Raw genomic sequence first — 115343 nt, 5'->3', positions numbered from 1 at the left:
CGCCGGCCAGGGCCTGCAACCGCTCTGCGCGCTGGCTGAGCGGCTGGCGGCGCCAGGTGCGGAAAGCGGCGGTCGCACGGTTGAGGGTGGCGTCCAGCTTGCTCTCGTTTTCATACGGGTAACTGCCGACCGTTTCGCCGGTGGCGGGGTTGATCGAGAGGGCGTGGGTCTGGTGAGCGATAGCGTTCATGGCACCGTCCTGCTGAAGGTTTGGATTGGAATCAGCGTAAGGGGCTATATCTTTTCTGGAAAGTGAATAATATTAAGCGATACGTTCACGATTGGAGAATGATTTGGACCTGGTGCAGCTGGAAATCTTCAAGGCCGTTGCCGAGCAAGGCAGCATCAGCGCCGCCGCGCAGTTGATTCATCGGGTGCCGTCCAACCTGACCACGCGCATCAAGCAACTGGAGCAGGATCTTGGCGTGGCGCTGTTTATCCGCGAGAAGAGCCGCCTGCGTCTGTCCCCGGCCGGGTGGAATTTCCTCGGCTATGCGCGGCGTATTCTCGACCTGGTACAGGAAGCCCGTGCGACGGTGGCGGGCGAGGAGCCCCAGGGCGCGTTTGCCCTCGGTTCGCTGGAAAGCACCGCAGCGGTGCGTATTCCCGCACTGCTGGCGGCATATAACCAGAAGCACGCCAAGGTCGAGCTGGACCTGAGTACCGGGCCCTCGGGCACGATGATCGAAGGCGTGTTGTCGGGGCGTCTGGCGGCGGCATTCGTCGATGGGCCGGTGTTGCATGCCACCCTGGAGGGCCTGGCGGTGTTCGAGGAGGAGATGGTGGTGATTGCACCGCTGCATCACGCGCCGATCACCCGCGGGCAGGATGTGAACGGGGAAAGCATCTATACCTTTCGCTCCAACTGTTCGTACCGCCACCACTTCGAGCGCTGGTTCGCACAGGACGGCGCGGTGCCGGGGCGGATTTTCGAGATGGAGTCCTACCACGGCATGCTTGCCTGCGTCAGCGCCGGGGCCGGCCTAGCGCTGATGCCGCGCAGCATGTTGGAAAGCATGCCGGGGTTTACCACGGTGAGTGTGTGGCCGCTGACGGACAGTTTCCGCGTCTTGCACACTTGGTTGATCTGGCGCCGAGGCACGGTGTCGCAGAGCCTGAACAGCTTCGTAAGGTTACTGGAGGAACGCGTCCTGGCAACCCCATAAACCAATGTAGGAGGGGGCTTGCCCGCGAAAGCGCTGGGTCAGCCAATACACCCATCACTGATACCCCGCGATCGGGAGCAAGGCCCCTCCCACCTTTCAATCATCATCAGCCGCCGAATTGCAGGGTACCCATCGCCAATTTGGCCATTATCGCTGTCGCACCCAATTGCACGAGCCACAGGGCCAACCCGCCGAGGAATACGCCGAGGGCCACTTGCAAGACCAGGCTTTTCTGGCGCTTGGCTTGCGGCGCGCGCGGGGTGAAGTGGTCCAGTTCGTCGCGGTCGGCACGCAGGTCCAGGTCGTCGTTTCTCATAGGGCTCTCACAGCAAAGGGGCAGTCGGGGTTCAGTCTAGGGGAGCAGGGCGTTTTCTGACAGGCATTAAAAAGGGAAGCCGTAGCTTCCCTTCGTTCAGCGCCGCCAGGTTTATAGAACCTGAACAATCGCCTTCGTTACCGCACCAATGTTCGACTGGTTCAACGCGGCCACACAGATACGCCCGGTGTCCAGCGCGTAGATGCCAAACTCGGTGCGCAGACGGGTGACTTGCTCAACGGTGAGGCCGGAGTAGGAGAACATCCCACGCTGGCGACCGACGAAGCTGAAGTCGTGGCCCGGCGCAGCCTTGGCCAGTTCGGCGACCATCTGCTCGCGCATGCCACGGATGCGCAGGCGCATCTCCGCCAGCTCGGCTTCCCACTGGGCGCGCAGCTCAGGGTTGTTCAGCACTGCGGCCACGACCGCCGCGCCGTGGGTCGGCGGGTTGGAGTAGTTGGTGCGGATCACACGCTTGACCTGGGACAGGATGCGCGCGCTTTCTTCCTTGGATTCGCTGACGATCGACAGCGCGCCCACGCGTTCGCCGTACAGGGAGAACGACTTGGAGAACGAGCTCGATACAAAGAACGTCAGGCCCGATTCCGCGAACAGGCGCACCGCGGCGGCGTCTTCGTAAATGCCATCACCAAAACCCTGGTAGGCCATGTCGAGGAACGGCACCAGGTTTTTCGCCTTGACCACGTCCAGAACTTGTTGCCAGTCGGCCGGGCTCAGGTCGACGCCGGTCGGGTTATGGCAGCAGGCGTGCAGCACCACGATCGATTGCGGCGGCAGGGCGTTGAGGTCGGCGAGCAGGCCGGCACGGTTCACGTCGTGGGTGGCGGCGTCGTAGTAGCGGTAGGTCTGCACCGGGAAGCCGGCTTTTTCGAACAGCGCCTGGTGGTTTTCCCAGCTTGGGTCGCTGATGGCAACCACGGCATTGGGCAGCAGTTGCTTGAGGAAGTCTGCACCGATCTTCAGCGCGCCGGTGCCGCCGACCGCTTGTGCGGTAATCACACGGCCAGCGCTCAGCAGCGGCGAGTCAGCGCCAAACAGCAGCTTTTGCACAGCCTGGTCGTAGGCCACGATCCCGTCGATCGGCAGGTAGCCACGGGCGGCGTGTTGCGCCACGCGAATGGCTTCCGCTTCGGCAACGGCACGCAAGAGTGGAATCTTCCCCTCCTCGTTGCAGTAAACGCCCACGCCAAGGTTGACCTTGGTGGTTCGTGTATCGGCGTTGAATGCTTCGTTGAGGCCCAGGATTGGATCGCGTGGTGCCATTTCGACAGCGGAGAACAGGCTCATTTTTGCGGCAGCTCTTTGGGGGAAAGGAGGGACGTGTCGCGCTCCAGCCGAATGCACTAGAGCGGTGCACAAACGGGGAGCTAGTATAGAGGCCATCACGGTCAAGGGCGACAACCGAAACGGCTTTTCGGCCAAGTTTTTCGGTTTATTTACCGACCGTCAGTCTTAATCCAACCTTGAGCGTAGACGGCAGGTCGGACGATTGCCTTGAAACCCGGCACATTCGTCACCACTTCTACAGCTATCATGGTTTTTTCCTGCAACCTGCGATGAAAATTCGCGGGTCGCTGAGCTTTTTTCGTCCTTGGTGGAGTGCAGCCGGGGGTGACTTGAAAGAGGTACGTTATGTCGGATTTCCAGCTCGTCACCCGCTTTGAACCCGCCGGCGATCAACCCGAAGCGATTCGCCAGATGGTCGAAGGCATCGAAGCGGGCCTGTCGCACCAGACGCTGCTCGGGGTGACCGGTTCGGGCAAGACGTTCAGCATCGCCAACGTGATCGCGCAGATCAACCGCCCGACCCTGGTACTGGCACCGAACAAAACCCTGGCCGCGCAGTTGTATGGCGAGTTCAAGGCGTTCTTCCCGAACAACGCGGTGGAGTACTTCGTTTCCTACTACGACTACTACCAGCCCGAAGCCTATGTGCCGTCCTCCGATACCTTTATCGAGAAGGACGCATCGATCAACGACCACATCGAGCAGATGCGTCTGTCAGCGACCAAGGCGCTGCTGGAGCGCAAGGACGCGATCATCGTCACCACGGTGTCGTGCATCTACGGTCTCGGCAGCCCGGAAACCTATCTGAAGATGGTGCTGCACGTCGACCGTGGCGACAAACTCGACCAGCGCGAACTGCTGCGTCGGCTGACGAGCTTGCAATACACGCGCAACGACATGGACTTCGCCCGCGCCACCTTCCGCGTGCGCGGCGATGTGATCGACATCTACCCGGCGGAGTCCGACCTGGAAGCGATCCGCATCGAGTTGTTCGACGATGAAGTCGAGAGCCTGTCGGCGTTCGACCCGTTGACCGGCGAAGTGATCCGCAAACTGCCGCGTTTCACCTTCTACCCCAAAAGCCACTACGTCACGCCGCGCGAAACCCTGATGGGCGCCGTCGAGGGCATCAAGGTCGAGCTGGCCGAGCGCCTGGAATACCTGCGCGCCAACAACAAGCTGGTGGAAGCCCAGCGCCTGGAACAACGCACCCGTTTCGACCTGGAGATGATCCTGGAACTGGGTTACTGCAACGGCATCGAAAACTACTCGCGCTACCTCTCGGGCCGTGAATCTGGAGCGCCGCCGCCGACGCTCTACGACTACCTGCCGGACGACGCGCTGCTGGTGATCGACGAATCCCACGTCAGCGTGCCGCAAGTCGGCGCGATGTATAAGGGCGACCGTTCGCGCAAGGAAACCCTGGTGGAATACGGCTTCCGCCTGCCGTCGGCGCTGGACAACCGGCCGATGCGCTTCGACGAATGGGAACGCATCAGCCCGCAGACCATCTTCGTCTCGGCGACGCCCGGCAATTATGAGGCTGAGCATGCGGGGCGCGTGATCGAGCAACTGGTGCGCCCGACCGGCCTGGTCGACCCGCAGATCGAAATCCGCCCGGCGTTGACCCAGGTCGACGACCTGCTCTCGGAAATCAGCAAGCGCGTGGCCCTGGAAGAGCGGGTGCTGGTCACCACGCTGACCAAGCGCATGTCCGAAGACTTGACCGACTACCTGGCCGACCACGGCGTGCGCGTGCGCTACCTGCACTCGGACATCGACACCGTGGAGCGCGTGGAGATCATCCGCGACCTGCGCCTGGGCACCTTCGATGTGCTGGTGGGGATCAACCTGCTGCGCGAAGGCCTGGACATGCCGGAAGTGTCGCTGGTGGCGATTCTGGACGCGGACAAGGAGGGCTTCCTGCGCTCCGAGCGTTCGCTGATCCAGACCATCGGCCGTGCGGCGCGTAACCTCAATGGCCGGGCGATTCTCTACGCCGACCGCATCACCGGCTCCATGGAGCGGGCGATTGGCGAGACCGAGCGCCGTCGCGACAAGCAGATCGCCTTCAACCTGGCGAACGGCATCACGCCCAAAGGCGTGTTCAAGGACGTCGCCGATATCATGGAAGGCGCCACCGTGCCCGGCTCGCGCAGCAAGAAGCGCAAAGGCATGGCCAAGGCCGCCGAGGAAAGCGCCAAGTACGAAAACGAACTGCGCTCGCCGAGCGAGATCGCCAAGCGTATCCGCCAGTTGGAAGAGAAAATGTACCAACTGGCGCGGGATCTGGAGTTCGAAGCGGCGGCGCAAACCCGCGATGAAATCGGCAAGTTGCGTGAGCGCCTGTTGGCGGTTTGATCGGTGGTGGCGGTACTGGCCTCATCGGGGGCAAGCCCCCTCCCACATTTGACCGCATTTCAACGTTGGAACCCGATCAAGTGTGGGAGGGAGCTTGCTCCCGATAGGCGCGACACAGTCTCAATGACTCCCCCAGCCTCAAGCCCCGCCGGCAACGCCGTGCTCAACAAAATCACCAGCATGCCCAAGCTTGAAATGCCGTCAAATGTGGGAGGGAGCTTGCTCCCGATAGGCGCGAAAATGTACCAGCTGGCGCGGGATCTGGAGTTCGAAGCGGCGGCGCAAACCCGCGATGAAATCGGCAAGTTGCGTGAGCGCCTGTTGGCGGTTTGATTGGTAGTGGCGGTACTGGCCTCATCGGGGGCAAGCCCCCTCCCACATTTGACCGGGTTCCAACTTTGAAATGCCGTCAAATGTGGGAGGGAGCTTGCTCCCGATAGACGCGAAAATGTACCAACTGGCGCGGGATCTGGAGTTCGAAGCGGCGGCGCAAACCCGCGATGAAATCGGCAAGTTACGTGAGCGCCTGTTGGCGGTTTGATCGGTAGTGGCGGTACTGGCCTCATCGGGGGCAAGCCCCCTCCCACATTTGACCGGGTTCCAACTTTGAAATGCCGTCAAATGTGGGAGGGAGCTTGCTCCCGATAGGCGAGAAAATGTACCAGCTGGCGCGGGATCTGGAGTTCGAAGCGGCGGCGCAAACCCGCGATGAGATCGGCAAGTTGCGTGAGCGTCTGTTGGCGGTTTGATCGGTGGTGGCGGTACTGGCCTCATCGGGGGCAAGCCCCCTCCCACATTTGACCGCATTTCAACGTTGGAACCCGATCAAGTGTGGGAGGGAGCTTGCTCCCGATAGGCGCGACACGGTCTCAATGACTCCCCCCAGCCTTAAGCCCCGCCGGCAACGTCTTGGTCAACAAGATCGCGAGCATGCTTACGCCCAACGCGAACCCCACGCAGTGAAACGCATCGTTGTAGGCCATGATCTGCGCCTGCTGGTGCGTAATCTCACTGAGTTTGCCCAGCGCCGCCGTCGGGTTGCCGAACTGTTCCGTCAGCGTCGCCAGCCGCTCCGCCACCTGCGGGTTGGTCGGCACGATCGCTTCGCGTAAATAATCGAAATAGGTCTTGGTGCGCGCATCCAGCAAGGTCGCCAGCAGCGCGATACCGATGGCGCCGCCGAGGTTGCGCAGGATGTTGAACAGGCTGGAAGCCGACCCGGCGTCCTGCGGCAGGATGTAGGCCGTGGCGATCAGCGAGATGGTCACCATGATCAACGGCTGCCCGAGGGCGCGGATGATCTGGATCTGGTTGAATTGGCTGCCGGCAAAGTCTGGGTTGAGCACCCCCGAGGAAAAACTCGCCAGGCCGAACAGCCCGAAGCCTACGGCGCACAGCCATTTGGGCGACACGTATTTCATCAGCTTGGGCACCAGCGGGATCAGGAACAGCTGCGGAATGCCCATCCACATGATCACTTCGCCGATCTGCAGCGCGTTGTAGTTCTGGATCTGCGCCAGGTACAACGGCAACAGATAGATCGAGCCATACAAGCCGACGCCCATCCCCAGGCTGGAAATACTCGACAGGCCGAAGTTGCGATTGGCCAGGATGCCAAGGTTGATCAGCGGGTTGGGTTTGGACAGCTGCACGATCACGAAGGTGATCAGGCTCAGCAGGGCGATGCTGCCCAGGCTGACGATCAGGTTCGACTCGAGCCAGTCCTTGCGGTGGCCTTCTTCCAGAAACACCTGCAAACAGCCCAAGCCGATGGCGAGGCTGACGATGCCGGCGTAGTCGGTGCTTTTGAGCAACTCCCAGTGGGGCGCCTTTTTTTCCAGGCCGTAGAGCAGCCCGGCGATCATCAGCAGCCCGGGCGGCACGTTGATGTAGAAGATGTATTCCCAGCCCCAGTTTTCCGTGAGCCAGCCGCCGATGGTCGGGCCGATGGACGGCGCGAAGGTGGCGGTCATGGCAAACATCGCCATGCCTTTGGCGCGGTGGTGCTCGGGCAGCTTGATCAGGGTCAGGGTGAACGCCAGCGGGATCAGCGCGCCGCCGGTAAACCCCTGCAGGGCGCGGAACACGATCATGCTTTCCAGGCTCCAGGCCATGGAGCACATCAGCGAGGCGATCAGGAACCCCACCGACACCCACACCGCCAGGCGCCGTGCCGAGAGCAACTGCACCAGCCAGGCGGTAAGGGGGATCATGATGATTTCGGCCACAAGGTAGGAGGTGGAAATCCACGAGCCTTCTTCCAGGGTGGCCGACAGCGCGCCCTGGATGTCCTTGAGGGACGAGTTGGTGATCTGGATGTCGAGCACCGCCATGAAGGCGCCGAGCATCACGCTCATCACCGCGATCCAGTCGCGCCGGGTCGGTTCGCCGACCGGGCGCAGCAGTTGATCACCGGCCATCAGGCTGATCTTTGATGTTCACTTTGACCGTGACGGACATGCCGGGGCGGATCTTGCCCTTCAGCGGGTTATCCGCAGCAAACGTAAGTTTCACCGGAATCCGTTGTACGACTTTGGTGAAGTTGCCGGTGGCATTGTCCGGCGGCAACAGGCTGAACTGCGCCCCGGAGGCCGCGAACAGGCTGTCGACCCGCGCCTCGATCGGCGTATCGCCGTAAGCATCGAACGTCAGCTCGGCCTTTTGCCCAGGCTGCATGTGGCCGATCTGGGTTTCCTTGAAGTTGGCCTGAATCCAGATGTCCTGGTCGGGGACGATCGACAGCAGGTAGGCACCGGCCTGTACGTATTGGCCGTTGCGCGCGGCGCGTTGGCCGACCAGGCCGCTGATGGGCGCGTGGATTTCGCTGCGGGTCAGGTTCAGCTCGGCCTGGGCCAGGTCGGTTCTGGCGTTGGCGATCAGCGCGTCGAGGCGCTTGATCTCGGCATTCAGCGCGTTGACCTGCTGGCGCTGCCCCTGCAGGTCGGCCTGGGCCATGGCCACTTGGGAGCGGGCGATATGGTTGTCGGCGGAGAGGGTGGTCACCCGTTCTTCCGAGACGTAGCCGGGTTTGCGCAGGGTTTGGGCGCGGGACAGGTCGATCTGCGAGCGGCCCAGGCTGGCCTGGCTGGACGCGACTTTGGCTTCGCCGGCGGCGATCAGGCTGGCTTGCTGGGTCAACTTGCTCTGCGCCTGGGTGCGCTCGGCTTCGCGCATGGCGAGGGCGGCGTTGGCGCGGTCCACGGCGAGGTGGAAGTCGTCGTCTTCAAGCCTCACCAGCAACTGGCCTTGTTGCACGTGTTCGTTGTCGCCCACCAGCACCTCGACAATCCGCGCGCCGAGCTGGCTGGAGACACGGGTAATCTCACCCTGCACGTAGGCGTTGTCGGTGCTTTCGTAGAAGCGGCCCCTGAAGAACCAATGGGCGAAGAAACCCAGGGCGATCAGGCTCACGATCAATACGAAGATAAGCAGGCGGCGTTTCAGTGGGGCAGGCATGGGCGCGGAGTCTGTAACAAGAGGTAATGGAATATAACCAGCCAGCCAGCTGGCAAATAGCTACGGCGAGTCTCCAGGCTCAAACTTGGCCTATATGCCATGCTCGGTACGGAGGACGCTGGAGCCTAAGTGCCCATGGCTGTTACCATTCGCCCCTTGTTTCAATTTCAGTTATATCGCCCATTCGAGACCAGCCATGACCACCGTCCGCACGCGCATCGCGCCATCGCCTACCGGGGACCCCCACGTCGGCACTGCCTACATCGCCTTGTTCAACTACTGCTTTGCCAAGCAGCACGGCGGTGAATTCATCCTGCGGATCGAAGACACCGATCAACTGCGTTCGACCCGCGAGTCCGAACAGCAGATTTTCGATGCCCTGCGCTGGTTGGGCATCACCTGGTCGGAAGGCCCGGACGTCGGCGGCCCGCACGGCCCGTATCGCCAGAGCGAGCGCAGCGACATCTACAAGCAGTACACCCAGCAGTTGGTCGACATGGGCCATGCGTTCCCCTGCTTCTGCACCGCCGAAGAACTGGACCAGATGCGCGCCGAACAACAGGCCCGTGGCGAAACCCCGCGCTACGACGGCCGTGCGCTGCTGCTGTCGAAAGAAGAAGTGGCCGCGCGCCTGGCGGCCGGCGAGCCCCATGTGATCCGCATGAAGGTGCCGAGCGAAGGCGTGTGCGTGGTGCCGGACATGTTGCGCGGCGACGTCGAGATCCCGTGGGACCGCATGGACATGCAAGTGCTGATGAAGACCGACGGCCTGCCGACGTACTTCCTGGCCAACGTGGTCGATGACCACCTGATGGGCATCACCCATGTGCTGCGCGGGGAAGAATGGCTGCCCTCGGCGCCGAAGCTGATCCTGCTCTACGAGTACTTCGGCTGGGAACAACCGCAGCTGTGCTACATGCCGCTGCTGCGCAACCCGGACAAGAGCAAGCTGTCCAAGCGCAAGAACCCGACCTCGGTGACCTTCTACGAGCGCATGGGCTTCATGCCCGAAGCGATGCTCAACTACCTGGGCCGCATGGGTTGGTCGATGCCGGACGAGCGCGAGAAGTTCTCGCTGCAGGAAATGGTCGATAACTTCGACCTGTCCCGCGTGTCGCTGGGCGGACCGATCTTCGATATCGAGAAGCTGTCGTGGCTCAATGGCCAGTGGCTGCGTGACCTGCCGGTGGAAGAGTTCGCCAGCCGCGTGCAGCAGTGGGCGTTGAACCCCGAGTACATGATGAAGATCGCGCCGCTGGTGCAGGGCAGGGTGGAGACGTTCAGCCAGGTCGCACCGTTGGCCAGTTTCTTCTTCGCCGGTGGCGTGAACCCGGACGTCAAACTGTTTGAGTCGAAGAAACTCTCCGCCGATCAGGTGCGCCAGTTGATGCAACTGATCCTGTGGAAGCTCGAAAGCCTGCGCCAGTGGGAGAAGGACGCCATCACCGCGACGATCCAGGCCGTGGTCGAATCCCTCGAGCTGAAATTGCGCGATGCCATGCCGTTGATGTTTGCCGCGATCACCGGGCAGGCCAGTTCGGTGTCGGTACTCGACGCGATGGAAATTCTCGGCCCGGACCTTACGCGTTTCCGTCTGCGCCAAGCCCTTGATTTGCTTGGTGGTGTGTCGAAGAAAGAAAACAAAGAGTGGGAGAAGCTGCTGGGCGCGATCGCCTGAGTCAGCGCTTGTGGCGGCCAAACCCCGGTTTTTCGGGGTTTGGTTGGTAAGTGATTGTTATCCCGGCAAAAAATTTTGGAAATTGTTGAAAATAAATTTGACACGTTCCCAAAGCGCCATTAAGATTCGCCCCGTCCTCACCGATGAGGGGCTATAGCTCAGCTGGGAGAGCGCTTGCATGGCATGCAAGAGGTCAACGGTTCGATCCCGTTTAGCTCCACCAATTTACAGGTTCAAGGTCTGGCCACACCGTCCTTGAATCGATCAGGCCTAGCTTGATCAGGTTGTACAGAAGGTTTTGTCCCCTTCGTCTAGTGGCCTAGGACACCGCCCTTTCACGGCGGTAACAGGGGTTCGAGTCCCCTAGGGGACGCCAGTTTCAACAAGCAGTTCGCAAGGTCTGCTGCGCCGCGAGGCGAAAAATCCGGGGCTATAGCTCAGCTGGGAGAGCGCTTGCATGGCATGCAAGAGGTCAACGGTTCGATCCCGTTTAGCTCCACCAATTTACAGGTTCAAGGTTTTGGCCACGCCGCCCTTGGATCGATCAGTCTCAGCCTGATCAGTTGTATAGAAGGTTTGTGTCCCCTTCGTCTAGTGGCCTAGGACACCGCCCTTTCACGGCGGTAACAGGGGTTCGAGTCCCCTAGGGGACGCCACGATTACCCGCTCTGCGGGATTTTTAAGGGTCATTCAATTATTGAATGGCCCTTTTGTTTGTCTGGCGTTTGGCCAATTCTCCCTTCCCTTGCCCCTCCGGGCTTCTGACCAATGGGCGTGCCGCTCGCTTGCGAAATATTATTATGGTTATAATATTTAACCCATGAGAGTCGGAGGCACACGATGAGCGATAAAAAAGCGCAAACCCGCGAACGTATCCTGCAAGCCGCCAGTGCCGCGTTGGTCCAGCGTGGCCCGGCCGAGCCGAGCGTTGGCGAGGTCATGGGGGCGGCGGGGCTGACTGTCGGCGGCTTCTACGCGCACTTTGAAAGCAAGGATGCGCTGATGCTGGAAGCCTTCAGCCAATTGCTGGCCCAGCGCCGTGCATCGATCGACGACATGGATGCCCAACTCACCGGCGAAGAGCGTCGTGCCCTGGTTGCGGCGTTCTACCTGTCGCGCAAGCACCGCGACTCCACGGCCAAGGCTTGCCCGATTCCGGCAACCGTGGGTGAGATGGGCCGCCTGCCGGACGCCTTTCGCGATGTCCTCAACGAACATGTGGAACTGATGGCCGCACAACTGGCCGCCAGCCCGGAAGACACTGACAAGGCCCTGGCGGACATGGCCTTGATGGTCGGTGGGCTGGCATTGGCGCGTGCCCTGGGGCCGGGTGAATTGTCCGATCGTGTGTTGCGTGCCGCCAAGTCGGCCATACGTTAAGAGGGGTTATAAAAATGGGCGCATTGACCTGGATTCGTGGCGTCAACGGCACCTTGGGGCGCCTGGCGCCGCACACGGTGGCCAACAGCATGCGGCGGGTCTTCATGACCCCGCGGGATCTGCCGCCGCGGGATTGGGAGTTGCCGCTGCTGGCGCACGCAGAGCGCGTCACCTTGCGTTTCGGCCTGTCGGCGTTGCGCTGGGGCCAGGGCCCGGCGGTGCTGCTGATGCACGGTTGGGAAGGCCGGCCCACCCAGTTCGCCAGCCTGATCACTGCGCTGGTGCAGAACGGCTATTCGGTATTCGCCCTCGATGGCCCGGCCCATGGCCGTTCGCCGGGGCGTGAAGCCCACGTACTGCTGTTTGCCCGCGCGATGCTTGAAGCGGCGGCCGAGCTGCCGCCGTTGCATGCGGTGGTCGGCCACTCCATGGGCGGCGCCAGTGCGATGCTGGCGGTGCAATTGGGGCTGCGTACCGAAGCGCTGGTGAGCATTGCCGCGCCGTCGCGCTTCCTTGATGTGCTCGGCGGGTTTGCCGGGATGGTCGGTTTGCCGTCGCGGGCGCGCTCAGCGTTTATCCAGGAAGTCGAGCTGACCCTGGGCATGCCGCTCAAGCACTTGGACGTGGCCCATTACCAGATGGACCTCCCCGGCCTGATCGTGCATGCCGAAGACGATACCTTCGTGCCGGTCAGCGCTTCCCAGGTTATCCACGACGCCTGGTTCGACAGTCGCCTGTTGCGCCTGGAGCAGGGCGGGCACCAGCGCGTGCTGGCCGATCCGCGGGTGGTCGAGGCGGTGCTGGCGCTGCTGGCGGGCAGCTGTTTACAGGCGCGCCAAACTGCCTGATACACTGCCCTGCCGACATCAATCGACAGGAGCAAGGCATGGGCTGGGATTTGGCAACGCCGTTTATCATCGATCTGCAGGTCGTCGCTGAGGACATCGACGGCCTGGGGCACGCCAATAACGCGGTGTACGTGTCCTGGCTGGAGCGTTGCGCCTGGCGCCATTCCCAGCGCCTGGGGCTGGACCTCACCGAGTACCGGCGACTGGACCGAGCCATGGCCGTGGTGCGCCATGAGATCGACTACCTGGCGGCCGCCTATGAAGGCGACGAGCTGCAACTGGCGACCTGGATCGTCGACTGGGACCAGCGCCTGAAAATGACCCGGCGTTTCCAGCTGGTACGCCCTCGCGACGGCGCGACCCTGCTGCGCGCACAAACCACCTTTGTCTGCATCGAACTGTCCAGCGGCAAGCCCAAGCGCATGCCGGCGGAGTTTCTCGACGGCTACGGCGCCGCCCTGACAGGGGGTTAACGGTCGCGGCGGGAAACCCAGTAAACTGCGCCACGATTTTTGTTGAGTGTTTTCCATGCAAATTGCTTTGGCGCCCATGGAGGGGTTGGTCGACAACATCCTGCGGGACGTGTTGACCCGCGTGGGCGGTATTGACTGGTGCGTGACCGAGTTCATCCGTGTCAACGACCGCCTGCTTACCCCGGCCTATTTCCACAAGCTCGCCCCCGAACTGCTGCACGGTGCCCACACCGCCGCTGGCGTGCCGCTGCGTGTGCAGTTGCTCGGTTCCGACCCGGTGTGCCTGGCAGAGAACGCGGCCCTGGCCTGCGAGTTGGGCTCCGAGGTGATCGACCTGAATTTCGGCTGCCCGGCCAAGACCGTCAACAAGTCCCGTGGCGGCGCGGTGCTGCTCAAGGAGCCGGAGCTGCTCAACCGCATCGTCGAGCATGTGCGTCGCGCAGTGCCGGCGCATATCCCGGTGACCGCCAAGATGCGCCTGGGCTTCGACAGCCCGGATGGCGCGCTGGTATGCGCGACGGCGCTGGCCGAGGGCGGCGCGGCGCATATCGTCGTGCATGCGCGGACCAAGACCGATGGCTACAAACCGCCGGCTCACTGGGAGTGGATTCCACGCGTGCAGGATGTGGTCAAGGTGCCAGTGTTCGCCAATGGCGATATCTGGAGCGTCGAAGACTGGAAGCGTTGCCGCGAAGTCAGCGGCGCCGAAGACATCATGCTGGGTCGCGGGCTGGTTGCGCGTCCGGATCTTGCGCGGCAGATCGCGGCGGCACGCGCCGGCGAAGACGTCGTGGCAATGACCTGGGCGCAGATGCAGCCGATGCTCCAGGATTTCTGGACCCAGTCGGTGGCCCAACTGACCGAACGCCAGGCGCCCGGCCGGCTGAAGCAGTGGTTGGCGATGCTGACGCGCAATTACCCGGAGGCCGTCGAGCTGTTCACCGCCATGCGTCGGGAGACGGATTTGGAGCAGGTGAGCCGGTTGTTGGGGATGGCCCATCCTGCCGCGTCTGAGGGGTGACCCGTCGCGCTTGAATGCGCCGCTCGTTTGTTTGAAGAAAATGCCCCGTATCGAAAGATGCGGGGCATTTTGCGTTTTTGCGCGAGGAAGTCGGGGCGAAATAACACAGCCGGATGCCGTGCAGGTTTTGGGGTTGTGTCGGTAAGTTGCCCCGAGGGTGGTTTATTAGCGTGTGTGTCCAGTCGGATCTGGCTAAGGCTACTTGGTTTGCGGTCTTTTAAAAATTAACAGGGGGAAAAGTCCGAAAGTTTGATTTGGTTTCCTTATATGAGTCGCGATTTCTGGAACTCGATAGCCTCGTATTCCACGAAAGTATCGACTGTGAAGCAGCAAGGGTTGTTTCCAGTCGATAAAAAAACCTCGCCTGCCCCGCTGATTAACCGAGCCGGGCCGTGCCAATAAGGAACTTACTGATGTCGCTATCGATTAATCATTCACCTTTGTTCAACGGCGATACAACATCCATGGAGCGGTTGTCGCCATCCGTGTCGAAAACCTTCACGCAAACCGGCACATTGGGGGCCAATACGACTGTGGCTCACCCTGGCGTGCCTCGTGACCCTTTCAAGGTTTCGAACAGCAACATGACAATCGAGACAGGCGGGCTTGCACGCTTGCTTGACATGCTGGAGCAGGTTGTCAAAACCGTGCGTGAGATGTTTTCGGGGCGGAACATGGTGTCCGGCATGTTGCCTGGGGCGGATAAAACGCCTGCCATTCCAGTGGATGCGAGCAAGCTGCCGGAGAAGCCTGGACACCTCGCATTGACGGCTGATCGGCGAGGCCAGCCGGCTCTTCCGGTGTCACCCCACATGCATCAATCCGCTGCCTCCGTGATCAAGGATGCCGACAATCAGGTGCAAGTGAACGTTAACGTCGGTCATTGTCATTGCCCCGATACGAAGGCGCTGAGCGGCGAAACGAAACCGAATGCGGCAGCGGTTTTACCTCGCGTCATGCCGATGCCGGAAGCCGCTCGCAAGGTTGAAGTGGTGCCTGTGCACACGCCTACGCACACGCACACGCCTGCGCCTACGCCCATGCCCATGCCTACGCACACGCACACGCCTGCGCCTACGCCTACGCCTACGCACAAGCACACACCTACGCCGGAGGTCATGCCGGCACCCAAGCCGGGTGTGCATGCGCTTGAGGTCAAGCCGCGACCGGCCACCCCGGAAGTACCGGCGATCACGCCACAACCACAACCACAACCACAGCCACAGCCACAGCCACAGCCACAGCCACAACCACAACCACAACCAGATACGCCTACCCCGGATATAACCAGTCCCGGCCCGGCTGAACCTCAATCTGATATGCGCGACTGGCGGACCAGCCGCCGGCCTGCATTCAGAGCCTGACGTCAGCAACTTCCTTTATACGTATTGAACTGGATGTGCACTTCTTTGGGGCTGATGTTCCGGGAAGTGCCTGCAAGTGGAGGCCCGTATGTCATGTTGTTCAATTAATAATATTGCGCGTGTTGTGGATGTTCGTCAGGTACTTCCTGTCGATTCCATGAAAGCAAAAAATGAACAGTTTGCGCAATTAAGCGGTTTCTTGAGTGTGCCGTCTCCGGCGAGCCAGGGGGTACTGGAGCACGTGCGGGAAAACACTCATGGCGTGGCGAATAATTCAGAGCCGCTCGATAAGTTAATGACGCTGTTTACTTCGTTTTTAACTCAGCTGATTAACTTGGTCTCTGATAACAAAGAGAAGCTGGTGCCGGGAATATCCCCATCGCGGCCGGAGGTCACTACGCCTGTGGTGCCTGCGCCTGCGCCGCCAAAACCCGAGCCTGCGGCGATGATCGCGGGCCTTTCGAAGAAGCGCAACGGCGCGAAGCCCGACAATATCTGGAGCGGCTTTCGCCAAGGGCCGGATGGCAACTGCGTGACGGTATCGGCCATCAAGGCGGCGATGTACCAGTTTGGCCAAAGCCCTACGGATATTTTCAAGGAGGTGAAAAAAACCGAGCGTGGTTATCACGTGGTCATGCGCGATGACGTAACTGTCAACCTGACGGACCGGGAGCTCGCCGAAGGTGCGCGTGGGGCAAAATTTGTCGGGGCTGACAAAGAGATGCTCAAAGACGCGCAATTTCTTTTCGCGATCAGCGCCAAGCGTGCCCAGGACGAAAACAACGATGGCAGGGCGGCACGCAGTTTCGGTGCGGCGATCCGCAGCCTAAATGATGGCGAGGATGAGCGAGGGCCGGGGGAGGGGTTGAAGCGGCTGGGGCTGAGCAAGCACATGAAGAGGGTCCCCGTGCGTGAGCTCGCCAAGGGGCAGTTGGGCATGTGCAATCGGGCCCGGCATTCGGTGGCGGTCATCAACGGTCGCGAAGAGCTATGGGGGCGACAGGGAAAAGCGCCCACGCACGGCGATGCCATAGCTCTGGTGCCATAGCCCTATTGGTGAATCCGTTGAATTGAAGGGCTGCGAACGGGGCAGTCAGCCCAAACCTGGCTGCCCGTTCGGCTGCTTATTTTTTACAAGCGTCAGGAACCCAGTGCATGTATATCTCCACAGCTAGCCGTTCGATGATCGAAACGGCCCAGCAGCGCGGGGCTTCTCCCGTATTTCCGGTGAAACCCGCAGGTGAAAGGCCGGCTGATATCGCTTCGGCATTCCACACGAGCGAGCGGCGCTTCGGCGAGAGTTTTGATTGCAGCAGCCACGCGGCGGTGATCAAGTTGATGATGATGACGTTCGGTCAGCGTCCAGCCGCGATGTTTAACGAGTTGCTACCCTCGGGCGATGGGTACGACGTCACGATGAAGGATGAGTTCAAGCTGCACCTGTCACGCCAGGAGTTGCAGCAGGCGTCGCAGGCTTCCCGCTTCACGGGGGCGGACAGCGGCGTGGTAAAGAATGCCAATTTCATGTTTGCCGCCTTTGTCAAACGCAAGCAACTGACCGGGGGCTATGCCACGTTCGAAGCCGCCTTGGCAAAGACGCTCGAGGGCGAGACCACCCAGCGTTGTCTGCAAGGCATGGGGGTGTTCGGCCTGTCGCAGTTCGTCCCGGTGAGCGATATGGCGGGCAAGGGCGCGGTAGGGGTGCTGGAGACCCATAACCGCGGGTCGGCGCTGGTGCGCGAGGGGGTCAGGCATGATGGCGGGACACCACGAACGGCTGATCGGGGCTATGGGTATGTCTTGTTCGATGATCAACTGCCGCCGCCGAGCAATCGCGGCGCCGCCCCTGTGGTCGCGAGCGTCCGGCCCGCGGACATCTGGAGCGGGTTTTACCAGGGGGTTGAAGGCAATTGCGTCACGGTCTCGGCGATCAAGGCGGCGATGATCCGGTTCGGGCAAGACCCGAGGGCGATCTATAAGCAGGTTCAAATCACGCCGACGGGGTTTGACGTGGTCATGCGAGATGCCTTCCGGTTGCAACTGACCCACGAGGAAGTGCGCCAGGCTGCCGCCGAGTCGAACTTTCATGGCAATAATCGACAGTTGCTGAATGCCGCGCACTTTTTGTACGCAGTCAGTGCCAAGCGCGCGCAGATCGAGAACAACGATTTTCGTGCCCGCCAGAGTTACACGACGGCTCTGCAAACCCTCAACGATGGCGAGTACCCTGGCGAAGCGCTGCGCCGCCTGGGGTTGTTTGGCTACGTGCGTGAAAGCACGGTCGCAGAGTTGGCCAACGGGGCGATCGGCACCCTGGCAGACAACTGGCATTCGGTGGCGGTGATCGATGGGGCGCTGGATTTCTATGGAAAAAAGCACGACCTGGCCTCATCGCGCTGGATGAGTTCGGGGTTCCGGGCCCTGAAGCTGGTCTGAGCCTCAATCCAGCAAGAGCCTGAACCCTTCTATCGGTAAGGGCCGGCTGTGCAAATAGCCCTGGAACAAGTGGCAGCCCAGCTTTTGCAGGAACGCCAGTTGCTCCGGGGTTTCGACGCCTTCGGCGATCACTTCCAGGTTCAAGCTGCGCGCCATGGCCACAATGGCGCGGATGATTTCGGCGTCGTTGGGGTCGTGGGTGGCATCGCGCACGAATGACTGGTCGATCTTCAGCGCATCCACCGGCAAGCGCTTGAGGTAGGTGAGCGATGAGTAACCGGTGCCGAAGTCGTCCATCGCAAAACTCACACCGAGCTTTTTCAGGCGACGCATTTTGCTGATGGTGTCATCCAGGTTCTGGATCACGATGCCTTCAGTGATTTCCAGTTTCAGCAGGCAGTAAGGCAGTGAATGCCGCTTGAGGCTGTGCTCGACCCGTTCGACAAAGTCGTTCTGGCGGAACTGCCGGGGGCTGATGTTCACGCACAGGCTGAAATTCAGCGGGTCCACCTTGCCTTCTTTGATCAATTGCTCGAAGGCGGCGCACGCTTCATCGAGTATCCAGGTGCCGACTTCGAGGATCAGGCCGCTGTCTTCCAGCACCTTGATGAATTCGGACGGCGCTTGCGCGCCCAGTTGCGGATGCTGCCAACGCACCAGCGCCTCGGCGCCGACGATCTTATTGCCGCGCGCGTCCACCTGGGGTTGGTAATGCACGCTGAATTCGCCGCGTGACAGGGCCAGGCGCAGGTCGGTTTCCATGCGCAGGCGTTCGCTGGCGGTTTTCTGCATGCTGTTGTGGAACATCTGCGTGGCGTTGCGCCCCGAATCCTTGGCGCGGTACAGCGCGATGTCGGCACGTTTGAGCAGGTCGGCCGGGGTCGAGCCATGATCGGGGATCAGCGCCACACCGATGCTCGGCGTGACTTGCAGGCGTTGGCCGTCGAGGAACATCGGTTCGGAGAGCAATTCACGCAGGGTGTCGGCCAGTTCCTGAACCTGGGCGCTGACTTCGGTGCGCGTGCCATCCAGGCCGCTGAGCAGCACCACGAACTCATCGCCGCCCAGGCGCGCCACGGTATCTTCCATACGCACGCTGGCTTCGAGGCGCGCGGTGACGATTTTCAGCACGGTGTCGCCCACCGGGTGGCCGAGGGAATCATTGATGTGCTTGAAGTGGTCGAGGTCGAGAAACAGCAATGCACCGCGCAGGTTATGGCGCTTGAGCAGGGCGATCTGCTGGCTCAGGCGGTCCATCAGCAGTGCGCGGTTGGGCAGGTTGGTCAGCGGGTCGTGGTAGGCCAGGTGGCGGATCTGCGCCTGGGCGTTTTTCAACAGGCTCACATCCCGTGCGGTCAGCAACAGGCAAGGGGTTTCGTTGAGGGTGATCGGCTCGACAGAAACCTCCACCGCCAGCACATCGCCGCGCTTGTTGTGCCAGAGCATTTCCAAATGGCGGATACGGCCTTTGAGTTGCAGTTCGGCCAGCAGCACCGCGCGCTGGTTTTCATCGGCCCAGATGCCGACCTGGTACAGCGTCAGGCCGATGACATCTTCGGCACGAAAACCGGTCAAGCGGCAGAACCCGTCGTTCACCTCCACATAGCGGCCGGTGTCGTGTTCGGTAATGGAAATCGCGTCGGGGCTGGAATGGAAGGCTTTGGCGAATTTTTCTTCGCTGGCCTTCAGCGCGGCCTCGGAGCGTTGCTGCTGGGTAATGTCGCGCAGGGTGGTGACGATGCACGGCTGGTCGCCGACCTTGATCATCCGGCTGGAAATCACGCAGGTCAGGGCCTGGCCGCTTTTGTGGTGCGCGATGATGGCCACGTTGTTCAGCGCCTGGTCGCGAATCACCTGTTCGATGCGTTGCAGGCGCTGGCTCGACTCGTCCCACAAGCCGATCTGTTCGGCGCTCATGTTGATCACTTCGGCGGCCGTCCAGCCAAAGGTCTGGGTGAACGCGGGGTTGATCTCGATGAACTCGCCGTTGTCCAGGCGGGTGACGCAGATCGGGTCGGGGCTGGCCTGGAACAGGCTGGCGAATTTTTCTTCGGAGGCGCTCAGGCGTTGTTCGCGCTCGACCTGGTCGGTGATGTCCAGCAGGGTGCCGGCCATGCGCAGTGGCGCGCCTTTTTCGTCGCGGTACAGGCGTGCGCGGCTTTCCAGGTAGCGCGGGCTGCCGTCTTCCAGTTGTACACGGTAAGTCAGCTGATAGTTGCCGGCCGGGCCTTCGCGCAGGGTGCGATAGGCGTTGCGCATATTCTCGCGCTCTTCCTTGGGCATGCCCTCGAAAAACGCCTCGAACGATTCATGGAACGCTTCCGCCGGCAGGCCGTGCAGTTGGGCGGCGCGGGCCGAGCCGTAGAGCATGCCGGTGGGAATGTGCCAGTCCCAGGTGCCCAATTGCGCGGAGTCCAGGGCCAGGTCCAGGCGCTCCTGGCTGTCTTTCAAGGCTTGCTCGGCGTTTTTGCGCTCGGTGGTGTCGAGAAAGGTGCTGATCAGGTAGGCCTCGCCGTCCAGCTCGACCTTCTGCGCGCAGAGCGTGCCATCGTGGATCTGCCCGTTGCTGGCACAGAATTGCACTTCCATGGTGATGGGTTCGCCCTTGCGCTGGGTGGCCCTGACCAACTGCGCACGCTGTTCAGGGTGGAGCCACAGGCCGAGGTCCAGGGTGGTGCGACCGATGGCGTCGGCGACCGGCCAGCCGAAGAGGATCTGGAAATACTGGTTGGCTTCGCTGATCAAGCCGTCGGACTGGCGGGTGAGCAGGACCATGTTCGGGCACAAGTGAAACAGCGTGGCGAAGCGCTTTTCGGAGTGGCTGAGGGCGTGTTCCCGTTCGCGCTGGCGGGTGGTCTCGCGGATCACGCCGATCATGCGGCGCCGGCCGGTTTTGTCCGGCGCCAGGCTGCCGTTGATTTCCAGCCAGTGCTGGCTGCCATCCGGCCACTGGATGTGGTGGTGCATGGCCTGCTCGAACGGCTCGCCGGCCAGCACCGCGTGAAACGCGCGTATCACCCGGGCGCGGTCTTGCGGCGCGAGCAGGTCCAGGTACTCCAGATCCTTGGGCAACGGTTGGCGCGGGTCGAAGCCGAACAGCGCCTGGGTGCCCCGCGACCAACTGATACGCCCGGTATCGATTTCCCAGCACCATGCACCCAGCCGTGCAGCGTTAAGCGCTGCCAGCAGTTGCGGGGCGCTGTCCCAGCTTTGTTCCGCCTCTTCAGGGTCCAGGGCGTAAATGCGGGGCAGGGGTGGCATAGGGTCGACGGGATTGCGCATTATCAAAAAGCCTTGGCTCGATGGGCGTTCGGCGCGGTTTTATTCAGGCCTTGAGGCCGCACAGCTTCATGCCGGTGTCCCTGGCAGCTCGACCTGTGCATCCAAGAGGCTCATAAAAGCCCGCGCAGCGTTCGACAGTGTCCTTTCGGTATGCACGATATAGCCTAGCTGGCGACTGAGTTGTATGCCCGGCAAAGCGATACTTGTCACCTGATCGTCGAGCATGGTGCGCGGTAATACGCTCCACGCCAAGCCGATGGACACCATCATTTTGATGGTTTCCAGATAGTTCGTGCTCATCGCGATGTTCGGCGTGAGGCCCTGGGCCTCGAACAGGCGGCTGACAATGTGATGGGTAAAGGTGTTGCCGCCGGGGAAAACCGCCGGGTGCCCGGCGATGTCCGCCAGGGTGACCGAGCCGTTGCGGGTCAGGCTGTGCTCCGGCGCCACCACGAAATCCAGCGGGTCGTCCCACACCGGGGTGGCGCGCACCAGGTTGTGCGGCTCGGGCGCCAGAGTGATCACCGCCACTTCGGCGCGGCCATGCAGGATCTCTTCGTAGGCCACTTCCGAGTCGAGAAACTGAATATCCAGCGCCACGTTGGGGTATTGCCGGGTAAAGGTGCGCAGGATCGGCGGCAGGCGATGCAGGCCGATGTGGTGGCTGGTGGCCAATGTGAGGCGCCCGCTAACTTCACCGGTGAGGTTGGTGAGGGCGCGCCGGGTGTCGTCCAGGACGTTGAGAATCTGATAGGCGCGCGGCAGCAGGGCGCGCCCGGCTTCGGTCAAGCCGACTTCACGGCCCAGGCGATCGAACAGGCGCACCTTCAGTTGCTGCTCGAGGCCGGCGATGCGTTTGCTGATGGCCGGTTGGGTCAGGTGCAGGCGCTCACCGGCGCCGGAGAAGCTGCCGGTCTCAGCGATGGCAATAAAAGCATTGAGGTTGGCCAGGTCCATTGTGGTATTCCAGTTGGTAATCCAAAGCATAAAAAATATGAATTTGAGTTATTTAATGTAGCGCCATACCATCAGCCTCACAAGCCAAAGGGTTATTGAATGTCTCAAGACCCGGGGCATAGAAAGACCGCTGATGAGGACCGACTGATGGCCGGCAAAACGCTTTACGACAAGCTTTGGGATTCCCATGAAGTGAAACGGCGCGACGATGGCTCGTCGCTGATCTATATCGACCGTCACATCATCCATGAAGTGACCTCGCCCCAAGCGTTCGAAGGCCTGCGGCTGGCCGGGCGCAAGCCTTGGCGCGTCGACTCGATCATCGCCACCCCGGATCACAACGTGCCGACCACCCCGGAGCGCAAGGGCGGGATCGACGCCATTGTCGACACCGTGTCGCGTTTGCAGGTGCAGACCCTCGACGACTACTGCGACGAATACGGCATCACCGAATTCAAGATGAATGACGTGCGCCAAGGCATCGTCCACGTGATCGGCCCGGAGCAGGGCGCGACCTTGCCCGGCATGACCGTGGTCTGCGGCGACTCCCACACCTCCACCCACGGCGCGTTCGGCGCCCTGGCCCATGGCATCGGCACCTCGGAGGTGGAACATGTGTTCGCCACCCAGTGCCTGGTCGCCAAGAAAATGAAGAACATGCTGGTGCGCGTCGAAGGCCAATTGCCTTTCGGTGTGACCGCCAAGGACATCGTGCTCGCCGTGATCGGCAAGATCGGCACCGCCGGCGGTAACGGCCATGCCATCGAATTCGCCGGCAGCGCCATTCGCGACCTGTCCATCGAAGGCCGCATGACCATCTGCAACATGTCCATCGAAGCCGGTGCCCGCGTGGGCATGGTGGCGGCGGACGAAAAAACCGTCGAGTACGTCAAAGGCCGTCCGTTCGCCCCCAAAGGCGCCGACTGGGATGCCGCCGTTGAGGCCTGGAAAGACCTGGTCTCCGACGCCGATGCCGTGTTCGACACCGTGGTGGAACTGGACGCCAGCCAGATCAAGCCGCAAGTCAGCTGGGGCACCTCGCCGGAAATGGTCTTGGCCGTCGACCAGAACGTGCCGGACCCGGCCAAGGAAGCCGACCTGGTCAAGCGCGGTTCCATCGAGCGCGCCTTGAAGTACATGGGCTTGAAAGCCAACCAGGCGATCACCGACATTCAGTTGGATCGCGTGTTCATCGGTTCCTGCACCAACTCGCGGATCGAAGACCTGCGCGCCGCGGCAGTGATCGCCAAGGGCCGCAAAGTCGCCTCGACCATCAAGCAGGCCATCGTGGTGCCGGGTTCGGGCCTGGTGAAGGCCCAGGCCGAAGCGGAAGGCCTGGACAAGATCTTCCTCGAAGCCGGTTTTGAATGGCGTGAACCGGGCTGCTCCATGTGCCTGGCGATGAACCCGGACCGCTTGGAGTCCGGCGAGCATTGCGCGTCGACCTCCAACCGTAACTTCGAAGGGCGTCAGGGCGCCGGTGGGCGTACTCACCTGGTGAGCCCGGCCATGGCCGCCGCCGCTGCCGTCAACGGTCGTTTCATCGACGTTCGCGAATTGATCTGAGGAATACCCGATGAGAGCTTTTACCCAACACACTGGTCTTGTCGCGCCGTTGGACCGTGCCAACGTGGACACTGACCAGATCATCCCCAAGCAGTTCTTGAAGTCGATCAAGCGCACCGGTTTCGGCCCCAACCTGTTCGACGAGTGGCGCTACCTGGACGTGGGCTACGCCTACCAGGACAACTCCAAGCGCCCGCTGAACAAGGACTTCGTGCTCAACGCCGAACGTTACCAGGGCGCCAGCGTGCTGCTGGCGCGGGAAAACTTCGGCTGCGGCTCCAGCCGCGAACACGCGCCGTGGGCCCTGGAAGAATATGGCTTTCGCAGCATCATCGCGCCGAGCTACGCCGACATCTTCTTCAACAACAGCTTCAAGAACGGCTTGCTGCCGATCATCTTGAGCGATGCCGAAGTGGATGAACTGTTCAAGCAAGTGGAAGCCAACCCCGGCTACGAACTGACCGTCGACCTCGCCGCGCAGACCGTGACCCGTCCGGACGGCAAGGTGTACCACTTTGAAGTGGATGCCTTCCGCAAGCACTGCCTGCTCAACGGCCTGGACGACATCGGCCTGACCTTGCAGGACGGCGATGCGATTGCCGCGTTTGAAACCAAGCACCGGGCCAGCCAGCCTTGGTTGTTTCGCGACGCTTGATGTGATGTAGGCAGGACCGCCGCCATCGGGAGCAAGCTCCCTCCCACATTTGAACGTGTTCACACATCAACATGTGGGAGGGGGCTTGCCCCCGATGGGGTCAGTGTTAACCACACAAAACCCAGGAAACTCACCATGACCAAAGCCGCCCACACCCAAGTCGTGCAAAAACAATTCGGTGAACAGGCCTCGGCCTACCTGAGCAGTGCCGTACACGCCCAAGGTACTGAATTTGCGCTGCTCCAGGCCGAACTGGCCGGGCACGGCGCTGCGCGACTGCTGGATCTGGGCTGCGGCGCCGGTCATGTCAGTTTCCATGTGGCGCCGCTGGTAAAAGAAGTGGTGGCCTACGACCTGTCCCAGCAGATGCTCGACGTGGTCGCCGCCGCTGCCGCAGACCGTGGCCTGGGCAATATCCGCACGGTCCGCGGCGCTGCTGAGCGCTTGCCGTTCGCCGATGGCGAATTCGACTTCGTGTTCAGCCGCTATTCGGCGCACCATTGGAGCGACCTCGGCCTGGCCCTGCGCGAAGTGCGCCGGGTGCTCAAGCCGGGTGGCGTGGCGGCGTTTGTCGATGTCTTGTCACCGGGCAGCCCGCTGTTGGACACTTACCTGCAAACCGTCGAAGTGCTGCGCGACACCAGCCACGTGCGCGATTACTCCGCCGCCGAATGGATGCGCCAGCTCAGCGAAGCCGGTCTGCATGTGCGCAACAGCAGCCGCCAGCGCCTGCGCCTGGAATACACCTCGTGGGTCGAGCGCATGCGTACACCAGCGCCTTTGCGTGCGGCGATTCTTGAGCTGCAACAGGCAATGGGCCAGGAAGTCCGCGATTATTACGAAATTCAAGCCGACGGCACCTTCAGCACCGACGTGCTGGTGGTTTGGGCCGAACGCTGAGTATTTTTCCCGACCTGCCCCAGGGCGGGTCGCATGATGAAATGAGGAACGCATGAGCAAGCAGATTCTGATTCTCCCAGGCGACGGTATTGGTCCGGAAATCATGGCCGAAGCGGTCAAAGTCCTGGAACTGGCCAACACCAAGTACAACCTGGGCTTCGAATTGAGCCACGACGTGATCGGCGGCGCGGCCATCGACAAGCACGGCGTGCCCCTGGCCGACGAGACCCTGGACCGCGCCCGTGCGGCCGACGCCGTGTTGCTCGGCGCCGTGGGTGGCCCGAAATGGGACAAGATCGAGCGTGACATCCGCCCTGAGCGCGGCCTGCTGAAGATCCGCGCGCAACTGGGCCTGTTCGGCAACCTGCGCCCGGCAATCCTCTACCCGCAACTGGCCGACGCGTCGAGCCTCAAGCCGGAAGTGGTGGCGGGCCTGGATATCCTGATCGTGCGCGAGCTGACCGGCGGTATCTACTTCGGCTCGCCGCGCGGTGTGCGCGAACTGCCGAATGGCGAGCGCCAGGCCTACGACACCCTGCCGTACAGCGAGAGCGAAATCCGCCGTATCGCCCGGGTCGGTTTCGACATGGCCCGCGTGCGTAGCAAGAAGATCTGCTCGGTCGATAAGGCCAACGTCCTGGCCTCCAGCCAGCTGTGGCGCGAAATCGTCGAAGAAGTCGCCAAGGACTACCCGGACGTCGAACTCAGCCACATGTACGTCGACAACGCCGCCATGCAACTGGTGCGCGCGCCGAAGCAGTTCGACGTGATCGTCACCGACAACCTGTTCGGCGACATCCTGTCCGACCAGGCGTCGATGCTCACCGGTTCCATCGGCATGCTGCCGTCGGCGTCCCTGGACACTAACAACAAGGGCATGTACGAGCCGTGCCACGGTTCGGCGCCAGACATCGCAGGCCTTGGCATCGCCAACCCGCTGGCGACCATTTTGTCGGTGTCGATGATGCTGCGTTACAGCTTCAACCTGGGCGACGCGGCGGATGCCATCGAGAAGGCCGTGAGCCTGGTGTTGGACCAGGGCTTGCGCACCGGAGACATCTGGTCGCAGGGTTGCACCAAAGTCGGTACGCAAGAAATGGGCGACGCAGTAGTCGCCGCGTTGCGGAATCTGTAATCTCTCGGGCCCGCTTGCAGTTGTTGCTGCAAGTCGGCCCACTTTTTAACAAGGTGTAGTTGCGATGAAACGTGTAGGTCTGATCGGTTGGCGCGGTATGGTCGGTTCCGTGCTCATGCAGCGGATGCTGGAAGAGCAGGATTTCGATCTTATTGAGCCGGTGTTTTTCACCACTTCGAACGTGGGTGGCCAAGGGCCGTCCGTGGGCAAGGATATTGCGCCGCTCAAGGACGCCTACAGCATTGAAGAGCTGAAAACCCTCGATGTGATTCTGACCTGCCAGGGCGGCGACTACACCAGCGAAGTGTTCCCCAAGCTGCGCGAAGCCGGCTGGCAGGGTTACTGGATCGATGCTGCGTCCAGCCTGCGCATGCAGGACGATGCGGTGATCGTGCTCGACCCGGTCAACCGCAAGGTCATCGACCAGCAACTCGACGCTGGCACCAAGAACTATATCGGCGGCAACTGCACCGTCAGCCTGATGCTGATGGGCCTGGGCGGCTTGTTCGAAGCCGGCCTGGTCGAGTGGATGAGCGCCATGACTTATCAGGCGGCGTCCGGCGCCGGCGCGCAGAACATGCGCGAACTGATCAAGCAGATGGGCGCGACCCACGCGGCGGTCGCCGATCAACTGGCCGACCCGGCCAGCGCGATCCTCGACATCGACCGCCGTGTGGCCGAAGCCATGCGCAGCGACGCTTACCCGACCGAGAACTTCGGCGTGCCGTTGGCCGGTAGCCTGATCCCGTGGATCGACAAGGAGCTGCCGAACGGGCAGAGCCGTGAAGAGTGGAAGGCCCAGGCCGAGACCAACAAGATCCTCGGTCGCTTCAAGAGCCCGATCCCGGTGGACGGCATCTGCGTGCGTATCGGCGCCATGCGCTGCCACAGCCAGGCGCTGACCATCAAGCTGAACAAAGACGTGCCGATCGCCGATATCGAAGGGCTGATCAGCCAGCACAACCCTTGGGTCAAGCTGGTGCCGAACAGCCGCGAAATCAGCATGCAGGAGCTGAGCCCGACCAAGGTTACCGGCACCCTGAATGTTCCGGTGGGGCGTCTGCGCAAGCTGAACATGGGCACCCAGTACCTGGGCGCGTTCACCGTCGGCGACCAGTTGCTGTGGGGCGCGGCCGAACCGCTGCGGCGCATGCTGCGGATTCTGCTGGAGCGTTGATCGCCTGAGGCACTAAGAAAAACCCGCGACTGGTGACAGGCGCGGGTTTTTTGTTGGCTTTCAGGAAGGCATCGGGAGCAAGTCGAATCGTCGCACCGCAAGGCCCAGCCCAATTGCCTCACCCCCCACCACCCGGTAAAGTGCCGCTCCCCCCCGCAATGCCCGAGGCAGCTCCCATGACCCAGACCTTTGATATCGCCGTGATCGGCGCCACCGGCACCGTCGGTGAAACCCTGGTGCAGATCCTCGAAGAGCTGGCTTTCCCGGTAGGTACCCTGTATCTGCTGGCGGGCAGCAACTCCGCGGGCGCGTCGGTGCCGTTCCGTGGCAAGAACGTGCGCGTGCGGGAAGTCGATGAGTTTGACTTCAGCAAGGCGCAGCTGGCGTTTTTCGCCGCCGGCCCGGCGGTGACCCTGAGCTTCGCCCCGCGCGCCACGGCGGCCGGCTGTTCGGTGATCGATTTGTCGGGCGCATTGCCGGCCGCGCAAGCGCCTCAGGTGGTGCCGGAAGCCAATGCCCATGTGCTGGAGGGCTTGAAAAAGCCGTTCCAGCTCGGCAGCCCGAGCCCGTCCGCGACCAACCTGGCGGTGGTGCTGGCGCCGCTGCGTGGGATTCTGGATATCCAGCGTGTCAGCGTTACCGCCAATCTGGCGGTGTCTGCCCAGGGCCGTGAAGCGGTCAGCGAGCTGGCGCGCCAAACCGCCGAGTTGTTGAATGTGCGCCCGCTGGAGCCCAAGTTCTTTGATCGGCAGATGGCATTCAACCTGTTGGCACAAGTCGGCACGCCGGACGCCCAAGGTCATACAGCGCTGGAGAAACGTCTCGTACACGAACTGCGCGCTGTGCTGGAAACTCCTTTACTAAAGATTTCTGCGACTTGCGTTCAAGCCCCGGTGTTTTTTGGCGATAGCTTGACTGTGTCATTGCAATTGGGTTCGCCGGTCGACCTTGCCGCCGTCAACCGTGCGCTCGACGCCGCAGCGGGTATCGAGCGGGTGGAGGAGGGGGATTACCCGACAGCCGTGGGTGATGCCGTCGGCCAGGATGTAGTCTACGTCGGACGAGTGCGTGCGGGGGTGGACGATCCGGCGGAACTAAATCTGTGGTTGACGTCAGATAACGTGCGTAAAGGCGCCGCGCTGAATGCGGTGCAGCTGGCGCAGTTGTTGATAAAAGGCCTTGTGTAAAAGATACTTGGCGGCAATTTGTAGATTGATTCTAACCAGGCGCTATGCTTGGCCCCAAGCAGGAACAGTTGCGTGTCGGTGACCTATCGGCTCGCCGTGCCTTATGGCAACGGTTACCAACCTTCTCGCAGGCCGGGGAGTGTTCAAACAAAGGATGAGGCTATGGTTCAAGTTCGCAAACTGGTGTTAGCAATAGCGGCCGCCTCGGCGCTGTCCTCCGGTATGGCGCAGGCGCTGCAGCTGGGGGAGATGACCCTCAAGTCGAAGTTGAACCAGCCGTTGTCGGTGGAAATCGAATTGCTCGACGTCGGCGGCCTCACGGCCTCCGAGATCACCCCGAGCCTGGCGTCGTCCCAGGCGTTTGTCGATGCCGGCGTCGATCGCCAGGCGTTCCTCAATGACCTGACGTTCACCCCGGTGATCAACCCGGCCGGGCGCAGTGTGGTGCGTGTCACGTCCAGCAAGCCGTTGCCTGATGCCTACGTGCGGTTCCTGCTGCAAGTGCAATGGCCCAATGGCCGCTTGATGCGTGACTACAGCGTGCTGCTCGACCCGGCCAAGTTCGACCAGTCGACGCCGACCAACAGCGCAGCCACGCCGCGTTTGAGCGCGCCCGCGTTGAGCGTGCCGGCCCAGCACACCACCACGGCCCGTGACACGCTGTGGGAAATCGCCGAGAAGCACCGTAATGGCGCTTCTGTGCAGCAGACCATGCTGGCGATCCAGGCACTCAACCCTGACGCTTTTATCGGCGGCAACATCAACCGTCTGAAAACCGGCCATGTGCTGCGCCTGCCGGATACCGTACAAAGCACGGCGTTACCGCAGCCCAAGGCCATTGCCGAAGTGACCGCGCAGAACGTCGCCTGGCGCCAGGGCCGCCGTGCCGCGCCCCATCAGACGGCCGGTAAGCAACAACTGGACGCCACCAAGCGCACCCAGGCTGGTAATGCGCCGGCGAGCACCAACGCCAAGGACAACTTGAGTCTGGTTTCGGCCGACTCCGCCAAGAAGGGCGCGAAGGGCAAGGCGGGTGATGGCCAGGCCCTGAGCGACAAGCTGGCGATGGCCCGGGAACAGCTCGACACCACCCGCCGTGACAACGAAGAACTGAAAAGTCGCGCCGCAGACCTGCAGAGCCAATTGGACAAGCTGCAAAAGCTGATCCAACTGAAAAACGATCAACTGGCCAGGTTGCAGGCTGAAAAAGGCGCCCCGGCAACCCCGGCGACTGCGGTCATGCCCGCGCAGTTGGCAGGTGAGCCGCCGGCTGCTGCAGTCGCGCCCGCTGAGCCGGCCGCCACCGCGACCCCGGTGGCCGAGCCGATCAAGCCCGACGCCGTGCCTGCGACCAGCGAAGACAAATTCAACGAACTGCTGACGAACCCGATTGTGCTTGGCGTCATCGGCGGCGCGGCCGGCCTGGTAGCGTTGTTGCTCCTGTTGCTGTGGGCGCGTCATCGCAATGCCCGTCGCGCAGAAGAAAAGCACTTGCGCATGGCGCGGGCCCTGTCCGAAGAGCCGGAATTCGCTTCGAACATCGACCTTGATCTGCCACCGGACAGCTTCGCTGGCCTGGAAGTACCGGCACCGAACGTGACGTTGACCGCCGCGCCTGCGCCTGCGCCGGCACCTGTGGTCGCGCCGGCAGCGGCACCAAGCGCGGCCTCGGTGCTTGCGCCACTGGCTGGCGCCGTAGCGCCGGAAAACACCAATGATGCGCTGGTCCAGGCCCAATCCCATATCGACCGCGGTCACTTGAACCAGGCGGCCGATGTGCTGGAACAAGCCATCAAGTACGAACCCAAGCGCAGCGACCTGCGCTTGAAGCTGATGGAAGTCTACGGCCTGCAGAACGACAAGGACGGTTTTGTCGTCCAGGAGCGTCAGTTGGTGGCCAATGGTGAAAACCATGCCCAGGTCGAGCAGCTCAAGTCGCGCTTCCCGGCCATGGCCGTGTTGGCGGCGGGAGTGAGTGCCGCCGTGGCCGCCGCCGCGATGGACGCTCAATACGTCAAGGATCTGCTGGAAGACAAGCCGGCCGCCGCGCCGCAAGCGACGGCAGAAGCGGAGCCGTTCGATACTGATTTCGATCTGAGTCTGGACGAGCTGGAGGCGGCTTCGCCAGCGGCGTTGGACAAGACCGATCAGCAGACCTTCGAAGCGCTGCTGCAGCAACAGACCGATGCCAAGCCAAGCCCGGAAGATCTGTCGGACTTTGACCTCGACCTGCAACTGGACCCGCCGGCGTCCCAGTCCGATGACGACTTCCTCTCGGGGCTTGAAGATCAGATGAAGGACGTGTCGCCGGTCGAGCCGCCGACCCTGACCCCGGCCGCCCTGGACGACCTCGACCTGCCGGAAGACTTCGACCTGTCCCTGGCTGACGAGCCGGACGCCCCGGCGGCCAAACCCGATGCGTTCGCCTCGGAACTGGATGATGTCAACGCCGAGCTCGATCGTCTGTCCCAGAGCCTGGAAAACCCGCCGATCGAGCCGTCCTTCACCGCCGAAGACGCGGCGCTGGGCGATGACGAACCGGAGGTCGACTTCCTCTCCGGCACCGATGAGGTCGCAACCAAGCTGGATTTGGCCCAGGCCTATATCGACATGGGCGATACGGACGGCGCGCGGGATATCCTTTCCGAAGTGCTGACCGAGGGCGATGAAACCCAGCGCGGCGAAGCCAAGGAAATGCTTGGCCGACTGGTGTAATCGCCACGGGATGACCCAGACGGCGGCCTTCGGGCCGCCGTTTTGCATTGCCGGTACCAAACACATGGCGTCTGGGGCGCAGCGCCTTATAATGCCCGCCTTTGCGCAACTCATCAGGCTCTCAGTTCTTGGCAAATATAGATAACCCGGCTGCCGAAATGGCGGCTGCAGGCTTTTACCGCATCGCCCTGGGCGTGGAATACAAAGGTTCGCGCTATTGCGGCTGGCAGCGCCAGGCGTCCGGCGTGCTGACGGTGCAGGAAACCCTGGAAAAGGCCCTGTCCAGAGTCGCCGACTCGCCGGTATCGCTGATGTGCGCCGGGCGTACCGACGCGGGCGTCCACGCCTGCGGCCAGGTGGTTCACTTCGACACCCAGGCCGAGCGCTCGATGAAAGCGTGGGTGATGGGCGCTAATATCAATTTGCCCCATGACGTCAGTGTCAGTTGGGCCAAGGTCATGCCGGCGCACTTTCATGCGCGCTTCAAGGCGATCGCCCGGCGTTACCGCTATGTGATCTACAACGATCAGATCCGCCCGGCGCACCTCAACGAAGAAATCACCTGGAACCACCGCCCGCTGGATGCCGAGCGCATGGCCGAAGCCGCGCAGCATCTGGTTGGCGTCCACGATTTCAGCGCGTTCCGTGCCGGCCAGTGCCAGGCCAAGTCACCGATCAAGGAAGTCCATCACTTGCGGGTGACGCGTCACGGCAAGATGATCGTGCTGGATATCCGCGCCGGAGCGTTCCTGCACCATATGGTGCGCAACATTGCCGGTGTGTTGATGACCATCGGCACCGGCGAGCGCCCGGTGGAGTGGGCCAGGGAAGTACTGGAAAGCCGTATTCGGCGGACCGGCGGCGTCACGGCGCATCCGTTTGGCCTGTATCTGGTGGAAGTGGAGTACCGCGACGAGTTCGAGCTGCCGCAGCGCTTCATCGGGCCACACTTCCTCACAGGTTTCAGCGAACTTGGCGGCTGACGCCCGGAAAAGCTTTTGTTACCATCCGGGACTTTCTCGGTTCAACCCCTGAGGTTTCCACGACATGTCAGCCGTTCGCAGCAAGATTTGTGGGATTACCCGCATAGAAGACGCGCTGGCGGCAGTCGAAGCGGGGGCGGATGCCATCGGTTTCGTGTTTTATGCCAAGAGCCCGCGGGCGGTGAATGTGCTGCAGGCGCGGGCGATCATCGCCGCACTGCCGCCGTTCGTGACCACCGTGGGCTTGTTCGTCAATGCCAGCCGCTGCGAACTCAACGAAACCCTGGATGCCGTGCAACTGGACATGTTGCAGTTTCACGGCGATGAAAGCCCTGACGAATGCGGAAGCTACCAGCGTCCGTATATCAAGGCGTTGAGAGTCAAGGCTGGGGATGACATCGCCAGCGCTTGCGCCGCCTACACCGGCGCGCGCGGGATACTGCTGGACACCTACGTCGAAGGCGTACCCGGCGGCACCGGCGAAGCCTTCGATTGGTCGCTGATCCCCGAGGGGTTGAGCAAACCGATCATCCTGGCCGGCGGGCTTACCCCCGCCAATGTCGCGGCGGCGATCGAGCAGGTCCGGCCGTATGCCGTGGATGTCAGCGGTGGGGTAGAGCAGGGCAAGGGCATCAAGGACCACGGCAAGATTCGCGCATTCATGCAGGCTGTGCGCAACAGCGATGGCGTGATGTGACGGCTGGCAGTCTGCCGCCGTCCATAACTACCACTGTGTAAAACAGCCCGGTGCCACCTGCGGGAGGCCCGGAAATGAAGTGGCAACCCTGCACGGGCAGGTTGTCTGGAAGGCTGAGGAAACATGCGGGAAATGGCTGGTCGAACGTCTGACCCCGTCCTGCATGTGTCATCGCCACATATGAATTTAGCTCAAGGGCATACGCGGGGCTGTGTTCAAGCCACCGGTACTGGAGAAAGAAAGCATGAGCAACTGGTTAGTAGACAAACTGATCCCTTCGATCATGCGTTCCGAGGTGAAAAAAAGCTCGGTTCCTGAAGGTCTGTGGCACAAATGCCCATCCTGCGACGCGGTGTTGTACCGCCCGGAGCTGGAAAAGACCCTGGACGTTTGCCCTAAGTGCAACCACCACATGCGTATCGGCGCTCGCGCGCGCATCGACATTTTCCTCGACGCCGACGGCCGTAACGAGCTGGGCGCGGACCTGGAGCCGGTTGACCGCCTCAAGTTCCGCGACGGCAAGAAGTACAAGGACCGCCTGACCGCTGCACAGAAGCAGACCGGTGAGAAAGACGCGCTGATTTCGGTCAGCGGCAAGCTGCTGGGCATGCCGGTCGTGGTGTCGGCGTTTGAGTTCTCCTTCATGGGCGGTTCCATGGGTGCCATCGTCGGCGAGCGTTTCGTGCGCGCCGCCAACTATGCCCTGGAAAACCGCTGCCCGATGATCTGCTTCGCAGCCTCCGGTGGTGCGCGCATGCAGGAAGCCCTGATCTCCCTGATGCAAATGGCCAAGACCTCCGCGGTGCTGGCGCGTCTGCGGGAAGAGGGCATTCCGTTCATCTCCGTGCTGACCGATCCGGTGTACGGCGGTGTTTCCGCCAGCCTGGCGATGCTGGGCGACGTGATCGTCGGCGAGCCCAAGGCCCTGATCGGCTTTGCCGGCCCGCGTGTGATCGAGCAGACCGTTCGCGAAAAACTGCCGGAAGGCTTCCAACGCAGCGAATTCCTGCTGGAGCACGGTGCGATCGACATGATCATCGCCCGTGGCGAGTTGCGTCCACGCCTGGGTAGCCTGCTCGCGCAAATGATGGGCCTGCCGACGCCGGTCTACATCGCGCCGAAGGTTGAGCCGATCGTCGTGCCGCCGGTGCCTGCAAACCTATGACCCAACGTACCCTGGGCGAATGGCTCGCCTACCTTGAGCAGTTGCATCCGTCCGCCATCGACATGGGCCTGGAGCGCTCGCAACAGGTAGCGGCCCGCCTCGGGTTGGGCCGCCCGGCGCCGCGAGTGATCACGGTGACGGGGACCAACGGCAAGGGCTCGACCTGTGCCTTTGTCGCAGCGCTGCTGCAGGCCCAAGGCCTGAAGGTCGGCGTGTACAGCTCGCCGCACCTGCTGCGCTACAACGAGCGGGTGCAACTCAATGGTGTGGAAGCCACTGACGAGCAGCTCTGCGAAGCCTTCGCCGCGCTCGATGCCGGGCGCGGTGAGATTTCCCTGACGTACTTCGAGATGGGTACTCTGGCGGCGCTCTGGCTGTTCGAACGGGCGCGCCTGGACGTGGTCGTGCTTGAAGTGGGCCTGGGCGGGCGCCTGGATACGGTCAACGTGGTGGATGCCGACCTGGCGCTGGTCACCAGCATCGGTGTCGACCATGTCGACTACCTGGGCGATACCCGTGAATCCGTGGCCTATGAAAAGGCCGGCATCTTCCGCCAGGGCAAGCCTGCGCTGTGCGGTGATCTGGACCCGCCGCAGACGTTGCTCGACCGGGTGCGGGAGCTGGATTGCCCATTCTTCCTGCGCGGGCGTGAGTTCAATCTTGAGGTCGGTGCTGAGCATTGGCAGTGGCGCGGGCGTGATGCGCGCGGCCAGCTCGTGGCGTTGCATGACCTGCCGCTGCTGAACCTGCCGATGGAAAACGCCGCGCTCGCCCTGCAAGCCTATCTGCTATTGGATCTGCCGTGGAATCCTGCGCAGATTGCTCGTACATTGCTGGCGACGCGGATTGTCGGGCGTCTCGATCGCCGAGCCTTCGATTGGCAGGGCAAGCGCCTGAACCTGCTGCTGGATGTGGGGCACAACCCTCACGCCGCCGAATACCTCGCGCAACGCCTGTCGCGTATAGCGCCGGTCGGTCGCCGCCTGGCGGTGTTCGGCTTGCTGGCCGACAAGGATCTGGAGGGCGTAGTGACGCCGTTGCTGGGGAATGTCCAGGCCTGGGCCGTGGCGCCCCTGGACACGCCGCGCAGCCGTCCGGCCGCGGAGCTTGAGGCGGCCCTGCAGAACCTTGGTGCGCGCGTGGCGTCGTATGCAAGTGTCACTGCGGCCCTTGAAGCGCAGTGTGCGGTTGCCACGCCCGAGGATGAGATTCTGTTGTTCGGGTCATTTTATTGTGTTGCCGAGGCGCTCGAATGGTTGGCCCGGCGCTCCACGGAGGAAGCTGCACATGGCATTACTGGATAGCGCATACAAGCAGCGGATGGTCGGTGCCCTGGTGCTGGTGGCCTTGGCGGTGATTTTCCTGCCGATGCTGTTTTCCCGTCAGGACGAACAGCGCCAGGTGGTCGTTGAGGCCCCGGCAGCGCCCCAGGCGCCGGTCGTGCCTCAGGTGCAGGTTGAGCCGGTGGTGGTGCCTGAGCCGCAGGCATTGCCTGAAGAAGAGCCGGTGCCGGCCGATGAGGAATTGGCCGCGCAGCCGGCCCCTTCGATGCCGGTGCAGCCGAGTGTGCCTGTGGTCAAGCCGGCGCCTGCCGTCGCTGCCAAGCCCGCCGCGCCAGCGCCTGCCCCCAAGCCGGTCGTGCCGCAGCCTGCCGCGCCGGGCAAACCGGACGTGGGTCAGAGCCGTATCGACCCGAATGGCCTGCCGATCAGTTGGTCGATCCAGTTGGCCAGCCTGGCCAATCGCGAAAGCGCCGAGGCCTTGCAGAAAAAACTGCGCAGTCAGGGCTACAACGCTTACATCCGCAGCGCCGATGGCAAGAACCGCGTGTTTATCGGGCCGTTGATCGAGCGTGCCGAGGCGGACCGCCTGCGCGATTTGTTGGGGCGTCAGCAGAATCTCAACGGTTTTGTGGTGCGTTTCCAGCCTGAACGCGGCTGAGTTCACGCCGCTTTCAGCTTGGAATGCAGTCAAATGTGGGAGGGGGCTTGCCCCCGATGGCGGTCGATCAGTATCGGTTCTGCTGACTGACCCACCGCCATCGGGAGCCAGCCCCCTTCCACTTTGGTTTCGAGTGGGCCTTGAAATGCGCTTAACTCGTCACAAACTATTGTTTTGCAAAGCACCCGCAATCACAGCTTACCGATAGCCCGACGCTCTGCTAAAATGCGCCGCCTTATCCGTCTGTAGGCTGCACCGTGCCATTTACCTGGGTTGATTGGGCGATCGTCGCAATCGTCGCCATCTCCGCTTTGATCAGTCTAAGCCGCGGCTTCGTAAAAGAAGCACTGTCGTTGCTGACCTGGATCATTGCAGGAGTCGTCGCCTGGATGTTCGGCGGTTCGCTGTCGGTCTACTTGAGCGGGTACATCGAGACACCTTCGGCTCGCGTCATCGCGGGCTGCGCCATCATGTTCATCGCCACGCTGCTGGTGGGAGCAATGGTCAATTATCTTATTGGCGAGTTGATACGTGTCACCGGCCTCTCCGGGACCGATCGATTTCTCGGCATGGCCTTCGGCGCTGCGCGTGGCGCGTTGCTGGTGGTCGTGGCGGTCGGGCTGTTGAGCCTGGGGCCAGTACAGCAGGATTCGTGGTGGCAGGAGTCGGTACTCGTGCCAAAATTTCTATTGGTTGCAGATTGGTCCAAGAACCTCATTTTGGGGTGGAGCAGTCAGTGGCTGGCCAGCGGGATCAGCATACCCGCTGATCTTCCGTTCAAGGAGCACCTCTTACCGGCCAAAACGCCTCAGTAAGCAGTGTTCAGTCAAGATTCATTAAGTAGGGGTTGCGTCGCATGTGTGGCATCGTCGGTATCGTCGGTAAGTCGAACGTCAATCAGGCGCTGTATGACGCGCTAACCGTCCTCCAGCACCGCGGCCAGGACGCTGCCGGTATTGTGACCAGCCACGACGGCCGGTTATTCCTGCGCAAGGACAATGGTCTGGTACGTGACGTGTTCCATCAGCGTCACATGCAGCGCCTCGTCGGGCACATGGGCATTGGCCATGTGCGTTACCCGACTGCCGGTAGCTCGACCTCGGCCGAAGCTCAACCGTTTTACGTCAACTCGCCTTACGGCATCACCCTGGCGCATAACGGTAACCTGACCAACGTTGAACAGCTGGCCAAGGAGATTTACGAATCTGACCTGCGCCACGTCAACACCAACTCTGACTCGGAAGTGCTGCTCAACGTGTTCGCGCACGAGCTGGCCCAGCGCGGCAAGCTGCAGCCGACCGAAGAAGATGTGTTCGCCGCCGTCACCGACGTGCATAACCGTTGCGTCGGTGGTTACGCGGTAGTGGCGATGGTCACCGGTTATGGCATCGTCGGTTTCCGTGACCCGCACGGCATCCGTCCGATCGTGTTCGGCCAGCGTCACACCGATGAAGGCGTCGAGTACATGATCGCCTCCGAAAGCGTGTCCCTGGACGTGCTGGGCTTCACCCTGATCCGCGACCTGGCGCCGGGCGAAGCGGTGTACATCACCGAAGATGGCAAGTTGCACACCCGCCAGTGCGCTGTTGCGCCGAAACTCACCCCGTGCATCTTCGAACACGTCTACCTGGCGCGTCCGGATTCGATCATCGACGGCGTTTCGGTGTACAAGGCGCGCCTGCGCATGGGCGAGAAGCTGGCCGACAAGATCCTGCGCGAGCGCCCTCAGCACGATATCGACGTGGTGATCCCGATCCCGGACACCAGCCGTACCGCTGCGCTGGAGCTGGCCAACCACTTGGGCGTCAAGTTCCGTGAAGGCTTCGTCAAGAACCGCTACATCGGCCGCACGTTCATCATGCCTGGCCAGGCGGCGCGCAAGAAGTCGGTACGCCAGAAGCTCAATGCCATCGAACTGGAATTCCGCGGCAAGAATGTGATGCTGGTGGATGACTCCATCGTGCGTGGCACCACCTGCAAGCAGATCATCCAGATGGCCCGCGAAGCTGGCGCGAAGAACGTGTACTTCTGCTCCGCCGCGCCTGCCGTGCGTTACCCGAACGTGTACGGCATCGACATGCCGAGCGCCCACGAGCTGATCGCCCACAACCGCACGACCCAGGACGTAGCCGATCTGATCGGCGCCGATTGGCTGATCTATCAGGACCTTTCCGACCTGATCGAAGCGGTCGGCGGTGGCAAGATCAAGATCGAGCAGTTCGACTGCGCGGTGTTCGACGGCAAATACGTGACCGGTGATGTCGATGAGGCTTACCTGAACAAGATCGAGCAGGCGCGTAACGACTCGTCGAAGATCAAGACCCAGGCGGTCAGTGCGATCATCGATCTGTACAACAATTGAGTAAACACCGGCCCTGAGGGGCCGGTTTTGTATCTTAAACAAAGCATTGAGTAAGGAGTCGCAGCATGAGTCAGGAATGGGATGCCGGTCGGTTGGACAGCGACCTCGATGGCGTAGCTTTCGATACCCTGGCTGTGCGCGCCGGTCAGCACCGCACGCCGGAAGGCGAGCACGGTGATCCGATGTTCTTCACCTCCAGCTATGTGTTCCGCACCGCTGCCGACGCCGCTGCGCGTTTTGCCGGTGAAGTGCCGGGCAACGTCTATTCCCGTTACACCAACCCGACCGTGCGCGCGTTCGAAGAGCGTATCGCCGCACTGGAAGGCGCTGAGCAGGCGGTCGCCACGGCGACCGGCATGGCGGCGATCCTGGCGGTGGTCATGAGCTTGTGCAGCGCCGGCGACCATGTGCTGGTGTCACGCAGCGTGTTCGGTTCGACCATCAGCCTGTTTGAGAAGTATTTCAAGCGCTTCGGTATCGAAGTGGACTACGTGCCTTTGGCGGATCTTTCCGGCTGGGATGCGGCAATCAAAGCCAATACCAAGCTGCTGTTCGTCGAGTCGCCGTCCAACCCGCTGGCCGAGTTGGTAGACATCGCCGCGCTGTCGCAAGTCGCGCATGCCAAAGGCGCCATGCTGGTGGTCGACAACTGCTTCTGCACGCCGGCGTTGCAACAGCCGTTGAAGCTGGGTGCGGATGTTGTCGTGCATTCGGCGACCAAGTTCATCGACGGCCAAGGCCGTTGCATGGGTGGTGTGGTGGCGGGGCGTAGCGAGCAGATGAAAGAAGTGGTGGGTTTCCTGCGCACGGCCGGCCCGACCCTGAGCCCGTTCAATGCATGGATCTTCCTCAAGGGCCTGGAGACTCTCAGCCTGCGGATGAAAGCCCATTGTGCCAATGCCCAGGCCCTGGCCGAGTGGCTGGAGCAGCAGGACGGTATCGAGAAGGTTCACTACGCCGGCCTCAAGAGCCATCCGCAGCACGCATTGGCCCAGCGCCAGCAGCGCGGCTTCGGTGCGGTGGTGAGTTTTGAAGTGAAAGGCGGCAAAGAGGGCGCCTGGCGCTTTATCGACGCGACACGCCTGATCTCGATCACCGCCAACCTGGGTGACAGCAAGACCACCATTACCCATCCGAGCACAACGTCCCACGGCCGCCTGGCGCCGCAGGAGCGGGAAGCGGCGGGTATTCGCGACAGCCTGATCCGTGTTGCGGTGGGGCTTGAAGACGTCGCTGACTTGCAGGCTGACCTGGCCCGTGGGCTGGCGGCCTTGTGATCGAGTGGTCCATGGAAGCGGCTGCGGGCGGTAACGGCCGCGTCGCGCTGGTGACGGGCGCTGCCCGGGGCATTGGCCTGGGGATCGCGGCGTGGCTGATTAGCGAAGGCTGGCAGGTGGTGTTGGCCGACCTGGACCGCGAGCGCGGCTCCAAGGTCTCCAAGGTGCTCGGCGAGAACGCCTGGTTTATCACCATGGACGTGGCCGACGAGAAGCAAGTCGCCCAGGGCGTCGCTGAAGTGCTTGGGCAGTTCGGGCGCCTGGATGCGTTGGTGTGCAATGCGGCGGTGGCCGACCCGCGCAATATCACCCTTGAAAGCCTTGACCTGGCCTCCTGGAATCGCGTGCTGGCGGTGAACCTCAGCGGCCCGATGCTGTTGGCCAAGCACTGTGCGCCGTACCTGCGCGCCCATGGCGGTGCGATCGTCAACCTGGCCTCGACCCGGGCTCGGCAGTCGGAGCCGGACACCGAAGCCTACGCGGCGAGCAAGGGCGGCGTGCTGGCCCTGACACACGCCTTGGCGATGAGCCTTGGCCCGGAAGTGCGGGTCAATGCCGTCAGCCCTGGCTGGATCGATGCGCGTGATCCGGCAGCCCGTCGCGCAGAGCCGCTGACCGACGCCGACCACGCCCAGCACCCGACGGGCAGGGTTGGCACGGTGGAGGACGTGGCGGCGCTGGTGGCATGGCTGCTGTCGCGCCAGGCCGGGTTCGTCACCGGCCAGGAGTTTGTGGTGGACGGCGGCATGAGCAAGAAGATGATTTACAGCGAGTAGGGTGGGTAGCCGTCTTGAAACTATTTTGTCTTTTTCAGAAAAACTTCAAGCAGGCTATTGACTTAGGTCCGCTATCTGCGTAAATTTCGCGGCCTCAACGAAGCAAAGGGTGATTAGCTCAGCTGGGAGAGCATCTGCCTTACAAGCAGAGGGTCGGCGGTTCGATCCCGTCATCACCCACCACTTCTTGAGAGTTTTGCCCTAGGGTAAGACGCAACGTTAAAGGTTGCACCGACGCGCAGCGGTAGTTCAGTCGGTTAGAATACCGGCCTGTCACGCCGGGGGTCGCGGGTTCGAGTCCCGTCCGCTGCGCCATATTTTCCAGGTTCGATTCGTCGGGCTTGAGGTTGAACAGCCAAGGCTGATCAGCCAGATGTTTAAAGACGGTTGAGGGTTTACGCTCGGCCGGTCAAGCGATACGCAGCGGTAGTTCAGTCGGTTAGAATACCGGCCTGTCACGCCGGGGGTCGCGGGTTCGAGTCCCGTCCGCTGCGCCATATCTGCTTCAAGGCCCACTGAACGCCTTGCAGCACAAAGAAAGCCGTTGGCTGCCTTTGACCCGATAGCAAAGACCCTGGTCGAAAGACCGGGGTTTTTTGTGTCTGCGATTCAGCATTGATCAGCGCGTGTCGGCAAGCTACCTCAGTCCCCTGTGGACGCAAGCTTGCCTGCGATGATGTCGGCTGAGTGCGCCGTGCCAGCATCCCAGGCAAGCCTTCCCATCAGAACCCCAGCTTATCCCGTAGCCCGTAATACCAGGCGCCCATCGCGGCAAACGGCGTGCGCAACAGTTGCCCGCCGGGGAACGGGTAGTGCGGCAGGTCGGCAAACGCGTCAAAACGCTCTGCCTGGCCTCGAAGGGCCTCTGCCAGTACCTTGCCCGCCAGGTGCGTGTACGTCACGCCGTGGCCGCTGCAGCCTTGGGAGTAATAGATGTTGTCGCCCAGGCGACCGACTTGCGGCAAGCGCGACAGGGTCAGCAGGAAATTGCCGGTCCAGGCGTAGTCAATCTTCACATCCTTGAGTTGCGGGAAGGCCTTGAGCATCTTCGGGCGGATGATTGCTTCGATATTGGCCGGGTCCCGCGCGCCATAGACCACGCCACCGCCGAAGATCAGGCGTTTGTCACTGGTCAGGCGGTAGTAGTCGAGCAGGTAGTTGCAATCTTCGACGCAGTAGTCCTGTGGCAATAGCGTTTTGGCCAGTTCGTCCCCCAGCGGTGCGGTGGTGATCACCTGCGTGCCGCACGGCATCGATTTGGCCGCCAATTCCGGCACAAGGTTCCCCAGGTAGGCATTGCCGGCGACGATGATGAACTTCGCCCTGACCTTGCCCTCGGCGGTGTGTACTACTGGGGTGGCGCCGCGCTCGATGCGCAATGCGGCTGACTGCTCATAAATCGTGCCGCCGAGGGACTCTACGGCTGCTGCTTCGCCCAGCGCCAGGTTGAGCGGGTGGATATGTCCGCCGCTCATGTCCAGCAGGCCGCCGACGTAATTGTCACAGGCCACCACCTCGCGGATGCGCCGCTCGTCCAGCAACTCCAGCTGCGTATGGCCATAACGCTCCCACAAGCGCTTCTGCGACTCCAGGTGACCCATGTGCTTGCTGTTCAGCGCGGCGAATACTCCACCGTCCTTCAGATCGCACTGAATCTGGTACTTGGCGATCCGCTCACGAATGATCCTGCCGCCCTCGAACGCCATCTGTCCCAGCAACTGCGCCTGCTTCGGCCCGACGCTGCGCTCGATCACATCGATATCGCGGCTGTAGCTGTTGACGATCTGCCCGCCGTTGCGGCCAGACGCGCCAAACCCTACCTTGGCCGCCTCCAGGACTGTCACGCGAAAACCGTTCTCCAGCAGAAACAGCGCGCTGGAGAGCCCGGTGTAGCCAGCACCGATCACGCACACATCGGTTTCGACTTCACCTTGCAGCACTGGGCGAGGCGGAGCCGCATTCGCCGACGCGGCGTAATACGACTGGGGGTAGGGGGTGTTCGCCATCCTGGAACCTCTGTTTTATATTTTTTACGAGTGCCCCGATCCTACCTGAGTTGAAAATCGCCTGCCAGCCGCCCGAAAAATACGGGTGTACGGGCCGAAAATAAAAAATTCGCATATTCATAGGGTTAGCTGCAAAAAAGATGTTGACAGCCCTCCGGAATTCCGTAGAATGCCGCCTCACAGCAGGCACGTAGCTCAGTTGGTTAGAGCACCACCTTGACATGGTGGGGGTCGTTGGTTCGAGTCCAATCGCGCCTACCAAACAAAATCCGCTCTGCTGGGCGGTCTGGAAGGGCTCACCGAAAGGTGAGCCCTTTTTTGTTGTCTGAAATTTGGGCGTCGTTTTGCCACGCCCCGTTCGCGGCGGACGGTGAAGCGGGCGATCAGAAGAAAAGCTGAGCCACCGCTAGCAGACAGATGATCTGGACGAACATCTGGCCGAGAATTTCGCCATTGAACGTTTCCATATGCGTTTGTCCGGCGTACATAGTGGCTAGCCTCTTTGTCGGCAATCTTGCCCTGAACGATGCACAGAACGTGCGGTTGCTTTGTTGAGTGTAGTGGCTGAATGAGAATCTTCACGCCGGGCCGACACAAGGCGATCACCCCCCCCACGGTTTGTCGGTCTGCAGCAACAATTCTCCCGCCTTGGAAAAAACCACTCGAAACACGTCGCCCCGCCCTGGGCTCTGCCGCTGTAGCGCCGGGGATGCGTCGCGTGAGCGCTGTTGGCGTTTACAAGCGTCGAGGTGATCCGTAGATTGCCTCGAGTCTATTTTTGTCGTCGCCTGCGAGGAAGCCACACCGTGTCCATCCCCGGTTCAGCCGTATTTGCCCAGCGTTATCGCGCCTTCCTGTTCGATATGGATGGCACCTTGCTCAACTCCATTGCGGCTGCCGAACGGGTGTGGAGTATCTGGGCTGAACGTCATGGCCTGGATGTGGCGGCGTTCCTGACCACCATTCATGGCGCGCGGGCGATCGATACGATCAGGCGTCAGGCGTTGCCTGGGGTCGATCCTGAGGCTGAGGCGCAATGGATCACCGAGGCCGAGCTGAATGATGTCGAGGGTGTGGTGGCGATTCCCGGTGCCGTTGCGTTCTTGAATGATGTGCCCAGCGATCAATGGGCGTTGGTGACGTCCGCCCCCAGGGAGTTGGCGCTACGGCGCCTACAGGCGGCGGGCATCAGTCCGCCGGCGGTGTGGGTGACGGCCGAGGATGTCGCCAACGGCAAGCCGGATCCCGCCTGCTATAGGCTGGGTGCGCAGCGTCTGGGTGTCGCGGCCCAGGACTGCCTGGTATTCGAAGATGCGACGGTGGGGATCCGAGCGGGGGAGGCGGCGGGCGCGGATGTGATGGTCGTGACCTCGACGCACCTGACACCCATGGTGACTGCGCATGCCTGGATCGACGGGTATGAGCAGTTTCAGGTGCGGCGCGACGCTGAAGGCCTGCTGCGCGTCGAGCGCCGAATGGAGTGAGAGGGAAAGGGCGCGCGTTCTATCGGCCGTGGCCTTCTTCACACGTGCCTGGGGCGCCGGGCGTGTGCAAAGGATAATTTTTCACGCCCTGGCGCGACAGCACCATCTCTCTGAGTATCTCATTGGCAAGTCGGGCAATCGCTTCTTCGCCGCGATAGTGCGCGCGCACGATGCCGGTGATTGCGAAGTGGTCGGTGTTCGGGCCGCTGAGAATGGCTGAGAGGGTGCCGTCAGCATGTAATGTGCAGACGACCTTATAGCTGGGCAAGCGCGATGCCAGTGCAGATTCGATTTGGGATTTGCTCAGGGTGTCCATCTGCTTCAACGCCTTTCAGCCGACCGTGCAAGGCCAAGCATAGGTGCTGCTGCAGGGCTGTAAATACCGGCGATCTGATAGCCAGGCATCAGCCGTCAGTGGGTAGTTCTCCGGTGTTCGCCGGGAGCTGCGCGCTGGCACATTTTGCGCTGGACGGTTTTCTGGATCGGCTTGAGGCAGAACACAAACAGGTAGCCGCCGAGCAACAGCGTCAAGTCCAGCCATGACGGTACATCGGTGACGTAGATGTCTTTGATTTCGAATCTCAAGCCGCATTCCAATCCTGCAAAGACGAGCCCGATGAACAGGGCGATCATCCAGGAACGGGCGGCAAAAGGTCGCTTCGTGCTAGGCCTCATCGATGTGCTCCTGAGTGCACTCGTATGGCGGAAGAGGTTCTCACGAGGTTCGGCTGCAAATCATGTAACAAGTTCCGGGCGTAATGACAGTTTCATCTTTTTAGCGACGATGAAAGGACCGGATACGCTGAGCGCGACAAGAACGCGAGCAGGCCAATAGGGTTTTCGCCAGCCGTGACCGTGAACGAAAAGGCTGGCTACTGAAGGCGCTTCAAGGCGTCTGGTTTTTGTCCGGCGCCGTCAGGCCGGCCTGGATGCGCTGGTAGATTTCCTCGCGATGCACGGCAACATCCTTCGGTGCATTGATGCCGATTCGTACTTGCTGGCCGCTGACGCCCAGGATGGTGATCGTAATGTCATCACCGATGTTTATGCTTTCACCAACTTTACGGGTGAGTATCAGCATGGACTTCTCCTTGATTACTTTTAAGGACACATGTTTCAGACAGGGCAGGTGTCGGATGTGTGTAGCTTACTGCTAAGCGCTTCCCTGTGACTGCCTCTTTTAGGACGCATAGAGGCGACATTAATTCCCATGGCGTCATCATACAGGTCTGCGATACATGATTCGCATTGTTTAACCCAACGTTTATGACGGCCAGAATAGACAGTGGATGATAAAGTTGCCTCTTTATCCTTAAAGGAGCAGGGCAGTGCGTAAAGTAGCGATGGCAATGGCGGTGTTGGCATTGGCCGGTTGCGGTGAAGGCAAGCGTGTCGAAGAGCCCAGGGCCAAGCCCGCCGTGACTGAAAGCCAGCCGCAAACCGGTGCGATTGCCGCTCAGGAGTGGGACCTGCGCGTGGGTCCGCCGGATCACAAGCTGCAGGCGATCACCGACCTGACCGCCTGGTTGCTGGAGCATGGTTTCAATTTTTATATCGTGAAGGAAGACGGCAAGGATGTGGTGCTGTTGGGGCCATTCCAAACCAGGGCCGAGGCTGAAGCCAAGCAGGCCTTGCTGACGGAAAAACTTGCCCGTGCCAAGAAAAACGACACCGAGTCGCAGATCATCGAACACAAGGTCGCGCAGTAACCGGCCGATTGGGCGGGAAAATACCGATTTTTCCCGCTCGGTTTCAGTTGCAGGCTTTCAGATTCACCGGGCCGACGAACTCGTTGCCGCGACCCATCACGCAGGCTACCGTCTGATTGCGTTGGCGCTCCCAGGTCTGCACCGGATAGGTCTTGTTCCAGGCTTCGTACAGTTGGCGATCCTGTTTCGACAGGCGCAAGCCGTATTGTTTACTCATGTAAAAATACGTCCGTGCGATCATCCCGCGAATGGACGGACGCGGCATCACCTTCTTGGCCTTGAAGTCGACCTGGGTCAGGCATGAACCGTACTGCCCGCTTTGCACCGGCAGCCAGCCAAAACTGAAGTTGTTCCGGTCGCCATTGACCTCGCCGATGCTCGGCACGAGGTTGTGCAGGTCGGCTTCGGCACGTTTGAACACGTCGTCATACCGCGTACAGTTCTTGCGCCCGCCATTCTGCCAGCACTGGCGCTGATGCCCGATCTGCCAGGCCGGCACGATATGTTCCCACTCGATGCGCGCGGCGCGGCTGGCGTTTTTGCGTGGGATGTAGCCGCAGGCTTTCAGGTCTACGCGGTTGCCCGTGTATTTGCAGCCGCAATAGAACTCGGTGGATTGTGGTGCGTAGAGTTTCCAGGCGATTTTCTTGGCTTCGCTGAACGTTCGGGGCGCTTGGGCGTGGGCGGCGACGGCAAAAAACAGGCACAAAAACACAGCAGTAAAACGGACACTCATTGAATCAATCTTCCTTCGGCACAACCCAGAAAATCTGCACGCCACCGTCGTCCCGGTAGGCGAGTGTGACGTTGTCGTTCTCCGCAATTTCCTCCAGCAGACGTTGCCATTCGTCCTCCGGTTCATCCGGCAGGCGGAAGATCAAGGCTGCCTTGGCTTTCTGGGCGTTGGTCGAATTGATGATCTTTTGCACACGAAGGGCCAGGCGTTCGTAAGCATCAGGCGGGGTTGGCGCTGCGGAAGAGGACTTTGCCACGGAGTATTCCTTAGTAAGCTGTACGTACATACAGTATTTAACTGTAGGCGATTTCGCAACTGCTTAAAATTCAACAAGCTCGTCTGACAGTGATTCAAGCGAATTGATGTAGGGCGGGGAGATATGTAGCGAGGGTTTTGCGGGGAAGCAGGGGCGGGCGAATCCGCCCCTGCACAGGTGTTACCAGGAATCAGTATTCCCAGAACATCCGTTGCAGCTCTTTGCTGTCCTGGGTCTTGGTCAGGCCAACCATTGCCAGAATCCGCGCTTTCTGTGGGTTCAGGTCGTGGGCAGCCACCCAGTCGTACTTGTCGTCAGGCTGTTCGGCGTTGCGCAGCACGAAACCGCCGGCATTCACGTGGGACGAGCGAATGATCTGCACGCCTTGCTTGCGCAGTTCCTGCAGGGCCGGGACGACCTTGGAGGACACCGAACCGTTGCCGGTGCCTGCAAAGATGATGGCTTTGGCGCCGGCCTGGGCCAGGGCTTTGGCGGCAGTGTCGCTTACGTTGCCGTAGCCGTAGGCAATTTCGACGTCGGGCAGGCTCTTGATGGTCTTGATGTCGAACTCGGAGTCCATGGTGTGACGCTTGGCCGGCAGGCGGAACCAGTAGGATTTGCCTTCAACCACCATGCCCAACGGGCCCCATGGGCTCTTGAACGCTTCGGTCTTGATGTTGACCATCTTGCTCACGTCGCGACCCGACTGGATCTCGTCGTTCATGGTCACCAGCACGCCCTTGCCGCGGGCATCCTTGCTGCCGGCGACGGCGACGGCGTTGTACAGGTTGAGCATGCCGTCTGCCGACATGGCGGTACCTGGGCGCATCGAGCCGACAACAATGATGGGTTTGTCGGTTTTTTCCACCAGGTTCAGGAAGTAAGCGGTTTCTTCCAGGGTATCGGTGCCGTGGGTGATCACGATGCCGTCGACGTCCTTGCTGTCAGCCAGTTCGGCGACGCGGCGACCCAATTGCAGCAGGTTTTCGTTATTGATGCTTTCGGAGGCAATTTGCATGACTTGCTCGCCGCGCACATTAGCGATCTGGCTAAGCTCGGGAACACCGGCGATCAATTGCTCGATGCCGACTTTGGCTGCCTGATAGGTGGCGCTGTTAGCGGTGCTGGCGCCGGCGCCGGCAATGGTGCCGCCGGTGGCGAGGATCACCACGTTGGAGAGTTTGGCTTTGGTTTCGACTTCTTTTGCCTGAGCGGCAACGGGGAACAGCAGCAGGAGGGCGAGTGCGCCCGGAACAAAGGTCTTCAGTGCAGATTTCATTATTTTTCTCTCTGGTTTTTGATGAGTGCGGTAGCAAGTTCATCTAGAGCGCTCGGGCGGTTCTGAACGCCTCGAGGTGCAGGAAGGGAGCAGGATTTGTACCAGCCTGAACGCCTTCGTGTTTATTATCTAAGGTGTTGATTTAAAACAAATTAAAATTATATTTAAGAAGGTTTGTCCATGCACTTGTCCGGCTTTCCGAACAAAGCGTGGCTGTTGCGTTCGGTTGTCCGAAAATAATGACGGGATAGTCGCCGGAGGCGTATGACATCGGCGGCACTGCCTGTCGTTTTAGAGAACGATCCGGCGACGGTGATGTTTAATAACCCCGCGAGACAGGCTGGAACGCAGGCGCTAGAGGGCTTGGGTGGAGGGCGGTTTTCTTCCGTTGACAAATCCTGGCAAGGTTCTCATAGTTTGTTTAACGCAAACGTTTGCGAGATGTTTCGCGGGTGCGCCCTGAACGTCTTGAAAGCTCGTATCAGTCACCCGGGTGGGTGGGCTGCCGAAGTGTTCTTCGGTGCAAGCGTTGCTCCCAATAATCATAAGATCGGAGTGAACCCATGAAGCTGCCATTCGCTGGACGTCTTCTTGCTGTCGCTGTGCTTGCCGCCGCATCTGCTGCTCTGCCTCTCTCTTCTGCATTCGCCGCCGACACCGCCGCCAAACCCAAGGTCGGCCTGGTGATGAAATCCCTTGCCAATGAATTCTTCGTCACCATGCAAGAGGGCGCGAAGGACTACCAGAAGTCCCACGCCGCTGATTTCGACATGATCACCAACGGTATCAAGAACGAAACCGATACCAGCGCGCAGATCGATATCGTCAACCAGATGATCCTCGCCAAAGTGAACGCCATCGTCATCGCACCGGCTGACTCCAAGGCACTGGTCACCGTGCTGAAAAAAGCCTCCGATGCCGGCATCAAGGTCGTCAACATCGATAACCGCCTGGACCCGGGCGTGCTGAAAAGCAAAAACCTCGATATTCCCTTCGTCGGCCCGGACAACCGCAAAGGCTCCAAGCTGGTGGGTGATTACCTGGCCAAGCAACTGGCCGCGGGTGACAAGGTCGGCATCATCGAAGGCGTACCGACCACTACCAACGCGCAGCAGCGCACCGCAGGCTACAAGGATGCGATGGACGCGGCCGGCATGAAGATCGTCTCCACCCAATCGGGCAACTGGGAAATCGACCAGGGCCAGAAGGTCGCCTCTGCGATGCTGAGCGAATACCCCGACCTCAAGGCGCTGTTGGCCGGTAACGACAACATGGCCCTGGGCGCCGTCTCGGCCGTGCGTGCGGCAGGCAAAGCCGGCAAGGTTCTGGTCGTAGGCTACGACAACATCGCCGCGATCAAGCCGATGCTGCAGGACGGCCGTGTCCTGGCGACCGCCGACCAGGCCGCCGCACAGCAGGCCGTGTTCGGTATCCAGAACGCGCTCAAGCTGGTCAAGGGTGAGAAGGTCGACGCTCAAGACGGCGTGATCGAAACCCCGGTCGAACTCGTCCTCAAGAAGTAATCCCGGCTGCACCCAACAGCGTCCGCTCACCCTGAGCGGACGCCTGGAGATTTTCCTATGTCATCTTCCGCCCCGAACGCTGTCCTCTCGGTCAGCGGTATCGGTAAGACTTATGCCCAGCCGGTTCTGTCCGACATCACCTTGACGCTCAATCGCGGGGAAGTGCTGGCGCTGACCGGTGAAAACGGCGCAGGCAAAAGTACCTTGTCGAAGATTATCGGCGGGCTGGTCACACCGACCGCCGGGCACATGCAATTCAACGGTCAGGACTACCGCCCCGGCAGTCGCACCCAGGCCGAAGAGCTGGGCGTGCGGATGGTCATGCAGGAGCTCAACCTGCTGCCGACGCTGACCGTGGCCGAAAACCTGTTCCTGGACAACTTGCCCAGCCACTGTGGCTGGATCAGCCGCAAGCAACTGCGTAGCGCGGCGATCGAAGCGATGGCGCAGGTCGGCCTGGATGCGATCGACCCGGACACCCTGGTCGGCAGCCTGGGTATCGGCCATCAGCAAATGGTCGAGATCGCCCGCAACCTGATCGGCGACTGCCATGTGCTGATTCTCGACGAGCCCACGGCTATGTTGACCGCCCGTGAAGTCGAGATGCTGTTTGAGCAAATCACCCGCCTGCAGGCCCGGGGCGTGGCGATCATTTATATTTCACACCGGCTCGAAGAGTTGGCCCGTGTCGCCCAACGCATTGCAGTACTGCGTGACGGCAAACTGGTCTGCGTCGAGCCGATGGCCAATTACAACAGCGAGCAACTGGTGACCTTGATGGTCGGCCGCGAGCTGGGCGAGCACATTGATCTGGGGCCCCGTACCATCGGCGGCCCGGCCTTGACGGTGAAAGGGCTGACCCGTGCGGACAAGGTCCGCGACGTCTCCTTTGAAGTGCGTGCCGGCGAGATCTATGGCATCTCCGGCCTGATCGGCGCCGGCCGCACGGAATTGCTGCGCCTGATCTTCGGTGCCGACCTGGCCGACAGCGGCACCATTGCCCTGGGGTCGCCGGCCCAAGTGGTGAGCATTCGCTCGCCGGTCGACGCAGTCGGCCACGGCATCGCCCTGATCACCGAAGACCGCAAGGGCGAAGGTCTGCTGCTGACGCAATCCATCAGCGCGAATATCGCCTTGGGCAACATGCCGGAAATTTCCGGCGGCGGTGTGGTAAATAGTCGCGACGAAACCGCCCTGGCCAAGCGTCAGATCGATGCCATGCGTATCCGCAGTTCCAGTCCGGCGCAGTTGGTGTCCGAATTGTCCGGCGGTAATCAGCAGAAAGTCGTGATTGGCCGCTGGCTGGAGCGCGACTGCTCGGTGATGCTGTTCGATGAGCCGACCCGTGGCATCGACGTGGGGGCCAAGTTCGACATTTACGCCTTGCTCGGCGAGTTGACCCGCCAGGGCAAAGCACTGGTGGTGGTGTCCAGCGACCTGCGCGAGCTGATGTTGATCTGTGACCGCATCGGCGTGCTGTCTGCCGGGCGGTTGATCGAGACCTTCGAGCGCGACCGCTGGACCCAGGATGAATTGCTTGCCGCCGCCTTCGCCGGCTATCAGAAACGTGACGCGCTGCTCAATGACGCAGCGCTTAGGGATGCCCAATGAAAACAACAACTTCCCCCGGTAAAGCGGGCGGCAATTTTTACGGCCTGGGCACCTACCTGGGGCTGGCGGGTGCGTTGCTGGCGATGATTGCGCTGTTTTCGGTGCTCAGCGATCACTTCTTGTCCTACGACACCTTCAGCACCCTGGCCAACCAGATCCCGGACCTGATGGTGCTGGCGGTGGGCATGACCTTCATCCTGATCATCGGCGGTATCGACCTGTCGGTGGGCTCGGTGCTGGCCCTGGCGGCGTCGGCGGTCAGCGTGGCGATTCTCGGCTGGGGTTGGAGCGTGTTGCCGGCCGCCGTGCTCGGCATGGGCTGCGCCGCGCTGGCCGGCACCATCACCGGCTCGATCACCGTGGCCTGGCGGATTCCGTCGTTTATCGTGTCCCTTGGCGTACTGGAAATGGCACGCGGCGTGGCGTACCAGATGACCGGCTCGCGCACGGCTTATATCGGTGACTCCTTTGCCTGGCTGTCCAATCCGATCGCCTTCGGGATTTCGCCTTCGTTCATCATCGCTTTGCTGGTGATCGTCGTCGCCCAACTGGTGTTGACTCGCACGGTATTCGGCCGTTACTTGATCGGTATCGGTACCAATGAAGAAGCCGTGCGTCTGGCTGGGATCAATCCCAAACCTTACAAGATCCTGGTGTTCAGCCTGATGGGCCTGCTGGCGGGTGTTGCGGCGCTGTTCCAGATATCGCGCCTGGAGGCGGCAGACCCGAACGCCGGGTCCGGCCTGGAACTGCAAGTGATCGCGGCCGTGGTGATCGGCGGCACCAGCCTGATGGGCGGGCGCGGCTCGGTGATCAGTACGTTCTTTGGTGTGTTGATTATTTCGGTATTGGCGGCTGGCCTGGCGCAGATCGGTGCCACCGAACCCACCAAGCGCATCATCACCGGGGCCGTGATCGTGATTGCCGTGGTCCTCGATACCTACCGCAGTCAACGCGCCAGTCGGCGGGGCTGAACCATGGCGACGATTAAGGATGTGGCAGCACTTGCAGGTATTTCCTACACCACCGTGTCGCATGTGGTGAACAAGACGCGCCCGGTCAGCGAGCCGGTGCGCCTCAAGGTGGAAGCGGCGATCAAGCAACTGGACTATGTGCCCAGCGCCGTGGCGCGTTCGCTCAAGGCCAAGACCACCGCCACCATCGGCCTGCTTGTGCCCAACAGCCTCAACCCGTATTTCGCCGAGCTGGCCCGGGGGATCGAGGATTACTGCGAGCGTAATGGCTATTGCGTGATCCTCTGCAACTCCGACGACAACGCCGAAAAGCAACGCAGCTATTTGCGAGTGTTGCTGGAGAAGCGCGTCGATGGCTTGATCGTGACCTCGGTGGGCGGCGACGACAGCGGCCTGGCCGCGGGCTTGAGCGCGGTCCGCACGCCCATGGTGATTGTCGACCGGGCGTTGGACGGTATTGATGTCGACCTGGTGCGTATAGATCACGAGCAGGGCGCCTACCTGGCGACCCGGCATTTACTTGAACTGGGCCATCGGGACATCGCCTGCATCGGCGGCCCTGGCCATACCCGTGTGGCACAAATGCGTCTGGCGGGGTATCACCGCGCTTTGCGCGAGGCGGGTATCGACGTTGCCGCCAATCGCACCCTGGAAAGCGACTTCACCAGCACCGGCGGTTATGCCGCGGCAGTGAAGTTGCTGGCGGAAAACCCGCCGAGCGCGATTTTCGCCAGCAACGACATGATCGGTTTCGGCGTGTTGCGTGCGGCAGCCGAGCGCAACATCCGCGTGCCGAGCGAATTGTCGGTGATCGGCTTCGATGACATCCAAATGAGCCGCTACGTGTACCCGGCGCTGACCACGGTCGGGCAGTCGATCGTGCAATTGGGCGAGACGGCGGCCGAGTTGTTACTGCGACGGATTGCGACCCCCCAACTGCCGATCGATCAACGCATCGTGACGCCGAGTATTGTCTTGCGTGAGTCGACGGCGCCACTTGCCGGTGTGTTCGCCCAATACCGCTGAACCGAATTGATGAGTACTGATGTATGCCAGCAAAAGTAGTGGTAGTAGGCAGCTTGAACATGGACCTGGTCACCCGCGCCAGCCGGTTGCCCCGCGCCGGTGAAACCCTGATCGGCCAATCGTTTTCCACCGTCCCCGGTGGCAAGGGCGCGAACCAGGCCGTCGCATCGGCGCGGCTGGGGGCTGAGGTGGCGATGATCGGCTGCATCGGCTCTGACGCCTACGGCGTCCAATTGCGCGATGCGTTGCTGGCCGAAGGCATCGATTGTCAGGCTGTGAGCCGTGTCGACGGGTCCAGCGGTGTGGCGTTGATTGTGGTGGACGACAGCAGCCAGAACGCGATCGTGATCGTTGCCGGCAGTAACGGTGAGCTGACGCCCGCTTCGTTGCAGGCGGCTGATGCGGTGTTGCAGGCCGCCGACGTAATCGTCTGTCAGCTTGAAGTGCCGCTGGAGACCGTCGGGTATGCGCTCAAGCGCGGGCGTGAACTGGGCAAGACGGTGATCCTCAATCCGGCCCCGGCCAGCGGTCCTTTGCCGGCGCAGTGGTATGCCTCGATCGATTACCTGATCCCCAACGAGAGCGAAGCCACCGCCCTGAGCGGCGTGGCGGTGGACTCCCTGGACAGCGCCAAGCTCGCCGCGGCGCAGTTGATCAAGGCCGGCGCCGCTAAAGTGATCATCACCCTCGGCGCTCAGGGCGCGCTGTTCAGCGATGGCAACCGTTTTGAGCACCTGGCAGCGCCCAACGTCAAGGCGGCGGACACCACGGCTGCCGGCGACACGTTCGTCGGCGGTTTTGCCGCAGCGCTGGCCCATGGCAAAAGCGAAGCCGAGGCGATTCGTTTTGGTCAGGTGGCGGCCGCGCTGTCAGTCACCCGCGCCGGCGCGCAACCCTCTATTCCTACGCTGCACGACGTTCAAGGTTTTGTGCCCTCATGAAAAAGACACCGCTGCTCAATATCGCCCTGTCACGCCTGATCGCCTCCCTCGGGCATGGCGACATCCTGGTTATCGGTGATGCGGGCCTGCCCGTGCCGCCGGGCGTCGAGTTGATCGACTTGGCCCTGACCCAGGGCATTCCCGACTTCATCAGCACCTTGCGCATTGTGCTCAGCGAAATGCAGGTGGAAAGCCACGTGCTGGCCGAAGAAATCCTGCTCAAGCAACCGCCGGCACTCAGCGCACTCAATGCCCTGACCGACCAGGCGGCGCTCGGCGAGCGGCGTCTGCTCAGTCATGACGCATTCAAGCAACTGAGCCGCAGCGCGCGTGCCATGGTCCGCACGGGCGAGTGCCAGCCTTATTGCAATATCGCACTGGTGTCCGGCGTCACGTTCTAGAGTTCCCCAACGACAAGGAGTGTTTCATGCCGCGTAATCTTCCAACCCTGAGAAATCTGTTCCGGAGTGTTTTGCTTTTGTCTGCACTCACCGCAGTGAGCGCCCAAGCGGCGGAAAAAATCGACCTGATCATCGACACCGACCCAGGTGCCGACGATGTAGTGGCCTTGCTGTTTGCCATGGCCTCCCCGGAGGAGTTGAACATTCGGGCGCTGACCACCGTCGCCGGCAATGTGCGCCTGGACAAGACCTCGCGTAACGCGCGCCTGGCTCGTGAGTGGGCAGGGCGAGAGGACATCCCGGTGTACGCGGGCGCGCCGAAACCGCTGCTGCGCACGCCGATCTACGCCGAAAATATCCATGGCAAGGAAGGCATTTCCGGTGTCGCCGTACATGAGCCGAAAAAGGCCCTGGCCGAAGGCAATGCCGTTGATTACCTGATCAAGACCCTGAGCACCGCCAAGCCGCACAGCATCACCATCGCCATGCTTGGCCCGCAGACCAACCTGGCGTTGGCGCTGACCCAGGCGCCAGAGATCACCCAGGGCATCAAGGAAGTGGTGGTGATGGGCGGCGCGCACTTCAACGGCGGCAATATCACGCCGGTGGCCGAGTTCAACCTGTTCGCCGACCCGGTCGCGGCCGAGATTGTGCTCAAGAGTGGCGTCAAGCTGACCTATCTGCCGTTGGACGTGACCCACAAGGTGCTGACCAGTGAAGCGCGCCTGAAGAAGATCGCCGACATCAACAACAACGCGAGCAAAGTCGTCGGCGATATTCTCAATGAATACGTCAAAGGCGATATGGAGCACTACGGCATTCCTGGCGGCCCGGTGCATGACGCCACAGTCATCGCGTATCTGCTCAAGCCTTCGTTGTTCAACGGGCGTCAGGCCAATATGGTGGTGGACAGCCGCGAAGGGCCGACCTTTGGCCAGACCATCGTCGATTGGTATGACGGCCTGAAGCAGGAAAAGAATGTGTTCTGGGTTGAGAATGGCGACGCCCAGGGCTTTTTCGATCTGTTGACCGAGCGCCTGGCGCGCCTGAAGTAAGGTGATTGCCGGTCGGTGCTCGCCGGCCGGTGCTTAATCGCGCCCGGGGTTGTGTGCGCCCATGTGATCGGCCGGGTATTTCTCGAAAACCTGGCCAATGAACGCTTGCGCGGCCTGGGTGCCCAACTCCTTGACCAACAGGTCGATACCGATGATCGCCAATTCTTCCGGGCTTCCGGGGCTGTAGGAACTCTGCCCTTGGGGCCACTTGGCTTTGATGTCGGCTTGGAGCGTTACGGTGGTCATGGGTGTCTCACGAGCTGGAAGTACGGGGTGATGCGCTAAAACGCGGTTCTTACGTCGGCAGTTAAGCATTTTGTACGGCGTTTGGCACTGCTACTTATGCATGAGGTATTTCGAAATGAGGCAAGCAGTGTGCGACACTGTCAGCCTGTTTTAATGACCGGGGAACACCGCGTGCAGATCGACTTGAACAACCCCGAGAACCTGACACTGGCCGCCGTGCGCCAACTGCTTGCCAGTGCCAGTGACGATGAACACACTCAATTGCGAGTCACCAGGGCAGGTATTGCCTACATCTCCTCCGGCAAGGCCGTCGGCGGCGTCGATATCGATGGGTTGCTGTTTCGCCTGGAAACCTGGGCCAAGGGCTCCGGTTACGTCGGAAACGTGGCCGCCAGCGATGAGGTCTGGGTCACACAGATTTTCAATGCCTTGAAACAGAACTGGCCAAAGCCACCGTTTGACTACATCGACATCTACTGAATTCGTTCATATCTGGTGACGATTGATCGGGCGAATGCCTGCCCTGAGTCAGGCAGACTTGCCAGCAGGCGATTTACGTCTTGAAACCAATCCGCCTGATCGCTGTCGCACGATCTCTGTCCATTTTTTATCATAGGAGGCTTCATGCCTTGGAAGCTCGCATCATTCGGTACTTTGTTGGCAGCACTCGCGTTGGCGGGTTGCAGCACCCCGGGTACCTCTGAGCCAGCCAAAGATGCCGCCGTGACCGATGCCGGTCATAGCCGCTGTGAGGCGAAGGCCGCCGAGTTCACGATCGGCCAGAAAGCCTCGCCCCAGTTGCTGGAGCAAGCGCGTACCCGTGCCGGTGCGCAGAACGCCCGAATTCTCAAGCCTAACGATATGATCACCCTGGAATACCGCTCCGACCGCCTTAACCTCAACACCGACGACAACCTGGTGATCACCCGGGTCAATTGCGGCTGATAGCCACAGGCTTTTGCAGCGCTCATAAAAAACCCCGTCACATGGACGGGGTTTTTTTAGCTCAGCGGAGAATTACTCGCCGCGAACCTGTGCAGCTTGCATACCCTTTTGGCCTTTCTCAGCCACGAAGGAAACGGTTTGGCCTTCTTTCAGGCTTTTGAAACCGTCGCTTTCGATAGCTTTGAAGTGTACGAACAGGTCGTCACCGCCACCTTGAGGAGTGATGAAGCCGAAGCCTTTTTCATCGTTGAACCATTTAACGGTGCCGGTTTGGCGATTAGACATGGTGTATCTCCAAGAAACATATATTTTCAGTAGTGCTGTGCTGCTCAGGCCAACTGGGCACACAGGGCTATCATAGTCGAAATGTTCGGCTTGGGAGCCCCCCCAAGGCACTGTTTGCTAATCAATAGCCCCGGGTTTAGTCCTTCGGTTGGCTGAAAGCCCCGATCTACGGGGCTTTCGCACGAAATATCAGCTGGTAAAAAAAGCCGTAAAAGCTGCGTATTTTGTGCGAAATGGCAGTTTTAAGAGGGCTTTTACCGAAAAACTGCCATCCGAATTGCAGCGATTCTTACTTTTTCTTCACGACTTTGCAGGACGAAATAGCCGAGACTGCTTTGTTTTTAAGCGCCTGGCTCGCGTTCTGGTTGGTCATGAGTTCCTTGATTTCCGCGGTGCTCAATTCAGCATTGATCTTGTCGGCGCCGCATTCGCAGTGATCTTTGGCGGTTTTGATGTCCACGTTCTGGCTGGCGGCTGAGCTGCAGTCTTTGACGAATGCGTCCCTGGCGCCCGCAGGCCAGTTCGAAGGGGCGGCGGCCTGTGCGCCGAGGGAGAGAAGGGTAAGGGATGCTGCAAGCGCGAAGGTCGAGGAAAAACGCATCATTAAATGCTCCTAAAGTCGTGAGGACGAATGGCGATTCTCGGCGGATTTGACGGGGGACGTACAGCTCAAGTTCACTTTTGCCGCTATAAAAGCGGGAATTTGTTATTGGCTGTGGCGCCGTGGGCGCGATGACCGTTCATCTGTGCTAGCATCGTGTGCTTGGCTATTTCCGGGCGCGCCAAATGCCGCCTTGCCATGTTTCTTTTTCGTCCACTCCAGTCACTCTGGTTCGATCACCGGTTGGCCGAAAGGCTCCTGCCGCTGTAAGGCAGGCGTTCATCACTGAACGGCCTGGTATTGGATCTTGTACTGGCTCATCCCAACCCACGTGACCTTTGGTAGGGGTCACCACTAGGAGAGGAGGCGCCATGCCAACTATTACTCTTCCCGATGGCAGTCAACGTTCATTCGATCATTCGGTTTCCGTAGCCGAGGTCGCCGCATCCATTGGTGCCGGCCTGGCCAAGGCCACCGTGGCCGGCAAGGTCGACGGCAAGCTGGTTGACGCCAGCGACCTGATCACCGCCGATGCCAGCCTGCAAATCATCACGCCCAAGGATCAAGAGGGGCTGGAGATCATTCGCCACTCTTGCGCACACCTGATTGGCCACGCGGTCAAGCAGCTGTACCCGACGGCGAAAATGGTGATCGGCCCGGTCATCGACGATGGCTTCTATTACGACATCGCCTACGAGCGTCCTTTTACTCCGGACGATCTGGCCGCGATCGAACAGCGCATGCACGCGCTGATCGAAAAAGATTACGACGTGATCAAGAAAGTCACGCCGCGCGCCGAAGTGATCGACGTGTTCACTGCCCGTGGCGAAGACTACAAGCTGCGCCTGGTGGAAGACATGCCGGACGAACAGGCCATGGGCCTGTACTACCACGAAGAATACGTCGACATGTGCCGTGGCCCGCACGTGCCGAACACGCGTTTCCTCAAATCGTTCAAGTTGACCAAGCTGTCCGGCGCCTACTGGCGCGGCGACGCGAAGAACGAGCAACTGCAGCGGATCTACGGCACGGCCTGGGCTGACAAGAAGCAGCTGGCCGCCTACGTCCAGCGCATCGAAGAAGCCGAGAAACGCGACCACCGCAAGATCGGCAAGCGCCTGAACCTGTTCCACCTCCAGGAAGAAGCGCCGGGCATGGTGTTCTGGCACCCGAACGGCTGGACCCTGTATCAGGTGCTCGAGCAGTACATGCGCAAGGTTCAGCGCGAAAACGGCTACCTGGAGATCAAGACTCCTCAGGTTGTTGACCGCAGCCTGTGGGAGAAATCCGGGCACTGGGCCAACTACGCCGACAACATGTTCACTACCCAGTCGGAAAACCGCGACTACGCCATCAAGCCGATGAACTGCCCTTGCCACGTGCAGGTGTTCAACCAAGGCCTGAAGAGCTACCGCGAGTTGCCGATGCGCCTGGCCGAGTTCGGTGCCTGCCACCGTAACGAGCCGTCGGGTGCGCTGCACGGCATCATGCGCGTGCGCGGCTTCACTCAGGACGACGCCCACATCTTCTGCACCGAAGAGCAGATGCAGGCCGAATCCGCTGCGTTCATCAAGCTGACCATGGACGTTTATCGCGATTTCGGCTTTACCGAAGTCGAAATGAAGCTGTCCACTCGTCCGGAAAAACGCGTCGGTTCCGATGAATTGTGGGATCGCGCCGAAGCCGCACTGGCCGCTGCGCTAGACAGCGCGGGCCTTGCGTATGATCTGCAGCCGGGTGAGGGCGCCTTCTACGGTCCGAAAATCGAGTTTTCGCTGAAAGATTGTCTTGGTCGTGTCTGGCAATGTGGTACTTTGCAGCTCGATTTTAACCTGCCGATCCGTCTGGGAGCCGAATACGTCTCCGAAGACAACAGCCGTAAACACCCGGTTATGCTGCACCGGGCGATCCTCGGCTCGTTCGAACGGTTCGTCGGTATCCTGATCGAGCACTACGAGGGCGCATTCCCCGCGTGGTTGGCTCCGACCCAGGCAGTGATCATGAATATCACTGATAAACAGGCCGATTTTGCTGCTGAAGTTGAAAAAACTCTCAACGAAAGCGGATTTCGTGCCAAGTCCGACTTGAGAAATGAAAAGATCGGCTTTAAAATCCGCGAGCATACTTTGCTCAAGGTTCCCTATCTTTTGGTTATCGGAGATCGGGAAGTCGAGATGCAGACTGTCGCTGTGCGTACTCGTGAAGGTGCTGACCTGGGCTCGATGCCCGTCGCCCAGTTCGCTGAGTTCCTCGCGCAAGCGGTTTCCCGGCGTGGTCGCCCAGATTCGGAGTAATTATTATTAAGCGTGAAATGAGACAAGATAAACGAGCTGCACCGAAAGCCCCGATCAACGAGAATATCTCGGCACGCGAGGTTCGGTTAATTGGCGCTGACGGCGAGCAGATTGGCATCGTCTCGATTGATGAAGCGCTTCGTATCGCTGAAGAGTCCAAACTGGACCTGGTGGAAATTTCCGCCGACGCAGTCCCACCTGTTTGCCGGGTGATGGACTACGGCAAGTCGATCTTCGAAAAGAAGAAGCAGATTGCTGCGGCGAAGAAGAACCAGAAGCAGATTCAAGTAAAAGAAATCAAGTTTCGTCCAGGGACGGAGGAAGGGGATTACCAGGTAAAACTGCGCAACCTGGTACGTTTCCTGAGTGATGGGGACAGGGCCAAGGTATCCTTGCGATTCCGCGGCCGTGAGATGGCCCACCAGGAGCTGGGGATGGAACTCCTCAAGCGGGTTGAAGCTGACCTGCTCGAGTACGGTTCGGTCGAACAGCATCCTAAGATGGAAGGACGCCAACTGATCATGGTCATCGCCCCGAAAAAGAAGAAGTAATCAATAGGGCACGGCAGGCCTTCTGATTATGTTTATCAACTGAATGCGGAGTATCCGAACATGCCAAAGATGAAGACTAAAAGTGGTGCTGCTAAGCGGTTTCTGAAAACTGCTAACGGTATCAAGCACAAGCACGCTTTCAAGAGCCACATCCTGACCAAAATGTCGACCAAGCGTAAGCGTCAACTGCGCGGTAGCAGCTTGCTGCATCCGTCTGACGTGGCAAAAGTCGAGCGCATGCTGCGCCTTCGTTAATTTTTGGATCAAGAATAGAGGAAGTAACTCATGGCTCGTGTAAAGCGTGGCGTCATTGCCCGTAAACGTCACAAAAAAATTCTGAAACTTGCTAAAGGCTACTACGGCGCGCGTTCACGCGTATTCCGTGTCGCCAAGCAAGCGGTAATCAAGGCAGGCCAATACGCCTACCGTGACCGTCGTCAGAAAAAACGTCAGTTCCGCGCTCTGTGGATCGCTCGTATCAACGCTGGTGCTCGTGTTAACGGTCTGTCCTACAGCCGTTTCATCGCTGGCCTGAAAAAAGCGTCCATCGAGATCGACCGTAAGGTTCTGGCTGATCTGGCAGTGAACGAAAAAGCGGCGTTTGCTGCGATTGTCGAGAAAGCTAAAGCCACCTTGGCTTAAGTACCCCCGACAGTCACCCTGGGCTACTCCTGTGGCCCAAGGTGTTAAACGTCATAAATAGGGGAAGAGCCTTCAAGCTCTTCCCCTATTTTGTATCTGGAGTCTGTACATGGAAAACCTGGACGCGCTCGTCGCTCAAGCTCTTGAGGCTGTGCAAAGCGCTGAAGATATCAATGCCCTGGAGCAAATCCGGGTTCACTACCTTGGCAAAAAGGGTGAATTGACTCAGGTGATGAAGACCCTGGGGAATTTGCCGGCTGAAGAGCGTCCGCAAGTCGGTGCGCTGATCAACGTCGCCAAGGAGCGTGTCACAGAGGTTCTCAATGCGCGCAAGGCGTCGCTCGAGGAGGCCGAACTTTCGGCCAAGCTCGCCGCCGAGTCCATTGACGTAACCTTGCCTGGCCGTGGCCAGGCCTCGGGCGGTCTGCATCCGATCACCCGGACTCTGGAACGTATCGAGCAGTTCTTCACCCATATCGGCTACGGCATCGCCGAAGGCCCTGAGGTCGAAGACGACTATCACAACTTCGAGGCGCTCAACATCCCAGGCCATCACCCGGCCCGGTCGATGCACGACACCTTCTATTTCAACGCGAACATGTTGTTGCGCACCCATACCTCGCCGGTACAGGTCCGCACCATGGAAGCGAACAAGCCGCCGATCCGCATCGTCTGCCCAGGCCGTGTGTACCGCAGCGACTCCGATATTACCCACTCGCCGATGTTCCACCAGGTCGAAGGCCTGCTGGTCGATCGCGATATCAATTTCGCCGACCTCAAAGGCACCATCGAAGAGTTCCTGCGGGTGTTCTTCGAGAAAGAGCTGGCGGTGCGTTTCCGTCCATCGTTCTTCCCGTTCACCGAGCCTTCCGCCGAAGTCGACATGGAATGCGTGATGTGCAGCGGTAAAGGCTGCCGCGTCTGCAAGCAGACCGGCTGGCTGGAAGTGATGGGCTGCGGCATGGTTCACCCCAACGTGCTGCGCATGTCCGGGATCGACCCGGAAGAGTTCTCGGGCTTTGCCTTCGGCATGGGCGTTGAGCGTCTGGCCATGCTGCGTTACGGCGTGAACGACTTGCGTCTGTTCTTCGACAACGACTTGCGGTTCCTCGCGCAATTTCGCTAGTCGTAACGAATCTTTAGGAGAGCAGGATGAAATTCAGTGAACAATGGCTGCGTGGCTGGGTAAGCCCGCAGGTAAGCCGCGACGAGCTGGTTGCTCGTCTGTCGATGGCCGGTCTTGAGGTCGATAGCGTTACTCCGGCCGCCGGCGTATTCAGCGGTGTGGTCGTGGGTGAGGTGCTGAGCACCGAGCAGCACCCCGATGCCGACAAATTGCGTGTGTGTCAGGTCAGCAATGGCGCGCAGACGTTCCAGGTCGTGTGCGGAGCGCCTAATGTGCGCCCGGGCCTGAAGATCCCGTTCGCCATGATCGGCGCCGAACTGCCGGGCGACTTCAAGATCAAGAAAGCCAAGCTGCGTGGCGTTGAGTCCAACGGCATGCTGTGCTCCCAGGCGGAACTGCAGGTGGGCGAGGGCAATGATGGCCTGATGGAGCTGCCGGCCGACGCGCCCGTGGGCCAGGACATTCGTGTCTACCTGGAACTGGAAGACGCCAGCATCGAGGTCGACCTGACCCCGAACCGCGGCGACTGCCTGTCCCTGGCGGGCCTGGCGCGTGAAGTAGGCGCGCTGTACGACGCGCCCGTCACCCGGCCGGTGGTTGCCGCAGTTGCTGCGGTGCATGATGAAGTGCGCTCGATCGAAGTACTGGCACCCAACGCGTGCCCGCGTTACCTGGGGCGTGTGATCCGCAACGTCGACCTGTCCAAACCAACGCCGCTGTGGATGGTTGAGCGCCTGCGTCGCGCTGACGTGCGCAGCATCGACGCCGCCGTCGATATCACCAACTATGTGATGATTGAACTCGGCCAGCCGTTGCACGCGTTCGATCTCGCCGAAATCAATGGCGGCATCCGTGTGCGGATGGCGGAAGAAGGCGAGAAGCTGGTTCTGCTCGACGGCCAGGAAGTCAGCCTGCGTGCCGACACCCTGGTGATCGCCGACCATTCCCGCGCCCTGGCGATTGCCGGTGTGATGGGTGGCGAACACAGCGGTGTGTCCGCAACCACGCGTGACATCTTTCTTGAGAGCGCATTCTTCGACCAGATCGCCATCGCCGGCAAGGCCCGTTCCTACGGCCTGCACACCGATGCGTCGCACCGCTACGAGCGTGGCGTGGACTGGAAACTGGCGCGTGAAGCCATGGAGCGCGCCACTGGCCTGCTGCTGGAAATCACCGGTGGTGAAGCGGGCCCGATCACTGAAACCGTCAGCGAACAATACCTGCCGTCGATTGCACCGATCACCCTGCGCGCCAAAAGCGTTGAGCAAATGCTCGGCCTGGTGATCGAGCCAGCGGAAATCGAGCGTCTGCTTTCGGCCCTCGGCCTGGGCATTGCCGCCGGTGAAGCCGGACAGTGGCGCGTTGAGGTGCCAAGCCATCGCTTCGATATCAGCCTCGAAGTCGACCTGATCGAAGAACTGGCCCGTCTCTACGGCTACAACCGTCTGCCGGTTCGCTACCCGCAAGCGCGCCTGGCGCCGCAACCCAAGGCCGAAGCGCGCGCGCACCTGCCTGAGCTGCGCCGTCTGCTGGTTGCCCGTGGCTATCAGGAAGCGGTGACCTACAGCTTCATCGATCCTAAGCAGTTCGAACTGTTCAACCCAGGCGTCGAGCCGCTGTTGTTGGCCAACCCGATCTCCAACGACATGGCTGCCATGCGTTCGTCGTTGTGGCCCGGCCTGGTGAAAGCACTTTCCCACAACCTGAACCGCCAGCAAGACCGCGTGCGTATGTTCGAAAGCGGCCTGCGTTTCGTCGGCCAGCTGGATGGCTTGAAGCAAGAGCCGATGCTTGCCGGTGTTGTTTGCGGTAGCCGCTTGCCGGAAGGCTGGGCCCAAGGCCGTGATGCGGTGGACTTCTTCGACGTTAAAGCGGACGTGGAAGCCGTATTGGGCTTTGCCGGAGCACTGAACGACTTCTCGTTCGTGCCAGGCAGCCACCCAGCGTTGCACCCGGGCCAGACGGCGCGCATCGAGCGCGAAGGTCGACTGGTGGGCTTCGTCGGTGCCCTTCACCCGGAACTGTCGAAAACCCTCGGTCTCGACCGTCCGGTCTTCGTTTTTGAACTGGTCCTGGCCGAAGTCGCTTTGGGCAAGATGCCGAAATTCAGCGAGCTGTCGCGCTTCCCGGAAGTGCGTCGCGACCTGGCGCTGATCGCCGATCGTGAAGTGTCCGCCACGGCCGTTCTGGATGTCATCCGTGAAAATGCAGGCGAATGGCTGACGGACCTCAGGCTATTTGACGTCTATCAGGGTAAAGGCATTGATCCGCATAGAAAAAGCCTTGCAGTTGGCTTGACCTGGCAGCATCCATCGCGCACTCTTAATGACGATGAGGTGAATACCACGACACAAAATATCCTCACCTCGCTCGAACAAAGGTTGAACGCCACGTTAAGGAAGTGACGTATGGGGGCTTTGACGAAAGCTGAGATGGCGGAACGTCTGTACGAAGAGTTGGGTCTGAACAAACGCGAGGCCAAGGAATTGGTCGAGTTGTTCTTTGAAGAAATCAGACACGCTCTGGAAGACAACGAACAGGTCAAATTGTCCGGTTTCGGCAATTTTGACCTGCGAGACAAACGCCAGCGGCCTGGCCGCAATCCAAAAACGGGAGAAGAAATCCCGATCACGGCTCGCCGTGTGGTCACCTTTCGTCCAGGGCAGAAGTTGAAGGCCCGAGTTGAGGCTTATGCTGGAACCAAGTCATAACGACGAGCTACCCGTCATCCCAGGCAAACGCTACTTCACCATCGGTGAAGTCAGCGAGCTCTGTGCGGTAAAACCGCATGTGCTGCGCTATTGGGAGCAGGAGTTTCCTCAACTCAACCCCGTCAAACGCACCGGGAACCGTCGGTATTATCAGCGCCAGGATGTGCTGATGATCCGACAGATCCGTGCATTGCTGTACGACCAGGGGTTCACCATCAGCGGCGCGCGCCAGCGCATGTCCGGTGATGAAGCCAAAGACGACACCACCCAATACAAGCAACTGATCCGCCAAATGATCTCCGAACTCGAAGATGTGCTGGTGGTTCTGAAAAAATGATTCAGGCTTTTAAAATACTTCCACATTTCAAAAGCTTGCGGTATATTCCTGATCGCTTCATTGCGAAGCGAACCCAGTAACACGCCTAGTCGGGGCGTAGCGCAGTCCGGTAGCGCACTAGCATGGGGTGCTAGGGGTCGAGTGTTCGAATCACTCCGTCCCGACCATAAATCTCCAGAAAATCCAATCACTTAGCGGTGGTTGGATTTTTTTATATTTTGGCTTTTTATTGCCGAATGGGATTTTGCTGTTTTCGTTGCCAAATGGTTGCCAATTGAGATTGGCTAGCCAGTCTCGTGAGATTAGGATGTTGCTTAGAAGCGGAGTGGTTTTGTTCCTACCCATTTGCGCGTAATTTGCAGGGATTAGCATCATGACGCCAGAATTAAAAGCCCGTCAGCAGATCGACTCTAAGCTTGAAAAAGCTGGCTGGGTTATCCAGGGCATGAAAGAGCTCAACCTTTCCGCAGGTGTTGGCGTAGCCGTGCGTGAAGTCCCTACCGATACTGGTCCGGCTGATTACATGTTGTTCGTGAACCGCACTGCTGTGGGGGTCATCGAAGCCAAAAAAGATAGCGCTGGCGAAAACCTCACCGCCACCGAAAGACAGACCGAGCGCTACGCTACCTCCAGCCTCAAATGGCGTAAGGACAATATCCCGCTGCGCTTTCTGTTTGAGGCCACCGGCCAGATTATCCGTTTTACCGATAACGCTGACCCAGCGCCTCGCTCGCGTGAAATATTCAACTTTTTCAAACCTGGAACACTTGTGACCTGGTTGGCTCAACCGGAAACCCTACGCCGTCGTCTGGCCGAACAAATGCCCGCACTGCCCGAACTCAACCTGCGCGACTGCCAGATCAGCGCAGTTACTGGTTTGGAACAGTCGCTGGCACTGAACAAACCTCGAGCTCTGGTACATATGGCTACCGGAGCGGGCAAAACTTTCACTGCCATCACCTCCGTCTACCGTCTGCTCAAGTTCGGCGGTGCCAAGCGCATCCTGTTTCTGGTCGATACCCGCAACCTCGGCAAGCAGGCCCACCAGGAATTTATGGCTTATACGCCGCCGGATGATGGCCGCAAGTTCACCGAACTTTACAATGTGCAGCGATTGGCTTCGCCTAACATAGACCCGCACTCACAGGTGTGCATCAGCACCATTCAGCGCATGTACTCCATTCTGAGCGGCGAGCCGATTGATGACTCGGTCGAAGATGTCTCACTCAACGAAGTGCAGCAGACGGCTAAACAGGTAAAGCTCGTCCGCTACAACCCAGCTGTGCCAGTGGAAACTTTCGATTTCATCATCATCGACGAATGCCACCGCAGCATCTACAACCTGTGGAAACAGGTGCTCGATTATTATGATGCGAGCCTTATCGGTCTCACCGCTACGCCCGACAAGCGCACTTTCGGCTTCTTCAACGAAAACATTGTCGCCGAATACACCTATGAGCAATCGGTGGCCGACGGCGTCAACGTCGGCTACGACGCATATGAGATTGAGACCGAAATTACCCAAAAAGGTGCCGAACTCAAAGCCAAGGAATACGTCGACCACCGTGACCGGCAAACGCGTAAAAAACGTTGGGGTCAAACCGAAGAAGACACGACTTATACTGGCAAGGAGCTCGATCGCTCTGTAGTGAATGTGAGCCAGATCCGGCAGGTGATTCGCGCCATGAAAACTGCTGTGGAAACGCAGATTTTTCCGGCGCGCAAAGAAACACCCAAAACGCTGATCTTTGCCAAGACTGACAGTCACGCGGACGACATCATCAACATCCTGCGCGAGGTCTATGGGCAGGGTAATGCCTTCTGCAAAAAGGTCACTTACAAAGCTGAAGGAGACGCCGACAGCATCCTTAGTGACTTCCGCAACGAATACAACCCGCGCATCGCCGTCACTGTGGACATGATCGCCACCGGCACCGACGTGAAACCGCTTGAAGTGCTGCTCTTCATGCGCGATGTGCGAAGCAAAGGCTACTACGAACAAATGAAGGGCCGCGGCGTGCGCAGCCTAGATGGAGACAGCCTCAAGCGCGTCAGCTTCAGTGCCGATGGTGCCAAAACCCGCTTTGTGCTGATCGATGCCGTAGGCGTGGAAAAATCTCTTAAAACAGAAAGCCGCCCGCTGGAGAAAAAACCCGGCATAGCGCTAAAAGACCTGCTGCAAGGCGTGGCGATGGGCAGTCGCGACGACGACACTGTACTTTCGCTCGCCAACCGCCTGGTGAGGTTGGCCAAGCAACTGGACGATAGGGCCCAGGCCCGGATCGAGAAAGCAAGCGGCGGCATTCCCGTGGCCGAGTTGGGCAAGGGGTTGATCGCCGCGCTGGACCCTGATGCCATTGTGCAAGCCGCTTTGGCCACCGCCAAGGCCAAGGGCATCACCCGCTCTGAGGACACCTTGCTACCCGAAGAGATTGAAGCCGCCCGCGCTGTGCGTGTGGCCGCCGCCTGCGCGCCCTTCGACCAACCGGCTCTGCGCGACGAGATCGAAAGCGCCCGCCGCGAGCGCGAGCAGATAATTGATCATATCAATCTGGATCAGGTGACCTTTTCAGGCTTCGGTGAGCAGGCGGAAGCGCAGGCCAAAGCGTTGATTCAAACCTTTGCTGACTACCTAAAGCAGCACAAAGACGAAATTGCTGCGCTGGACTTTTTCTACCAGCAACCCTACCAGCGCCGCGCGCTCACTTTCGACATGATCGAAGACCTCCACGAACGCTTGAGTAAGCCGCCGTTGATGCTCACCACAGAGCGCCTATGGAGTGCCTACACCCGCGTGCAGGCCAGTGCAGTGAAGGGGGCAGACCGCAAACGCCAGCTCACCGATTTGGTATCACTGCTGCGTTTTGCACTCGGGTTGGAGGCTGAGTTGAAGCCCTTTGCCGATGAGGTGGATAAACGTTTTCAAACATGGATCTTCCGTCACAACGCCCAGCGCGGCACCGCCTTCACTGCTGAACAAACTGATTGGCTGCGTCTGATGAAAGAGCATATCGCTAGCAGCTGCAGCATCAGCCGGGACGATTTTGATTATGCGGAATTGGCCGGCAAGGGTGGGTTGCAAAAGGCATGGGGCTTGTTTGGTAAAGACTTGGATACATTGATGAATGAAATGAATATGGAGTTGGTGGCGTAATGGCTTTCACAATGACCGTTGCCGAGTTGATAGATGCTGACACGTCGGGAATGCTCGGGAAGCATGCAACCTGGGAGCGTGTACCTCTTGCAGAAGTCGCCACCATTCTTAATGGTGCGCCCTTTGACTCGGCACTATTTGGTACGACAGCAGGAATGCCGCTTATTCGCATCCGGGATGTAATCACTGGTGAAACAAGCACCTATTACTCCGGGGCTTACGAAGATGCTTACCTTGTGCAGCAAGGTGATCTACTGATTGGTATGGATGGCGACTTCAATTCGGGATTCTGGGGCCGTAAAACAGCACTATTGAATCAACGGGTCTGCAAAATTTCACCAATCGAGTCGCTGTACGACAAGCAACTGCTCTCACTCGTGCTGCCTGGCTACTTGGCAGCGATTAATGCTAATACGCCCTCCGTGACGGTGAAGCACCTGTCGTCAAAGACGATTGGTGAGATTGGTCTTCCGCTGCCGCCCCGTGCCGAACAAGCCCGCATAGTTGCGAAACTCGAAGAACTGCTTACCGACCTCGATGCTGGTGTGGATGAACTCAAGGCCGCGCAGAAGAAGCTCAAGCAGTACCGCCAATCGCTGCTGAAATCTGCCGTGGAAGGCTCGCTCACCGCTGAATGGCGTGCCCAGCACACGCCTGCCGAGACCGGCGCACAGCTGTTGCAACGCATCCTCACCGAGCGCCGCGCCCGTTGGGAAGCCAAACAGCTCGCCAAGTTCAAGGAGCAAGACAAAGCCCGTCCCAAGGACTGGCAAAAGAAATACCCCGAGCCGGTGCAGCCGGATATCACCGACTTAGCGGAATTGCCTGAGGGGTGGGTGTGGGCGACGTTGTCGCAGGCTGGGTGGCTTGACCGTGGTCGATCGAAGCACCGCCCGAGGAGCGCCGAGCATTTGTATGGCGGTCCGTATCCCTTTGTGCAGACGGGGACCATACGTCATTCGGACACTTTTATTTCCAGTGTCGAGACGACTTACAGCGAAGCAGGTCTGGCGCAGAGCCGACTTTGGCCAATTGGTACGATGTGCATCACGATTGCTGCCAACATTGGAAAGACGGCCATTCTTACGATGGAAGCCTGCTTTCCCGACAGCGTTGTTGGGTTTCTCCCAGCTACAGAGGAGGTTTCCATTCGCTACGTTGAGTATTTCATGCGAAGTATTCAGCAGAAGCTGGAAAATGAAGCGCCAGCAACGGCACAGAAGAACATCAATCTTGAAATACTTGAAAAAGTTGTAATCCCAATTCCGCCGTTTCGAGAGCAGTGTTGCATCGTCGATGTGCTCGACAGCAATTTTGACGCCGCACGTGAGAATGATCGTTCGATAGAGCTTGGTCTTAAACAGTCCACCGCCCAACGCAAAAATATCCTGCGCGCAGCCTTCGCTGGGCATCTTGTCATGCAAGATCCTAACGACGAACCTGCCAGTGTGCTGCTGGATCGCATCCGCGTGGCGCGTGCGGGCCGCGAGAAACAGTCCAAGATACGCAAAACCAAACAACAGAAGGTGATCTCCTCCGTGGTGAGCAAACTGATTGATGTTCTCGCTGAGGCGGATGACTGGTTGCCGGCGCAAGAAGCCTTCCGGCGCTGCGGTGTGGTTGATGGCACACTGACAGATTGTGTCGAGGAGCTATATGCCCAATTGCGACAGCTCCATGTTGTGGAAAAGCGTGTACAGGTGAAACCAGTAATCAATGAGCACGGGCTCAGGACGGGTGACCTGCTTAAGCTAATAGCGAACTGACCATGCGCCTAGATAAGTTCACTATCGGTAGTGATAAAGCCTCGATAAATGGGGTAGATAACCATCGATTTAAAAACTTGAAGAACGTCACCATCGACTTCGATCAGGATCACTGGGTCACGGTGGTGATCGGTTGGAATGGCACCGGCAAGTCCAACGTGCTGGAGGCGCTGGCCATCATCTTCCGCGACTTGATTGCCAAACAACGCTCACCGGCCTTTGCTTTTCAGCTGTCCTATCGGATGGGTGCGGGTCAAAACCTTCGTCACATTTACATCGACGCAGACCCTGATCGTGCTAAGGATGCTTTCCTCATTCGCGTTGCCGATACCAAGCAGAACAACCTTGTTGATAGCGTACTGGACTTTGGAGACGGGGCAGATAAACTACCCCCGTGGGAGCCAGTCAAGCTCACAGCCTTCCTGAATGCGGACTATAAGTATTTGCCGCGTTACGTGTTCAGCTACTACTCGGGCGAGAGTCCGCGCATGCATGAGGTGTTTCGCCCCTATCTGGAAGGCTACGACAGCAAGCTGCGAAACGGCGAAGACCCCGGTCTGAAACGGCTTTTCTATGCTATGCCGGTGCATAGCCAGTTCGTGCTGCTCGCTTTTATGATTCAACAGTCTGACGTGGTGCGGGCTTTTCTCGATGACCATCTTGGGATTGATCCTGACGAAGGTATTGAGTCGGTGCTGTTCGTGCTGCGACAACCGCCTTGGAAGTCTAAAGCGCTGGATGGCGACCCACGGTTTTGGAATGCGCGGGGCGTGGTAAGGGACTTTCTTTCTCGCTTGCACGATATTGCCCTGGCGCCCATCGAAATCAGTCGGCAGGTTCCCACGTCAATCTGGAACAAGACAAAGTTACAGTTCAAGTACCTGTACGTGAAAGACATCGCTGCGCTGCGGCGCTTAGTGGGCAACCAGACGCCTGCGCAGTTCTTTCGTGATTTGGAGAGCACCTACGTCTCCGAGTTGATCGAAGAAGTGCGTATCCGTGTTCGCCTCAAGAAGAACGACGGCACCGTTACGTTCCGCGAATTGAGTGAAGGCGAGCAGCAGCTGCTGACCGTTTTGGGCTTACTGCGTTTTACCTCCGAGGATGAAAGCCTGTTCTTGCTGGATGAGCCGGACACGCATTTGAATCCGCGCTGGAGCGTGGATTACATCTCGTACTTGAAGCAGTTCATTGCCAACGGAACGAAGCAAGAAGAAACCAGCCACATCCTGCTCACCACACATAACCCGTTAGCTGTTGCCGAACTGGATCGCGAACAGGTACAGATTCTGAGGATGTGCGCGCAGGATGGGCAGCGTCAGATCGTAGCTCGTTATCCAGAAATGGCGCCGCGCGGCATGGGTTATGCGGCGATTGTCACCAGCGACATGTTTGGAATCGCTTCATCGCTGGATCAACCAACACAAGAGCTATTAGAGGCACAGCGTGCGTTCGCTTCCAAGGAACGGCTTACTCCGGATGAGCAGCGCGAGTTAGACAGCATCAACTCACAGCTCGATCGGCTCGGATTCCGCTTCTTCCACCCAGATGATGAGTATTCACGTTACTTGCGTTTGCGGCATGAGCTGCTGGCGACGCACTTTGAGACGGATCTTCCCCGAGAGCTTGCGCGGAAGGTCGTTCAAATGTCCCGAAATGATCGAGAGGCGTTGGCCAGGCGCCTCATTCAGCAGTTGGTCAAACAACGCGACCTTTCAGATCAGGCGGGGCAATCGTGAGGTATGTGGATTTAAGAAGGCTGGCCAAGCCAGATGGGTGGAATAATCGCGCCAGCGCCGCAGCTGCTGCCGTCTCGAACGGAGCAAATCCCAACGATCATGATGTGGTGTGGCGAGAACTCAAAAACGGATTGGCGGACTTGCTGCATGATAAGTGTTGGTACTGTGAGTCCACCGTAGATAGGTCAGACAACGCGGTCGATCACTTCCGCCCGAAGAACCGTGTAAGCGATGCCGCCAATCCTCATACCGGTTACCGATGGTTGGCATTTGACGCGAATAATTTTCGCTATGCGTGCACCTATTGCAACAGTCGGCGCAAAGACCTGGAAGGAGGAACGGCTGGAGGAAAGGCTGATCGCTTTCCACTGTTGAACGAGGCACAACGTGTCTATATAGCGGGTCCCACAACACTAGAGCGCCCCGTGCTTCTGGATCCTTGTCATCCGTTGGATTGGAAGCTTGTGGGGTGTCAGCAAGAAAATGGAAAGCCTTGTGCCGCCAGTCAAGAGCCGGTAGCCAAGCAACGCGCAGAGGTGTCGATTGAGGTGTATCACCTCGACTACGGCCCAACATGCACTCGGCGTCTTGGTTTTGCTGCACAACTGGTATCAGACGTCGATGAGGGCAAGCAGCTATATGAGGCCTTGAAATTCAACCCTGACAAGGAAGTTGAGTTCAATAACGTCTTGGCACGCCTCCTTCGGCTCATATCACGTGATGCGCTCTACAGCGGAGAAATGAGATTTTTACTAGGTGCGCTGCGAAGCAACGAGCACCCTTGGATACAAGAATTATTAGAGGTCTGATATGAACGCAAGCTCCCTCGTCCAGAAAGTCTGGAACTTCTGCCACACCTTGCGCGACGACGGCGTGGGCTATGGCGACTACCTGGAACAGCTCACCTTCTTGCTGTTCCTGAAACTGGCGCACGAATACGCGCAAGAGCCCTACAACCGCGAAACCCACATTCCGAAGGGCTATGACTGGGCCAGTCTGACCTCCAAAGTGGGCGAACCGCTGGAAGCGCATTACCTGGCTACGCTGCACAAGCTGGGACAAGGGTCCGGCATGCTAGGTGCTATCTTCTTCAAAGCACAGAACAAGATACAAGACCCGGCCAAGCTTTCGCGTCTGGTACAGCTGATTGACGCCGAAAGCTGGATCAGCTTGGGCGCCGACACCAAGGGCGACCTGTATGAAGGCCTTCTGCAGAAGAACGCCGAAGACACCAAGAGTGGCGCGGGTCAATACTTCACGCCACGCGCGCTGATCGAGGCGATTGTGGCCTGTGTACGCCCCGAACCGATGAAAACGATCGCGGATCCGGCTTGCGGTACAGGCGGCTTCTTCTTGGGCGCATACAACTGGCTGACGCGGCCTGGTGCTGCGCTCAACAAAGCACAAAAAGAGTTCCTGCGAGAAAAGACCTTTCACGGCAACGAGATCGTGTCAAACACTCGCCGTATGTGCTTGATGAATCTTTTTCTGCACAACGTTGGCGAACTTGATGGTGAGCCCTTGGTGGCGCGTTCTGATGCGTTGATCACTGAGCCTAAACTTAAAGTGGATTACGTGCTGGCCAACCCGCCCTTCGGCAAGAAGAGCAGCATGACCATCAGCAATGAAGAGGGCGAGGAAGACAAAGAGGCGCTGACCTACGAGAGGCAGGATTTCTGGGAAACCACATCGAACAAGCAGCTCAACTTCCTGCAGCACATCGTCAGCATGTTGAAGGTGGATGGTAAAGCGGCCGTGGTGTTGCCAGACAATGTGCTGTTTGAAGGCGGCGCGGGCGAAAAGATCCGCAAGAAGCTGCTGGATAACTGCGACGTGCACACGGTGTTACGCCTACCTACGGGTATCTTTTATGCCCAGGGCGTCAAAGCGAACGTAGTGTTCTTCGACAGCGCGCCCAAAGATGGGCGTGTGCATACCAAGGGCGTGTGGTTCTACGACCTGCGCACCAATAAACATTTCACGCTAAAGACGCGCACACTCAAGCCTGTTGATCTGCAAGATTTCGTCACCTGCTATAACCCGGAAAACCGCAACGAGCGCAAGGCTACGGAACGCTTCAAGTTTTTCAGCTATGAAGAGTTGATGGCACGCGACAAGGCCAGTCTCGACATCTTTTGGTTGAAAGATGACAGCCTGGACAACTTGGATGACCTGCCGCCCCCCGATGTGCTTCAACTGGAGATCATCGATCATTTAGAAGCAGCTCTGATTGCTTTTCGCGAGGTCGCTTTGAATTTACCGCAATCAGAAGTGGTCGGTTGAGCCCGAGGACTTTTGGGCGCGGAGGAGATGACATGAATCGAATGTGGATGGTACGTGGCGAAGCTGGAAGTCTTTACGACGCTTTTCGGGAGCGCGAAGTGGCCGCTATCGGTTGGAGCCGGCTGGCCGCCCATGCGAAGCCCGGCGTTGGGCGTAAACAGTTAATTGCTCTCTACCAATCCGCTGAGCCTCAGATGAAACAGGGCACGGTTATTTCGGGTGCCTCGCAAGTGTGGCGCTTCGTAAACGAGATTCAGGACGGTGATTGGGTTGTTACTTATTCACCTGCCAATCGTCTCTATCTGGTCGGCAACGTCAAGGGACCGGCCGAGCACCATTCAGAATGGGCTGAGCAAGGCATGTCGCTGGTGCGCAAGGTGCAGTGGCAGCAGCAGGAGTTGCCGCGTGACAATTTGGGTACCAGTACCAAGAACAGCCTGGGTTCGACTTTAACCTTGTTCGAGGTGCCTTCCAGTGCTGCAGCCGAAGTAATCGCCGCGTTGAAAGGTAAACCAGTACTGCAAGTGGAAGATGAGGCTGAAGAAAGTATCGCTGATCCGCTGGCTGACATTGAGTCTCAGGCGTTGGAGCGAATCAAGGATCGAGTAAGTGAACTCGACTGGGATGAGATGCAGCAGCTGGTTGCAGGGATCCTTCGTGCGATGGGCTACAAAACTCAGGTTTCGCCACCAGGTTCCGACCGTGGCAAAGACATCGTCGCCTCACCCGATGGCTTCGGCTTTGAGCACCCGCGCATTGTAGTGGAGGTTAAGCATCGTAAGGGGCAGATGGGTAGTCAGGACATCCGCAGCTTTCTTGGTGGGCGGCACAAGGATGATCGGGGTCTTTACGTAAGCACGGGAGGTTTCAGTAAAGATGCCCAGTATGAGGCAGACCGTGCATCCATTCCATTGGCGATGTGGACGTTGGATCACGTTGTGCGGGCCTTAATTGAGCATTACGATTCCACTGATGCAGAGACCAAACGCATCGTTCCATTGAAGCGGTTGCACTGGCCGGCGTAAGCTCGGTGTGGACGGTATTTACCCATTTGCTTTGGCATTTAGGCCACGGGTTAGGTAAAAATAATAGCTATACCCCGAGCGACGAAGTGACTGCTGTTGCCGCTGACGAATAACCGATCCGGCACTGGCTATTCTGCCTGCTAAACATATCGGGCAGGTGTTGAAAACTGTAGATACTCCCGATAACAGCTCCCGGGCGGCTTTCTCGGACGCAGCGTGGAACAATGATTCAGGCGGAGTAAGGGCGTATTTTGGACAAAGTTACGCCCTAAGTCGGTTTTTAAGCTCGATTACTTTAGCTCATGACATCCAGATGTACCTCGTCAATCGAACATCAATGCCCGCGTCAAACTAAGATCATAATCCGTATCACCCAAATGGCTAGCCATACACATCAAGCCAAACCCCACTGCCTTATGCTTGCTCCAAAGTCTTTCAAGATTTTCTACCAGCGGCAGCAAGCACTTTTCTTCGTAGGGGGTGAGCTCGTAGTCGCTAGGCTGCGAGCCAATCGTGTCGAAGTAATCGTTAGCCACCAGCTCTTCCTCTGCATCCGATCGCAGACAAGTCATTTCATCGTAGGCGCTGTAACAGGTTTCGCGCTCCTCGGCCATGAACGCTTGGAACTCGGCTTCGTCGTCGGGGAATTCCTCCCTCAAGTCATCGGGTACATCGGCCAGGCTTTTTATGAGCTTCCCACGATAGTCCTGCTTGAGTCGGGCAACGAAGTAATCGAGGCGATCGAATTTATCGGAGGTGTCCGATAACCATCCGGCTTTGACGTTCAACCATCGCGCATCACTGACTTTATCCATCAGCGTGTCCAAGTCGTCTCCCAGTGGGGTACGGTCGAATACCGTTTTCAGGAAATCGTGCTGCTTGTTGAACTCGTCGTATTGTTTTTCGTAAGCAGAATCTATTTCGTTCGCTTGTTTGATCGTCATAGGTAAGGCTCGTTTGGACTGCCTAAGAGTAGGGCGGTGGTCTGGAAAGTGGCTGTGATTCAGATAACGAAAAACCTGCCAGGTCGTTATTCTTCGACGCCCATTACCGTGTATACGCCGGGCTTTACCCGCACGTACTGGACTTTGGCACCTTTACCAACACTGAATCCATCCGCACCTGTCTTTCCATCTTGTGCGTTGTTGGCGACGGTGGTCCCAATCGCCGACTTCTTGAAGAACTCGAAACCAATCCGATATTTTTCCACCAGCTCCTTACCCTCGGGGCACATTACCCGGCGTCGCTCCGAAGTCAGCTCCTGAACCTCGAAAGGGTCGTTCAGTGCACCATTACGTGTTTCCAGCAGAATTGATTCATACAACGTCATGCTTTTTTCCTTAGAGGCAGGCGGTCAGAAGGAATCCTGACCGCCGGGATTGATCGTTAATGCGCGGGTGAAACACGCTCATTGTTAAAAAACGCGAACCGCACCAGCCGCCGTAGGTAGGAAGAGCCAAGCCTCTGTCACAGGTTTGCCGGATGCCGCCTCAATCGCTTGGGCATAGGCGTCGAGTTGGCCGGCATGTTCTTGGGCCAGCCGCTCCCACTGTGCCTCTGGAGATGGATTGGATTTATGGTCAATCAGTACCCAGCCATCTTTTGTATCCAGCAGCAGGTCAATCCGTCCATTCAGTACCTGCCCCGAGGTGAGCAACTGTTGCACCGGGTACTCGGCCATGGCTTCAGCCTGCGGCCACCGGGACTCGATCCAGGCATGCAAGGCAAATAGCTGATTGATGACCTGGCTGGCGCTCACATGCTCATGTACTTCATGGCTCAGCAGCAGGCGCTGCACTTCGTCCAGGACGACGGGACGGCTTGGATCTGTAAACGAAAGGCACAAGCTGGCGTGAATTGCGGTCCCCAATGCACTCATTTCAGGGCTGCCCTGCAAGGCAATGCGGGTGCCGATTTGGCATTTTTCGCCGGCGCCTGTCACCGAGCGGGTGCTGCTACTGGACGGTTGAAAGCTCAATTGCATACGGGGCTTGGCAACTACCAGTGGGGCAAACCAATGCAGATTTTGCACGGCAACTGCGATAGGTTCTGGCGCATTGCCGGCGGTCAGTGTTCGACAGTCGGCCGGCAACGATTTCCCGCTAGGTAAACGTAGAACTTGCTCGCCTGGGGCTGTCATCAACCACGGCGCTTGAACGCAGTCGAGCCACTGCCCGGTTGTTTTTCTGCCGGAACGTGCGATCACCAGCAGATCGCGGGCTCGGGTCATGCTCACGTAGAGCAGGCGTTTTGCTTCTTCAACAGCTTCCTCTCGGCACGTTTTGGCCAGGCTGGTCTGCTCGAACTTCTCGGCCAGTGGGACCTTCTGCTGTTTGCCTAGAGGCCAAGGCCAGTAGCGGATGAAGCGGTCGTGCAATGGTTTGTGCGGATCGAACGCGCTATTGGAGCGCGAAGAAACGGACCATAGGCGGTCGCCAATATCGCGCGCCAAATCCATCAGGATGACCACTGGCCATTCCAGGCCTTTGCTTGCGTGGTGGGTCATCACCTGAACGGCGTCCAACGCCGGTGTGGCCAATGCATCGTTGTTGGTGCTGGCCGTTTCGCCCAACCAGAGCACCAGCCCGGAGATAGATGCAGCCCCCAGCCCATTTCGGCATAGGTCCTCATATTGCTGCGCCAAGTCGATTATTGCGTCGAGGTTGGCAATGCGCTTTTGAGCCTGTGCTGGCGAGGTCGACCAACTCGTGACGCGCGAGGGTAAGTCACACTCAGCGATTAAGCGCTGCAACGCTTCCACAGGCGTCAGCAATGGAAGGTCCGCGCGCAGCCGCGCCACTGCCGCAACCAAGGGGTGTGCCCGATAATCGTCGACGTCTTGCTCGCGCCACAGCGCTTTTGGATGACCCGCATGCAAATAACGCAGGCGCTCCGCAACCCAGCTCTCCGGCTCTTCTGCCTCAGCCAGCGAAACAATCTGCGCGGTAGCCAGGGTATCGAAGGGGTCATTCAAGCGACGCAAGCACGCCAGCGCCAGGGTTGCTTCTGCGGTAGCCAGCAAGCCGGGCTGCGCAGTGGAGCAGGGCATTCCTGCTGCAGCGAGGGCGGCGGCCACTTTGGCGACGTTGCTGTGGGAGTAGCAAAGTACGGTGATATCGCCCAGCTGGACGTCACGGATTTCCTTGCTGGTTTTATCGAATACCTGATGCCGGTTTTTCACCAGTTGGCCAATGCCTTCGGCCAACGCACTCACCTGCTGCTCGGCATTGCTGCCATCGAGTAACCAATTGGCGAAGGCGGGCCCGGGCAGTTGGTCCGCTCGAGTAGGTATCAGCTGAACTTCGTCGGGCGGCAAGCTGCTGGAGAACGCCGGGCCAAACACTTCGTTCGCCAGCTCGACCAGCTCCGGTCGTGAGCGCCACGAGTTACGCAACACCTGTTTCTCACCGCCCATTTCGGGTAACGCGTTGAGGATGGCCTGCATCAATGCACAGTCGCTGCCACGGAAGCCATAAATGGCCTGCTTGATATCGCCTACCCAGTAAACCCGTTTGGCAAAGCGCGAAAGCTTCAGGAAGACTGCCAACTGCATCGGGCTGGTGTCCTGGAACTCGTCAACCATGACCAGATCAAGTTCTTGCTCCAGCACCTGAATCACGGCGGGGTTGTCTAGCAGTTTCAGCAATGCGTGTTCCTGGTCGGCAAAGTCCAGCACGCCGAGCTCAAGTTTGCTCTGGCCGTACACGTGCAATGCGTCGATGGCCAAGGTGAACACCTGTTCCAGATACACCGTGATATCGCGATGCAAGTCCGTGTGTTCTGCGTAGCGCGCTACCGTTTCGGTCAGGCTTGCAACCAATGGCTTGAGCTTGGCTTCCGGGGCCGATTTGGCCAACTTTGCCCAGGCACTCCAGCGCGCGTTGCCTTGCAGCAACTCACGGTGGAAATCCATGAGCAGGGATACATAGTCCGCCGTAAGCTTTATCTTGCTTTTGGCAGCGATCAGTTGTCCAAGCACATCAGGAATGATGCGTAGGAGCTCACCACTCAAGTCGGTTTTGGTCGCAGTGGGAAAATGCTCAAGCATGTCCTCGGCATTGCGGACAGCAAAGCCACGCGCCAGATCGAGGTCGATGTCGTTGGTGCGTAGCTGATCTAACAGTCGGCGCAGTTCATCGAGCCAGTTATTGCTCGCATAGTCGCCCTGTTGATGAGTGACTTCTAAGCCCAGACGGCGTGCGATGGCAAGGAAGGTGTCCATGCTTTCACCATGCAGGACCCGATCTACTGCCTGATTGAGCAGCACTTTTGCCTGATTCTCTTCCAGGACTCGTTGTTGTGGTGGCATGCCTGCTTCAAATGCGAAGCGCTCAAGCAATTGGCCGCAAACGCTGTTGACGGTGCCTATCCGGGCTTGCCCCATAGAGGTCGCCAAGCCAATCTCACCTTTTTTGAGCAAATGGCTGCGTACTCGCTCGCGAAGTTCGGCCGCCGCTTTTCGTGTGAAGGTGGTGGCAATAACGCCTGCAGGTTGGACCTGCTGACTGAGCAATTCCTGGTGCAGAATCTCTGTGAGCCGGTGAGTTTTTCCGCTGCCGGCGCCTGCGCTGATAAAAGTGATGTGCGCGTTCTTAGGCATTGTCATTGCTCCCATCCGGCCAGGGCCAGGTAGTCGTTGTAGGCTTCCTTGAGGTATTCCATTGGCATCGCTTTCTCGGGCGGTGTTGAAGCCTCGTCCTCTTCAATGCTTTCCAGTGCCACTTCAAAGACGCCCGCAGTGATTTGCGCCTGACGCCATTTCCAGGCCTCGGTAAAGCTCTGCCAGAGTTCGGGCGTGGTGCTTGGCGGATTGGCGGGCACCCGTTCCGAATCGGCAAATACGCGGTAATCCGGTGTCAGCAGGCGGGCGGACTCCAGAATGAAATACGCCACGGACGGCAACGAATTGGTCTCCTGACGCAGCAACTCGGCATAAATCGCCAGTTGCAAATGGCGGTTCGCTTTGAGTTGTTCGGGATATTTTTTGCCGCCGGCCCACTTCATATCGACGATGGCTCGATGCCCGTCTTCTGTAGTCAGTACCAGGTCGGCAGAACCCGCCAGAGCGCCTCCAGCGAATTGCCCGTCCAACGCCTGCTCTGCGGTTACAACGCGGACATTGGCATTGGCAAAGTGTGCTCGCAGCTGGGTCATTGCACGCAACACTCGGTGGCGCAGGGTCGACAGATCAGCACCGCGCCCCTCCATCAACAGCACTGCCCCTTCTTCACGCACCACGCGCGGGAAATGAGTCGAGAACCACGCGGCGAAGGCTGCCGCGTCCATGGTCAGCGCGTCGGCTCGGCTGAAAAAGTGTTCAGCTAAACGGTGAGCAAGCGAACCGTTCAGAAGAAAACTGTCGCTCAGACTGAGACTCTTGGATGCCTGAATCTTGGCTCCGTATTGCAGCAGCCATTGGTAAGGGTTGAACAGCAGCAGGTTGAGGCTCGAGAAAGAGGCTTTTTCTGGCAGAGCCAGTGGCATGTCTGCCGGCAGCTTCCACCAGCGTTTGCGCACTGGTAGGGGGGTCGACGGTTGTGGCTGAAATAGGAGGCCGGGCGCAAACAAAAGGTCCTCCAGCGCATGTACTTTTGGGTGCTGAGCAACCGTTTCGATCATCTGCCAAAGTGGGTGACTTTCCTCGTGTGGCGGCGCCAGCACCAGCGTTAGATTGCGGTTCGCGACCAGCAAAGGCCGTAGCCAGTCTTGGGCCGCTTGAGCCAGCAGCGTTCCACCGTCGGGCAGCGCCACTCCTGCATTTGCGAGTTGCAGCAGTTCCGCCTTGGACCACGGCGAAATGGCAGGCAGTGCCGGCATGGCCAGATTCCACCACACCACCGTGTCCGAGCTCTCAATGGCGGCCCCCGGGCGGGAAACGGTCGAATGAGCGCCGACCTGGGCGGCCAGTAACGGATTATCCGTGCCACTCGCAGTGGCCTGTTCGATCACCTGCTGCAACTGCCGCGGACGCAACCGCTCGACGCCTTGAAGTTGAAGCGTCTCTAGTGTTTCCAAAGCAGCTTCGCACTGCGCATAACCCGCCCGAGCAGCTAGGCTGTGTGCGGGTTCTTCGTGGCCCAGGCGCGGTTGAAAGAACGCCAGCAAGCGTTGGACACGCACCAGCACTTCGCTCAGCGGCGCGCCTTCATCAACACTGAACGTGGGAGCTTCGAGCCAGTCGCCAATGGATGTCCGAACACGAGGCGCTTCGGCACCGTAGTGTTCTGCGATGCGCTCCAGGACTGCTTCCCATTCGGCTCCGACAATACCCGGCATACTCGATACCTTGGTCGCCAACTGTCGACGGGCAAACAGCCGAATCGGGCATATCGGATGGGTCAGAAACTGTAATAGCGCTGGGTAATTCAGTGGCGCCCAAAGCAACTCCATTGCCAAAGGCAATACCTGCAGGGTCGGCCGCAAATCGCTGCTGCCATTCAGGCCATGGCGAGCTTGGTTTGCACCGACTAAATGACCATCAAGGCAGCCGCCTTCGGCACCGGCCACCAGCAAGGTCTGCACGCTTTCATCCAGCGAGCGGCTCAACCAGCTCGCCGCCAACACTCGAGTCTGTGCCTGAACTACCTTTACCGTGCCGTCCTCTTGCCACGGCATCGGTGTCACGCGCTCACCGGCAATGCTCTTGCGCAGTTGCGTCTGCAACTGGCCTAGGAAGCCTTGCGCCGTGCCCACGGGCACCTCAAGGCGCTCGTGTGGGAGTTGATGCAGCACCGCTTGCCAACCAAGTGGGTACACCTCCCAATCGTCAGCCAGCAGCACATTCTTGATCGGTGGTCGCCGCACAGCCAGAGCCGCGGCAACATTGTGCAGGCGTTGCCCAATCGATGGCGCGACTACCTCGCGGGCTTTCATCTCTACCTCGGTAAGGTCCTTCAGGCGTTGGCTGGCATCTGCCTCCACGCGCCCATCCCAACCGTACAGATACAAGTCATCTCGCCAAGCCAGCAATGCAGCGGACACACCCAGCTCATCAGCGGAAAAACTGGCGTTGTAGAAACGCTGTGCGTTGTTGCAGTGTGCCAGGCAATCCCGATACTCCGCTGTACGCTGCGCCGTGCAAGGCTGGCGTGCTGTCAGGCCCAGTTGGGTTTCCAGAATATCCAGAAATCCCTGTGGCCCGACCGTCAAAGCGCCCAGCTGATTGCTCGCCCGGGTTGCCCGTTGACCATCGAGTTGCATACCGAACGTGATGAGCATTTCAGACACGTTGACGCTCCTTGTGAACGTTGAGGGTTCAACACACCGCTATCGGTGAGTTGTTGTAACGACCTAAAGGCGAAACACATTTAGCGGCTGGCGGCTACCGTACGGACGAGGTGCGACGGATTGCGTCGTGGTCGACACGTTTGTCAGCGAAGGCGCTGTTCTCGCCATATTTGCGACTTATCCAGGATTGAGCCAACTCAGGGCTCGATGAACACGTAAGGCGAGGTTGGGGTGGTGGGCGTTGCGTTCGTTGTGGTGGCGAGTCTTGAGCGACGGGTAATCCATTCCAGGAGTTTCCTTGGGGCAGAGGATGTCCGCTTGGCCTTGATTATCGAGGCTGTATCGGCGGATTAGGCTCAGGCTTGAGCATTCGGGGATACTCAGTCCAGTGCATTCTCGCGCAGTGTGGCGATAAGCTATCACTTGTTGAGGGGAGGGATCCACAGGTGGAGAAACGTCAGCGAACCTGAGTGGGAGCGTTGAAACACTTGTAACCGGGATACTGGGCTTCGGCAGTGACCTTGGCCATGGCCGAGCTCACTGCTTGTACGGTGATGGTGAAATTGGCTTGCGGACCGGCAGTAGCGATGGAGCGTTGCATGAAGGCGCTGTAGGTTTTCATGAGTGCTGGCTCTGGGTTGTATTGATGAGCCTTCATTGTTGTGATCAGCCGCGACAGGATGTGTCGAGATGCGTGTACGACACAAAATGTCGTTTTCATTTCGATAATGAGCCCTATCGAATGATCAACCGGAAGGCTGTCCGAATGAGCCCTGATGAAAAAGTATTCCAGTTTCTGGATGCCCTGTTGCCCGATGCCGAGAGCATGCGGTTTGTCGAGTCGCGGTCGCCATGCGTTGCGGATGCAGACATTGGCATGCCGTCCTTGAGAGTGTTGAAAGCGCCTGTCGACGGCAATCTTGCCTACCCCACGATCAAGGCCGCGAGCCCCCTGGTCACCATGGTCGATCCCGCGTTGCTGCGCATTCTGTATCGTTCGCTACGCGATGACTCGCTCGCCTCAGACCCGGATGCGCTCAATGATCTTGGCTGGCTATGGATCAACGGTCGTCGCGTCCCTTTCGATAGCGTCCTCGCTCGGCGGTTGTTCAAACTCGCGTATGTGTTGGGATCGGGTGAGGCGGCATTCAATCTTGGCGAGCAAGCCTGGTACGGCCGAGGCATGTGCGTTAACCAGGACCTTGCGACCAGTTACTACGAGCAGGCCTATGAGCGCGGCATCACGTGTGCGGCGCAGGCGTTGGGGCGTTTGTATGAAAAAGGAATGGATGGCCAGGCGCCAGCCTTTGCCAAGGCTACGCACTGGTACCGGCTGGCTGCCGGAGCTGCGTTTGCGTCAGGAGAAAAATGCTATGGGTTTTGAGAGTTGGGCATCGATGGCGATGCTGGGGCTGATCCTTTCAGTGCTGGTTGCGCTGTACACGCGATGCGGCAAAACCTGGCGTTTACTCAGCGATTGGCATGTCACTGCGCAGGAGCGTCGAACTCGCGCGAATTGGCATGTCGAGGAAAATCGCGAGCTCAGATCGGCGCTGCGAGCGGAAAAGGCTCATGTGGAACAGCTACAGCGCAAGGTGGAAATTCTGCAGGCCTTGCTGCCTGTGGCGTAAAGCGAGCGTAACAGAGGAGTAATGACATGCCCATAAGACCAAGACCCTTCACATTTGTCTGTGGCAAATGTGGCTGGAAGAAAACGGTCGTGCCACTTAGCGATGCCCTTGGACCTAGGGATTGGTGCGATCGATGTGAGAAATGTGGAAACGAAGCGTTGACCCGACAACCGGCCAATATGATTGATCGTACGTTGGCGGAATGGTTTGCCCGGTTACGTAGATAGGACGAACTCATGATCGAATTCCAGGGGCAGCGTTTGCGTGATGCTTCCCATGTGGTCGTATTTACTGGCGCGGGAGTTTCTGCCGAGAGTGGCATCCCGACGTTTCGCGACGCCTTGACTGGCATGTGGGAGCGTTTCGATCCAGCGGTATTGGCCACCGCCGACGCATTTCGCAACGACCCGGCATTGGTGTGGGGATGGTATGAATGGCGACGCTCAAAGGTACTTGCTGCCAAACCAAACTCCGCCCATTTGGCTATCGCCGAACTCGCTCGGTTAGTCACCAGGCTGACGGTCATTACTCAGAATGTCGATGATCTGCACGAGCGTGCGGGTTGTCATGGAGTGATTCATTTGCACGGCAGCCTCCATTCGCCGCGCTGTTTTGCGTGTGCCCGGCCTTTTGAGGGGACCACTGATCAGTTGAATGATCATGAAGACGGACGCAGGTTCGAACCGCCACGCTGTCGACATTGTAACGGCAAGGTCCGGCCGGGCGTGGTCTGGTTCGGTGAGTCGCTACCGGAGCAGGCATGGCGTGAAGCGTTGGCGGCTGTCAGAGATTGCGATCTGCTGCTTTCGGTGGGGACTTCGGGGCTGGTACAGCCAGCGGCGGAAATTCCCCGGATCGCCAGGGAACATGGCGCTGTAGTAGTGCATGTCAACCTGCAGCGAGAATCGGTCCATGGAGAAAGGGAGTTCAGTCTCGTCGGCAAAGCGGCAGAAATACTGCCGCGGTTGCTTGCTCAGGCAAACAAATAGCGGACGCCTTCAACGGTCAGCGAATTGCTTAACGAGCGCCCTGTCTGCCGAACATGGGTCTGTTCGAGGCCCACAAGCCATCTTCTATCGCCTGGACGACGGCACCGTCGATCTCTTTGCTGAATCGCCAGGCTTGAATGCGCAACATTCCCTCGTGTTCTGGCAGCCAGTGGCAGAGCTGCATGGCGTAGGTACCTTTATTGCCGAAGCCCAGGTGTTGTTTGATCCGCGAATCCAGGTCGGAGGAGCTCCCAACATACAACAGTGCTGACGCGGGATTGAGACGGCAATACGCCCGATCGTTTTTCCGAGTCTCCTTGGCTTCCTTAAATGCGCCGTGGAGCTCTTTGTATGCATCGTCTTCAACTGAAAACTGATAGATGTAGCGCGCTTTAGAAGAGGACCAGGTCTTCAGAGCTCCCAGCGTTTGAGCGGGATAGCCGCTGCGGATCTCACTGAAAGGAATGCATACGTCATGGAGGCTATCGATAGTTGTGCGTTCGACGTAGCGGGCCAGATCACGCAGATTGCTGGCGATGTCGGTCAGGATGGAAGGTGTAAGCATGTGTTTCTACCTTGTTGAGCATTCGACCAAAAAATAGGCCGGTCGCGTCGGTTGCTTAAAACAAGCTAAATTTCTGACTCATACCCCGCAGCGGCGCGGCGCAATGTATCGCCTACCTGTTGGCGCAGTGCTGCCGGTTCCTGCACGACCAAAGAATCGCCCAACGACAGAATCCACCAGTGCAATTGCCACGTATTGTTGACGGTGGCCTGCACCTGATAACCGTCCGACAATGCTTCGAGCGCCATGTCTTTACTCAGTGGCGTCTCTCGAATCAACCGCGCCTGGTGTTCACTCACCCAAGCCTTGAAGCGGATTTTCTCGGGTTTGCCGAACTGCAGGGCGTCGGTGGCAAGGTAGGTTTGCAGCTCGAATGACTCCAGCCCCTGGCATGGCGTGTCGAGCACCGTTACCGCACGAAAGCGATGCACCGCGAACTGACGGACATCGGTATACGGCGCGGCAGTGGCGATCAGATAGGTGATCAGTCCCCGCTGGACAATCGCCAGGGGGTTGAGAGTCAGTACACTGAGTTTGTCGGTGTGTGCCGAGTAGTACTGACAATGAACTTGCTGTTCGCTAATCAGGGCATGCTGCAGTGCCTCCAACGTTTCTGCCTGGATTTCCGGAGCTCGAAGATTGAAATCCGGCCGAACGCTCGCAACTTTGTCGGGCCAGCGCGCGGCGGGGTTGCCGTCTTCGAGGCCTTTGAGTTTTTGCCGGGCATGCTCGAAGCGCGGTTCCAGCACGCTCAACATGCTGCCCGGGAGCAGTGGACGGATTGCATCTTCGACCAACGCAAGACTTACGGCTTCAGTCAGAGTAATGCCCTGCAACTCGACGCTCACGCCCGGTTTCCAGTACCAACCGAAGGGCGTACCACCATCGTTGCACTGCAATGGAAACACCAGGGACAGGTCACGCAGGTCGCGCTCGATGCTGCGGCGGCTGATGGAGTAGCCAGTGGCCGTCAGGCGAGTCAGCAATTCACTCACTGTGATACCGGGTGAGCGTTTGGGCAGCTGTTGCAACAGCTCCCATTGACGACTCAAAGCGCTATGGGTCTTGGCTGAAGGCAAGAGAATCATCCTTGTAGTGTTGAAGCTGGCCTTTGGCTGGCGAATAAGCCGGTTGTCTGCCTATCGGCGACAGTCCGGCAACCTTTAGTCCGTTTAATGTATGAAACCGATAGGGCGCTGCTGCCCAGTGGACTTCAATTGACACTCGGCAAGCAGTGCTCCTGCCAATTCATCCGCGCTGGCGAATGGCTTGAAGCGCCCCCGGCGCGCGACCGCCGCGAAGTCACCGGGAGTCAGGTATGCCTCGCCGCGCAAGCGAGTCGCAGCACTGTTTTGTGGGTCCTTGAGCGCCAGAGCCTTCAGATGTGCGGCAAACAATGCCTGAGCCTGAGCGGTTGCCAGGTAGCCGAAATGCACCTTAAGGTCGAAGCGCCGCAGAGAGGCTTGATCCAGATCGAGGATCAGGTTTGTGGAGGCAATGAACAGCCCTCGGTAGCTCTCCATTTGCGTGAGCATTTCATTGACCGCAGTGACCTCCCAGCTTTGCCGCGCCTTGCGCCGGTCCTGCAAAAAACTGTCGACCTCATCCAGCAGGAGTACGGCGTCTTCGCGTTGCGCGAGCTCGAAGGCAGCCGCCAGATTCTGCTCAGTTATTCCTACGTAAGGGGATACGAGGTCGGAGACTCGCTTGACCATCAGCGGCTTGCCCAGCTCCTGCGCCAGCCAGTGGCCAAATGCGGTTTTGCCAGTGCCGGGTGGCCCGTAGAAACACAACCGTGCTTGTGGATGAGAGCGCAAACCGTCAACCAGTCCGTCCAGTGGGAGGTCGGCGTTGATCCACTCCGGAGAATAAAGCGCTGGCAAAGCGCTGTCGGTGTGCTGAAGTTTTTCGAACCTTTGAGCTTTCAGCGTGCCGTCGACAATGCAGCGTATAGTGTTATCCAGCGCCTTGCTGGCGCGCTGCGACACGCTGCGTCCTACGCGCACTGCTCGCTCCAGCACGGCAGGCGTCATTCGCTCGTGCGCACTGAGGTGTTCGATCAACTGATCGCTCAATTTGCCACCGCCACACTCGCGCAGCATCCGCTTGCGTTGTGCCAGCGGCGGGTTGGGCACCTCGATCACCATATCGAAGCGTCGTATATGGGCGGCGTCGATAGCCTCTATGCTGTTGCTCAGCCAGAAACACGGCAGCGTATTTTCTTCCAGCATGCGGTTGATCCAGCCTTTCTGCGAGCGACTATTGGCGTCTGTGCTGGCGGTCTGGAAGATGTCTTCGATCTCGTCAAGTACGAGCAAGGCGCGTTGAGAATGCAGCACACTGTTGGCCGCGCGCAGGGAGCACAGACGTTGCTTGGCGGACACCGGGTCGCCTTGGCTGTCAGTGCAGGCGACTTCATAAAGAGCGCTGCCCAGGCTGTGAGCGATCAGACGACTGAGTTGAGTCTTGCCAGTACCAGGCGGGCCATACAGCAGAATGTTCACACCTTGACGCCCTTGGGCCAAGGATTTGCTCAGGTAGCGTTCGGCGATCATCAGCGGCTGTCTGACATGACTGTAATGCTCCCAGCTCAAGCTGCCGGGTGGACTCAAACGAAACGCATATGCGAACAGCTCCAGTGGCGTGCCTTTGCTGAAGCGCAAGAGGCCAGGCAGATCCGGGTTGCTAACCGACAACATCGAACTCAACGCCATGACGGAACGATGGTTATTGCTTATTTCCAGCAGTCCGGTGCGCATCAGTGGGCTGTTATGCGCCAGGCAGGCCTCGACCTCCGGCAGCGGCAGGCCCAATAGTACGGACAGCACTTTTATTGCACGGTTGAGTCCCAGCATCCCCAACTGATCTGTAGCATCACTGAGTGTCGGATCGGTGTGCATCAGCACGCAAAAACCGAGCACCTGGAGCTCTGCGTCGGCCAAACCCAACAATTCTCCCAATGCCTCAAGATTGGTCGCCAGGCTGTCCGGGTAGGGCGCATACAAGGGATCAGCGTTGAAGCTACGAGCGCCTTTGCGCAGTGTCGCCAAGGCAAGTGCGGGACTGTAATTATCACCGTCTATCCATTTGGCCAGACCCAGTTCATGCGCCAGATCCTCATCATTGAGGCCGTGTCGGCTGATAAAGGTGCGATGTCCCCCCAGATCCAGCAGCAGTTGGAAACTCCACTTCAGCGATAGCGCACAGGTGTCAACGGCGCGGCGGCTGCCGTGTGCGAAAGGGTTTAATCGGGTTCCCATGCTAGATCTCCTGATGCTGTGGAGGCGGCAGGGTAGGACGAGCAGTGGTCAGGATGTGTCGTGGTTGTCGTGCGTATTGAGTGATGTCATATTGCCTGCCGCTCTCGGCGACCCACTGGATGCCAGATCACTGCAGACGACACATCTTGTCGGTGCCTGGTGATATTGCTGGTTTGAACACCTTGTTCAGTCCGGCGTCAGCCTTCTCAAGGATCGAGTTTTCATGCTTACCGTTCTATCTCTGCTGGATAACAGGCTACGTCCTAAAGGATCACGAGATCCCTTGGCCATCGAATCCATCTGGAGCTCGGTGGGGCGAAAGGCGGTGGGTAACCTGACAACGGTCACCAGCCGCATGAGCCATTTCATGGTCGCGTTGCTGGCCTGCCGATATGCCCATACAGGCACGAAATCTCGTCCCCTTGAAGATGTCCAGCAGCGATACGCACGCGCCGAGCAACTGTCGGCTTACCTGCGACTTCATGACTCTGTTAAAGCAGGGCCACTGGGAAGCCAGCTTGCTATCGCCAATCTCAAGCGCGACTCGATGGAATTGGGCATACACAAGAAGGCGCAAATCCTCAGCAATCAACTCAGCTATGGGCTGTGGGGGCTGTATTCCTCCGCACTACAGGCAGCGGGCCTCATCAAAGGAAGTGAAAGACGACTGACTGACCGAGGTGTGGCGCTCACGGACCTTATATTGCAGGTGTTTGGTGAGTCTCGGTGGCAACGCTTCGTGGATTTTGCCGGCCGGAACAATGTGACCCGGGCGCAACTGTCCCTGTTGGCGCCCGACTTTTCCGCGCTGCTCAATGACAAAAGCGTACGCAAGCACATCGTCCTGGCGCTGCTGAATTACCAAGGGGCTGGCCCCCTGCAAGTCGCGTTGTTCGAGGCGGTTAACGTGTGGCTCCTGTTGCCTGGCGATAAATCTTCAGTGCGCGATTTCATTCAGTGGGCGCTGACCGAGCAGAGTGTCGACCCCCAATTGCAGGATGTTCTAAAGCAAATTTTGCTGCTGCAACCAGTGCTGGTGTTTGCCAATACGCTTGTTGCCTGGTTGCAAAGCCAGAAAGGCCGCAGCCGCAGCGATTTGATCGACGACTTGAGTCCACGGCTCACGGCGCCATTTCTACCGTTGGGCTGGAGCAGGCCGGGGTTGCCGCATTTATCGTTCCTGCAGAGCCTCGTGGAGGCTGCCAACGGCGGCGATGCCGCTTCGGTAATCGAGCAGATCGTCATCCAGAACAGCGTAGTAATGGGCCAGAGAGGTGGAGCCGCGTGGCTTCACTGGGAGGCAGACAAACTCAGGGTTCGGGTTCCCGTGGATCGTGCCTGGTTGCCTGAGGATCTTTGCGGTCATTGTGGAAAAACCTGGGATTACAGCTTTTTTCTTCATTCCTTCCTGACCATTGCCAAGGCTGGCCAATAATGAAAGCACACACCATCAGTGATGCGTTCCGGGCCTGTATTGGTGAGCGCGAAGTGACCTCGGCTTTTTTCACAACCTACAGCTTCGAGCCAGACTTCTTCGAGCTTGAGGTCATCCCGCTGCTACTGGGCGATCAGGCACTTTCAAGCCAGAGCGATATTCGCTCGGTCCAGCTGCAGGCATTGATGCAGGACAAGGGCAGGCGCTTTGCCGTGGTGCATGACGTGGATGTATTCAACCCCACGGCAGGCAGTCGCCTCGAAGTCGATTATTTGCCCGTGCGGATCGGCGGGGGGTGTCAACACGCCAAGATGGCAATGTTGGTTTTGCAGGAAAAGGGCGATCAGATACCGACGATTCTGTTGGTGGCAGGGTCATTCAACCTGACCAAGGCGGGGTGGTGGGACAACATCGAGGTTGGACATTTTGTCGAGCTGCAAGCGACTCGTGCGCCTGCCAATATTCTTGAACCCATGCGCCGTGCACTGCGATTTTTTCAGGCAGCCGCGCCCACCCCTGTCCTGGATGAAATAGTGAATGTGCAGGCCGGCTGGTTGGCGAGCGCCGATGATCCCGATTGCAGCTTCTATTTCTCCGGGGCTGCTTCTAACCGTTTGGCTTTCCTCGACTTCATTGGCCAGCGCCCACATACGTTGCCCGCTGCCAAGGATGCAGCCACGTTGGAAATCGTCAGTCCTTTCTTCGGCGAGAAACCGGACAGTGGCGATACTCAGAAACTGATGAGTCTGTTCCCGACAGTCCGTTTGCTGCTGCCTCGGGATGAGGAGAAGCGGGCACTTGTCGATCCTGGGGTATTTGACGCGTTTAATACCGATCAATGGTGCGGCTGGGCCGCTGCCTGGAACGATAGCCACCAGGTCATCGGAGCCCCCTTTCGCCGGGTACATGCAAAGATATTCCAGGGGCGCGGCAAGCGGTCGTGGCAGTTTGTGGGGTCAGTGAATTTCAGCCACAAGGCATTCCGGGAAAATGTCGAGGCTGGTTTTCTTCTGCAAGGAGGCGATTTCCCGCCATTGCTGGAGCCTTTGACGGCCCTGCCTTCGGGGTTTGCCCCAGACTCGGATTTGCATAGCGCTGAAGCTTCGGAAGGACTGGCAATGCCGGTCTTGCGCCTGGCATACGACTGGAACAGTCAATGGCTGGAATTGATAGCACAGGATTCGATCAGCGGTGAGCTGACATTGCTGGACAACCCAACGCCAAGCCTTGGCTCAATTGTTTTCGCACAGACAACTTCGGGCAATGCGTTTCTGCCTGCATTGCGTGACCATCTGGAACGCTCTTCTCTGGTCAGGGTGCGCTGGCAGTCAGGTGCCGAGTGCGTGGAGCGTTACCTGATGGTGACGCAGCGCAACATTTACTGTCGTCCCAGCCAGTTGCCGGCGATGGACCTGCAAAGTCTATTGCGTTTGTTCATCGAGATGCGCCTTACCAAAAAAATCAGCCAGTTCGGTGAGCTGGCTCAACAGATGCTTAACCTCCGTGCCGCACTGGGTGCGACGGATGAACAACTGCCGGAAATGATGGACGCGAGTGAAGCCAAAAGCTTCTTCGCGGAGTTCTCGCAGGTCAATGGCGCGTTCTGGCAATTGGAACGCACCCTTGCACTGGCGGCAGACGAGAACAGCGCAAAAAAACTCGCGTACTACCTCGCTGGCTGTCAGCCCGACTCTTTGACGGCCATGCTGGAAAGCGTGGAAGCGGGGGGCGGTGATGAGGAAACGGTGGTTGTGCGCTATTTGACGCTGGTCAGCATGCAAGGCTTGTTGGCCCGATATCCGCAGCACAGCTGCGCAACCCTGACCAGGCGCGTACAGGCACTCATCGCTGAACTGGAAAATGACGAGCTGTTGTGTCATTTCGACGAGGCCGAAGGTGCGCGTTTCCTCGACTGGTTCAGGACTCAATTTCAGCGTCCCTTGACCCCTGCAAATTCACGGAAGAAGGATGTCTCTCATGCAGCGGATCAATAAGGCCACGGCCGAGGCCGTTATCGATTTTTCAGGTGGCAATCCTGAACTCAAGGGGTTGGCTGAGCAGCAACTGTTGGGCGCGGTCGCCCTGTACAACAAGCTCGCGGACCATCAGGTGGCGTACCTCGCCGATGAAGTGGGGATGGGCAAGACTTACATCGGCCTCGGTGTCGTTGCATTGATGCGGCATTTCTACCCCGGTTTGCGTGTCCTGTATCTGTTGCCAAAAAACAACGTCCGCGACAAATGGATCAAGGACTATCGGGCGTTTGTCCATAGCAACTATCGGCTTGAGGACATGGCGGTCAAAGGCCTGGGTGGCGAGCCGGTCACTCCGTTCAGAGCCTGCCACAATTTGTCTGAGGTGGTTCAGACAGTGGCCAGCGGCAACGAGCGCGATCTCTTTATCTGCACATCAGCCTTCAGCTTTGCCATGGGAAACACCGTAGCCGACATGCTGCGTTGGACCCAGCGCTTTGAGGAGTTGATGCCGCAACATAGTAAGTTTCTGGTGAAGATCGTCAGGCAGTTGAACACCATGGACGGCAGAAGCAATCCAGGGGGACTCAAGCGGCAGGTCAAGGATGTCTGGGTGAAGGCGTTGGGGGAGATGTTACCCCGCTTCGACCTGGTAATAGTGGACGAAGCGCACAACCTGCGTGCTGGCCGTGAAAGCAGTGACCGCAACCGCTTGTTGGCAACCTTGCTGGGCGACAACAAGCGTATCAAGCGCCTGTTGCTGCTGTCGGCAACACCCTACGACCGCCATCTCGGACAGTTGGGCAACCAACTCGCGTTGTTCGGCTTCCAGGGGCATGCGGCACTGCCGGAGGGCGGCGATCCGGCCGCCCCCGACATGCACGCGGCGCTCAGTCGGTTGTTCGTACGTCGCCTGAATACGCTCACGCTTGATCAGGTGGCTCACACCCGCAACATGTATCGTCGTGAGCATCGCAGCGGCAAGGCTGCTGAAGTGGAGATGACCGTAGCGCAAAAATTGTTCGCCGCTCTGCTGCAGAAGAAGGTGAGCGAACACTTGCAGGAGAACTGCTCCAATCGTTTTGAGCTGGGTATGCTGGCGTCGTTCGAGAGTTACCTGCCAGGCGAAAAAAACCGGCCTGTAGAGTTCGATGGTCAGGAGGCCGCGGACGAAGGCGACTCTTTGCGGGATGCGGCAGACCGCAGTGTCGTTGAATATCTGGTGGAAGATTACGAGAGCACCTTCCAACGCAGACCACCGCATCCAAAAATGGACAGCGTGAGTCAGCAGACGCATCACCTGGCGTTTGTCGATGGCAAGAAACAGTTGGTTTTCGTCCGCCGTGTGCGCAGCGTTTCCGAGCTGAAGTTCAAGCTGGAAGAAGCCTACGACGACTGGATTGGTGACTATATCGACGGCGACGATGCCGTAGTCAAAAGTTACCAGCTATACCGAACGCGCACGGTCGAACGTAGTCACTCCCTGATCGAAAGCGATGTCGCTGACGTGTTCGAGGCATCGGCAAGCAGCGACAATTTCTTCACCTGGTTCTATCGCGGTCAGAACCCGGAGCTGTCCAGCATCAAGGGCCTGGGGCAGTTGCCCCACAACTTCCGTAGCACGCTGTTGCAGAGCCGAGTGTTCGAGGCTAACTGGTTATCTTTGCCGGGCATGCCCGCCGTGACGTCTTTAAAAATCGATTGGAGCGTGATCGGCAAGAGCGAGTCTGTCGCCAGTCCCGGCCAACGTTATCGATTGGCTCAATATGCGTATCTGCGGGCCGTCGCAACGCGTGACGATGCCGCCGCGACAGTCGCCAAACGCGTGTTGAATGTGTTGTTCGAAGGGGTCCAGGCCACGTGTGACTTGGCTGACCCTTCAGCTCTTGCCCGTGAACTGGAGCGTTCAACGCTCTGGGATAGCTTGCGGCGCCATGGCGAGCTTGCTGTGCTGGCACCCAATTGGAACTCAGAGGTATTCCCCCAACTTGCCACTTTAAACAATGGTGCGGTTGATCGGCTGTTGCGCAGACTGAGTACTCATCAGGAATTGCTCGGCGCGCTGTGTCGTGTAGATCATCCTTTCATTGATCTGTATTCGCTTAGGAGCGCTCGCAGGGAAAAGGACGGCGACGCCGACGGCCTGTTCATAGAGGCACTCGTCGAACTGTTGGATGTTCAGCGAGCAAAGCACAGCCCGTTCAGCAGTTATCAGATATTGCGCGATACCGTCGAGAACCTGGATTTGTTGATCAAACTCAACTTTCCGGAGATCTACTCAAGGCCAGTCAGTGGCCTGACCAAGTACCTGGCCACCCAAGTTCGTTCCACTTCACCCATTCGCGGAGCTACCGGCGAGAACAGCGCCAGCCGTACAGCAATTGCCACGCTCTTCCGCATGCCTGGCTATCCACGTGTGCTGATATCCACCGATGTCTTTCAAGAAGGGGAAGACCTGCATACCTTCTGCGACAGTGTCGTGCATTACGGTATTTCCTCCAGCCCCATCGCTCTGGAGCAAAAAGTCGGCCGTGTTGATCGGGTCGGGTCACTGGCACATCGGCGCATGCTCACGGCCGGCACCGGTTATGCCGAGCATTTCATTCAGGTGGGCTTTCCGCACATCCGTCAAAGCATGGAGTTTTATCAGGTACGCCAGGCTGCGGCCAACATGAACGCATTCATTCAAACGCTGCATGCCGTGGGCCACCTGGGACCCCGGTTCAAGCGCGAAGTGGAGCTGCATGAGGAGTTGGTGGACCAAGCGCCCGTGAAGCCGCAGATTCTCGACTTTCTCACCAGCCATTATGAAATCACTGACGAAGACCTAAAGGGCGATGATCGCAGTGAGGCGATAAGCAATCAGGCCATTGTCATGACGCAGCGTCTGGCTCATGTCAAAACCCAATTGGGGACCACGCTTAGAGATCTGACTGGCGATCCGCAGGCTTTCGTGAGGGAGGCTGGTGACGGCTGGCATCTGTCGAAAGCGGATTTCGATATGCCGAGCGTTACGGTGCGCAGCGCTGTTGGCATGGCCGAGTTGCTGGTAGCAGCGACGATACCTTGCGATATCGACGAGTCAGGCGACATCCACAGCCCCATCGGCCGCGTCCGCTTCCTCAAGACCTTGCAAGCCGATTCGTTCAGGCGGGTGTTGCTGGCGCCGACAGCGGAAAAAACCAAACGATTCGCTTTGCTGTACAACGCCGAAAATTACGCGGGCAGCGATGGTGTTCTAGTTGGTGACGAAGTTCTCGATGTCTATCGGCGTGTCTCAGGCTCGCTTTCTACATCCAGCAAACGCACCGAGGAAACGGTCGCGCGCATCCACGGGATGGTAGACAGACTCGTACACGACACTGAGCGCATGAGCGTCAGGCGTCTATCGACGTGGAGGCTTGAGTTCCATTTTAAACTGGAGGGGCGCTACCAATTGGTCCGGTGGGGGTTCAAGGGCCAGTACGTGGTGTTCACCTCCAAGGTTGTCGATCACAAATGGACCAGAAAATTGGCGATGTTCAAACAGTTCAGCCAGTCACCGCTGGTGGAGCACACGCTTGGACGCAATTGCCGATTCGATCTGGTGGACTTCCATGTCGACCAGGACGAGGAGCTGAGCGTGCGGGCGTGTCATCCAGTGCAACATCTGAATGCTGAAGAGTTGATGCACATTGCTCATCAGGTCGCATCTCAGGCAGACAGGCTGGAGCACGTATTGATGGGGCGGGAAGGGGAAGTCGGGGACGACGACTGACTATCACCGCCAGGGTGAGTATTTTTCGTGCCTTTGGAATCGGCTGTTCGGCTCCGACACAATCTGTCGCGACCGGCTCGTAGTCTCAGTACAGACCACAAGAGAGGGATGCGAAATGCTGAAAAACGTGATGGCTACCATCGGTTTAGCCGTGGTGCTCAAAGCGAGCTTTGATCTGTATCTGAAGTACAAACAGATGGAGCGAGAGAATGATACCTGGCGCAAGTCGGCCTCCGGCGGGGAGTGATGTGCTAATCGCCTGGGTTCTTAATTGATCCAAAAAATCTTCAAGTTCGACGTCTGCTGTCCGATAGCTTTCTGATGCGCCGTTGGATTTCCAACGGCTCAATCAAGACACTGCCTGCGGACTTGCGCAAGCTTCTCTTGCAAGGCTGCAAAGCCCAAGAGCTCAAATCAATGGACTGGTGATTACAGTGTCCTCCAGAGACTATCTCTATCAGAAGTTACGGCCTGAGCTGTTGGCCGCCGCCGAAGAACCTCCCGCCAAGACTGCACCCGCATCGCGAAGCACATTGCCTCGCTTCACACTTGAGCGGGATGTAGTGCTTTCGCCGCAGATCAAGCAACAGCTCGATGAAGCCTTGGTGAAAATTCACCACCATCACACCATCTACGTCACCTGGGGCTTCGCTGAGGTCGACCCTTGTGGCAGCGGCACGATCCTGAACTTTCACGGCGCGCCGGGTACGGGGAAGACGCTGACGGCCGAGGCATTTTCCGGAAGTATCGGCAAACGGCTTATCAGCGCCAGCATTGCCGACCTTGAAAGCAAGTTCATGGGCGATACGTCAAAGAATATTGCGCAGTTGTTCGAGTTGGCGCGTGCCGAAGACGCAGTATTGTTCCTGGACGAAGCCGACACGTTGCTGGGTAAACGTTTGTCTTCCGTCACCCAAGGCATTGATAACGAGGTCAATGCCATGCGCTCCACGCTGCTTATCGAGTTGGAGAAGCACACTGGCATCGTGATTTTTGCGACCAACTTTGCGCGCAACTATGACAGCGCCTTTGTCAGCCGCATTTCTCAACACATCCGTTTCGAGCTGCCTGGCGAAGGTGAGCGTCGAGCGCTATGGGCACGCATGCTGGTACCGGGTATTCCCCTGGCAGAGGAGCGGGAAGGGGTGCTTGACGTCCTCGCCGCCGCGTCCGAGGGACTATCGGGTCGTGAAATACGCACGTGTTTGAGACTGGCTTTGCCCAAGCCCCTGCTGCCCCAAGGCGCCGGTGTGCTGCAGCAGGCTCATCTTCAGGAAGCACTCGCTCAGCTGCTGGCTGCGCGTCAAGACATTCACGCTTCGCGGCCCGAGGTTGATCTCGGCACCGTCGCGGCGAACCGTAAAGCATTGGGCATTCATCAAAGGAGCGATAGTTAATGGGCTGGTTTGATTCTCTAGTAAGTACGGTGAAAAACGTTGCTTCGTCTGCGTTCCGTGCCGTCAAGCAAACCGTTAGCAAAGCCGTCAAATGGCTCGCCGACGAAGCAGAAATTTTTGTAGGAGAGGTCAAGCGACTTTACCAGGCAGCCAAGCCTTACATTTCCAGTATGCGCGTGGGACTTCGAACGCTCGCAACCCATGTGCCGTGGCCATGGGTTAAGGCCTTGAGTCTTGGCCTGGAGCGTGCCTTGGCCGCGCTGGAGCACCTGGATACCCACCCGTTGGCAGCCAAGGTGCAGCAGGCCATCGACTGGGTGATTGAGCGTGCCCGTGAATGGCAGAAAAAATTGCTGGATGAGCAGGAGATCGCCGAAGCGCAGGCGCGGGAGCGAGATCTGAACGCTGCCATGGCCAAAACCCAGGGTGCAGACCGCGAAGCACTCCAGGCGATTGCGTTGACCAACCGCTATCACTTGGTCAAGGCATTGACTAATCGCCTCGTCGAAAAAGAAGCGTTCGTAGATTTCGACCATTACCTGCGGGTTCGCGCCGTGCAGAAGCTGCTGCAAGTTTACGAAGAGCAAATGACCCAGCTGGAAGACGTCGTGTCCCTGAGCCAGGAGCCACTGTTCATTATCGACGTCGCTGCCCAACTGATCGAAGCACGGGCGGAATTGAGCGATGCTGACGTACAGCGCCTGGACGATATGACCGTCAAGCACTTCGGCAAGGCCGTGATTCCGTTTGTATTCGAGGAAATGATTCTAGTGTGGGGCCTGAGTTTGCAAAATGCTCAAGCAGCCTGGGAAGAGCTCAATAAACGCGTGGTCAAGGACCGAGTGCTTAAGCGACGCCTGGAGCTGGAGGCAGAGCTGGAACCACTGGAGTCGGAAGAGGCGCTGGTGCTGGACGACCTACGCAAGCTGTTACCACGTGACGAAGCCAAACTTGAAGTGCTGGGCAATGAGACACGTGCCAAGCGCAACTATGTGTTCGCTGCGGAAGGTTTTCTGCAACTGCTTGAGAAGAGCGAAGAGCAAATTGTGGCCGACGATCAGGAGTATCTGATCGATCACGGCGGCAAGGTTGGCGAGATTCTCGTTCGCTGCGCACAGAACGGCGAAAAATGGGAAAGCCTGGAGCCGGAAGAGAAATCGCTGATTGTCAGCTTCGCCAATATTTTCGAGGCCGACTGCAAGAAACGGACGGATGCGTTCAAAGTGATTGAGGTTGCGGCATGATTGGCGAAATCCTGCAGTTCTTGACCCCTTCGCTGAGCAACCCGCTGGAAGTGTTTTTTTTCAGCATCATCGTGTTGGGTCTACTGCTGTCGCTGATTACCTCTCAGGTTTTCGGCCAACCGGCGAACTGGGAAAAAAACTGGCGCGGCGGGGCTCGCATCAATGCGCTGGACATTGAGCACGGTTCAATCGGTGAATTGAGCCACGTTGTCGCCTCAGGTTGGGAGCGCTTCGCTTCCAACATGCCGGGATTGCTGCTGATCATCGGGCTTTTAGGCACGTTTCTGGGGCTGGGCCTGGCGTTGGACAAGGCCTCGACCATCCTTCAGGGGCATGACGACTCGATCAACGCCATGAGCGGTTCCCTGACTCAGCTCACTGGCATGATGAAAGATTTGGGCACCAAGTTCAAAACCTCCACGTGGGGCATCGTTGCCTTCATTGTGATCAAGCTGTGGGAAGCCGCGCCGTGGTCAGCGGAAAGCAAGCGCACGGACTGGTGCCTTGGGCACATGAAGGCAGAGATTGATCTGAGCCGAAAAGCCGCGCTTGCATTGCATGCCGAACGCGGCCAAGTGCACTTGGCTGCCCTGGAGAGTGTCGGTAGCCGGCTGATCGAGGCGTTCAATGCCCAAGGTCTGCTGGTGGCCACCGAGCTCAAGCAGATCAAGGCAGTCGAGTTCCAGAACGGTAAACAATCCGAAAGCCAGCTCACTGCGCTGGATGAAAGACTTGCCAGTCTGGCAGCCGACATTGATCTCGGTCGCAAAGCCACGTTGGCGCTGCATACCGAAAGTGAGCAGGCGAACCGGGCTGCGCTGGAAAATGTCGGCGCTCGGGCAATTGAGGCCTTCAACGCCCAGGGTCTGCAGCTGTCGACCGAGCTCAAGCAGCTCAAGGCGGTTGAGTTCCAGAATGGTAAACAGGCCGAGAGCCATTTCAATGCGCTGGATACCCGGCTTGCCGACCATTATCAACAGCTCGGCGAGATCGCCAGACTCAGTGAAAACCTTCCACAAATCGCCGAGATGAGTACGCAACTCAGCCGCTTGGTTAATGTCGAAGAGAGCCTCAAAGGCCTGCAGGCGGTCGAGACTCGACTGGGCGAAGTGGCAGACAGCACCAGGATGTCGAGTGAGTGCCTGCAAGGGTATGTAGAGGCCAAGACCGATAACCTGCAACGCCAGGAGGCGGCGGTACAGTTGATGGGCGAATCTGCCACGCTACTGGCAGACTCGGCAGGGCTGCTAAAAGGCAGCGTGCAGGTCATGCAGGAAAAACTCAGCGGTGCGATCGAGTCGCTCAATGAGGACTTCGCCGGACACCTGGGAGAAATGAAGGCGAGTATGGATGGCAACATCACCCGGCTGGGCACTGTTATGGAGACCATCGAGGGGAGTTTGACCGGCACCATTACCACGATGAGCCGGGACTTTACCCAGAACACCCAGGACATGGCGGCCAACCTCAAAGGTGCGACCGACAACATTTCCACTGCGGTTGATAAGTTGTCAGAGCATGTCGGCACAGTGGTCAAGGAAGTTCAGGTGACGACAGAAAGCGCCAAGGATATGCAGAAGAAAACCAGCTCTCAGTTCTCGCAGACAAGTACCACGCTTAACGAAGCGATCGCAACGATGAGCTCCAACATGGATGAGCTCGGCAAGAGTATTTCGGAAGGCCTGAAGGAGGCTTCCAAGGCAGGACACAAGATGGATGCGGTGGCGAGCAAACTGGTGACCTTCCCGCAACTCGCCGAACAGTTCACTGCGCTCAATGTGCAGTTCAAAACCATGACCGACCAGGGTGCTAAAACCCAGGAGGCGCTGGAAGCTTTGCCGGCTAGGCTGACCCCTCTGAGTGCAAGCGTCAAACTGCTTGAGCAATTGTGTGAATCAGCACGACAGTTGCCTCCAGTCGTCCAGGACGTGAAGGCGCTTGCGGACTCGCATCGCCAAGGCCAACAAGCCATTAGTGCTCTGCCTGAACAGATGGCGGCCAATATCGACAAGCAGTTTGCCAATCGACTCCAGGTGCTCAGCGACGCGGCACAGTCGACCGTGGCATTGCTTGGTCGACTCACGACGGACTATGACCCTGTGCCTGCGAGCGGTTTGCAGACCGATAAAGTTCAGCCGGCGTAACCGACCATGAAAGAAAAACCCAGCGAATGGATTTCCATCTCGGACCTCATGGCAGGTGTCATGGCGGTCGTGATGCTCATGCTTGTCGTTTCGGTGCTGCAGAACAAAGCGGCCGAAGCGGCAATGCGAGTCGAAAAGCAACAGATGGAAGCAGCGCGTCAGGCTGAAAAAAACCAAGGCGCGACAACTCAACAAAAACGCCTGAGTGTCTTGCTTGAAGCGATGCAGGCGGATCTGGAACGCGGCGGTGAAGGGGGGCTGATCGATGTCGATATCAAGAACCGGCGCCTGACGTTGCCTGATAATGCCTTCGGCCGCGGTAGCGCCTGTATTACCGATGAGGCCAAGCGGGCGCTGACTCAGTTGAGCGTTCGCGTCGCTACTTTCATCCACGATTACGGCCAGGGCCAGGTATTGGTCGAGGGGCATACCGACAACGTTCCGGTAAGTCGACCGGTCACCGATTATGCGCGGTATTGCACGGTCTATGACGATAACTACACGCTCTCTGCTGCTCGGGCACGTGAGGCGCGCAAGTTGTTGGTGTTGGCGTTGGACGGGCAGCAATCACTGCGAGTGATTGTGGCGGGTTACGGTGATTCCAGACCCAAGCCCGGTCTGAACCCGGCAAGCGCAGAAAATCGGCGGGTGGAAGTTCAGTTGGTGGTGTCTCAGGAGGATCGCACGCTCGAAGGACGCTAATCATTTGCTTGCAGGGCACGTCACGCCTGTAACGTGCCCGTGAACAGAATAGTTGCCGACGGCCTGCTGCTTGGGGAGTCGGCAATCAAGATTCGAACGCTCAATTCGCCAACCTGGCAACCCCCACGCATTCATTACCCTGCATTTTCAGTTCAAGGATGACCTTGCGCGTATCCAGCACGGCTTGGCTGATTTCACGCAAGCGTCCAGTACTGTCTGTCGTGAGTTTCAGCAGGCGTTTGTCTTGGGCCTTCAACAAGGACTGCCGTCGCGCATTGAGCTCCGCGCTGGACTCGGTAAGGGCGGACAACTTGTTGGCTCTTTCCTTGTAAGCATCGCGGAATTTTTCGACGGCGCCGTGAATCGCCCTGGGTTTCGTAGACACCTCCATGCCTTAAACTGAGGCCAATCAGGAGGTGCCATGAGCAACCCACGTTATCCCGAAGAATTCAAAATCCAAGCGGTCAATCAAGTGACCGAAAAGAAGCTGCCTGTCGCTGATGTGGCGGCGCGTCTTGGCGTGTCGTCGCATAGCCTCTATGCCTGGATAAAGCGCTACAGCAAACCTCAAGAAGAACGGAAGCAGGATGATGATCAGCACGCTGAACTGCGTCGTCTGCGAGCCGAACTCAAGCGGGTCACCGAAGAGCGAGACATCTTAAAAAAGGCCGCCGCGTACTTTGCCAAGGAGTGCGGTTGAAGTACGCCTTTATCAAGCAGCGAGCGGGCGACTATTCCATTCGACGGCTTTGCCTGACGCTGAAAGTCCATCCCAGCGGTTATTACGCCTGGCTGTCTGAGCCGCAATCTGTACGCGCCAAAGACGACCAGCGACTGCTGGGTTTGATCAAGCATTCCTGGCTGGAGAGCGGCGGCGTTTATGGCTATCGCAAAGTCCATGACGATCTGCGCGAAGTCGGTGAGGATTGTGGTCGGCATCGTGTGGCGAGGCTGATGCGTCTTGAAGGTCTGCGCTCTCAGACAGGGTATCGACGCCGCCCTGGCAAATACGGCGGTAAGCCAGCCGTCGCCTCACCCAATTTACTGAAGCGCCAGTTTGATGTCGTAGAACCCAACAAAGTTTGGGTCACCGACATCACTTGCATTCGTACGTATGAAGGCTGGCTGTATTTGGCAGTGGTGCTGGATCTGTTTTCTCGTCAGGTCGTTGGCTGGTCAATGAAGTCGCAGATGACCAGTGATTTGGCCATTGATGCGTTATTGATGGCGGTTTGGAGGCGAAAACCGAAACAGGAGGTGATGGTTCACTCCGACCAAGGCAGCCAGTACAGCAGCTCCGATTGGCGCAATTTTTTGAAAGCGAACAATTTGGTTGCCAGTATGAGTCGCCGAGGCAACTGTCATGACAACGCTGTGGCCGAGAGCTTTTTCCAGCTTCTGAAACGGGAACGGATCAAGCGGAAAATCTACACCTCGCGGCAAGATGCTCGTAGTGATGTATTTGATTACATCGAGATGTTCTACAACGCAAAACGCCGCCATGGTTTCAACAATCAGCTGTCACCGGTAGAGTTTGAAAAACGTTACACAATGAGCTTGCAAGGTGTCTAGAGAGTCCGAGGCGATTCAGTCCAGTTGTCGTATCTGGGGCGGGCCGACAGTCAGCTCACACTCAATGGTCATCGGATCGAGTTTGACGAAATCAACCTGCGTCTCGCGGCTTTGCTGGGGCCGGTGGAGGTGTTCACGGTCATGGCCCATCCGCCGTGTGCTGTTGCGCACCATCAGGGAGTGATTCAGTGCCTATCGGGCCGCTTGTTTAAGGACGCGTCATGACTCAACGGTTACTTCAACTTGATCAAGTGTCGTACAACCTGCCCGACGGGCGCGTTCTGTTCGATCAATTGACCCACACCTTCAGTACCAGGGCCACGGGCATCGTGGGCGCCAATGGCTGTGGCAAGTCGTTGCTTGGCCGACTCCTGACGGGGGAGCAACTGCCCACCAGCGGCATCGTTCGTCGCGAAGGGCAGGTTTACGCCGTGGCGCAGTTACTGGAGCCCGAGCGTTATCCTAGCGTTGCTGCACTGGCCGGTGTTGACCATATTCTGGCAACGCTGGATCGCATTGCCTTGGGCAGCGTTGACGATGACGACCATTCGCTAGCGGTTGACCAATGGGATTGCGCCACACGCCTTCAGGCGGAGCTGGAGAAGATCGGTCTGGGCCGTTTGAATGCAGACTCCCGTACCGACGCCCTCAGTGGAGGCGAGCGGCAGCGTGTGGCGCTGCTGGGGGCGTGGTTGTCTCGGGCCGACTGGCTCATTCTGGATGAACCCAGCAACCACCTAGATATCGATCAGCAACACAAGCTTGCGCAGCAGATTGATCGCTGGCCCAACGGCCTGGTGTTGATCAGCCACGACCGCGGGCTTCTGGAGCACGTGAACGAAATTGTCGAGCTTTCGCCCATGGGGCTGTCGGTTTATGGCGGTAACTACAGTCAGTATGCTGCGGCACGCGAGCAGGAGCAGCAGTCGTTCCAGTCGGCATTGCAGGGGGAGCGGGCGCAGGCCAAGCGTGAGCAACGTGAGATGGTCGTGCAGATGGAGCGTCAGCAACGGCGCAATGCCCGCGGTGACCGCCAGGCCCGTGACGGCAATCAGACCAAGCTGATCACCAACGCCCAGAAAGAGCGAAGTGAAAACAGTCAGGGAAAATTGCGCCTCAATCAACTGGTAGCCCGGGAACAGCAGCAACAACGGATTGCTGAGGCCCGTGCGCGGTGTGCGCCGGACGTTCAACGAATGATGTTGTCCCCGGAAAGCGTAGTGCCCAATGGCAAGTTGATTGTGCAACTCAACGACGTGATTCTCCCGTTCGGTTACGCGGCACCGATCAATCTGACGCTGACCGGGCCTATGCGCATGGCGATCTTGGGCGCCAACGGCAGCGGCAAATCGACCTTGTTGCGAGTGATCGCCGGCCAACTGCCGGTACACGAAGGCGAAGTCATCCGCAGTTGCCATGTTGGCTGGCTGGATCAACACGCCGGATTGCAGTACCCCGAACGCACGGCAGTGCAATGGCTCTACGGGAGTAATCCGGAGTTGCCCGAGGCCGAGGCGCGGACCCGCCTGGCTCAAATGGGAATTGATGCGAATCGTGCGATGCTCAAGACCTGCCAGCTAAGCGGTGGCGAACGGCTGAAAATAGCCTTGGCTACGCAGCTGTATGCACAACGCCCTCCGCAATTGCTGTTGCTGGACGAGCCGGATAACCATCTGGATCTGCCCAGCAGAATCGCGCTGGAGCAGATGCTGATTCAGTACCAAGGGGCATTGATCGTGGTGTCCCACGACGAAGTTTTCTTACAGGGTATTCGTCTGGACAGCGAATTTCATCTCAAAAGCTAGGGATGCTCCGATCAACTTGCCGCGTTGCGGCGGCAAGTCGAAACTTTCCCGACACTCATCGCTATCAGCCGAAACGGCCCGATATATATCGTGTTTTGCGGGCGCTTTCGCCCATACCCATCAGTCTTTTTCGAGCCTTCCACAGGTTTGACAGAGTGAACAGCGTAGTCAACTGAGCTGTGTTTTTCACCAGACCGCGAAAGCGCACTTTCACGTCGCCAAATTGCCGCTTTATCACCCGAAATGGATGCTCAACCTTGGCTCGTGTCTGAGCTTTGCAGTACTCAATCTTGCGCTTGGCTTTGTAAAGCACACTGAGTTTATTCAACTTGTAATAGGTGCTGCGGCGCGCCGCGATTTGCCAGATCACCTCACGACTTTCATGTTCTTCACGCTTCTCGATACCGGTGTATCCAGCGTCCGCGTACACCGCATTTTCTTCGCCATGCAACAGCTCGGCCACCGTGTAAGTAGCCGGATCCCATCGGAAGTTGTATTTGGCCTTTGGATCATCGGCGAGTCAGTTTACTTGGCGCATGGCGATTCCTCGTCCTCGAATCAAGCGGGGGCGCTCACCGAGCCTGGGTATCTCTTGCGCAAGACGCAACGCGACGTTGCGTCCTGACCATATTCTCTCAAGATGCAGTGCCGCCTATGTTGTTGACCTGGAAAACATCAATGCGCGTGACTTTTTCTGAAGAGTCACCGCTGTCGAACCTCAGGAGTCTATGGCATGGGCGTTTCTACAAGAGATACAGCAGCGACGATACAAAAAGCGTCGATGACAAAGGGGCTCGTGCTTCTGTTTGCTTTTTGTTGCGGTGCCATCGTGGCCAACATCTATTACGCTCAACCGATTATCAGCTTGATCGCTCCGGATATCGGCATGTCGAGTGGACGCGCGAGTTTCATCGTTTCGCTGACTCAGATTGGTTATGCGCTCGGATTGTTTTTCCTGGTGCCCTTGGCGGATCTGGTAGAAAACCGTCGGCTGATGATCGCGACAATTGTGATTACGATCTTCAGCCTGGTAGCCGCCGGTTTGTCCAAGCAGCCGAGTGTATTTCTAGTGGTGTCGGCACTCATCGGTTTCAGCTCAGTCTCCGTGCAGATGCTTATCCCGTTGGCGGCACATCTGACACCGGAAGAATCTCGCGGTCGGGTAGTTGGCGGGATTATGGGTGGCTTGCTGCTAGGGATTCTGCTTGCGCGGCCGCTGTCGAGTCTGGTTGCCGATCATTTGGGCTGGCGGGCGGTGTTTATCGGGGCCGCCGCCTTGATGCTCGTTATCTCCATCGTGATTGGCATGACCATGCCTAAATGGCAACCGACCCATCGCGCGTCGTATGGTCAATTGCTGATGTCCCTGGGACAACTGTTTTGTCGCGAGCCCGTGCTGCGTCAGCGCGCGCTTTATCAAGGGCTGATGTTTGCGGCGTTCAGTTTATTCTGGACCGCTGTGCCGTTGATATTGAGTCGTGAGTTCGGCCTCACGCAAAGTCAGATTGCGATTTTCTCTCTGGTCGGCGCGATCGGTGCAATTGCCGCACCTATCAGTGGTCGACTCGCTGATGCAGGACATACTCGACGAGCGTCGCAGTTGGCCATGGTGCTGGGTATATTGAGTTTCCTACCGGCCTTCATCAATCCCTTCTACGGTGTGATTGGGTTAGCGGTCACCGGTGTAGCGCTGGATTTTGCAGTGCAAATGAACATGGTGTTGGGTCAGCGAGCCGTCTACGCCTTGGGCATTGCTAACAGAGGCCGTCTGAATGCGTTGTACATGATCAGTATCTTTATCGGTGGTGCAATCGGTTCTTCGGTGGCCAGTTCGCTTTATGAACATGCCGGCTGGTTGGCGATTGCTGCGGTGGGAAGCGGATTGTCACTGGTCGCTTTGGTCGTCTTCTCGGTGGTTTCTCGTCGGACCCGAACTGGCGCAATGCTCAAGATGAACAACGGGTGAGTCAAGGAGTGTCATGGACAAGCTGCTCGCATTGAAGATGTTCGTCCAGGCTGTGGATTCGAAGGGCTTTTCTTCTGCCGCTCGACAGTTAGGCCTGGCGACGTCTTCTGTGACTCGGATGATCGATGGGCTTGAGGCGGAACTAGGCGCTGTCCTGCTTAATCGATCCACGCGTCAAATCTCATTATCAGATGCCGGGGCCGCCTACTACTTGAAAGCGCGGGAGGTGCTGAATGCTGTCGCCGAGGCGGATGCCTCGGTCACTGACCGCGGGGAACTCCCTGCGGGCCATCTTCGTATTTCCGTGCCCGTAGCGCTGGGGCGCCGTCTGATTGCGCCGCATATTGCCTCGCTGTTGAAGCGATACCCTCAACTTGTGTTGGACATGACGCTCTCCGATGACATCGTCGAACTACTGGGGGAACGCGTCGATCTGGCGATCCGATTGGGATCGGCAGCAGCCATGGATGGTGTCGTCAGTCGTCCCGTCGGTCATTTCAGACGCCGGGTTGTGGCCAGTGCCGAGTACCTGAATGCACATGGTTTTCCTGAACATCCCATGGACCTCATGCAACACGAGTGTCTGCGTTTTAGTTACGGCCCAAAGCAGCAGGTGTGGACTTTCTTAAAGGAAGGTGAGGAGACTCGGGTACCGATTGAGGGGCGCTTCAAAAGCAACAATGCGGAAGTTTTACGTGAGGTTGCGCTGGCGGGTGGCGGGGTGGCTCTGTTACCTGACTGGCTCGTCAACGACGATATTGGCAGCGGTGATTTGACGTCATTGTTCGAGTCCTTTGTTATCAATCCGAACGATGCCAGTTCGGCCATTTCTGCGTTGTATCTTCCCAATCATCGTGGCTCCAAACGCGTCAATGCGTTTATCGATTTCATCAGCGAATTGCTCGGGCCTGAAGGCTTGGCCGAGCGCTGATCGCCTCATTGCTGTTTTCGCATGTTTGATCCACGACGTAACGAACCCCTTTCGCCGTGTGGCACGGCAGATCCCGGAGATTTGAATGAGCACTGCGACATTGCATTACGTCTACGACCCGTTCTGTGGCTGGTGCTATGGGGCGGCGCCGATGATCACGGCGGCCACCGCTATTCCTGGCCTGGAAATTCAGGCCCATGGCGTGGGCATGCTTTCGGGGGACAAAAGCAAGTTGATGTCGGGTGAGTGGCGCGATTTTGTTCGTCCTCACGAAGCCCGGATTACGGCATTCAGCAAACAGACCTTCGCGGACGCCTATGTTCAAGGCGTACTGGAACATGAAAATGTCCAGCTGGACTCTTCGCCACCGATTGCAGCGATGTTGACCGCTCAACAGCTGTCCGGACGTGGCATCGAAATGCTCAAACGCCTGCAAATTGCCTACTACCAAGAAGGTCAGGCCATTGCTGACCGAGGGGTAATCGCCGGCATTGCCAATGAGCTTGGGTTTGAACCCGAATCGTTTATGGCAACTTTTGATTTGATCACGGCAGACTCATTGCAAGACCACATCAAGCGCAGCAACGAGATGCTTGAAGCTCTGAATGCGCGCGGCTTTCCGGCATTTGCGCTGGAGATCGACGGCCAAATGGAAGTGTTGGCCATGGGGCATTATTTAAGCCGACCTGCGTTGTTCAAGAAGGATATTGAAAGTCGTCTGGCCAAATAGGTGTGGTTCATAGCCAGTGCATTCTTTTGTTTTGTATGATGCCTTAATGAAGCTCCAGCGAGGCGTTATGCAAGACTCAAAAGATAGAGACGAGAACGAGTCGGGAAAATCAGCGAAATCAGCAGACCCCGTCAAATCGACGACTCGACGCCTTTCGCCTGAGGTCAGGGAAAAGCAAATCGTGCAGAAAGCTATCGAGCATTTTGCGACGTGCGGATTCTCGGGCAGTACCCGTGAGCTGGCGCGACAACTGGATATTACCCAACCGTTACTCTATCGATATTTCCCCAGCAAAGAGGCACTGATAGACCGCGTGTACGACGAGGTATATCAGTGGGATTCCTCGTGGGAGGCGATGATCAAGGATCGCTCCGAACCCCTTCAGTCTCGCCTGGTTCATTTCTACACCTCATACGCTCGTGTGATTCTGCGGCGAGAGTGGATTCGTATCTTCGTATTCGCCGGGCTGACACGTGAAGGTATCAATGATCGGTATCTGGCTAAATTGCGTGAGCGGGTCTTCATCCCTGTCATTGCAGAAATCCGTCAGACTCATGGATTGGCTCCATCCTCAGGTGACACGATCAATGAAAAAGAGCTCGAGCTGATCTGGAGTCTGCATGCCAGCATTTTCTATATCGGTGTTCGCAAATGGATTTACGATCTTCCAGTGACTGAGGACATAGATGCGCTGATCGAGCAAATGGTCGATGCGTTCCTTAACGGCAGTCCCCACGTATTGCAGCAAGTCGATAACGATTTGGGTAAGAAGCCTCGCTTGAATTGATCGGTTTCGATTTCCTGTTTGTTGCCTCCTGATCGCCTATTTTGCCCTGCTTTTTTGTCGACCACTCATCACCTGTTTCAGCCTTCAACTGAGCGGGTGAAGAGGGGTTTCCGCGCACCATCCTGCTCTGAAAAGCCCTTTCCCAACGCCTGAAGCCCGTTCGCTGTTGGCGACGCCACCGCGTGGTTCAAGCCTGTCCTCAAAAATTTGATCCGCCACCTATTTACTTCAATTTCAGCTGGTCGTATTGTTTATCAACTGATAAATAAATACAAAAAAACTGTTGGAGGCACCATGCAAGTCGTGAAGCTCGCTCACTACTCGATCCGGTCGTTCGACCTGGAAAAGTCCAGTCGATTCTATGAAAGGGTCCTCGGTTTTACTCCTGGCTACCGGCCGCCATTCGATTTTCCTGGCGTTTGGTTGTACATGGGCGGTGATGAGAAGGACTTCGGCACGGTCCACATTATCGGGATTGATCCTTCCAATCCTGAAGGCCTGAAAAAATACCTGGGCGATAAAGAAATCCCGCTGACAGGCACTGGGACGGTTGATCACATTGCTTTTTTGGTCACCGGCCTGGTCGAGTTCTGGGACGTCTTCAAAGCCGAAGGGATTGCGTGGCGCGATCGCACCGTGCCGAGCCTAGGCCTGCATCAAGTGTTCATCGAAGATCCGTCTGGTGTCACCATCGAGCTCAATTTCCCGGCCTCCGAGATCGATGCTGTGGGTTCTTACGCCTCCCATGCCTCTGCAACGGTGGGAGAGCAGCCATGATGAACGCCTCGAACAAGCCCCGCGCCATAGTCGTGGGCGGCTCGCTGGGCGGCCTGTTTGCAGCAAATATGCTGTTGCGCAACGGTTGGGACGTTGAGGTCTTCGAACGCGTTCCGGATGAACTCGCTGGACGAGGCGCAGGGATCGTTACACACCCTGAGTTGTTCGAAGCGATGGCCGCAGCGGGAATTCCCCTCGACGCATCGGTAGGTATCGATGTGCTGTCGCGCGTCACTTTGGCCCAGGACGGCGAAGCCGTACTTGAGAATGCGCTTCCACAAACGTTGACCGCGTGGGGGAAGATGTACCAGGTGCTTCGCTGTGCATTCCCAGACTCACGGTATCGCTGCGGTGGCAGTGTGGTGTCGGTCGAAAGTACTGAAACCCATGCCAGCGTGACATTGGCCGATGGGACGACTCATCAAGCAGACGTCATTGTTGCGGCTGATGGGTTTCGGTCGACGATTCGCCAACATTTTTTACCCGATGTGCATCTGCAATATGCCGGCTATATCGCCTGGCGCGGGTTAGTCGATGAAAGTGCTCTGTCTGACGCTGCCCACGCCGCACTTTTCGATAAATTCGCGTTTTGTTTGCCCCCGCATGAGCAGATCCTGGGGTATCCAGTTGCCGGGCATTCCAACAGCACCCTTGTCGGCGAGCGCCGTTACAACTTCGTGTGGTACCGCACCAGCGGTGACGATGACTTGAAGGATTTGCTGCGTGATGAAAGCGGTAAACAGTTTGAAGGCGGGATTCCTCCGGCGCTGATACGCCGTGATGTGCTCGACAATATGTACAAGTCCGCAGAGACATTACTGGCCCCGCAGTTTGCCGAAGTCGTTAAGAAAGCTGCTCAGCCGTTATTCCAGCCAATTTACGACCTGGAAGTACCGAAGATGAATTTTGGCCGTGTCGCATTGCTCGGCGACGCGGCATTCGTGGCGCGTCCCCATTGTGGGATGGGCGTTACCAAGGCCGCCGGTGATGCGTTGGCAATCGTGGAAGCACTTGCGCGACATGCAACGGTTGAAGAGGCATTGGCGGACTACAGCGAGCAGCGCTGTCGTTTCGGCGCGTCGATTGTTCAGCACGCCAGGCATCTTGGCGCGTATATGCAGGCGCAACTGAAAAGCGAGGAAGAGCGTGACATGGCGGAGTTGTACCGGACTCCGGAAGCCGTGATGCGTGAGACTGCAGTGCCCGCGAAGTTTTAACTCAGCCACAAGCCATTTGCTGGAGATCACCATGGAACATGCATATCCGCAAGACGGTGGCCCGACCATGCCCGCTGAACAGGTTGACGACACTATTCAAAACCCGATTCTCGAAAATACGGAGTTTCGTGCTTTGGTAAAACAGCGCCGACTATTTTCGTGGAGCATGACGGCGCTTATGCTCGCCGTCTATTTTGGTTTTATTCTTTCCCTGGCCTTTATACCTGCCCGTTTGGGTACGCCTATCACAGAAGGGCAGCCGATGACGTGGGGCGTGCCAATCGGTTTTGGAATGCTCGCTTTCACGACTCTCCTCGTTGCTGTCTATGTCTGGCGCACTAACACCTGCTACGACCCTAAAATAAAAACAATTATCAGGAGCTTCAACAAATGAAGCGTCTACTTATTACAATCTCCGCCATGCTTGCTTCGGTAACGGTATACGCGGCCGATATCCCTGGCGCCGTACAAAAACATAATCCCATTGCCATCGGCATGTTTTTGGCCTTCGTTATTTTCACGCTGTTCGTCACCCGGTGGGCGGCACGCAAAAACAATAGCGTCGCGGATCACTATGCCGCAGGAGGAAAAATCACCGGCTTCCAGAATGGCTGGGCTATCGCTGGCGACTACATGTCTGCGGCGTCTTTGCTGGGCATCTCCGCCTTGGTTTTCACCAGTGGATTTGATGGGCTGATTTACTCGATCGGCTTCCTTGCCAGTTGGCCGATCATTCTGTTTCTGATTGCGGAGCCACTGCGAAACCTGGGGCGCTACACCCTGGCGGATGTACTGTCCTATCGGTTGAAACCGCGGCCCATACGGGCATTTTCAGCCTCCAGTTCCATTGTGATCGTGTTGCTTTACCTGGTTTCTCAACTGGTAGGTGCCGGAAAACTAGTGGAGTTGCTGTTTGGTTTCGATTACACCGCAGCAGTGCTTCTAGTGGGCACGCTAATGGTGATTTATGTTTTCTTTGGTGGGATGTTAGCAACCACCTGGATTCAGATTATCAAGGCCGTATTACTGCTGACCGGCTGCGTCTTCATGGCTTTCATGGTGCTGTCCCAATTTGGATTCAGCCTGAACCAGCTGTTTACTCAAGCGACCCAGGTGCATCCTTCCCATATAGCAATCATGAGTCCAGGCGGTCTGATCAGCGACCCGGTGTCTGCGATTTCCCTAGGCCTGGCATTAGTCTTCGGCACGGCAGGCCTTCCACATATTCTCATGCGGTTTTTCACTGTCGGTAACGTTAAGGCCGCACGCCAAAGTATTCTTTATGCCACCGGTCTTGTCGGCATAGGGTATGCCCTGATCGTAATCATCGGCTTCGGCACTATCGCCTTGGTTGCCAGCAATCCGGCCTATCACGATGCATCAGGGGGAATATCAGGCGGCGTTAATATGGTTGCGATTCACCTCGCACACAACGTAGGCGGTAATGTGTTCCTAGGGTTTATGTGTGCTGTGTCGTTCTCGACGATATTGGCGGTGGTGGCTGGGCTCACCCTTGCAGGCTCGTCTGCTGTTTCGCATGACCTCTATGCACATGCCTTGCGCCGGGGCACCGCCAGCGACCGTGAAGAGATGCGCGTCTCTCGCGTTACAACCATCGCGTTGGGGGTGTTGTCGATTCTATTGGCCATTGCTTTTGAAAAACAGAACATCGCATTTATTGTGAGCTTAACGTTCTCCATCGCCGCAAGTTCCAACTTTCCCGTGCTGTTATTGTCGATTTACTGGAAGGGCCTGACGACACGTGGCGCCGTGATTGGCGGATCGCTGGGGCTGGTATCAGCCATTACCCTATGCATTCTTAGCCCGACCGTGTGGGTCAAGATCCTCCATAATCCGCAAGCCTGGTTCCCATACGAATATCCGGCCTTGTTTTCCATGGCCGTAGCCTTTGTCGGTATCTTTTGGTTCTCTATTACCGATCGCTCGGTCAGTGCCATAGGTGAGCGCAATCGATTCGAAAATCAGTTGGTCGATTCTGAACTGGGTACGCCGGCAACATGGAGAGCGCTGCTGAAGGCTGATTGATTCGGGTTATTAGTGTTCGCGTTAACTAGTTGCTGCATGAACTCCAGGCGCTCACGAGCGTGCGCCTGGCTACCGATTCAGACGTTTCGCCGGAATCGGGTGGCTGACTTTTGGCTGAAGGGCATAACGTCGACACCGCCCGGATCGGTCATGACCCCAGCGCATCCTGCCAGCCACGTCGTGCCAGGGGCAGATCGAGCAAGCGCTTGCCGGTGGCATCGTTGATGGCATTGCCCAGTGCTGCGGCCATGGGGCCCTGGACGATTTCTGCGGCACCCAGAAATGGCTGATCCGGCTGATCAAGCATGTGGACCTCGACCTGTTGCGGTAAATCCGGAAAACGCATGATCGGATAGCCGCTCCAGTCGAAGCTGTGCATGCCGCTGGCGTCATAGAGGATTCGTTCATAGAGCGTCCAACTCGCGGACTGCACGATGCCGCCCTGGATCTGATTGAGCAGCCCGTCGGGGCTGACAATTTGCCCCACGTCGACGGCGGCGACTACGCGATCGATCATCACTTGCCCGGTCTGGCGCTGCACATGCAACTGCACGGCGATCGCGCAGTAACCCATGATGTTTTTGTAGCGGGCAAAGGCGAAGCCGATTCCGCTGCCGGGTCCCGTTGCTTTGTGCGGCCAGCGGAACTCAGCGGCCACGCGCTCCACCACCGCCCGTGCTCGCGGATCGCTCAAGTGATTCAGGCGAAATTGCACCGGGTCGATGGTGGCCCTAGCCGCCAGTTCATCGACGGTGCTTTCGATGGCGAAGATGTTGATGTGGGCACCGAGCGAACGCATGGCCGAGGTCCTGAATGGCATGGTCAGCACAAAGTTCATGTCGACCTTCAGGTTGGGTATCTCATACAACGGAACGGCATTACGGTCGCCGTCACCTTCGGGCTGAGCAATCGGCACCGAAGGTGCCGGGGTGAAGGGATTGGCCAACAGCCACGCCGGCAACAGGCGCCCGGCATTGACGATACGTTCGTTGTGCGGGGTGCTCCAGAGCTCGTATTTCCAGTCGCGAAGACGCCCACTGTCGTCCAGCCCCGCTTCCACCTCGGCAAGCATGGCCGAGCTGTACGGCTCCCAGAGGTTTTCCTGTTCGCGCATCCATTGCACCCGAATCGGCTTGCCGGGAATGGCCATGGCAATCAGCGCGGCATCGGCGGCGGCGTCATCGGCGCCATTGTGGCCATAGCAACCGGAACCTTCAGCGTGGATGCAACGCACCTGAGCCACTGGCAGGCCGACCATCTCGGCGATACCCGCGCGCAGAGGGTAGACACCTTGGGTATGGGTCCAGACGGTCAGTGTTCCATCCTTGAACCAGGCCACTGCGCAGGAGGGCCCGATGGAGCCGTGCATCAGGTATTGCTTGGTCACCCGGGCCTTGTAAGCACGCGGCAGCGGTTGCGGGAGGTCACCCTTGGCGCTCACCGGATAGCGCCGCGCCGGTAATTCGGTGAGGAGTTGATGGATGTGTGTCGAGTCAGGCAGCGGGTTACCTTCTGTCCAGCGGGCCTTGGCGTAGCCCTCGCGCATCGCTTTGACCGCCAGCCATTCATCGGTGGCGACCACGGCGAGGTAGCTGCCATTGCGGACCAGTTTCACCTCGCCGGGAAGTTGCTTGAGGGCGGCCTCGTCGATCTCCAGAAGCTGACTGCCGCGCCGGGGCGGGCGTATCACCCGGGCGTGCAGCATATCGGGCAGCCGCATGTCCTGCACATAGGCCGCACCGCCGCTGACTTTGGCCGGGATGTCCAGCCGAGGCAACGATTTGCCGATCAGGGTGAAGCTGCCAGCTGGCTTGAAGGGCGAGTTGGCCGACGCAAAGCGATGCAGTTGAACCCCCACCACTGCCTGTGCGTAGGTCATGCTGCGGCCTTGTGTATCGTA

Annotated in this window: 100 protein-coding genes, 9 tRNA genes and 3 pseudogenes (2 of these 112 only partly in view); 84 read left to right on the top strand and 28 right to left on the bottom strand. The window is 58.7% G+C overall.

Going from position 1 to position 115343, the window contains the following annotated elements; all coding sequences use genetic code 11:
• Nucleotides 1–190, bottom strand: the beginning of a protein-coding gene (locus C8K66_RS25865) for an aldehyde dehydrogenase family protein (protein WP_108526353.1). 1202 nt of this gene lie to the left of the window's left edge; only the first 190 of its 1392 coding nucleotides appear in the window; the start codon lies at nucleotides 188–190; its stop codon lies beyond the left edge, outside the window.
• A 103-nt stretch (nucleotides 191–293) separates the two neighbouring features.
• On the opposite strand from C8K66_RS25865, the gene C8K66_RS25860 reads away from it, so the two are divergent.
• A complete protein-coding gene (locus tag C8K66_RS25860) occupies nucleotides 294–1166 on the top strand; it encodes a LysR family transcriptional regulator (protein ID WP_046382626.1) in 873 nt (290 codons plus the stop codon).
• Between the two features lie 106 nt (nucleotides 1167–1272).
• Here the strand turns inward: C8K66_RS25860 and C8K66_RS25855 are convergent, their stop codons facing one another.
• Nucleotides 1273–1482, bottom strand: a complete 210-nt coding sequence (locus tag C8K66_RS25855) for a hypothetical protein (protein WP_017847720.1) — start codon at nucleotides 1480–1482, stop codon at nucleotides 1273–1275.
• A 111-nt stretch (nucleotides 1483–1593) separates the two neighbouring features.
• Nucleotides 1594–2790, bottom strand: a complete 1197-nt coding sequence (locus tag C8K66_RS25850) for an amino acid aminotransferase (RefSeq protein WP_017847719.1) — start codon at nucleotides 2788–2790, stop codon at nucleotides 1594–1596.
• Nucleotides 2791–3135: 345 nt separating this feature from the next.
• Between C8K66_RS25850 and uvrB the strand changes: the two genes are divergently transcribed.
• The 4 genes and pseudogenes from uvrB to C8K66_RS25830 form a co-directional block, all read left to right on the top strand.
• Nucleotides 3136–5151, top strand: a complete 2016-nt coding sequence (uvrB, locus tag C8K66_RS25845; protein ID WP_017847718.1) for an excinuclease ABC subunit UvrB — start codon at nucleotides 3136–3138, stop codon at nucleotides 5149–5151.
• A gap of 237 nt (nucleotides 5152–5388) precedes the next feature.
• Nucleotides 5389–5484: pseudogene (locus C8K66_RS31070) on the top strand (UvrB/UvrC motif-containing protein); the annotation flags it as partial.
• A 94-nt stretch (nucleotides 5485–5578) separates the two neighbouring features.
• Nucleotides 5579–5692: a UvrB/UvrC motif-containing protein gene (locus C8K66_RS25835; RefSeq protein ID WP_158276054.1), complete on the top strand. Its 114-nt coding sequence runs from the start codon at nucleotides 5579–5581 to the stop codon at nucleotides 5690–5692.
• A gap of 106 nt (nucleotides 5693–5798) precedes the next feature.
• Nucleotides 5799–5900 (top strand): annotated as a pseudogene (locus C8K66_RS25830) (UvrB/UvrC motif-containing protein); the annotation flags it as partial.
• Nucleotides 5901–6020: 120 nt separating this feature from the next.
• On the opposite strand, the gene C8K66_RS25825 reads toward C8K66_RS25830, so the two are convergent.
• Together C8K66_RS25825 and C8K66_RS25820 are read right to left on the bottom strand one after the other, a co-directional pair.
• Entirely contained in the window at nucleotides 6021–7511 is a 1491-nt protein-coding gene (locus tag C8K66_RS25825; RefSeq protein WP_169850652.1) for an MDR family MFS transporter, read from the bottom strand.
• A 49-nt stretch (nucleotides 7512–7560) separates the two neighbouring features.
• Entirely contained in the window at nucleotides 7561–8607 is a 1047-nt protein-coding gene (locus tag C8K66_RS25820; RefSeq protein ID WP_017847715.1) for an HlyD family secretion protein, read from the bottom strand.
• 196 nt (nucleotides 8608–8803) lie between these two features.
• On the opposite strand from C8K66_RS25820, the gene gltX reads away from it, so the two are divergent.
• The 12 genes from gltX to C8K66_RS25760 all read left to right on the top strand — a co-directional run bounded on the left by gltX (nucleotide 8804) and on the right by C8K66_RS25760 (nucleotide 17807).
• A complete protein-coding gene (gltX, locus tag C8K66_RS25815; RefSeq protein WP_017847714.1) occupies nucleotides 8804–10285 on the top strand; it encodes a glutamate--tRNA ligase in 1482 nt (493 codons plus the stop codon).
• A gap of 147 nt (nucleotides 10286–10432) precedes the next feature.
• A tRNA-Ala gene (locus tag C8K66_RS25810) sits at nucleotides 10433–10508 on the top strand.
• 77 nt (nucleotides 10509–10585) lie between these two features.
• Nucleotides 10586–10661 (top strand) — tRNA-Glu (locus C8K66_RS25805).
• A 50-nt stretch (nucleotides 10662–10711) separates the two neighbouring features.
• A tRNA-Ala gene (locus C8K66_RS25800) sits at nucleotides 10712–10787 on the top strand.
• Between the two features lie 78 nt (nucleotides 10788–10865).
• A tRNA-Glu gene (locus tag C8K66_RS25795) sits at nucleotides 10866–10941 on the top strand.
• Between the two features lie 184 nt (nucleotides 10942–11125).
• Nucleotides 11126–11665: a TetR/AcrR family transcriptional regulator gene (locus C8K66_RS25790; RefSeq protein WP_046382629.1), complete on the top strand. Its 540-nt coding sequence runs from the start codon at nucleotides 11126–11128 to the stop codon at nucleotides 11663–11665.
• A gap of 14 nt (nucleotides 11666–11679) precedes the next feature.
• A complete protein-coding gene (locus C8K66_RS25785) occupies nucleotides 11680–12513 on the top strand; it encodes an alpha/beta hydrolase (protein ID WP_057005688.1) in 834 nt (277 codons plus the stop codon).
• A 38-nt stretch (nucleotides 12514–12551) separates the two neighbouring features.
• Complete coding sequence (locus C8K66_RS25780; protein WP_017847711.1) at nucleotides 12552–12986, top strand: thioesterase family protein; 435 nt, start codon at nucleotides 12552–12554, stop codon at nucleotides 12984–12986.
• Between the two features lie 55 nt (nucleotides 12987–13041).
• Entirely contained in the window at nucleotides 13042–14007 is a 966-nt protein-coding gene (locus C8K66_RS25775) for a tRNA-dihydrouridine synthase (protein ID WP_017847710.1), read from the top strand.
• Between the two features lie 413 nt (nucleotides 14008–14420).
• Nucleotides 14421–15371 carry a hypothetical protein gene (locus tag C8K66_RS30910; protein WP_158276053.1) on the top strand — a complete coding sequence of 317 codons (951 nt, stop codon included), beginning with the start codon at nucleotides 14421–14423 and terminating at the stop codon, nucleotides 15369–15371.
• 157 nt (nucleotides 15372–15528) lie between these two features.
• Nucleotides 15529–16419: a hypothetical protein gene (locus tag C8K66_RS25765; RefSeq protein ID WP_108526347.1), complete on the top strand. Its 891-nt coding sequence runs from the start codon at nucleotides 15529–15531 to the stop codon at nucleotides 16417–16419.
• 107 nt (nucleotides 16420–16526) lie between these two features.
• Entirely contained in the window at nucleotides 16527–17807 is a 1281-nt protein-coding gene (locus C8K66_RS25760) for a hypothetical protein (RefSeq protein ID WP_108526345.1), read from the top strand.
• A gap of 3 nt (nucleotides 17808–17810) precedes the next feature.
• Here C8K66_RS25760 and C8K66_RS25755 read toward each other — a convergent pair whose 3' ends face one another.
• A complete protein-coding gene (locus C8K66_RS25755; RefSeq protein ID WP_046382633.1) occupies nucleotides 17811–21089 on the bottom strand; it encodes an EAL domain-containing protein in 3279 nt (1092 codons plus the stop codon).
• Nucleotides 21090–21155: 66 nt separating this feature from the next.
• The gene (locus tag C8K66_RS25750) at nucleotides 21156–22046 is read right to left on the bottom strand and encodes a LysR family transcriptional regulator (RefSeq protein ID WP_017847706.1); all 891 of its coding nucleotides are present in this window, start codon (nucleotides 22044–22046) and stop codon (nucleotides 21156–21158) included.
• A 147-nt stretch (nucleotides 22047–22193) separates the two neighbouring features.
• Here C8K66_RS25750 and leuC point away from each other — a divergent pair, with 147 nt between their 5' ends.
• The 19 genes from leuC to C8K66_RS25655 all read left to right on the top strand — a co-directional run bounded on the left by leuC (nucleotide 22194) and on the right by C8K66_RS25655 (nucleotide 41079).
• The gene (gene leuC / locus C8K66_RS25745; protein WP_046382634.1) at nucleotides 22194–23612 is read left to right on the top strand and encodes a 3-isopropylmalate dehydratase large subunit; all 1419 of its coding nucleotides are present in this window, start codon (nucleotides 22194–22196) and stop codon (nucleotides 23610–23612) included.
• Nucleotides 23613–23622: 10 nt separating this feature from the next.
• Nucleotides 23623–24267 carry a 3-isopropylmalate dehydratase small subunit gene (gene leuD, locus C8K66_RS25740; protein ID WP_046382635.1) on the top strand — a complete coding sequence of 215 codons (645 nt, stop codon included), beginning with the start codon at nucleotides 23623–23625 and terminating at the stop codon, nucleotides 24265–24267.
• A 135-nt stretch (nucleotides 24268–24402) separates the two neighbouring features.
• Nucleotides 24403–25167 carry a class I SAM-dependent methyltransferase gene (locus C8K66_RS25735; protein WP_108526343.1) on the top strand — a complete coding sequence of 255 codons (765 nt, stop codon included), beginning with the start codon at nucleotides 24403–24405 and terminating at the stop codon, nucleotides 25165–25167.
• 52 nt (nucleotides 25168–25219) lie between these two features.
• Complete coding sequence (gene leuB / locus C8K66_RS25730) at nucleotides 25220–26302, top strand: 3-isopropylmalate dehydrogenase (RefSeq protein WP_017847702.1); 1083 nt, start codon at nucleotides 25220–25222, stop codon at nucleotides 26300–26302.
• Between the two features lie 64 nt (nucleotides 26303–26366).
• A complete protein-coding gene (gene asd / locus C8K66_RS25725) occupies nucleotides 26367–27479 on the top strand; it encodes an aspartate-semialdehyde dehydrogenase (protein WP_017847701.1) in 1113 nt (370 codons plus the stop codon).
• Nucleotides 27480–27655: 176 nt separating this feature from the next.
• Nucleotides 27656–28666, top strand: coding sequence for an aspartate-semialdehyde dehydrogenase (locus C8K66_RS25720; RefSeq protein WP_017847699.1), 1011 nt, complete (start codon nucleotides 27656–27658; stop codon nucleotides 28664–28666).
• A 162-nt stretch (nucleotides 28667–28828) separates the two neighbouring features.
• Complete coding sequence (locus C8K66_RS25715) at nucleotides 28829–31381, top strand: FimV/HubP family polar landmark protein (protein WP_108526341.1); 2553 nt, start codon at nucleotides 28829–28831, stop codon at nucleotides 31379–31381.
• A gap of 158 nt (nucleotides 31382–31539) precedes the next feature.
• A complete protein-coding gene (truA, locus tag C8K66_RS25710) occupies nucleotides 31540–32364 on the top strand; it encodes a tRNA pseudouridine(38-40) synthase TruA (protein WP_046382638.1) in 825 nt (274 codons plus the stop codon).
• 64 nt (nucleotides 32365–32428) lie between these two features.
• Entirely contained in the window at nucleotides 32429–33061 is a 633-nt protein-coding gene (locus tag C8K66_RS25705) for a phosphoribosylanthranilate isomerase (protein ID WP_108526339.1), read from the top strand.
• Between the two features lie 244 nt (nucleotides 33062–33305).
• Entirely contained in the window at nucleotides 33306–34226 is a 921-nt protein-coding gene (accD, locus tag C8K66_RS25700; protein ID WP_046382640.1) for an acetyl-CoA carboxylase, carboxyltransferase subunit beta, read from the top strand.
• Nucleotides 34223–35530, top strand: coding sequence for a bifunctional tetrahydrofolate synthase/dihydrofolate synthase (folC, locus tag C8K66_RS25695; protein WP_108526337.1), 1308 nt, complete (start codon nucleotides 34223–34225; stop codon nucleotides 35528–35530). The genes accD and folC overlap by 4 nt, the downstream gene beginning before the upstream one ends.
• Nucleotides 35514–36167, top strand: a complete 654-nt coding sequence (locus C8K66_RS25690; protein ID WP_046382642.1) for an SPOR domain-containing protein — start codon at nucleotides 35514–35516, stop codon at nucleotides 36165–36167. The genes folC and C8K66_RS25690 overlap by 17 nt, the downstream gene beginning before the upstream one ends.
• A 257-nt stretch (nucleotides 36168–36424) precedes the next feature.
• Entirely contained in the window at nucleotides 36425–36982 is a 558-nt protein-coding gene (locus C8K66_RS25685) for a CvpA family protein (RefSeq protein ID WP_057005681.1), read from the top strand.
• A 41-nt stretch (nucleotides 36983–37023) separates the two neighbouring features.
• On the top strand, nucleotides 37024–38529 hold the full coding sequence (purF, locus tag C8K66_RS25680) for an amidophosphoribosyltransferase (protein WP_017847690.1): 1506 nt from the start codon (nucleotides 37024–37026) through the stop codon (nucleotides 38527–38529).
• Nucleotides 38530–38594: 65 nt separating this feature from the next.
• Entirely contained in the window at nucleotides 38595–39806 is a 1212-nt protein-coding gene (locus C8K66_RS25675) for an O-succinylhomoserine sulfhydrylase (RefSeq protein ID WP_057005680.1), read from the top strand.
• Nucleotides 39807–39817: 11 nt separating this feature from the next.
• Entirely contained in the window at nucleotides 39818–40582 is a 765-nt protein-coding gene (locus C8K66_RS25670) for an SDR family oxidoreductase (protein WP_017847688.1), read from the top strand.
• Between the two features lie 107 nt (nucleotides 40583–40689).
• Nucleotides 40690–40765 (top strand) — tRNA-Val (locus C8K66_RS25665).
• 55 nt (nucleotides 40766–40820) lie between these two features.
• Nucleotides 40821–40897 (top strand) — tRNA-Asp (locus C8K66_RS25660).
• Between the two features lie 105 nt (nucleotides 40898–41002).
• Nucleotides 41003–41079 (top strand) — tRNA-Asp (locus tag C8K66_RS25655).
• A 225-nt stretch (nucleotides 41080–41304) separates the two neighbouring features.
• Here the strand turns inward: C8K66_RS25655 and C8K66_RS25650 are convergent.
• Nucleotides 41305–42588 (bottom strand): FAD-binding oxidoreductase, encoded by a 1284-nt coding sequence (locus tag C8K66_RS25650; RefSeq protein WP_057005679.1) that lies wholly within the window; start codon nucleotides 42586–42588, stop codon nucleotides 41305–41307.
• A 184-nt stretch (nucleotides 42589–42772) separates the two neighbouring features.
• Here C8K66_RS25650 and C8K66_RS25645 point away from each other — a divergent pair.
• Nucleotides 42773–42849: transfer RNA gene (locus tag C8K66_RS25645), tRNA-Val, on the top strand.
• A 545-nt stretch (nucleotides 42850–43394) separates the two neighbouring features.
• Nucleotides 43395–44072 (top strand): HAD family hydrolase, encoded by a 678-nt coding sequence (locus tag C8K66_RS25640; protein ID WP_057005678.1) that lies wholly within the window; start codon nucleotides 43395–43397, stop codon nucleotides 44070–44072.
• 19 nt (nucleotides 44073–44091) lie between these two features.
• On the opposite strand, the gene C8K66_RS25635 is transcribed toward C8K66_RS25640, so the two are convergent.
• The 3 genes from C8K66_RS25635 to csrA all read right to left on the bottom strand — a co-directional run bounded on the left by C8K66_RS25635 (nucleotide 44092) and on the right by csrA (nucleotide 45153).
• Nucleotides 44092–44388 carry a hypothetical protein gene (locus tag C8K66_RS25635; RefSeq protein WP_017847684.1) on the bottom strand — a complete coding sequence of 99 codons (297 nt, stop codon included), beginning with the start codon at nucleotides 44386–44388 and terminating at the stop codon, nucleotides 44092–44094.
• A gap of 95 nt (nucleotides 44389–44483) precedes the next feature.
• Entirely contained in the window at nucleotides 44484–44747 is a 264-nt protein-coding gene (locus tag C8K66_RS25630) for a hypothetical protein (protein ID WP_046382646.1), read from the bottom strand.
• 211 nt (nucleotides 44748–44958) lie between these two features.
• Entirely contained in the window at nucleotides 44959–45153 is a 195-nt protein-coding gene (csrA, locus tag C8K66_RS25625) for a carbon storage regulator CsrA (protein WP_003192511.1), read from the bottom strand.
• Between the two features lie 247 nt (nucleotides 45154–45400).
• Here csrA and C8K66_RS25620 point away from each other — a divergent pair, with 247 nt between their 5' ends.
• Nucleotides 45401–45781, top strand: coding sequence for a hypothetical protein (locus C8K66_RS25620; RefSeq protein WP_026140121.1), 381 nt, complete (start codon nucleotides 45401–45403; stop codon nucleotides 45779–45781).
• 43 nt (nucleotides 45782–45824) lie between these two features.
• Here C8K66_RS25620 and C8K66_RS25615 read toward each other — a convergent pair whose 3' ends face one another.
• From C8K66_RS25615 to C8K66_RS25605, 3 genes are all read right to left on the bottom strand, one after another.
• A complete protein-coding gene (locus C8K66_RS25615) occupies nucleotides 45825–46517 on the bottom strand; it encodes an endonuclease (protein ID WP_017847681.1) in 693 nt (230 codons plus the stop codon).
• A gap of 4 nt (nucleotides 46518–46521) precedes the next feature.
• On the bottom strand, nucleotides 46522–46773 hold the full coding sequence (locus tag C8K66_RS25610) for a DUF1654 domain-containing protein (protein ID WP_017847680.1): 252 nt from the start codon (nucleotides 46771–46773) through the stop codon (nucleotides 46522–46524).
• A 190-nt stretch (nucleotides 46774–46963) separates the two neighbouring features.
• Nucleotides 46964–48052, bottom strand: a complete 1089-nt coding sequence (locus C8K66_RS25605) for an asparaginase (protein ID WP_017847679.1) — start codon at nucleotides 48050–48052, stop codon at nucleotides 46964–46966.
• 563 nt (nucleotides 48053–48615) lie between these two features.
• On the opposite strand from C8K66_RS25605, the gene C8K66_RS25600 reads away from it, so the two are divergent.
• Genes C8K66_RS25600 through C8K66_RS25570 form a run of 7 tightly spaced genes read left to right on the top strand, consistent with a single transcriptional unit; the run spans nucleotide 48616 to nucleotide 55583 of the window.
• A complete protein-coding gene (locus C8K66_RS25600; RefSeq protein WP_026140120.1) occupies nucleotides 48616–49575 on the top strand; it encodes a sugar ABC transporter substrate-binding protein in 960 nt (319 codons plus the stop codon).
• 57 nt (nucleotides 49576–49632) lie between these two features.
• Complete coding sequence (locus C8K66_RS25595) at nucleotides 49633–51186, top strand: sugar ABC transporter ATP-binding protein (RefSeq protein WP_017847677.1); 1554 nt, start codon at nucleotides 49633–49635, stop codon at nucleotides 51184–51186.
• Nucleotides 51183–52160, top strand: a complete 978-nt coding sequence (locus C8K66_RS25590) for an ABC transporter permease (protein WP_046382649.1) — start codon at nucleotides 51183–51185, stop codon at nucleotides 52158–52160. Before C8K66_RS25595 ends, C8K66_RS25590 begins: the two co-directional genes overlap by 4 nt.
• Before the next feature lie 3 nt (nucleotides 52161–52163).
• A complete protein-coding gene (locus C8K66_RS25585) occupies nucleotides 52164–53186 on the top strand; it encodes a LacI family DNA-binding transcriptional regulator (RefSeq protein ID WP_104902760.1) in 1023 nt (340 codons plus the stop codon).
• 23 nt (nucleotides 53187–53209) lie between these two features.
• The gene (rbsK, locus tag C8K66_RS25580; protein ID WP_108526333.1) at nucleotides 53210–54127 is read left to right on the top strand and encodes a ribokinase; all 918 of its coding nucleotides are present in this window, start codon (nucleotides 53210–53212) and stop codon (nucleotides 54125–54127) included.
• Nucleotides 54124–54528: a D-ribose pyranase gene (rbsD, locus tag C8K66_RS25575; RefSeq protein ID WP_108526331.1), complete on the top strand. Its 405-nt coding sequence runs from the start codon at nucleotides 54124–54126 to the stop codon at nucleotides 54526–54528. Before rbsK ends, rbsD begins: the two co-directional genes overlap by 4 nt.
• 26 nt (nucleotides 54529–54554) lie before the next feature.
• On the top strand, nucleotides 54555–55583 hold the full coding sequence (locus C8K66_RS25570; RefSeq protein WP_108526329.1) for a nucleoside hydrolase: 1029 nt from the start codon (nucleotides 54555–54557) through the stop codon (nucleotides 55581–55583).
• Nucleotides 55584–55616: 33 nt separating this feature from the next.
• Here C8K66_RS25570 and C8K66_RS25565 read toward each other — a convergent pair whose 3' ends face one another.
• A complete protein-coding gene (locus C8K66_RS25565) occupies nucleotides 55617–55829 on the bottom strand; it encodes a hypothetical protein (RefSeq protein ID WP_017847671.1) in 213 nt (70 codons plus the stop codon).
• A gap of 171 nt (nucleotides 55830–56000) precedes the next feature.
• Here C8K66_RS25565 and C8K66_RS25560 point away from each other — a divergent pair, with 171 nt between their 5' ends.
• Entirely contained in the window at nucleotides 56001–56309 is a 309-nt protein-coding gene (locus C8K66_RS25560) for a hypothetical protein (RefSeq protein ID WP_026140116.1), read from the top strand.
• Nucleotides 56310–56453: 144 nt separating this feature from the next.
• Nucleotides 56454–56774 (top strand): I78 family peptidase inhibitor, encoded by a 321-nt coding sequence (locus C8K66_RS25555; RefSeq protein ID WP_017847669.1) that lies wholly within the window; start codon nucleotides 56454–56456, stop codon nucleotides 56772–56774.
• Nucleotides 56775–56846: 72 nt separating this feature from the next.
• On the opposite strand, the gene C8K66_RS25550 is transcribed toward C8K66_RS25555, so the two are convergent.
• Nucleotides 56847–57059, bottom strand: coding sequence for a cold-shock protein (locus C8K66_RS25550; protein ID WP_003234260.1), 213 nt, complete (start codon nucleotides 57057–57059; stop codon nucleotides 56847–56849).
• A gap of 289 nt (nucleotides 57060–57348) precedes the next feature.
• Nucleotides 57349–57663: a hypothetical protein gene (locus tag C8K66_RS25545; protein ID WP_082107723.1), complete on the bottom strand. Its 315-nt coding sequence runs from the start codon at nucleotides 57661–57663 to the stop codon at nucleotides 57349–57351.
• 368 nt (nucleotides 57664–58031) lie between these two features.
• Here C8K66_RS25545 and thrS point away from each other — a divergent pair, with 368 nt between their 5' ends.
• The 15 genes from thrS (at nucleotide 58032) to C8K66_RS25470 (ending at nucleotide 75288) form a co-directional block, all read left to right on the top strand.
• Nucleotides 58032–59954, top strand: a complete 1923-nt coding sequence (thrS, locus tag C8K66_RS25540) for a threonine--tRNA ligase (protein WP_017847667.1) — start codon at nucleotides 58032–58034, stop codon at nucleotides 59952–59954.
• Complete coding sequence (gene infC, locus C8K66_RS25535) at nucleotides 59954–60505, top strand: translation initiation factor IF-3 (RefSeq protein WP_169850653.1); 552 nt, start codon at nucleotides 59954–59956, stop codon at nucleotides 60503–60505. Before thrS ends, infC begins: the two co-directional genes overlap by 1 nt.
• A gap of 60 nt (nucleotides 60506–60565) precedes the next feature.
• Nucleotides 60566–60760 carry a 50S ribosomal protein L35 gene (rpmI, locus tag C8K66_RS25530; RefSeq protein ID WP_002553160.1) on the top strand — a complete coding sequence of 65 codons (195 nt, stop codon included), beginning with the start codon at nucleotides 60566–60568 and terminating at the stop codon, nucleotides 60758–60760.
• Between the two features lie 30 nt (nucleotides 60761–60790).
• Nucleotides 60791–61147 carry a 50S ribosomal protein L20 gene (gene rplT, locus C8K66_RS25525; RefSeq protein ID WP_002553161.1) on the top strand — a complete coding sequence of 119 codons (357 nt, stop codon included), beginning with the start codon at nucleotides 60791–60793 and terminating at the stop codon, nucleotides 61145–61147.
• 109 nt (nucleotides 61148–61256) lie between these two features.
• Nucleotides 61257–62273: a phenylalanine--tRNA ligase subunit alpha gene (gene pheS, locus C8K66_RS25520; RefSeq protein WP_017847666.1), complete on the top strand. Its 1017-nt coding sequence runs from the start codon at nucleotides 61257–61259 to the stop codon at nucleotides 62271–62273.
• Between the two features lie 26 nt (nucleotides 62274–62299).
• A complete protein-coding gene (pheT, locus tag C8K66_RS25515) occupies nucleotides 62300–64678 on the top strand; it encodes a phenylalanine--tRNA ligase subunit beta (protein WP_017847665.1) in 2379 nt (792 codons plus the stop codon).
• 3 nt (nucleotides 64679–64681) lie between these two features.
• Nucleotides 64682–64984 (top strand): integration host factor subunit alpha, encoded by a 303-nt coding sequence (gene ihfA / locus C8K66_RS25510; protein WP_002553164.1) that lies wholly within the window; start codon nucleotides 64682–64684, stop codon nucleotides 64982–64984.
• On the top strand, nucleotides 64965–65321 hold the full coding sequence (locus tag C8K66_RS25505) for a MerR family transcriptional regulator (RefSeq protein WP_003174972.1): 357 nt from the start codon (nucleotides 64965–64967) through the stop codon (nucleotides 65319–65321). Before ihfA ends, C8K66_RS25505 begins: the two co-directional genes overlap by 20 nt.
• 90 nt (nucleotides 65322–65411) lie before the next feature.
• Nucleotides 65412–65488: transfer RNA gene (locus C8K66_RS25500), tRNA-Pro, on the top strand.
• A gap of 206 nt (nucleotides 65489–65694) precedes the next feature.
• Nucleotides 65695–68475, top strand: coding sequence for a type I restriction-modification enzyme R subunit C-terminal domain-containing protein (locus C8K66_RS25495; protein ID WP_108526327.1), 2781 nt, complete (start codon nucleotides 65695–65697; stop codon nucleotides 68473–68475).
• Nucleotides 68475–70241, top strand: a complete 1767-nt coding sequence (locus C8K66_RS25490; protein ID WP_165933341.1) for a restriction endonuclease subunit S — start codon at nucleotides 68475–68477, stop codon at nucleotides 70239–70241. The genes C8K66_RS25495 and C8K66_RS25490 overlap by 1 nt, the downstream gene beginning before the upstream one ends.
• Nucleotides 70242–70243: 2 nt before the next feature.
• Nucleotides 70244–71980, top strand: a complete 1737-nt coding sequence (locus tag C8K66_RS25485; protein WP_108526325.1) for an AAA family ATPase — start codon at nucleotides 70244–70246, stop codon at nucleotides 71978–71980.
• Entirely contained in the window at nucleotides 71977–72789 is an 813-nt protein-coding gene (locus C8K66_RS30675) for a hypothetical protein (protein ID WP_132849958.1), read from the top strand. The genes C8K66_RS25485 and C8K66_RS30675 overlap by 4 nt, the downstream gene beginning before the upstream one ends.
• A 1-nt stretch (nucleotide 72790) precedes the next feature.
• Nucleotides 72791–74263, top strand: coding sequence for a class I SAM-dependent DNA methyltransferase (locus tag C8K66_RS25475; protein WP_108526321.1), 1473 nt, complete (start codon nucleotides 72791–72793; stop codon nucleotides 74261–74263).
• 32 nt (nucleotides 74264–74295) lie between these two features.
• On the top strand, nucleotides 74296–75288 hold the full coding sequence (locus C8K66_RS25470; protein WP_108526319.1) for a restriction endonuclease: 993 nt from the start codon (nucleotides 74296–74298) through the stop codon (nucleotides 75286–75288).
• A 323-nt stretch (nucleotides 75289–75611) separates the two neighbouring features.
• Here the strand turns inward: C8K66_RS25470 and C8K66_RS25465 are convergent, their stop codons facing one another.
• The 5 genes from C8K66_RS25465 to C8K66_RS31040 all read right to left on the bottom strand — a co-directional run bounded on the left by C8K66_RS25465 (nucleotide 75612) and on the right by C8K66_RS31040 (nucleotide 83137).
• Nucleotides 75612–76232 (bottom strand): hypothetical protein, encoded by a 621-nt coding sequence (locus C8K66_RS25465; RefSeq protein ID WP_108526317.1) that lies wholly within the window; start codon nucleotides 76230–76232, stop codon nucleotides 75612–75614.
• A gap of 86 nt (nucleotides 76233–76318) precedes the next feature.
• Nucleotides 76319–76618: a hypothetical protein gene (locus tag C8K66_RS25460; protein WP_108526315.1), complete on the bottom strand. Its 300-nt coding sequence runs from the start codon at nucleotides 76616–76618 to the stop codon at nucleotides 76319–76321.
• An 84-nt stretch (nucleotides 76619–76702) separates the two neighbouring features.
• Nucleotides 76703–79888, bottom strand: a complete 3186-nt coding sequence (locus tag C8K66_RS25455; protein WP_108526313.1) for an exodeoxyribonuclease V subunit beta — start codon at nucleotides 79886–79888, stop codon at nucleotides 76703–76705.
• A 2-nt stretch (nucleotides 79889–79890) separates the two neighbouring features.
• Nucleotides 79891–82506 carry a PD-(D/E)XK nuclease family protein gene (locus tag C8K66_RS25450; protein WP_256591066.1) on the bottom strand — a complete coding sequence of 872 codons (2616 nt, stop codon included), beginning with the start codon at nucleotides 82504–82506 and terminating at the stop codon, nucleotides 79891–79893.
• Between the two features lie 466 nt (nucleotides 82507–82972).
• Nucleotides 82973–83137: a hypothetical protein gene (locus C8K66_RS31040; protein WP_165933340.1), complete on the bottom strand. Its 165-nt coding sequence runs from the start codon at nucleotides 83135–83137 to the stop codon at nucleotides 82973–82975.
• Between the two features lie 144 nt (nucleotides 83138–83281).
• Here C8K66_RS31040 and C8K66_RS25445 point away from each other — a divergent pair, with 144 nt between their 5' ends.
• From C8K66_RS25445 to C8K66_RS25430, 3 genes are all read left to right on the top strand, one after another.
• Nucleotides 83282–83899 (top strand): tetratricopeptide repeat protein, encoded by a 618-nt coding sequence (locus C8K66_RS25445; protein WP_132849957.1) that lies wholly within the window; start codon nucleotides 83282–83284, stop codon nucleotides 83897–83899.
• The gene (locus tag C8K66_RS25440; RefSeq protein WP_108526307.1) at nucleotides 83889–84146 is read left to right on the top strand and encodes a hypothetical protein; all 258 of its coding nucleotides are present in this window, start codon (nucleotides 83889–83891) and stop codon (nucleotides 84144–84146) included. Before C8K66_RS25445 ends, C8K66_RS25440 begins: the two co-directional genes overlap by 11 nt.
• 236 nt (nucleotides 84147–84382) lie before the next feature.
• Entirely contained in the window at nucleotides 84383–85135 is a 753-nt protein-coding gene (locus C8K66_RS25430; RefSeq protein ID WP_108526305.1) for an NAD-dependent deacylase, read from the top strand.
• A gap of 28 nt (nucleotides 85136–85163) precedes the next feature.
• Here C8K66_RS25430 and C8K66_RS25425 read toward each other — a convergent pair whose 3' ends face one another.
• The 3 genes from C8K66_RS25425 to C8K66_RS25415 all read right to left on the bottom strand — a co-directional run bounded on the left by C8K66_RS25425 (nucleotide 85164) and on the right by C8K66_RS25415 (nucleotide 88960).
• A complete protein-coding gene (locus tag C8K66_RS25425; RefSeq protein ID WP_108526303.1) occupies nucleotides 85164–85700 on the bottom strand; it encodes a GIY-YIG nuclease family protein in 537 nt (178 codons plus the stop codon).
• Between the two features lie 65 nt (nucleotides 85701–85765).
• Nucleotides 85766–86779: a YafY family protein gene (locus tag C8K66_RS25420; protein ID WP_165933339.1), complete on the bottom strand. Its 1014-nt coding sequence runs from the start codon at nucleotides 86777–86779 to the stop codon at nucleotides 85766–85768.
• A gap of 93 nt (nucleotides 86780–86872) precedes the next feature.
• Entirely contained in the window at nucleotides 86873–88960 is a 2088-nt protein-coding gene (locus tag C8K66_RS25415) for an AAA family ATPase (protein WP_108526299.1), read from the bottom strand.
• A 223-nt stretch (nucleotides 88961–89183) separates the two neighbouring features.
• Between C8K66_RS25415 and C8K66_RS25410 the strand changes: the two genes are divergently transcribed.
• The 8 genes from C8K66_RS25410 (at nucleotide 89184) to C8K66_RS25380 (ending at nucleotide 101612) form a co-directional block, all read left to right on the top strand.
• Complete coding sequence (locus C8K66_RS25410; protein WP_108526297.1) at nucleotides 89184–90395, top strand: hypothetical protein; 1212 nt, start codon at nucleotides 89184–89186, stop codon at nucleotides 90393–90395.
• Nucleotides 90395–92389, top strand: a complete 1995-nt coding sequence (locus C8K66_RS25405; RefSeq protein ID WP_108526295.1) for a hypothetical protein — start codon at nucleotides 90395–90397, stop codon at nucleotides 92387–92389. The genes C8K66_RS25410 and C8K66_RS25405 overlap by 1 nt, the downstream gene beginning before the upstream one ends.
• Nucleotides 92373–96125: a DEAD/DEAH box helicase family protein gene (locus C8K66_RS25400; RefSeq protein ID WP_108526293.1), complete on the top strand. Its 3753-nt coding sequence runs from the start codon at nucleotides 92373–92375 to the stop codon at nucleotides 96123–96125. The genes C8K66_RS25405 and C8K66_RS25400 overlap by 17 nt, the downstream gene beginning before the upstream one ends.
• 115 nt (nucleotides 96126–96240) lie before the next feature.
• On the top strand, nucleotides 96241–96372 hold the full coding sequence (locus tag C8K66_RS31400; protein ID WP_256591062.1) for a hypothetical protein: 132 nt from the start codon (nucleotides 96241–96243) through the stop codon (nucleotides 96370–96372).
• 187 nt (nucleotides 96373–96559) lie between these two features.
• Nucleotides 96560–97522: an ATP-binding protein gene (locus C8K66_RS25395; protein ID WP_256591061.1), complete on the top strand. Its 963-nt coding sequence runs from the start codon at nucleotides 96560–96562 to the stop codon at nucleotides 97520–97522.
• Nucleotides 97522–98766 (top strand): hypothetical protein, encoded by a 1245-nt coding sequence (locus C8K66_RS25390; RefSeq protein ID WP_108526289.1) that lies wholly within the window; start codon nucleotides 97522–97524, stop codon nucleotides 98764–98766. Before C8K66_RS25395 ends, C8K66_RS25390 begins: the two co-directional genes overlap by 1 nt.
• Nucleotides 98763–100910 (top strand): hypothetical protein, encoded by a 2148-nt coding sequence (locus C8K66_RS25385; protein WP_108526287.1) that lies wholly within the window; start codon nucleotides 98763–98765, stop codon nucleotides 100908–100910. The genes C8K66_RS25390 and C8K66_RS25385 overlap by 4 nt, the downstream gene beginning before the upstream one ends.
• Nucleotides 100911–100916: 6 nt before the next feature.
• On the top strand, nucleotides 100917–101612 hold the full coding sequence (locus C8K66_RS25380; RefSeq protein WP_108526285.1) for an OmpA family protein: 696 nt from the start codon (nucleotides 100917–100919) through the stop codon (nucleotides 101610–101612).
• A 100-nt stretch (nucleotides 101613–101712) separates the two neighbouring features.
• On the opposite strand, the gene C8K66_RS25375 is transcribed toward C8K66_RS25380, so the two are convergent.
• A complete protein-coding gene (locus C8K66_RS25375; protein ID WP_132849956.1) occupies nucleotides 101713–101922 on the bottom strand; it encodes a hypothetical protein in 210 nt (69 codons plus the stop codon).
• Nucleotides 101923–102033: 111 nt separating this feature from the next.
• On the opposite strand from C8K66_RS25375, the gene C8K66_RS25370 reads away from it, so the two are divergent.
• Nucleotides 102034–103184 (top strand): IS3 family transposase gene (locus tag C8K66_RS25370; RefSeq protein WP_108526281.1). Its coding sequence is split into 2 segments (ribosomal slippage): nucleotides 102034–102268 and nucleotides 102268–103184, totalling 1152 coding nucleotides; the frame shifts between segments, so codons are not numbered across the junction.
• Between the two features lie 221 nt (nucleotides 103185–103405).
• Nucleotides 103406–104989, top strand: coding sequence for an ABC-F family ATP-binding cassette domain-containing protein (locus C8K66_RS25360; RefSeq protein ID WP_017847606.1), 1584 nt, complete (start codon nucleotides 103406–103408; stop codon nucleotides 104987–104989).
• A 64-nt stretch (nucleotides 104990–105053) separates the two neighbouring features.
• Here C8K66_RS25360 and C8K66_RS25355 read toward each other — a convergent pair.
• A pseudogene (locus C8K66_RS25355) lies at nucleotides 105054–105452 on the bottom strand (transposase); the annotation flags it as partial.
• A gap of 270 nt (nucleotides 105453–105722) precedes the next feature.
• On the opposite strand from C8K66_RS25355, the gene C8K66_RS25350 reads away from it, so the two are divergent.
• The 8 genes from C8K66_RS25350 (at nucleotide 105723) to C8K66_RS25315 (ending at nucleotide 113443) form a co-directional block, all read left to right on the top strand.
• Nucleotides 105723–106955 carry an MFS transporter gene (locus tag C8K66_RS25350; protein ID WP_046382729.1) on the top strand — a complete coding sequence of 411 codons (1233 nt, stop codon included), beginning with the start codon at nucleotides 105723–105725 and terminating at the stop codon, nucleotides 106953–106955.
• Nucleotides 106956–106968: 13 nt separating this feature from the next.
• Nucleotides 106969–107886 (top strand): LysR family transcriptional regulator, encoded by a 918-nt coding sequence (locus C8K66_RS25345; protein ID WP_017847603.1) that lies wholly within the window; start codon nucleotides 106969–106971, stop codon nucleotides 107884–107886.
• An 85-nt stretch (nucleotides 107887–107971) separates the two neighbouring features.
• Nucleotides 107972–108616, top strand: a complete 645-nt coding sequence (locus C8K66_RS25340; RefSeq protein ID WP_046382730.1) for a DsbA family protein — start codon at nucleotides 107972–107974, stop codon at nucleotides 108614–108616.
• A gap of 67 nt (nucleotides 108617–108683) precedes the next feature.
• Nucleotides 108684–109403 carry a TetR/AcrR family transcriptional regulator gene (locus tag C8K66_RS25335; protein WP_046385219.1) on the top strand — a complete coding sequence of 240 codons (720 nt, stop codon included), beginning with the start codon at nucleotides 108684–108686 and terminating at the stop codon, nucleotides 109401–109403.
• Between the two features lie 294 nt (nucleotides 109404–109697).
• A complete protein-coding gene (locus C8K66_RS25330; protein ID WP_057005733.1) occupies nucleotides 109698–110180 on the top strand; it encodes a VOC family protein in 483 nt (160 codons plus the stop codon).
• On the top strand, nucleotides 110177–111397 hold the full coding sequence (locus C8K66_RS25325; protein WP_108526277.1) for an FAD binding domain-containing protein: 1221 nt from the start codon (nucleotides 110177–110179) through the stop codon (nucleotides 111395–111397). The genes C8K66_RS25330 and C8K66_RS25325 overlap by 4 nt, the downstream gene beginning before the upstream one ends.
• 31 nt (nucleotides 111398–111428) lie before the next feature.
• Complete coding sequence (locus C8K66_RS25320; protein ID WP_079444324.1) at nucleotides 111429–111791, top strand: DUF485 domain-containing protein; 363 nt, start codon at nucleotides 111429–111431, stop codon at nucleotides 111789–111791.
• Nucleotides 111788–113443, top strand: coding sequence for a cation acetate symporter (locus tag C8K66_RS25315; RefSeq protein WP_108526275.1), 1656 nt, complete (start codon nucleotides 111788–111790; stop codon nucleotides 113441–113443). Before C8K66_RS25320 ends, C8K66_RS25315 begins: the two co-directional genes overlap by 4 nt.
• 148 nt (nucleotides 113444–113591) lie before the next feature.
• On the opposite strand, the gene C8K66_RS25310 is transcribed toward C8K66_RS25315, so the two are convergent.
• Nucleotides 113592–115343: the 3' portion of a molybdopterin cofactor-binding domain-containing protein gene (locus C8K66_RS25310; RefSeq protein ID WP_108526273.1), read on the bottom strand. Its footprint extends 504 nt past the window's final position; the window shows 1752 of its 2256 coding nt (coding positions 505–2256); its start codon lies beyond the right edge, outside the window — the gene reads right to left on this strand; its stop codon occupies nucleotides 113592–113594.

Source organism: Pseudomonas sp. GV105, assembly GCF_003058185.1.
Lineage (GTDB): Bacteria > Pseudomonadota > Gammaproteobacteria > Pseudomonadales > Pseudomonadaceae > Aquipseudomonas > Aquipseudomonas veronii.
The sequence above is the reverse complement of the archived record's forward strand: the minus strand, read 5'-3'. Positions and strand labels throughout refer to the sequence as shown.

Excerpts from the sequence above, each read along its gene's own strand:
- C8K66_RS25855 (WP_017847720.1), bottom strand. The coding sequence starts at position 1,482 with ATGAGAAACGACGACCTGGACCTGCGTGCCGACCGCGACGAACTGGAC.
- C8K66_RS25850 (WP_017847719.1), bottom strand. The coding sequence starts at position 2,790 with ATGAGCCTGTTCTCCGCTGTCGAAATGGCACCACGCGATCCAATCCTG.
- uvrB (WP_017847718.1), top strand. The coding sequence starts at position 3,136 with ATGTCGGATTTCCAGCTCGTCACCCGCTTTGAACCCGCCGGCGATCAA.
- C8K66_RS25820 (WP_017847715.1), bottom strand. The coding sequence starts at position 8,607 with ATGCCTGCCCCACTGAAACGCCGCCTGCTTATCTTCGTATTGATCGTG.
- gltX (WP_017847714.1), top strand. The coding sequence starts at position 8,804 with ATGACCACCGTCCGCACGCGCATCGCGCCATCGCCTACCGGGGACCCC.
- C8K66_RS25790 (WP_046382629.1), top strand. The coding sequence starts at position 11,126 with ATGAGCGATAAAAAAGCGCAAACCCGCGAACGTATCCTGCAAGCCGCC.
- C8K66_RS25785 (WP_057005688.1), top strand. The coding sequence starts at position 11,680 with ATGGGCGCATTGACCTGGATTCGTGGCGTCAACGGCACCTTGGGGCGC.
- C8K66_RS25780 (WP_017847711.1), top strand. The coding sequence starts at position 12,552 with ATGGGCTGGGATTTGGCAACGCCGTTTATCATCGATCTGCAGGTCGTC.
- C8K66_RS25775 (WP_017847710.1), top strand. The coding sequence starts at position 13,042 with ATGCAAATTGCTTTGGCGCCCATGGAGGGGTTGGTCGACAACATCCTG.
- C8K66_RS30910 (WP_158276053.1), top strand. The coding sequence starts at position 14,421 with ATGTCGCTATCGATTAATCATTCACCTTTGTTCAACGGCGATACAACA.
- C8K66_RS25765 (WP_108526347.1), top strand. The coding sequence starts at position 15,529 with ATGAAAGCAAAAAATGAACAGTTTGCGCAATTAAGCGGTTTCTTGAGT.
- C8K66_RS25760 (WP_108526345.1), top strand. The coding sequence starts at position 16,527 with ATGTATATCTCCACAGCTAGCCGTTCGATGATCGAAACGGCCCAGCAG.
- C8K66_RS25755 (WP_046382633.1), bottom strand. The coding sequence starts at position 21,089 with ATGCGCAATCCCGTCGACCCTATGCCACCCCTGCCCCGCATTTACGCC.
- C8K66_RS25750 (WP_017847706.1), bottom strand. The coding sequence starts at position 22,046 with ATGGACCTGGCCAACCTCAATGCTTTTATTGCCATCGCTGAGACCGGC.
- leuC (WP_046382634.1), top strand. The coding sequence starts at position 22,194 with ATGGCCGGCAAAACGCTTTACGACAAGCTTTGGGATTCCCATGAAGTG.
- leuD (WP_046382635.1), top strand. The coding sequence starts at position 23,623 with ATGAGAGCTTTTACCCAACACACTGGTCTTGTCGCGCCGTTGGACCGT.
- C8K66_RS25735 (WP_108526343.1), top strand. The coding sequence starts at position 24,403 with ATGACCAAAGCCGCCCACACCCAAGTCGTGCAAAAACAATTCGGTGAA.
- leuB (WP_017847702.1), top strand. The coding sequence starts at position 25,220 with ATGAGCAAGCAGATTCTGATTCTCCCAGGCGACGGTATTGGTCCGGAA.
- asd (WP_017847701.1), top strand. The coding sequence starts at position 26,367 with ATGAAACGTGTAGGTCTGATCGGTTGGCGCGGTATGGTCGGTTCCGTG.
- C8K66_RS25720 (WP_017847699.1), top strand. The coding sequence starts at position 27,656 with ATGACCCAGACCTTTGATATCGCCGTGATCGGCGCCACCGGCACCGTC.
- C8K66_RS25715 (WP_108526341.1), top strand. The coding sequence starts at position 28,829 with ATGGTTCAAGTTCGCAAACTGGTGTTAGCAATAGCGGCCGCCTCGGCG.
- truA (WP_046382638.1), top strand. The coding sequence starts at position 31,540 with ATGGCGGCTGCAGGCTTTTACCGCATCGCCCTGGGCGTGGAATACAAA.
- C8K66_RS25705 (WP_108526339.1), top strand. The coding sequence starts at position 32,429 with ATGTCAGCCGTTCGCAGCAAGATTTGTGGGATTACCCGCATAGAAGAC.
- accD (WP_046382640.1), top strand. The coding sequence starts at position 33,306 with ATGAGCAACTGGTTAGTAGACAAACTGATCCCTTCGATCATGCGTTCC.
- folC (WP_108526337.1), top strand. The coding sequence starts at position 34,223 with ATGACCCAACGTACCCTGGGCGAATGGCTCGCCTACCTTGAGCAGTTG.
- C8K66_RS25690 (WP_046382642.1), top strand. The coding sequence starts at position 35,514 with ATGGCATTACTGGATAGCGCATACAAGCAGCGGATGGTCGGTGCCCTG.
- purF (WP_017847690.1), top strand. The coding sequence starts at position 37,024 with ATGTGTGGCATCGTCGGTATCGTCGGTAAGTCGAACGTCAATCAGGCG.
- C8K66_RS25675 (WP_057005680.1), top strand. The coding sequence starts at position 38,595 with ATGAGTCAGGAATGGGATGCCGGTCGGTTGGACAGCGACCTCGATGGC.
- C8K66_RS25670 (WP_017847688.1), top strand. The coding sequence starts at position 39,818 with ATGGAAGCGGCTGCGGGCGGTAACGGCCGCGTCGCGCTGGTGACGGGC.
- C8K66_RS25650 (WP_057005679.1), bottom strand. The coding sequence starts at position 42,588 with ATGGCGAACACCCCCTACCCCCAGTCGTATTACGCCGCGTCGGCGAAT.
- C8K66_RS25635 (WP_017847684.1), bottom strand. The coding sequence starts at position 44,388 with ATGGACACCCTGAGCAAATCCCAAATCGAATCTGCACTGGCATCGCGC.
- C8K66_RS25630 (WP_046382646.1), bottom strand. The coding sequence starts at position 44,747 with ATGAGGCCTAGCACGAAGCGACCTTTTGCCGCCCGTTCCTGGATGATC.
- csrA (WP_003192511.1), bottom strand. The coding sequence starts at position 45,153 with ATGCTGATACTCACCCGTAAAGTTGGTGAAAGCATAAACATCGGTGAT.
- C8K66_RS25615 (WP_017847681.1), bottom strand. The coding sequence starts at position 46,517 with ATGAGTGTCCGTTTTACTGCTGTGTTTTTGTGCCTGTTTTTTGCCGTC.
- C8K66_RS25605 (WP_017847679.1), bottom strand. The coding sequence starts at position 48,052 with ATGAAATCTGCACTGAAGACCTTTGTTCCGGGCGCACTCGCCCTCCTG.
- C8K66_RS25600 (WP_026140120.1), top strand. The coding sequence starts at position 48,616 with ATGAAGCTGCCATTCGCTGGACGTCTTCTTGCTGTCGCTGTGCTTGCC.
- C8K66_RS25595 (WP_017847677.1), top strand. The coding sequence starts at position 49,633 with ATGTCATCTTCCGCCCCGAACGCTGTCCTCTCGGTCAGCGGTATCGGT.
- C8K66_RS25590 (WP_046382649.1), top strand. The coding sequence starts at position 51,183 with ATGAAAACAACAACTTCCCCCGGTAAAGCGGGCGGCAATTTTTACGGC.
- C8K66_RS25585 (WP_104902760.1), top strand. The coding sequence starts at position 52,164 with ATGGCGACGATTAAGGATGTGGCAGCACTTGCAGGTATTTCCTACACC.
- rbsK (WP_108526333.1), top strand. The coding sequence starts at position 53,210 with ATGCCAGCAAAAGTAGTGGTAGTAGGCAGCTTGAACATGGACCTGGTC.
- rbsD (WP_108526331.1), top strand. The coding sequence starts at position 54,124 with ATGAAAAAGACACCGCTGCTCAATATCGCCCTGTCACGCCTGATCGCC.
- C8K66_RS25570 (WP_108526329.1), top strand. The coding sequence starts at position 54,555 with ATGCCGCGTAATCTTCCAACCCTGAGAAATCTGTTCCGGAGTGTTTTG.
- C8K66_RS25565 (WP_017847671.1), bottom strand. The coding sequence starts at position 55,829 with ATGACCACCGTAACGCTCCAAGCCGACATCAAAGCCAAGTGGCCCCAA.
- C8K66_RS25555 (WP_017847669.1), top strand. The coding sequence starts at position 56,454 with ATGCCTTGGAAGCTCGCATCATTCGGTACTTTGTTGGCAGCACTCGCG.
- C8K66_RS25550 (WP_003234260.1), bottom strand. The coding sequence starts at position 57,059 with ATGTCTAATCGCCAAACCGGCACCGTTAAATGGTTCAACGATGAAAAA.
- C8K66_RS25545 (WP_082107723.1), bottom strand. The coding sequence starts at position 57,663 with ATGATGCGTTTTTCCTCGACCTTCGCGCTTGCAGCATCCCTTACCCTT.
- thrS (WP_017847667.1), top strand. The coding sequence starts at position 58,032 with ATGCCAACTATTACTCTTCCCGATGGCAGTCAACGTTCATTCGATCAT.
- rpmI (WP_002553160.1), top strand. The coding sequence starts at position 60,566 with ATGCCAAAGATGAAGACTAAAAGTGGTGCTGCTAAGCGGTTTCTGAAA.
- rplT (WP_002553161.1), top strand. The coding sequence starts at position 60,791 with ATGGCTCGTGTAAAGCGTGGCGTCATTGCCCGTAAACGTCACAAAAAA.
- pheS (WP_017847666.1), top strand. The coding sequence starts at position 61,257 with ATGGAAAACCTGGACGCGCTCGTCGCTCAAGCTCTTGAGGCTGTGCAA.
- pheT (WP_017847665.1), top strand. The coding sequence starts at position 62,300 with ATGAAATTCAGTGAACAATGGCTGCGTGGCTGGGTAAGCCCGCAGGTA.
- ihfA (WP_002553164.1), top strand. The coding sequence starts at position 64,682 with ATGGGGGCTTTGACGAAAGCTGAGATGGCGGAACGTCTGTACGAAGAG.
- C8K66_RS25505 (WP_003174972.1), top strand. The coding sequence starts at position 64,965 with ATGCTGGAACCAAGTCATAACGACGAGCTACCCGTCATCCCAGGCAAA.
- C8K66_RS25495 (WP_108526327.1), top strand. The coding sequence starts at position 65,695 with ATGACGCCAGAATTAAAAGCCCGTCAGCAGATCGACTCTAAGCTTGAA.
- C8K66_RS25490 (WP_165933341.1), top strand. The coding sequence starts at position 68,475 with ATGGCTTTCACAATGACCGTTGCCGAGTTGATAGATGCTGACACGTCG.
- C8K66_RS25485 (WP_108526325.1), top strand. The coding sequence starts at position 70,244 with ATGCGCCTAGATAAGTTCACTATCGGTAGTGATAAAGCCTCGATAAAT.
- C8K66_RS25475 (WP_108526321.1), top strand. The coding sequence starts at position 72,791 with ATGAACGCAAGCTCCCTCGTCCAGAAAGTCTGGAACTTCTGCCACACC.
- C8K66_RS25470 (WP_108526319.1), top strand. The coding sequence starts at position 74,296 with ATGAATCGAATGTGGATGGTACGTGGCGAAGCTGGAAGTCTTTACGAC.
- C8K66_RS25465 (WP_108526317.1), bottom strand. The coding sequence starts at position 76,232 with ATGACGATCAAACAAGCGAACGAAATAGATTCTGCTTACGAAAAACAA.
- C8K66_RS25460 (WP_108526315.1), bottom strand. The coding sequence starts at position 76,618 with ATGACGTTGTATGAATCAATTCTGCTGGAAACACGTAATGGTGCACTG.
- C8K66_RS25455 (WP_108526313.1), bottom strand. The coding sequence starts at position 79,888 with ATGCCTAAGAACGCGCACATCACTTTTATCAGCGCAGGCGCCGGCAGC.
- C8K66_RS25450 (WP_256591066.1), bottom strand. The coding sequence starts at position 82,506 with ATGCTCATCACGTTCGGTATGCAACTCGATGGTCAACGGGCAACCCGG.
- C8K66_RS31040 (WP_165933340.1), bottom strand. The coding sequence starts at position 83,137 with ATGAAAACCTACAGCGCCTTCATGCAACGCTCCATCGCTACTGCCGGT.
- C8K66_RS25445 (WP_132849957.1), top strand. The coding sequence starts at position 83,282 with ATGAGCCCTGATGAAAAAGTATTCCAGTTTCTGGATGCCCTGTTGCCC.
- C8K66_RS25440 (WP_108526307.1), top strand. The coding sequence starts at position 83,889 with ATGGGTTTTGAGAGTTGGGCATCGATGGCGATGCTGGGGCTGATCCTT.
- C8K66_RS25430 (WP_108526305.1), top strand. The coding sequence starts at position 84,383 with ATGATCGAATTCCAGGGGCAGCGTTTGCGTGATGCTTCCCATGTGGTC.
- C8K66_RS25425 (WP_108526303.1), bottom strand. The coding sequence starts at position 85,700 with ATGCTTACACCTTCCATCCTGACCGACATCGCCAGCAATCTGCGTGAT.
- C8K66_RS25415 (WP_108526299.1), bottom strand. The coding sequence starts at position 88,960 with ATGGGAACCCGATTAAACCCTTTCGCACACGGCAGCCGCCGCGCCGTT.
- C8K66_RS25410 (WP_108526297.1), top strand. The coding sequence starts at position 89,184 with ATGCTTACCGTTCTATCTCTGCTGGATAACAGGCTACGTCCTAAAGGA.
- C8K66_RS25405 (WP_108526295.1), top strand. The coding sequence starts at position 90,395 with ATGAAAGCACACACCATCAGTGATGCGTTCCGGGCCTGTATTGGTGAG.
- C8K66_RS25400 (WP_108526293.1), top strand. The coding sequence starts at position 92,373 with ATGCAGCGGATCAATAAGGCCACGGCCGAGGCCGTTATCGATTTTTCA.
- C8K66_RS31400 (WP_256591062.1), top strand. The coding sequence starts at position 96,241 with ATGCTGAAAAACGTGATGGCTACCATCGGTTTAGCCGTGGTGCTCAAA.
- C8K66_RS25390 (WP_108526289.1), top strand. The coding sequence starts at position 97,522 with ATGGGCTGGTTTGATTCTCTAGTAAGTACGGTGAAAAACGTTGCTTCG.
- C8K66_RS25385 (WP_108526287.1), top strand. The coding sequence starts at position 98,763 with ATGATTGGCGAAATCCTGCAGTTCTTGACCCCTTCGCTGAGCAACCCG.
- C8K66_RS25380 (WP_108526285.1), top strand. The coding sequence starts at position 100,917 with ATGAAAGAAAAACCCAGCGAATGGATTTCCATCTCGGACCTCATGGCA.
- C8K66_RS25360 (WP_017847606.1), top strand. The coding sequence starts at position 103,406 with ATGACTCAACGGTTACTTCAACTTGATCAAGTGTCGTACAACCTGCCC.
- C8K66_RS25350 (WP_046382729.1), top strand. The coding sequence starts at position 105,723 with ATGGGCGTTTCTACAAGAGATACAGCAGCGACGATACAAAAAGCGTCG.
- C8K66_RS25345 (WP_017847603.1), top strand. The coding sequence starts at position 106,969 with ATGGACAAGCTGCTCGCATTGAAGATGTTCGTCCAGGCTGTGGATTCG.
- C8K66_RS25340 (WP_046382730.1), top strand. The coding sequence starts at position 107,972 with ATGAGCACTGCGACATTGCATTACGTCTACGACCCGTTCTGTGGCTGG.
- C8K66_RS25335 (WP_046385219.1), top strand. The coding sequence starts at position 108,684 with ATGCAAGACTCAAAAGATAGAGACGAGAACGAGTCGGGAAAATCAGCG.
- C8K66_RS25330 (WP_057005733.1), top strand. The coding sequence starts at position 109,698 with ATGCAAGTCGTGAAGCTCGCTCACTACTCGATCCGGTCGTTCGACCTG.
- C8K66_RS25325 (WP_108526277.1), top strand. The coding sequence starts at position 110,177 with ATGATGAACGCCTCGAACAAGCCCCGCGCCATAGTCGTGGGCGGCTCG.
- C8K66_RS25320 (WP_079444324.1), top strand. The coding sequence starts at position 111,429 with ATGGAACATGCATATCCGCAAGACGGTGGCCCGACCATGCCCGCTGAA.
- C8K66_RS25315 (WP_108526275.1), top strand. The coding sequence starts at position 111,788 with ATGAAGCGTCTACTTATTACAATCTCCGCCATGCTTGCTTCGGTAACG.